89 protein-coding genes, 4 pseudogenes and 1 riboswitch (1 of these 94 only partly in view) are annotated in these 115,343 nt (G+C 61.2%); of the genes and pseudogenes, 36 read left to right on the forward strand and 57 right to left on the reverse strand.

Annotation, left to right across the window (positions count from 1 at the left end):
• A protein-coding gene (locus tag ACYAS9_RS10455; protein WP_463568219.1) for a helix-turn-helix transcriptional regulator crosses the window boundary here: on the forward strand, positions 1–522 show its 3' portion. 174 nt of this gene lie to the left of the window's left edge; only the last 522 of its 696 coding nucleotides appear in the window; the start codon falls outside the window, past its left edge; its stop codon occupies positions 520–522.
• A 243-nt stretch (positions 523–765) separates the two neighbouring features.
• Here the strand turns inward: ACYAS9_RS10455 and ACYAS9_RS10460 are convergent, their stop codons facing one another.
• The 7 genes from ACYAS9_RS10460 to ACYAS9_RS10490 all read right to left on the reverse strand — a co-directional run bounded on the left by ACYAS9_RS10460 (position 766) and on the right by ACYAS9_RS10490 (position 8,446).
• On the reverse strand, positions 766–1,599 hold the full coding sequence (locus tag ACYAS9_RS10460; protein WP_463568220.1) for an amidohydrolase family protein: 834 nt from the start codon (positions 1,597–1,599) through the stop codon (positions 766–768).
• A gap of 18 nt (positions 1,600–1,617) precedes the next feature.
• Positions 1,618–2,895 carry an MFS transporter gene (locus ACYAS9_RS10465; protein WP_463568221.1) on the reverse strand — a complete coding sequence of 426 codons (1,278 nt, stop codon included), beginning with the start codon at positions 2,893–2,895 and terminating at the stop codon, positions 1,618–1,620.
• Between the two features lie 38 nt (positions 2,896–2,933).
• The gene (locus tag ACYAS9_RS10470; protein WP_463568222.1) at positions 2,934–3,665 is read right to left on the reverse strand and encodes a GntR family transcriptional regulator; all 732 of its coding nucleotides are present in this window, start codon (positions 3,663–3,665) and stop codon (positions 2,934–2,936) included.
• A 170-nt stretch (positions 3,666–3,835) separates the two neighbouring features.
• Positions 3,836–5,065: an OprD family porin gene (locus tag ACYAS9_RS10475; protein WP_463568223.1), complete on the reverse strand. Its 1,230-nt coding sequence runs from the start codon at positions 5,063–5,065 to the stop codon at positions 3,836–3,838.
• Between the two features lie 92 nt (positions 5,066–5,157).
• On the reverse strand, positions 5,158–6,471 hold the full coding sequence (locus ACYAS9_RS10480; RefSeq protein WP_463568224.1) for a dicarboxylate/amino acid:cation symporter: 1,314 nt from the start codon (positions 6,469–6,471) through the stop codon (positions 5,158–5,160).
• Positions 6,472–6,530: 59 nt separating this feature from the next.
• Positions 6,531–7,394, reverse strand: a complete 864-nt coding sequence (locus ACYAS9_RS10485) for an amidohydrolase family protein (RefSeq protein ID WP_463568225.1) — start codon at positions 7,392–7,394, stop codon at positions 6,531–6,533.
• Positions 7,395–7,513: 119 nt separating this feature from the next.
• Positions 7,514–8,446 (reverse strand): LysR substrate-binding domain-containing protein, encoded by a 933-nt coding sequence (locus tag ACYAS9_RS10490; RefSeq protein WP_463568226.1) that lies wholly within the window; start codon positions 8,444–8,446, stop codon positions 7,514–7,516.
• A gap of 133 nt (positions 8,447–8,579) precedes the next feature.
• On the opposite strand from ACYAS9_RS10490, the gene ACYAS9_RS10495 reads away from it, so the two are divergent.
• Positions 8,580–9,650, forward strand: coding sequence for an aromatic ring-hydroxylating dioxygenase subunit alpha (locus ACYAS9_RS10495; protein WP_463568227.1), 1,071 nt, complete (start codon positions 8,580–8,582; stop codon positions 9,648–9,650).
• Here the strand turns inward: ACYAS9_RS10495 and ACYAS9_RS10500 are convergent.
• The 4 genes from ACYAS9_RS10500 to ACYAS9_RS10515 all read right to left on the reverse strand — a co-directional run bounded on the left by ACYAS9_RS10500 (position 9,647) and on the right by ACYAS9_RS10515 (position 14,276).
• Entirely contained in the window at positions 9,647–10,537 is an 891-nt protein-coding gene (locus ACYAS9_RS10500) for a LysR family transcriptional regulator (protein WP_463568228.1), read from the reverse strand. The genes ACYAS9_RS10495 and ACYAS9_RS10500 overlap by 4 nt on opposite strands.
• A 50-nt stretch (positions 10,538–10,587) precedes the next feature.
• Positions 10,588–11,466: an NAD(P)-dependent oxidoreductase gene (locus ACYAS9_RS10505; protein WP_463568229.1), complete on the reverse strand. Its 879-nt coding sequence runs from the start codon at positions 11,464–11,466 to the stop codon at positions 10,588–10,590.
• 73 nt (positions 11,467–11,539) lie between these two features.
• On the reverse strand, positions 11,540–12,901 hold the full coding sequence (locus tag ACYAS9_RS10510; RefSeq protein ID WP_463568230.1) for an MmgE/PrpD family protein: 1,362 nt from the start codon (positions 12,899–12,901) through the stop codon (positions 11,540–11,542).
• Positions 12,902–12,980: 79 nt separating this feature from the next.
• Positions 12,981–14,276 (reverse strand): CitMHS family transporter, encoded by a 1,296-nt coding sequence (locus ACYAS9_RS10515; RefSeq protein WP_463568231.1) that lies wholly within the window; start codon positions 14,274–14,276, stop codon positions 12,981–12,983.
• Between the two features lie 224 nt (positions 14,277–14,500).
• Between ACYAS9_RS10515 and ACYAS9_RS10520 the strand changes: the two genes are divergently transcribed.
• A complete protein-coding gene (locus ACYAS9_RS10520; RefSeq protein WP_463568232.1) occupies positions 14,501–15,409 on the forward strand; it encodes a LysR family transcriptional regulator in 909 nt (302 codons plus the stop codon).
• A gap of 32 nt (positions 15,410–15,441) precedes the next feature.
• On the opposite strand, the gene hisN is transcribed toward ACYAS9_RS10520, so the two are convergent.
• The 8 genes from hisN to ACYAS9_RS10560 all read right to left on the reverse strand — a co-directional run bounded on the left by hisN (position 15,442) and on the right by ACYAS9_RS10560 (position 25,843).
• Positions 15,442–16,233 carry a histidinol-phosphatase gene (gene hisN / locus ACYAS9_RS10525; RefSeq protein ID WP_463568233.1) on the reverse strand — a complete coding sequence of 264 codons (792 nt, stop codon included), beginning with the start codon at positions 16,231–16,233 and terminating at the stop codon, positions 15,442–15,444.
• Between the two features lie 59 nt (positions 16,234–16,292).
• A complete protein-coding gene (gene atzF / locus ACYAS9_RS10530; RefSeq protein WP_463568234.1) occupies positions 16,293–18,056 on the reverse strand; it encodes an allophanate hydrolase in 1,764 nt (587 codons plus the stop codon).
• Positions 18,053–21,652: an urea carboxylase gene (gene uca / locus ACYAS9_RS10535; protein ID WP_463568235.1), complete on the reverse strand. Its 3,600-nt coding sequence runs from the start codon at positions 21,650–21,652 to the stop codon at positions 18,053–18,055. The genes atzF and uca overlap by 4 nt, the downstream gene beginning before the upstream one ends.
• Positions 21,653–21,848: 196 nt before the next feature.
• Positions 21,849–22,475 carry an urea amidolyase associated protein UAAP2 gene (locus tag ACYAS9_RS10540; protein ID WP_463568236.1) on the reverse strand — a complete coding sequence of 209 codons (627 nt, stop codon included), beginning with the start codon at positions 22,473–22,475 and terminating at the stop codon, positions 21,849–21,851.
• A gap of 10 nt (positions 22,476–22,485) precedes the next feature.
• Positions 22,486–23,199, reverse strand: coding sequence for an urea amidolyase associated protein UAAP1 (locus ACYAS9_RS10545; RefSeq protein WP_463568237.1), 714 nt, complete (start codon positions 23,197–23,199; stop codon positions 22,486–22,488).
• Positions 23,196–23,948, reverse strand: coding sequence for an ABC transporter ATP-binding protein (locus ACYAS9_RS10550; protein WP_463568238.1), 753 nt, complete (start codon positions 23,946–23,948; stop codon positions 23,196–23,198). Before ACYAS9_RS10550 ends, ACYAS9_RS10545 begins: the two co-directional genes overlap by 4 nt.
• Entirely contained in the window at positions 23,945–24,760 is an 816-nt protein-coding gene (locus tag ACYAS9_RS10555) for an ABC transporter permease (RefSeq protein WP_463568239.1), read from the reverse strand. The genes ACYAS9_RS10550 and ACYAS9_RS10555 overlap by 4 nt, the downstream gene beginning before the upstream one ends.
• A 15-nt stretch (positions 24,761–24,775) precedes the next feature.
• Positions 24,776–25,843 (reverse strand): putative urea ABC transporter substrate-binding protein, encoded by a 1,068-nt coding sequence (locus tag ACYAS9_RS10560; protein WP_463568240.1) that lies wholly within the window; start codon positions 25,841–25,843, stop codon positions 24,776–24,778.
• A 65-nt stretch (positions 25,844–25,908) separates the two neighbouring features.
• Positions 25,909–26,011: riboswitch (guanidine-I (ykkC/yxkD leader) on the reverse strand.
• A 269-nt stretch (positions 26,012–26,280) separates the two neighbouring features.
• Here ACYAS9_RS10560 and ACYAS9_RS10565 point away from each other — a divergent pair.
• Positions 26,281–27,252, forward strand: a complete 972-nt coding sequence (locus ACYAS9_RS10565; RefSeq protein ID WP_463568241.1) for an endonuclease — start codon at positions 26,281–26,283, stop codon at positions 27,250–27,252.
• 48 nt (positions 27,253–27,300) lie between these two features.
• Here ACYAS9_RS10565 and ACYAS9_RS10570 read toward each other — a convergent pair whose 3' ends face one another.
• The 3 genes from ACYAS9_RS10570 to ACYAS9_RS10580 all read right to left on the reverse strand — a co-directional run bounded on the left by ACYAS9_RS10570 (position 27,301) and on the right by ACYAS9_RS10580 (position 32,037).
• Positions 27,301–29,874, reverse strand: coding sequence for a PAS domain-containing protein (locus tag ACYAS9_RS10570; protein ID WP_463568242.1), 2,574 nt, complete (start codon positions 29,872–29,874; stop codon positions 27,301–27,303).
• Positions 29,875–30,072: 198 nt separating this feature from the next.
• Positions 30,073–30,999 carry a carbon-nitrogen hydrolase family protein gene (locus ACYAS9_RS10575; protein ID WP_463568243.1) on the reverse strand — a complete coding sequence of 309 codons (927 nt, stop codon included), beginning with the start codon at positions 30,997–30,999 and terminating at the stop codon, positions 30,073–30,075.
• Positions 31,000–31,098: 99 nt separating this feature from the next.
• Complete coding sequence (locus tag ACYAS9_RS10580; protein ID WP_463568307.1) at positions 31,099–32,037, reverse strand: LysR family transcriptional regulator; 939 nt, start codon at positions 32,035–32,037, stop codon at positions 31,099–31,101.
• A 127-nt stretch (positions 32,038–32,164) separates the two neighbouring features.
• Between ACYAS9_RS10580 and ACYAS9_RS10585 the strand changes: the two genes are divergently transcribed.
• Both ACYAS9_RS10585 and ACYAS9_RS10590 read left to right on the forward strand, forming a co-directional pair.
• Positions 32,165–33,598, forward strand: a complete 1,434-nt coding sequence (locus tag ACYAS9_RS10585; protein ID WP_463568244.1) for an AAA family ATPase — start codon at positions 32,165–32,167, stop codon at positions 33,596–33,598.
• Positions 33,585–34,232 carry an HNH endonuclease family protein gene (locus tag ACYAS9_RS10590; RefSeq protein ID WP_463568245.1) on the forward strand — a complete coding sequence of 216 codons (648 nt, stop codon included), beginning with the start codon at positions 33,585–33,587 and terminating at the stop codon, positions 34,230–34,232. Before ACYAS9_RS10585 ends, ACYAS9_RS10590 begins: the two co-directional genes overlap by 14 nt.
• Positions 34,233–34,464: 232 nt before the next feature.
• Here the strand turns inward: ACYAS9_RS10590 and ACYAS9_RS10595 are convergent, their stop codons facing one another.
• From ACYAS9_RS10595 to ACYAS9_RS10610, 4 genes and pseudogenes are all read right to left on the reverse strand, one after another.
• A complete protein-coding gene (locus ACYAS9_RS10595; protein WP_463568246.1) occupies positions 34,465–34,968 on the reverse strand; it encodes a hypothetical protein in 504 nt (167 codons plus the stop codon).
• Between the two features lie 33 nt (positions 34,969–35,001).
• A pseudogene (locus ACYAS9_RS10600) lies at positions 35,002–35,893 on the reverse strand (HlyD family type I secretion periplasmic adaptor subunit); the annotation flags it as partial.
• A gap of 282 nt (positions 35,894–36,175) precedes the next feature.
• The gene (locus ACYAS9_RS10605; RefSeq protein WP_463568247.1) at positions 36,176–36,802 is read right to left on the reverse strand and encodes a glutathione S-transferase family protein; all 627 of its coding nucleotides are present in this window, start codon (positions 36,800–36,802) and stop codon (positions 36,176–36,178) included.
• Between the two features lie 77 nt (positions 36,803–36,879).
• Entirely contained in the window at positions 36,880–37,386 is a 507-nt protein-coding gene (locus ACYAS9_RS10610; protein ID WP_463568248.1) for an aldehyde dehydrogenase family protein, read from the reverse strand.
• On the opposite strand from ACYAS9_RS10610, the gene ACYAS9_RS10615 reads away from it, so the two are divergent.
• The gene (locus tag ACYAS9_RS10615; RefSeq protein WP_463568310.1) at positions 37,303–37,602 is read left to right on the forward strand and encodes a hypothetical protein; all 300 of its coding nucleotides are present in this window, start codon (positions 37,303–37,305) and stop codon (positions 37,600–37,602) included. The genes ACYAS9_RS10610 and ACYAS9_RS10615 overlap by 84 nt on opposite strands.
• A gap of 13 nt (positions 37,603–37,615) precedes the next feature.
• On the opposite strand, the gene ACYAS9_RS10620 is transcribed toward ACYAS9_RS10615, so the two are convergent.
• Positions 37,616–37,759 (reverse strand): hypothetical protein, encoded by a 144-nt coding sequence (locus tag ACYAS9_RS10620; protein WP_463568249.1) that lies wholly within the window; start codon positions 37,757–37,759, stop codon positions 37,616–37,618.
• Between the two features lie 279 nt (positions 37,760–38,038).
• On the opposite strand from ACYAS9_RS10620, the gene ACYAS9_RS10625 reads away from it, so the two are divergent.
• Entirely contained in the window at positions 38,039–38,971 is a 933-nt protein-coding gene (locus ACYAS9_RS10625) for a LysR family transcriptional regulator (RefSeq protein ID WP_463568250.1), read from the forward strand.
• On the opposite strand, the gene ACYAS9_RS10630 is transcribed toward ACYAS9_RS10625, so the two are convergent.
• The 4 genes from ACYAS9_RS10630 to ACYAS9_RS10645 all read right to left on the reverse strand — a co-directional run bounded on the left by ACYAS9_RS10630 (position 38,956) and on the right by ACYAS9_RS10645 (position 45,706).
• Positions 38,956–39,597: a DUF6250 domain-containing protein gene (locus tag ACYAS9_RS10630; protein ID WP_463568251.1), complete on the reverse strand. Its 642-nt coding sequence runs from the start codon at positions 39,595–39,597 to the stop codon at positions 38,956–38,958. The two genes, ACYAS9_RS10625 and ACYAS9_RS10630, sit on opposite strands and share 16 nt — an antisense overlap.
• Positions 39,598–39,644: 47 nt before the next feature.
• Entirely contained in the window at positions 39,645–42,386 is a 2,742-nt protein-coding gene (locus tag ACYAS9_RS10635; RefSeq protein ID WP_463568252.1) for an exo-rhamnogalacturonan lyase family protein, read from the reverse strand.
• Complete coding sequence (locus ACYAS9_RS10640; protein ID WP_463568253.1) at positions 42,386–44,620, reverse strand: TonB-dependent receptor; 2,235 nt, start codon at positions 44,618–44,620, stop codon at positions 42,386–42,388. The genes ACYAS9_RS10635 and ACYAS9_RS10640 overlap by 1 nt, the downstream gene beginning before the upstream one ends.
• A gap of 66 nt (positions 44,621–44,686) precedes the next feature.
• Positions 44,687–45,706 carry an ABC transporter substrate-binding protein gene (locus tag ACYAS9_RS10645; protein ID WP_463568254.1) on the reverse strand — a complete coding sequence of 340 codons (1,020 nt, stop codon included), beginning with the start codon at positions 45,704–45,706 and terminating at the stop codon, positions 44,687–44,689.
• A 247-nt stretch (positions 45,707–45,953) separates the two neighbouring features.
• On the opposite strand from ACYAS9_RS10645, the gene ACYAS9_RS10650 reads away from it, so the two are divergent.
• The 7 genes from ACYAS9_RS10650 to ACYAS9_RS10680 all read left to right on the forward strand — a co-directional run bounded on the left by ACYAS9_RS10650 (position 45,954) and on the right by ACYAS9_RS10680 (position 63,991).
• Positions 45,954–47,156, forward strand: a complete 1,203-nt coding sequence (locus ACYAS9_RS10650) for an MFS transporter (protein WP_463568255.1) — start codon at positions 45,954–45,956, stop codon at positions 47,154–47,156.
• 90 nt (positions 47,157–47,246) lie between these two features.
• On the forward strand, positions 47,247–52,082 hold the full coding sequence (locus ACYAS9_RS10655; protein ID WP_463568256.1) for a hypothetical protein: 4,836 nt from the start codon (positions 47,247–47,249) through the stop codon (positions 52,080–52,082).
• Positions 52,083–52,213: 131 nt separating this feature from the next.
• A complete protein-coding gene (locus ACYAS9_RS10660) occupies positions 52,214–57,025 on the forward strand; it encodes a dermonecrotic toxin domain-containing protein (RefSeq protein WP_463568257.1) in 4,812 nt (1,603 codons plus the stop codon).
• Between the two features lie 131 nt (positions 57,026–57,156).
• On the forward strand, positions 57,157–61,956 hold the full coding sequence (locus tag ACYAS9_RS10665) for a dermonecrotic toxin domain-containing protein (protein ID WP_463568258.1): 4,800 nt from the start codon (positions 57,157–57,159) through the stop codon (positions 61,954–61,956).
• A 128-nt stretch (positions 61,957–62,084) separates the two neighbouring features.
• Entirely contained in the window at positions 62,085–62,834 is a 750-nt protein-coding gene (locus ACYAS9_RS10670; RefSeq protein WP_463568259.1) for an SDR family oxidoreductase, read from the forward strand.
• A gap of 2 nt (positions 62,835–62,836) precedes the next feature.
• Complete coding sequence (locus ACYAS9_RS10675) at positions 62,837–63,427, forward strand: histidine phosphatase family protein (RefSeq protein WP_463568260.1); 591 nt, start codon at positions 62,837–62,839, stop codon at positions 63,425–63,427.
• 135 nt (positions 63,428–63,562) lie between these two features.
• Positions 63,563–63,991 (forward strand): nuclear transport factor 2 family protein, encoded by a 429-nt coding sequence (locus ACYAS9_RS10680; protein ID WP_463568261.1) that lies wholly within the window; start codon positions 63,563–63,565, stop codon positions 63,989–63,991.
• Between the two features lie 147 nt (positions 63,992–64,138).
• On the opposite strand, the gene ACYAS9_RS10685 is transcribed toward ACYAS9_RS10680, so the two are convergent.
• Both ACYAS9_RS10685 and ACYAS9_RS10690 read right to left on the reverse strand, forming a co-directional pair.
• Entirely contained in the window at positions 64,139–65,467 is a 1,329-nt protein-coding gene (locus ACYAS9_RS10685; protein WP_463568262.1) for an LLM class flavin-dependent oxidoreductase, read from the reverse strand.
• Positions 65,468–65,570: 103 nt separating this feature from the next.
• A complete protein-coding gene (locus tag ACYAS9_RS10690) occupies positions 65,571–67,172 on the reverse strand; it encodes a hybrid sensor histidine kinase/response regulator (protein ID WP_463568263.1) in 1,602 nt (533 codons plus the stop codon).
• A gap of 176 nt (positions 67,173–67,348) precedes the next feature.
• Between ACYAS9_RS10690 and ACYAS9_RS10695 the strand changes: the two genes are divergently transcribed.
• Positions 67,349–69,484 carry a TonB-dependent receptor family protein gene (locus ACYAS9_RS10695; RefSeq protein ID WP_463568264.1) on the forward strand — a complete coding sequence of 712 codons (2,136 nt, stop codon included), beginning with the start codon at positions 67,349–67,351 and terminating at the stop codon, positions 69,482–69,484.
• A gap of 480 nt (positions 69,485–69,964) precedes the next feature.
• On the opposite strand, the gene ACYAS9_RS10700 is transcribed toward ACYAS9_RS10695, so the two are convergent.
• The 6 genes from ACYAS9_RS10700 to ACYAS9_RS10725 all read right to left on the reverse strand — a co-directional run bounded on the left by ACYAS9_RS10700 (position 69,965) and on the right by ACYAS9_RS10725 (position 76,553).
• Positions 69,965–71,503, reverse strand: a complete 1,539-nt coding sequence (locus ACYAS9_RS10700; protein WP_463568265.1) for a methyl-accepting chemotaxis protein — start codon at positions 71,501–71,503, stop codon at positions 69,965–69,967.
• A 94-nt stretch (positions 71,504–71,597) separates the two neighbouring features.
• The gene (locus ACYAS9_RS10705; RefSeq protein ID WP_463568266.1) at positions 71,598–72,536 is read right to left on the reverse strand and encodes a SphA family protein; all 939 of its coding nucleotides are present in this window, start codon (positions 72,534–72,536) and stop codon (positions 71,598–71,600) included.
• Between the two features lie 60 nt (positions 72,537–72,596).
• Positions 72,597–73,145 (reverse strand): flavin reductase family protein, encoded by a 549-nt coding sequence (locus tag ACYAS9_RS10710; protein ID WP_463568267.1) that lies wholly within the window; start codon positions 73,143–73,145, stop codon positions 72,597–72,599.
• A gap of 46 nt (positions 73,146–73,191) precedes the next feature.
• Entirely contained in the window at positions 73,192–74,430 is a 1,239-nt protein-coding gene (locus tag ACYAS9_RS10715) for a styrene monooxygenase/indole monooxygenase family protein (protein WP_463568268.1), read from the reverse strand.
• A 61-nt stretch (positions 74,431–74,491) separates the two neighbouring features.
• Positions 74,492–75,295: an SDR family oxidoreductase gene (locus ACYAS9_RS10720; RefSeq protein WP_463568269.1), complete on the reverse strand. Its 804-nt coding sequence runs from the start codon at positions 75,293–75,295 to the stop codon at positions 74,492–74,494.
• A gap of 10 nt (positions 75,296–75,305) precedes the next feature.
• The gene (locus ACYAS9_RS10725) at positions 75,306–76,553 is read right to left on the reverse strand and encodes a dienelactone hydrolase family protein (RefSeq protein WP_463568270.1); all 1,248 of its coding nucleotides are present in this window, start codon (positions 76,551–76,553) and stop codon (positions 75,306–75,308) included.
• A gap of 293 nt (positions 76,554–76,846) precedes the next feature.
• On the opposite strand from ACYAS9_RS10725, the gene ACYAS9_RS10730 reads away from it, so the two are divergent.
• The gene (locus tag ACYAS9_RS10730; protein ID WP_463568271.1) at positions 76,847–77,857 is read left to right on the forward strand and encodes an AraC family transcriptional regulator; all 1,011 of its coding nucleotides are present in this window, start codon (positions 76,847–76,849) and stop codon (positions 77,855–77,857) included.
• 22 nt (positions 77,858–77,879) lie between these two features.
• Here ACYAS9_RS10730 and pcaD read toward each other — a convergent pair whose 3' ends face one another.
• Positions 77,880–78,671, reverse strand: a complete 792-nt coding sequence (gene pcaD / locus ACYAS9_RS10735; protein WP_463568272.1) for a 3-oxoadipate enol-lactonase — start codon at positions 78,669–78,671, stop codon at positions 77,880–77,882.
• A 113-nt stretch (positions 78,672–78,784) separates the two neighbouring features.
• Here pcaD and ACYAS9_RS10740 point away from each other — a divergent pair, with 113 nt between their 5' ends.
• From ACYAS9_RS10740 to ACYAS9_RS10750, 3 genes and pseudogenes are all read left to right on the forward strand, one after another.
• Positions 78,785–79,153 (forward strand): MmcQ/YjbR family DNA-binding protein, encoded by a 369-nt coding sequence (locus tag ACYAS9_RS10740; protein WP_463568273.1) that lies wholly within the window; start codon positions 78,785–78,787, stop codon positions 79,151–79,153.
• A 135-nt stretch (positions 79,154–79,288) separates the two neighbouring features.
• Positions 79,289–79,417, forward strand: a complete 129-nt coding sequence (locus ACYAS9_RS10745; RefSeq protein WP_463568274.1) for a hypothetical protein — start codon at positions 79,289–79,291, stop codon at positions 79,415–79,417.
• 238 nt (positions 79,418–79,655) lie between these two features.
• Positions 79,656–79,748, forward strand: a pseudogene (locus tag ACYAS9_RS10750) (MmcQ/YjbR family DNA-binding protein); the annotation flags it as partial.
• Positions 79,749–79,879: 131 nt separating this feature from the next.
• Here ACYAS9_RS10750 and ACYAS9_RS10755 read toward each other — a convergent pair.
• The 4 genes and pseudogenes from ACYAS9_RS10755 to gnd all read right to left on the reverse strand — a co-directional run.
• Positions 79,880–81,706 carry a glycoside hydrolase family 15 protein gene (locus ACYAS9_RS10755; RefSeq protein ID WP_463568275.1) on the reverse strand — a complete coding sequence of 609 codons (1,827 nt, stop codon included), beginning with the start codon at positions 81,704–81,706 and terminating at the stop codon, positions 79,880–79,882.
• Between the two features lie 24 nt (positions 81,707–81,730).
• The gene (locus ACYAS9_RS10760; protein ID WP_463568276.1) at positions 81,731–82,555 is read right to left on the reverse strand and encodes an HAD family hydrolase; all 825 of its coding nucleotides are present in this window, start codon (positions 82,553–82,555) and stop codon (positions 81,731–81,733) included.
• A complete protein-coding gene (gene zwf, locus ACYAS9_RS10765) occupies positions 82,548–84,074 on the reverse strand; it encodes a glucose-6-phosphate dehydrogenase (RefSeq protein WP_463568277.1) in 1,527 nt (508 codons plus the stop codon). The genes ACYAS9_RS10760 and zwf overlap by 8 nt, the downstream gene beginning before the upstream one ends.
• Positions 84,074–85,054, reverse strand: a pseudogene (gene gnd, locus ACYAS9_RS10770) (phosphogluconate dehydrogenase (NAD(+)-dependent, decarboxylating)); the annotation flags it as partial. The pseudogene gnd and the gene zwf, both read right to left, overlap by 1 nt.
• 312 nt (positions 85,055–85,366) lie before the next feature.
• Here gnd and ACYAS9_RS10775 point away from each other — a divergent pair.
• Positions 85,367–85,528 carry a DUF6026 family protein gene (locus ACYAS9_RS10775; RefSeq protein WP_463568278.1) on the forward strand — a complete coding sequence of 54 codons (162 nt, stop codon included), beginning with the start codon at positions 85,367–85,369 and terminating at the stop codon, positions 85,526–85,528.
• 46 nt (positions 85,529–85,574) lie between these two features.
• Here ACYAS9_RS10775 and ACYAS9_RS10780 read toward each other — a convergent pair whose 3' ends face one another.
• A complete protein-coding gene (locus ACYAS9_RS10780; protein ID WP_463568279.1) occupies positions 85,575–86,066 on the reverse strand; it encodes a GNAT family N-acetyltransferase in 492 nt (163 codons plus the stop codon).
• Between the two features lie 583 nt (positions 86,067–86,649).
• On the opposite strand from ACYAS9_RS10780, the gene glgA reads away from it, so the two are divergent.
• From glgA to ACYAS9_RS10830, 10 genes are all read left to right on the forward strand, one after another.
• Positions 86,650–88,239: a glycogen synthase GlgA gene (gene glgA / locus ACYAS9_RS10785; RefSeq protein WP_463568280.1), complete on the forward strand. Its 1,590-nt coding sequence runs from the start codon at positions 86,650–86,652 to the stop codon at positions 88,237–88,239.
• A 17-nt stretch (positions 88,240–88,256) separates the two neighbouring features.
• Positions 88,257–90,068: a malto-oligosyltrehalose trehalohydrolase gene (treZ, locus tag ACYAS9_RS10790; RefSeq protein ID WP_463568281.1), complete on the forward strand. Its 1,812-nt coding sequence runs from the start codon at positions 88,257–88,259 to the stop codon at positions 90,066–90,068.
• A complete protein-coding gene (gene malQ, locus ACYAS9_RS10795; protein ID WP_463568282.1) occupies positions 90,061–92,139 on the forward strand; it encodes a 4-alpha-glucanotransferase in 2,079 nt (692 codons plus the stop codon). The genes treZ and malQ overlap by 8 nt, the downstream gene beginning before the upstream one ends.
• Complete coding sequence (locus ACYAS9_RS10800) at positions 92,136–94,919, forward strand: malto-oligosyltrehalose synthase (RefSeq protein ID WP_463568283.1); 2,784 nt, start codon at positions 92,136–92,138, stop codon at positions 94,917–94,919. The genes malQ and ACYAS9_RS10800 overlap by 4 nt, the downstream gene beginning before the upstream one ends.
• Positions 94,920–94,936: 17 nt before the next feature.
• Complete coding sequence (locus ACYAS9_RS10805) at positions 94,937–95,341, forward strand: DUF2934 domain-containing protein (RefSeq protein WP_463568284.1); 405 nt, start codon at positions 94,937–94,939, stop codon at positions 95,339–95,341.
• Positions 95,342–95,507: 166 nt separating this feature from the next.
• On the forward strand, positions 95,508–97,679 hold the full coding sequence (glgX, locus tag ACYAS9_RS10810; RefSeq protein WP_463568285.1) for a glycogen debranching protein GlgX: 2,172 nt from the start codon (positions 95,508–95,510) through the stop codon (positions 97,677–97,679).
• On the forward strand, positions 97,676–98,686 hold the full coding sequence (locus ACYAS9_RS10815; protein ID WP_463568286.1) for an acyl-CoA dehydrogenase: 1,011 nt from the start codon (positions 97,676–97,678) through the stop codon (positions 98,684–98,686). The genes glgX and ACYAS9_RS10815 overlap by 4 nt, the downstream gene beginning before the upstream one ends.
• Positions 98,683–99,453, forward strand: a complete 771-nt coding sequence (locus ACYAS9_RS10820; RefSeq protein ID WP_463568287.1) for a PIG-L deacetylase family protein — start codon at positions 98,683–98,685, stop codon at positions 99,451–99,453. The genes ACYAS9_RS10815 and ACYAS9_RS10820 overlap by 4 nt, the downstream gene beginning before the upstream one ends.
• Positions 99,450–100,076, forward strand: a complete 627-nt coding sequence (locus ACYAS9_RS10825) for a class I SAM-dependent DNA methyltransferase (protein WP_463568288.1) — start codon at positions 99,450–99,452, stop codon at positions 100,074–100,076. The genes ACYAS9_RS10820 and ACYAS9_RS10825 overlap by 4 nt, the downstream gene beginning before the upstream one ends.
• Positions 100,045–100,698 (forward strand): glycosyltransferase family 2 protein, encoded by a 654-nt coding sequence (locus ACYAS9_RS10830; RefSeq protein WP_463568289.1) that lies wholly within the window; start codon positions 100,045–100,047, stop codon positions 100,696–100,698. Before ACYAS9_RS10825 ends, ACYAS9_RS10830 begins: the two co-directional genes overlap by 32 nt.
• 17 nt (positions 100,699–100,715) lie before the next feature.
• Here ACYAS9_RS10830 and ACYAS9_RS10835 read toward each other — a convergent pair whose 3' ends face one another.
• The 6 genes from ACYAS9_RS10835 to ACYAS9_RS10860 form a co-directional block, all read right to left on the reverse strand.
• Complete coding sequence (locus tag ACYAS9_RS10835) at positions 100,716–101,762, reverse strand: alpha/beta hydrolase family protein (RefSeq protein ID WP_463568290.1); 1,047 nt, start codon at positions 101,760–101,762, stop codon at positions 100,716–100,718.
• 103 nt (positions 101,763–101,865) lie between these two features.
• Positions 101,866–102,420 (reverse strand): cupin domain-containing protein, encoded by a 555-nt coding sequence (locus tag ACYAS9_RS10840; protein ID WP_463568291.1) that lies wholly within the window; start codon positions 102,418–102,420, stop codon positions 101,866–101,868.
• A gap of 87 nt (positions 102,421–102,507) precedes the next feature.
• Positions 102,508–104,571: a maltose alpha-D-glucosyltransferase gene (gene treS, locus ACYAS9_RS10845; protein ID WP_463568292.1), complete on the reverse strand. Its 2,064-nt coding sequence runs from the start codon at positions 104,569–104,571 to the stop codon at positions 102,508–102,510.
• A 97-nt stretch (positions 104,572–104,668) separates the two neighbouring features.
• Entirely contained in the window at positions 104,669–105,262 is a 594-nt protein-coding gene (locus tag ACYAS9_RS10850; protein ID WP_463568308.1) for a LysR substrate-binding domain-containing protein, read from the reverse strand.
• A 35-nt stretch (positions 105,263–105,297) separates the two neighbouring features.
• A complete protein-coding gene (locus tag ACYAS9_RS10855) occupies positions 105,298–105,558 on the reverse strand; it encodes a LysR family transcriptional regulator (RefSeq protein ID WP_463568293.1) in 261 nt (86 codons plus the stop codon).
• A gap of 222 nt (positions 105,559–105,780) precedes the next feature.
• Positions 105,781–106,386, reverse strand: coding sequence for a DJ-1/PfpI family protein (locus tag ACYAS9_RS10860; RefSeq protein WP_463568294.1), 606 nt, complete (start codon positions 106,384–106,386; stop codon positions 105,781–105,783).
• Between the two features lie 111 nt (positions 106,387–106,497).
• On the opposite strand from ACYAS9_RS10860, the gene ftrA reads away from it, so the two are divergent.
• Positions 106,498–107,451 carry a transcriptional regulator FtrA gene (ftrA, locus tag ACYAS9_RS10865; RefSeq protein WP_463568295.1) on the forward strand — a complete coding sequence of 318 codons (954 nt, stop codon included), beginning with the start codon at positions 106,498–106,500 and terminating at the stop codon, positions 107,449–107,451.
• Between the two features lie 55 nt (positions 107,452–107,506).
• On the opposite strand, the gene ACYAS9_RS10870 is transcribed toward ftrA, so the two are convergent.
• The 5 genes from ACYAS9_RS10870 to ACYAS9_RS10890 form a co-directional block, all read right to left on the reverse strand.
• Positions 107,507–107,950, reverse strand: coding sequence for a DUF805 domain-containing protein (locus tag ACYAS9_RS10870; protein ID WP_463568296.1), 444 nt, complete (start codon positions 107,948–107,950; stop codon positions 107,507–107,509).
• 16 nt (positions 107,951–107,966) lie between these two features.
• Positions 107,967–108,320, reverse strand: coding sequence for a DUF4190 domain-containing protein (locus tag ACYAS9_RS10875; protein ID WP_463568297.1), 354 nt, complete (start codon positions 108,318–108,320; stop codon positions 107,967–107,969).
• A gap of 124 nt (positions 108,321–108,444) precedes the next feature.
• Complete coding sequence (locus ACYAS9_RS10880; protein ID WP_463568298.1) at positions 108,445–108,915, reverse strand: hypothetical protein; 471 nt, start codon at positions 108,913–108,915, stop codon at positions 108,445–108,447.
• Between the two features lie 45 nt (positions 108,916–108,960).
• The gene (locus tag ACYAS9_RS10885; protein WP_463568299.1) at positions 108,961–110,199 is read right to left on the reverse strand and encodes a lysozyme inhibitor LprI family protein; all 1,239 of its coding nucleotides are present in this window, start codon (positions 110,197–110,199) and stop codon (positions 108,961–108,963) included.
• A complete protein-coding gene (locus tag ACYAS9_RS10890) occupies positions 110,126–111,082 on the reverse strand; it encodes a hypothetical protein (protein ID WP_463568300.1) in 957 nt (318 codons plus the stop codon). Before ACYAS9_RS10890 ends, ACYAS9_RS10885 begins: the two co-directional genes overlap by 74 nt.
• Before the next feature lie 231 nt (positions 111,083–111,313).
• On the opposite strand from ACYAS9_RS10890, the gene ACYAS9_RS10895 reads away from it, so the two are divergent.
• Both ACYAS9_RS10895 and ACYAS9_RS10900 read left to right on the forward strand, forming a co-directional pair.
• On the forward strand, positions 111,314–112,534 hold the full coding sequence (locus ACYAS9_RS10895; RefSeq protein WP_463568301.1) for an MFS transporter: 1,221 nt from the start codon (positions 111,314–111,316) through the stop codon (positions 112,532–112,534).
• Between the two features lie 12 nt (positions 112,535–112,546).
• The gene (locus ACYAS9_RS10900; protein ID WP_463568302.1) at positions 112,547–113,320 is read left to right on the forward strand and encodes an AraC family transcriptional regulator; all 774 of its coding nucleotides are present in this window, start codon (positions 112,547–112,549) and stop codon (positions 113,318–113,320) included.
• A 47-nt stretch (positions 113,321–113,367) separates the two neighbouring features.
• Here the strand turns inward: ACYAS9_RS10900 and ACYAS9_RS10905 are convergent, their stop codons facing one another.
• Positions 113,368–113,658 (reverse strand): hypothetical protein, encoded by a 291-nt coding sequence (locus ACYAS9_RS10905; protein ID WP_463568309.1) that lies wholly within the window; start codon positions 113,656–113,658, stop codon positions 113,368–113,370.
• Positions 113,659–114,242: 584 nt separating this feature from the next.
• Between ACYAS9_RS10905 and ACYAS9_RS10910 the strand changes: the two are divergent.
• Together ACYAS9_RS10910 and ACYAS9_RS10915 are read left to right on the forward strand one after the other, a co-directional pair.
• Positions 114,243–114,407: pseudogene (locus ACYAS9_RS10910) on the forward strand (topoisomerase DNA-binding C4 zinc finger domain-containing protein); the annotation flags it as partial.
• Positions 114,404–115,333, forward strand: a complete 930-nt coding sequence (locus ACYAS9_RS10915; protein WP_463568303.1) for a helix-turn-helix domain-containing protein — start codon at positions 114,404–114,406, stop codon at positions 115,331–115,333. The pseudogene ACYAS9_RS10910 and the gene ACYAS9_RS10915, both read left to right, overlap by 4 nt.
• Positions 115,334–115,343: the final 10 nt, after the last annotated feature.

A 115,343-nucleotide genomic window follows, 5' to 3' on the forward strand; every position in this document is an offset into this window, starting at 1 on the left:
GCGATCCTCTCCGAGGCGGCCTTCTGCGAACAGGACACGCACGCACCGCTGCCCGACGAGGCCGCGCAACTGCACCTGTCACGCCACAGCGAAGGCTATCGCTACGAGATATCGGTGTACCGCGCCGGCCAGCCGCACGGGTTTTCGTCCCGAGAACGCAGCCTGCTGCAGGATATTTCGCCATTGCTGCTGCCAATGGTCGAGAAGCACATCAGTGCCCTGCAACCGGCCACGGCCCTGCCCCACACCGCCGATGAAGCTTGCGAGCCACAAGACCTGCGCCTGTGTTTCGTCGAACGCCTGCGCCAGTCGGGGCTTGAACTGTCCAACCGCGAGCTTGAAGTCTGTGTCGGCCTGCTTGCCGGCCAGACCGCTCCGCAACTGGCCGAGCAATTGCACCTCAAGGTCAACACGGTCGAAAGCTATCTCAAGCGGGCGTCGATCAAACTGGGCATCGGCGGGCGGCACTCCTTGATGCGCTGGATGTACGCCACCGATAAAGTCCGCACAGAGGTGCACTAAGGCGCACCGGCGTCATAGTGCAGCCAGTCAGGTAACGTCCTGACTGGCCGACAACAACGCCCTTGCCCACTATCGAGCCCTGTCTAGGTGCTATTTCTATAGCCAACCTGGTTTTTAACCTTGATTGCTTTGAAACTTGATTGCTTTGAAACTTCCTTGCCTCGAAGCGGGTCTGAGCTGCAACTTGGCAATCAACTTTCAACGCATTTTTTTGCCATGGCACCGGCCTAAGTCCGGCCGCCATTAATCAATTCCAAACAGCTCGGCGGCACTGTCACTAAATACCGATTGCAGCACGCCGGCATCGTTGGCAATACGGCGCATAGTGGCCAGTGACTGGCCGAAATTGACCTGTTGCTCATGCTGCGTATGCGGCCAGTCGCTGCCCCACAACAGGCGATTGGCGCCCAGATGCTCACGCAGCGCGGCCATCGCCCGCTCGGCAAAAAACTGTTGTTCGCCCTGACTGCCGCCCAGGCGGTACAGCGCGGACACCTTGACCCACACGTTGCCTTCGCGGCCCAGTGTCAGCAGTTGCGCAAAGCCCGGCTGGTCCAGGCCCAGGCGCGCATCGGCACGGCCAAAGTGATCGACCACGACCTTGCAGCCGGCCGCCAGCAGCGGCTTGATCAACAGCGGAATATCCTCAAGCTGACGGTGCAATTCCACATGCCAGCCGAGGCTGTTCAGCACCTCGAAAAAAACTTGCCAGCGCGCCTCGCCCAGATCGATCAGTTCCCGCCCGACCAGGTTCAGGCGCACACCGCGTACACCCAGCGCATGCATGCGCTGCAGCGCTTGCGCCGGAGTTTCAGGGTCGACCACCACCACACCGCGCAGCCGCTCGGGCGCTTGCGCCAGGGCATCGAGCAGGTAGCGGTTGTCGGTGCCCAGAAAACTGGGTTGCACCAGCACCCCGTGACTCAAGCCATGTTCATCGAGCTGCGCCAGATAATCGGCCAGGGTGGCGTCGTAGTCCGGTGCATAACGGCGCGCCTGGGCCAGTTGCAGGCGACGCTCGAACACATGGGCATGGCCGTCAATGTGCGTCTTGGGGGCGGAGTGAATCGGGGGCATGAGTCTCTCTTTCAATGGTCAGGCTTTCTGCGCAGACGTGTCGGGGCTTGCAGATTCAACCGCATCGTTCAGGTTACGGCCCTTGGTTTCAGGCAAGGCCAGCGCGGCCAGTACCGCCACGCCATAAGCGATACCGGCGTCGATGCCGATGGCGCTGCCCAGCGACATATAGCCGCTCATGTGGCCTACCAGAAACGGGAACACGGCAGACAGCACACGGCCGAAGTTGTAGCAGAAACCAACCCCTGCCCCGCGCACATCGGCAGGGTACAGCTCGTTGAAGAATGAACCGAGGCTGGCAGGAATACCGGCGGCAAAGAAGCCCAGCGGGAAACCGAGGAACAGCATCTGCGTGTTGCTCAGCGGCAGGAACAGATAGCACTGCACGGTGATCACGCAGCACAGCGCGTAAAAAATGATGTTCTTGCGCCGGCCAATGCGGTCGATCAACAGGCCGCTGACGATACAACCCAGCCAGAAGGCGGCGATGATAACGGCAAGGTAGCCACCAGAACTGAGCACCGACAGATTGCGCTCGGTCTTCAGGTACGTCGGCAACCAGGTCATGACCGCGTGATAACCGCCGTGTGCGCCCAGGCCCAGAATGCCGCCCAGCAAGGTCACGCGGATCAACTCGGGGCGGAAGATCCCGGCCATCGAGGCGAAAAAGCTTTTCTCGGACGCCACTTTGCGCTTTTGCGCCGAGCCGTCGGGTTCTTCGACGTTCTTGCGCACATAGATCACCAGGATCGCCGGCGCCAGACCGACCAGGAACATCACCCGCCAGGCGATATCTTCCGGCACAAAGGTGTAGACCAGCGTGAACACGCCCACCGCCGCGCCCCAGCCAAATGCCCAGGCACTTTGTACGGCGCCCATCACTTTGCCGCGGTATTTGCCCTGGATGGTTTCAGCCATCAGCACCGCACCCGCCGCCCACTCGCCACCGATGCCGAAGCCTTGCAGGGCCTTGACGATCAGCATCTGGTGGAAGCCGGTGACGAAGGCCGACAAGAAGGTGAAGAACGAGAACCAGAGAATCATCCACTGCAGGGTTCTGACCCGGCCATAACGGTCCGACAGCGTCCCGCCCAGCCAGCCACCGATGGCCGAGGTGACCAGGGTCACGCCACTGATCAGGCCCGCATCGCCCTTGGTCAGCGCAAAGGCGGCAATCAACGCCGGAATCGCCAGGCCGAACATCTGCACTTCAAGCGCATCCAGCGACCAGCCGCCGAAACAGGCCCAGAACGTCTTGCGCTCTTTGGCGGTGATGTCGCGATACCAACTAAACATTATTTTTATCCTTATATCGGGATGTAAGGGCGCTGCAATCAGCGGATGTCGACGCTGTATCTGAAATGGCTGGCATGACCGCGCGAACGCCGCCATTCCAGTGGTTTACCGGCGTAGTCGCGGGCCAGACGCTCGATCACCACCACCGGGCTGTGCACATCGATGTTCAGCAAGCGTGCATAAACCTCGTTCACGGCTTCTGCGGTGAGGGTTTCTTCGGCGCTGGCCACGACCTGGCCGCAAAGCGATTCGTAGATGGGATAAAGCAACGGCCCCTGACGATCCAGATCGACGCTCAGCAGCGGCAGGAACAGGCTTTTCGGCAGCCATATTTCCTCGGCCAGCACCGGCGTCGAGTCGAGCAAACGCAGACGTACCAAGCGGATCACCTCGGCACCCGGCGCCAGTGCCAACGCCTGGCTGACGGCCGAAGGCGCCTCGACCGACTCAATGGTCAGGATCCGGCTTTCAGGCACCAGACGCTCGCCATTGGGGCCTTGAAAGCGGAAGAACCGGAACAGCGAAGACTGGAACTGCGGACGCCGAATAAACGTGCCGCGCCCTTGCTGGCGCTCCAGCACGCCCTCGCTGACTAACGCATCGATGGCCTTGCGCACGGTGCCCACCGAAATGGCGTACTCACTGGCCAAGGCCGCTTCAGTCGGAATGGCCTCGCCTGGGCGCCAGCGATTCATCGAGATCTGATAGGCCAGCTCATCGCGCAGGCGCTGGTAACGGGGTAGACGGTCGTCGGGGATAGGGGCTGTCATTGTTATAGTTATCTAGTCATATATATGAATGTGAGGCGAAGTATTTCCCTAATCGGGAATGTCGTCAAGAGGGAGATGGCACATTGGCCGGGGGAGATAAATCGAGGGGTTTTGCTGACCAACTCTGAAACGATCTGCGGGCTGGATTGCTACAGCCCGCAGGCTCCTGCCTACAGCGCGTTAATCAGGTAACTCACAATCAAGCGGTTCTCATCGATATCGCGTCCGTCATCACTGCGGTACGTCGCATTGCGCCAGCGTACCGACAGGCCTTTCAACTGGCTCTGGAATGCATAGCTCACATCGATATCGCGCTCCCACTCCTGTTCGGCGCCGGCCTTTTTCAAGTGGTCACCCTTGATGTAAGCCGTGAAAAACGTCAGCCCCGGAATGCCCAGGCCGGCAAAGTCATAGCCATAGCGCAGTTGCCAGCTGCGCTCACCGGCGCTGCCGAAGTCGTGGTACTGAACGTAGTTGGGCAAAAACGGGTTGTTGATGTAAGGAAAGCCCGTCGCGCCTTTCATGACCTGGTAGGTCGCCATCACACTATGGCCGGTGTCGAAGGTGTATGTCAGCGCGCCTGCGTAAGCGCGGTTATCGACCTCGCCCACTTTGGCAGCGCCGATTTCCTTGCTGGCGAATGCGCGTACATCGGTGCTCAGCGTGCCCTTGGCTATTCGCGTGTTATGGGTCAGGCCGAGAAACTGCTGGCGGTACACATCATCCAGTTCGCCGTAGTAATAACTGGCCGACAGCGCCGGCGTCAGCGCGTAGTTGCCACCGCCATAGCGATAGTAATCACCGATGCCGGTCGCCCTGTAGCGGCCGTCCTTGACCGCCAGGCTGATGTCTTGCAGGTTGGTGGAGTCCGGCGTGATGGTCTTGTCGAACTGCGCCAGATTGACCGTCAGGCCTTGAATGTCTGTCGAGGTGGCCTGCAAACCCTGAAACGTTTGCGGGAGCAACCGGCTGTTATTGAATTGCAGCACCGGCGTCCTGGGCAATGACAAGCCATAACGCAGGGTGGTTTTCGAGACTTTGAATTTGACCCCGCCACCGGCCTTGGCGTATTCGTCCGCCGCCTCACCCGATGCGCGCCGGGGCAACAGGCCGCTGCCGCTGCGGTCGGGGCTGGAATCCAGCTGAAAGCCTGCAAACCCCAGCACATCTACACCGAAACCAACCGGTCCCTGGGTAAATCCAGACTCGTAGTTCAACAGAAACCCTTGGGCCCACTCTTCCCGCTTGGCCACGCCGACACCGTCGCGAAAGTCGCCGTTGTAGTAAAAGTTGCGGGCTTCAAGGCGCATTTTACTGTCTTCGATAAAGCCGCCTGCCATGCCGGTTTCGAGGCTGAGCAGACTGCAACCGAGGATCACGCAATACACTGTGCGATTCATTTTTATTATTGTCCTGACGCAGGGCGTCGCTGCCCGGAGTAATCACGGGGCAGGACGCTATTATTTTTAGAGGTGGGTTGTAGCGTGTGGAATCAAGGCTTGCGGTTGAGTTCCAGGGCCAGCTGTTTGCGATCCAGCTCTTTTTCCCAGGCCGAGACGACCAGCGCCGCGACGCCATTGCCGACCAGGTTGGTCATGGCCAGGCCCGTGCCCATGAAGCGGTGGATACCCAGGATCAACACCATGCCGGCCACCGGCACGATCGGCACCACCATCAGCGTGCTGGTCAGCATCACAAAGGCGGCGCCCGAGACACCACTGGCGCCTTTGGAGGTCAGCATGGCGACCACCACCAGCGTCAGTTGCTGGGACAGCGTCAGGTCGATATTCAACGCTTGCGCAATGAACAACACGGCCATGGTCAGGTAGATATTGGTGCCGTCGAGGTTGAACGAATACCCGGTCGGAATCACCAGCCCCACCACCGGCTTGGAGCAGCCCAGGCGCTCCATCTTTTCCATGATCTGCGGCAGCACCACTTCCGATGAACTGGTGCCCAGCACCACCAGCAGTTCTTCCTTGATGTAGCCGATAAAGCGAATGATGCTGAACCCGCACAGCCGCGCCACGCCGCCCAGCACAAAGACGATGAACAACACACACAGCAGATAGAAACTGCCGATCAACTTCAGCAGCGGCACCAAAGAGCCCACGCCGTAAGTGCCGACCGTGAAGGCAATGGCGCCGAACGCACCGACCGCCGACAACTTGGCGATGATGTGCACGATACGAAAGAACACGCCCGACAGGCCTTCGATGATGTCGTACACCGGCTTGCCCTTCTCGCCCATTGCCGACAATGCGCAGCCGAACAGAACCGACACCAGCAAGATGCACAGCACGTTGCCCTCGGCAAACGCCTGGGTGAAGGTCGAGGGAATGATCGCCATCAGGAAGTCGACCATGTGCATGTGCTTGGCCTTTTCGGCAAAGCCGGTCACCGCCGAGGCATCCAGGCTGTTGACGTCGACATTGAACCCGCCACCCGGATTGAACAGGTGGCCGCCAATCAGGCCGATGACCAACGAAACAGTGGAAATGATTTCAAAGTACAGCAGCGCCTTGCCACCGACGCGACCGACCTTTTTCAGGTCGCGCATGCCGGCAATGCCGGTCACCACGGTGCAGAACACCACGGGACCGATAATCATCTTGATCAGCTTGATGAAGGCATCACCGAGCGGCTTGAGATCGGCGGCAAACGTGGGCCAGTAATGCCCCACGACAATGCCGACGACGATGCCCAGCAGCACCTGAAAATACATGGCGCGGTAAAAGGGCTGTTTGCTTTTCACCGCACTGGGCGGCGAGGTGTTGACGTCAGTCGATAGCGGGCTGGTGCTCATTATTTCTACTCACAGGCAGTCTTGTTATTAAAGGCTCGGCGAGGACACGCAGGCTGATGTCAACGCCCGTATAACTTCAACGGGTTATCGACCAGCAGTTGTTGACGCAAGGCAGGATCGGGGCAGAAGTCGAACATCAGGTCGACCAGTCCGCCGTCGTTGGGCATGTCTTTGCTGATGTTCGGGTGCGGCCAGTCAGTGCCCCACAACACACGGCCCGGTGCGGCCTGAATCAGTTGTTCGGCGAAGGGAATGGCGTCGGCGAAGGGTCGCTTGCCGATCGACACGCGCTCGGCGCCACAGACCTTGACCCATGCCAGCGGGTGCTGCATCAGTTCGAGCAAGGCCTTGAAGGCCGGCTGTTCCAGGCCATCCTGGGCTTTGACGCGGCCCATGTGGTCAATGATGAACGGCACCGGCATACGCGCCAGACGATCGGCATACGTGACGATGTCCTGGGCATCCAGATGCAGCACGACGTGCCAGCCCAGATCGGCCAGCCGGTCAACCGTCTGGTCGAATACGTCAAGGTCCGGCGCGCCACCCAGGTGCGCGACAAAGTTGAAGCGCACGCCACGTACGCCACCGGCATCCAGTTCGGCCAGTTGCCGGTCAGACTCGCTGCCATCGACGATCGCCACGCCGCGATAACGCCCTTCACTGCGCGCAATGGCATCGAGCATGGCGCGGTTATCGCTGCCGTGGCAGCTGGCCTGGACGATCACCGCACGGCTGAAGCCCAAGTGATCGTGCAAGGCACGCAGGCTGTCATACGGCGCATCGGGCGGGGTGTAACTGCGGTCATCGGCATAGGGAAACTGCGCAGCCGGGCCAAAGACATGGCAATGGGCATCCCATGCGCCGGCGGGCAGCGCCTGGACGGGCCTGGAGGGATGGGCATCGGGGGCAAGACAGCTTTTCATCTCGAATCCTTTTTTGTTGTTGGCGCAAACGATGGTGGGATGGTGGCGGCATCGCTGGTGCACAACAATCGGACACGGTTTCTAGCTGCTATGCGTGTTTTGCATACATGGGTGCCGTTTTACGGCTGACTCAACAGTTGTTGATTGATCGCCGTCTGATCACGCCCGCGCGCCACCAGCCAGCGATGGAAGTCGCGGCAGTGGGGCTTGTCGAACGCATCCCTGGCGCTCAGCAAAAAATACGACGAAGGCATTTTCAGCCCCTGCGCGAACGCAATGACCAGACGCCCGTCTGCCACGGCCCCGGCGATCATCGAGCATTGCGCCAATACAACGCCCTGCCCGGCAATCGCCGCCTGAATGGCCATTGATGACAAGGAATACACCCGGTAGCCATCGCGGATCTGCGAGCAATCGACCTGCTGGCCCGCGAACCAGTCGCGCCACGAAGGTGGGGAGGCAAATTTGGGCAGCCAGTCGACCGACAACAGTGGATACGCCAATAAATCCGCAGGCGTACGCAACGGCTTGTCGCCAGCCAACAGGCGCGGACTGCACACCGGAACCACGTCATCGCGAAACAGTTCGACGGCGTGCTCGCTTGAGCCGTGATCGCCGTAAGTGACACGAAAGTCGATTTCATAGCCATCGGATGCGGGCTCTGCATGGCTGCCATCAAGAAACAGATTGACCTCTGCATGGTCGCTTTGCCACGCGTAAATCAGCGGCGCCAACCAGTCTGACAACAGCGACGGCAAGGCACTGATGCGCAGGTTGCTGGCGCTCTTGGTCCGCTCGATTTCGACCTGGGCAATGCGCAGCGTTTCGAACGCCGCCACGCAGCTGTCGTGATAGCGCTGGCCTGCCGCGGTCAACCGAATGCGCTTGCCCTCTTTGAAGGTCAGGCTCAAGCCCAGCGTGTCTTCGAGCAGGCGCATCTGCTGACTGACAGCGCCTGCGGAAATGTCCAGCCGGCGTGCGGCTTCGACGATTCCGCCGAAACGCCCTACCGCCTCAAAAACCTGTAATGCGCGCAGCGAAGGCAAGTTCATCAGCGTCTCCCGATAAGTCACTGACGGCTTGATACTTTAGCTCAGCTATACAAATCAACAGTTTCAGGCATCTTTTCTTACCTGATGGCCTTCTCTTACGCTGTCTTTACCGTGAGCCTAGAGGAGAACGCCCATGTTTCTGCGCAATGCATGGTATGTCGCCGCCAGCGAAACCGAGCTGGGAGAAAATCTGCACCCCGTCACGCTGCTCAGTGAGCCGGTTGTGCTGTACCGCAAGCAGGACGGCACACCGGTCGCCCTCGAAGATGCCTGCCCGCACCGCAAGCTGCCATTGTCGATGGGCCGCCGTCAGGGCGATGGCATCGAGTGCGGTTACCACGGCCTGACCTTCGACTGTTCGGGCAGTTGCGTACGCGCCCCCGGCAGCCGGCGTATTCCGCACGGTGCCAGGGTGCGCAGTTATCCGCTGGCCGTGCGTTACGGGCTGATCTGGATCTGGATGGGCGATGCTGACCTGGCCGACGAAACGAAGATCTGCCACGTCCCGGAATGGGGTGACCCGGCCTGGGGTCTGAATCGTGGCGACAGTATGGTGATCGCCTGCAACTACCTGTACATGACCGACAACCTGCTCGACCCTGCACACGTGGCATGGGTGCATCCGTCCTCCTTTGGTAACGCGGCGTGCGCCGAAGAGCCGCTGCACACCACGGTCACCGAGGCGGGCGTGATCGTTTCGCGCTGGATGCGCGATGTCGAAGTCGCGCCGTTCTATGCCAGGTTCGTCAAGTTCAGCGGTCGTTGCGACCGTAAACAGCATTACGAGGTGCACTACCCTGCGCAGGCCATTATCAAGGCGCTGTTCACCCCGGCCGGCACCGGTTGCGATGAGGGTGAACTGCATGAGCAGGTGTTCCTGATGAACTCGTATAACTTCATGACCCCGGTCGACGAATCCACGACGCGCTATTACTGGTTTCAGGTGCGTAACTTCGATACCGACAATGAAGAGGTGTCGCGCCAGTTCGATGAAGATGTCCGCCATGCCTTTGCCGAAGACCGCGAAGTGCTCGCCGCCGTGCATAAAGGCATGGCCAGCAAGCGCACGCCCAATATCAATCTGGCCTCTGATTCAGGCCCGCTGCGCTTTCGCCACCAGCTCGAAAAATTGATTGTTCAGGAACAGCAGAATCACTTGATCGCGCACACCCGACACCCTGCGGCCCAACACACATTGCTTTAAGCGTGTGGCGTGCAAATCTCGCGCACCAGCGCCATGGTCTTCTCGGCCAGGCGCGACAACGGGCGTTGTTCGGTGGTGGCGAAGAACAGGTGGGTCTGGATCATCGGATCGACTATCGGCACCGCTTTCAGGCCTTCGAGCATGAAGTCCGGCTTGGACAACGCGGACTGAAAGAGCACGCCATAGCCCATGCCCAGCTTTATCAGCTCCAGCACCGAGGGAATGCTGTCGATCTCCAGGCAGACGTCGAGGGCCACCGAACGACGCGCCGCCTCGGCTTCGATCAAACGTCGGATCGAGTGCGGCTCGCTGGGCGTGATCAGTGGGTATTGGCCCAGGTCTTCGACGCGAACACGCTCCGGCAGCGCGGCCTCGGCACTGCCGATCAGCATCAAGGGTTCGCAATGGACGTGTTCGTATTGCAGCTGCGCACTCTGGCTGGGATTGAACAGCAAGGCGAAATCCAGCCGGCCGAGCAGCAGCCACTCGCGCATGGAATGGCTCAGCCCTTCCTTGACGCCCAGTGTGCAATCGGGAAAGCGCTCACGAAACCGGGCGACCAGCGCCACGGTGTGGCACCTGGAAATACTCGGTGGCAGCCCCACTACCACTTTGCCGGAAAGACTGCCGCGCTGTTCACGCAGTTCTTCGCGCGCCACCTGAACCTGACGCAGAATGCCCTTGCCGTGGTTGAACAGGCGTTGCCCGGAAGTGGTGAGTTGCACACTGCGGCCATTGCGCAGTAGCAGGTGTTCTTGCAGCTCGACTTCCAGCTGCCGGACCTGGCGGCTGACCGCCGATTGCGACAGGTTCAACACAGCGGCCGCCCGGGTAAAGCTGCCGAACTCGGCAACGCGAACAAAACACTCCAGCTGTTTGAGATCCATGTAACGCACTCGGCCAAATGGCCACCTTAACCCAAGGTGGCCGTGCTGCCCTATAAGGCATCCACCAGATTTCTCCAGTCAAAAGGCTCAAGTGTCGCGTATTCGATGTCCGCTTCACGCATCGCATCGACCAGCCTGCGTTGGACACTGACAATGGCCTGGCTCATTGACGGCTGAACGCCCACATCGCTGACCGTTTGCGACACTTCAAGCATTTCTTCCGCGCGGCGGCGGCCATGTTCGGCCACGCGACTGATCAGGTAATGCGGCAAGTCCTGATTCCAGCCCATCTGCGGAAAACTGTGATGCAACGAAGCGAGCACTTCATCCTCGACCCGGTATTGGCGGGCGGCGCTCAGACACTCGGTGGTCAAGGCTTCCAGGCCCTTGATCATGATGCTGCGACACATCTTGACCGCCGAAGAACGGCCGACCTCGTTGCCCACGGCACGAACGTTCATTCCCAGCTGACACAACCTGGCGGCAATGGCGTCGGCGTCATGGCCACATAACAGGATCGGCGTCTTGATCCGCTGAGGCGGTACCGGCGCCATGACCGCGGCATCCACATAGCCAATGCCGTGTTGTGCCATGGCCGCACAGGCTGCGCGTTTAGTCGCCGGCGCCACCGAGTTCATATCAATAAACACTTGCCCCGGTCGCATCAACGGCGCGGCATCGAGCGCCGCTTGCAGCGCGGTGTCGGCGGTTACCGCAGAGATGACCCAGTCGCCCAGATCAATGGCCTGCGCCGCGCTGGCGCACAGATGCACACCGCTTTTGAAGGCCTTTTCTTCAAGCCGCTTGCGCGTCGCCGGGTCTTGGTACAGCCGGTCATAGGCGTGAACATCAAGGCCCGAGTCGGCCAGGTCTTCGCCCAGAATGCCGCCGGCCTCACCGAAGCCGATCAATGTGATGGAAAGTGTCATGGTGTGGCTCCTGTGTCAGCGCCGATGGTGGCGCCGTGGAGCCTGTGCAACAACGCAAGGTCGGTTCTAGCAGCTATGCGTGTTTTGCATGTTTGATCGCGGCCAAAAACGAGAGGTCGCTGACAGCGGTGTGCGCGCCGGTATTCATGACCGCGTTGAGCAGCTTGCGCGACGTGACCGGGTCAAGCACTTTGCCGGCGTTGTGCATGAACTTGGTTTCAACACTGGCCCAGGGTGCCGGCTGCTCGATCGTGCGGCCGTTGGGCTGGTCCAGTTGCCGAGTCAATACACGCCCATCCTTGAGGCGCACGTGCAGCTCAGTCAGGTAGTTTCCCGGTTTGGCCTGCGCAAGGTCCGGGTGCGGCCTTGCCTGCACCAGGCTCATCAACGCCAGGGCGCGCGGGTCCTCATAGGCGCTGCTTGCAAAGCTGTCCAGCACGATATGGCCATCCAGCAGCATCCGCGCCAGGCAGTACTGCACGCTGAACCTGGCATCCATCGCGCTTCTGAGTGTCGGGCGGTTGACGTGGGTCAATCGCAAGGGATGGATAAAGACACTGATCGCGCTGACGTCCTCAGCCGAGAATGCTTGCTCACGACGAATAGCCTGCAAGGCATCGAGCGCGGCGTGCGTACTGTCGCAGCATGGATAGAGTTTGATGCCAATGCCGGGCTCTACGATATCCAGCGGGGCCGCCCAGTCGGCCAGCGCACGCTCGGCCCTGTAGTTACCCTTGCCATTGAAGACATTGAAGAAGCCTTGCGGATGCTCAAAGGCTTCCAGGCTCGCGGTAAAGCCCTGTTGCGCCATGAGTGCCGCCATCAACCCGTTGCGGGCGCAATGCCCCACATGAAAGGGTTTGGTCATGGTGCCAAAGTTGGCTTTCACCCCCGATGACAGCGAGACACACAGGGCCAGGGCCGTGGCGGTCTGCGCCGCGCTCAAGCCCAGCAGTTTCGCGCAGCCGGCGGCGGCACCAAACACACCCAGCGTCGCCGTAGGGTGCCAGCCTTTGTCGTAATGATGAAAATTGACACTGCGCGCCAGGCGGGTCTCGGTCTCGAACCCGGCCACGAACGCTAGCAGCAGAGCATCGCCGGACACCTGTCGGGTCTCGCCGAGTGCCAGCAACGCCGGCAGGATGGGCGCCGAAGGATGCCCGCCCATGGCGATATTGACGTCGTCGAAATCCAGTGCATGAGCGGCCGCGCCATTGATCAGGGTGGCAGACAACGGATCGAGCCGCTCGCTGCGCCCCAGCACCGGTACCGTCCCTTGGCTGCACAGCCCCGGCGTGCGCAGCAATGCATTGACTACCGGCTCGTTCGCGCCGGCGAGCATGCAGCCGATCGTATCGAGAACAACGGTCTTGGCGTTCTGCCGGGCATCGACCGTGAGATCGCTCACGGTCAGGCCGACTATCTTTTCAGCCATGGATTCACTGAGGTACACGGGGAGTCACCTGTTGGTCGTTTCAAGAAGCCGGGTCAAGTCCGGCGCGGATTCAGCAGCGTCAGAAAAGCGAGATGGCGCCCAGCACAATCGCGAATCCCAGGTAGGCGAAGGAGCCGAGGAGTACCCACTTCCAGGCAAATTTCTGGAAGTCGCCAAGGTCCGCGCGAATGATGCCCAGCAGCGCCCACAGCGGCGGCGAGGCCGGGCCGATCGAATGGGCCATTTGCCCGATCACCGATGCCCGTGCAATCTCCATCGAGGGAATATCGTAACGAGCGGCCATCTCTGCCAGCACCGGCACGATGCCGAAGAAGTAAGCATCGTTGGCCATGAAGAAACTGAGCGGGATACCAATGATTGCCGTGGCAACGGGTATCAGTGCGCCCATATCCGGCGCCACACCGCCCAGCAGCACCTCGGCCATGGCCTTGGTCATGCCGGTCTCGGTCAGAATGCCGGTGAACACACCCGCGCCCAGCACCAGCATGACGACCGGCACCGCATTGGCCGCATGTTCGCGGATGACCTCGCCCTGATCGGCAGGTCTGGGGACATTCACAAAGAGCGCGACGATAAAGCCTGCGATGAACAACACCATCAGCGGCGCGACGCCCAAGACCAGACAAACCAGCAGCGCAACGGTCAGGCCCGCATTGACGAAGGTGCGCCAGGTCGCCCTGGTTTCAGGGTTGCAGGCCTGGGCCATGATTTCTCTGGCCGACTGCTCGATATGTTCAGGGGCAATGCCCCGGCGGGCGTTGCGCCCAAGCAGATAGGCGATGAAACAGACGAACAGACAGGAACACAGCATGGGGCCAAGCATGGCCGAGAAATACTCGGTGGCATCCAGGTGCAAAACACTGATCGCGCGGGTCGCTGCACCACCCCACGGCGTTGTGCCTGACACAGTCCCCAACGCCATCGTCGCGATGGTCGCAATGATCAACGGGTTGATGCGCAGCTTCTTGTACAACGGCAGGAAGGCTGAGCAGACAATCATGTAACTGGTGGTGCCATCGCCATCGAGTGCCACCAGGCAGGCAAGCACGGCGGTGCCGACGCAGATCTTCACCGGATCGCCCTTGGACAGACGAATGATGAAGCGCGAGAGCGGATCGAACAGTCGTGCATCCATCATCAGCCCGAAATACAACACCGCAAACAACAGCAGCACGGCCGTGGGTGCAACGGTCTTGATCCCGGCCGCAATCATGTTGCCCAACTCGGCACCTTGCCCGGTGAATAACAGAAAGAACGCCGGCGCGACGATGATTGCTGCAAACGCCGTCATCCATTTGCGGATGACCAGAAGCATGAATACCGCAAGCGTGGAAAATCCAAGGACGGCCAGCATGTTATTCACCTCCCCCGGTCGACGCCCGATCAAGTCGGTAGTGGCTCAGGGTCTGGCAACGGTGAGGTAGTTCAAATCGCAGGTGCATAGTCATCAACCTTGTTGTTTTTATGTGAGCAATCCGCCCTTGTGTGACAAAAACTAAAGTGGATGAGTTGTTAATTCAAACGACAAATGGTTAAACGCGAATTAAGATTTACTTAAATCACTTGAGTGACAATGCAATGAGATTTGATATCGAAAAACTGCGCGTAGTCGCTCAGGTGGGTCGGGTGGGCTCCATCACGGCGGCGGCTCGCAGCCTGCATGTCACGCCTTCAGCGGTGTCGCAGACCGTGCAGCGCGTCGAGGCCGCCATTGGCCTGGCGCTTCTGGAAAGGCGTCCGCACGGCATGGCATTAACCGATGCGGGCGAGGTGGTGATGCGCCGCGTGTCACTGATCGAAGCCCAGATCAGCTTGCTGGGCAGTGATCTTGAGGCCATTGCGGCAGGCCAGGCAGGCCACGTTTCGCTGGGCGTGTTCCCGACCCTGGCGTCATCGCTGTTGCCACAGATCGTGACCGAGTTCCGCAATCGGCACCCGAATATCACCTTGAATGTACGCAGCGCCCGACTCAGCGCATTGCGAAATCTTGTGAGCGCAGGCGAGCTGGATCTGGCCATTACCTGGACCTATCCGTGGTCGCCGGAGTCGTTGCCCACGAGCCCCCTCAGGGCGGATCCGACGGTCTTGCTTATCCCTTCCAGCCACCCGCTGGCCCACGCGCCGTCGCCCATTCGACTTGAGCACCTTGCCGGCGAGTCATGGATTTGCCGCTCTGACGGGCACGAAATTACCGAGCTGCTGCATCGTTCTTCAGCGGCGGTGAATTTCACCCCGCGCATAGCCATTGCGGCCAACGATTATCAGGAAACCCAGGCCATGGTTGCCGCCGGCCTGGGGATTGCACTGGCACCCAGGTTATCGACAACCACCTGCCGTGCGGACATCACCGTCCGCGAGCTCGACAGCAGTGTGCCGGGCCGGCACCTGCATCTTGTGTACCCCGGCAACCGCTCAAGCCCTGCGGTCGACAAGATGATCGTCATCCTCAAGGCGCTGTTGGCCGAGACGGATACAGGCAACGGCTGATGGTGCACGGGTGATGGTGCAGCGCCGCCGGATTACGCCCGCCCGGCCAACCACTCGATCACTTGCGCATGCAACTGCGGATCGCCACACGCTACCACCGCGCCGCCGTTCTGGGCCGTTCCGCCATCCCAGGCTGTCATCACGCCGCCTGCGCCTTCAATGATCGGGATCAGTGCCTGGACATCGTAGGGTTTGAGGCTGGCTTCGATGATCACATCGACGAACCCCGAGGCCAGCATGCAGTAGGCGTAGCAGTCGCCGCCCCAACGCATCAGGCGGGTCTGGCTGGCCACGCGGTCAAAGGCTTCGCGCTGGCCGGGCTCGCTGAACATGTCGGGCGTGGTGGACATCAGCACCGCCGAAGACAACCCCTCGCAAGCGCGGGTTTTCAAAGGGACGCCGTTGCACCAGGCGCCTTCGGGGGTGCCGATGTAGCGTTCGCCGGTAAATGGCTGGTTCATCATGCCCAGCACCGGGCGCTGGCCGTCGTTAAGCGCGATCAGCGTGCCCCACAGCGGCAGGCCGGTGATGAAGGCGCGCGTGCCGTCGATCGGGTCGAGCACCCAGGTCAGGCCGCTGCTGCCGGCCACCGCTTCTTCTTCTTCGCCGAGAATGCCGTCGCTGGGGTACTGCGCCAGAATCAGTTCGCGCATCACCCGCTCGGCGGCCTTGTCGGCCACGGTCACCGGGTCGAAGTGCGCGCCGCCTTTGTCTTCCACAGTCATCTGCGCACGGAAATAAGGCTGGATGGCCGTGCCCGAGGCGTCTGCCAGGCGGTGGGCGAAGGCCAGGTATTCTTGCAATTGGTCGTTGCTCAGGGTCATGGGGTTTTCCTGTTCGGGGGGGCGTGCAGGTGCGGATAATACCGCACCTGCCGTCAGGTTCAGCCCCGCGACGCCAACCAGGCGCGCCAGCCGCCCCATTGGCTGATGTCCTCGGCACCGCTCAGCCCGTAGCCCTCGCAGATAAAGCCGGTTTCCCAACGGCCATCGGCCAGTTCGACCTTGCCCAGCCCGAGCGGCGCCGGGATGCCACTGAGGAACGATCCCAGCTCGGCACTCGGCAACTGCCACACCTCGACGCTGATGGCCACACCCTGCTCCGCCACCCGCACCATGCCGGGCCGCTGCACCGGGCCGCCAGCCAGCGCGTACAACCGATAGGCCGGCGCGCTGTGCGTGGTTTCAACCAGCGTTGCGCCGCGTTGCCTGAGCTGCCAGTTGAGCGCCAGACCGTCGAGGTGCGCACCGCACACCACCAGGCGGGTCTGATCATGCCCCGCCACGCGCCCCACTGCCTGGCCCTGTTGATAGGCATGTCCCAGGCTGAGCAGGTATTGATCGGTAAACGCGCGGCCAAACAGCGTCACGCCCCATGGCAAACCATTGGCCATCGTTGCGCTGGGCACGGCCACGGCGGCGTAGTCGAGCAGGTTCATGAAGTTGGTGTAGTAACCCAGCTCGGCGTTGCGCAGCACCGGCTCTTCAGCCAGTTCGGCCAGGGTGACCGGGCGGCCGATGGTCGGTGTCAGCACGCAATCGAGCCCGGTCATCAGCCGGTCGCACTCGGCCTTCAAGGCTTGCAAGCGGTACTGGGCGCGAAAGGTCTCTACCCCGGTCACTTCCGGGCCTTTGGCAAGCACGGCGTGGATCACCGGCAACACGGCATCGGGCTGGGTACGCGCCAGTTCACCGACCACGCTGTAGCGCTCGGCCACCCACGGCCCTTCGTACAGCAAGCGGGCCGCCTCCAGAAACGGCGACAGGTCAAGGCTGACCGCTTCGCCGCCCAGTGCCTGCAAGCGCTCGATGGCGGCGGCGAACAACACAGGCCCTTCGTTGCAACCAAAGAACTGCAAGTCTTCCTGGCGCGGCACGCCAAAGCGGAATGGCCGCACATCGCCGAACGCGGTCGCGCCGTTCCAGGCGGGATTGGCGCGGCTGTAAGCGTCCTCGGGGTCAAGGCCCGTGGTCAGCGCCAGCAACTGGCTGGCCTCCTGCGCAGTCGCGGTAAAGGTGGTCACGCAATCGAGGGTACGGCAGGCCGGCACCACACCGGCGGTGGAGATCAAGCCCTTGGTTGCCTTGAGCCCGACCAGATTATTCAGCGCCGCCGGCACCCGGCCGGAGCCTGCGGTGTCGGTGCCCAGCGCAAAGCTGGTCAGCCCCAAGGCTACGGTCAGCGGCGAGCCGGCGCTGGAGCCACCCGACGGGTAGTCGCTCAGCACGCTGTTGCGGCATGGGCCATAGGGCGAGCGCGTGCCGTTGAGGCCGGTGGCGAACTGGTCGAGGTTGGTCTTGCCCAACGGCACGGCGCCAAGATCGATCAGCTTCTGCACCGTGGTCGCGGTACGCGCGGGTGTGTAGGCATAGGCCGGGCACGCGGCGGTGGTCGGGATGCCGGCCAGATCGATATTGTCCTTGATCGCGAACGGCACGCCGTACAGCGGCAGGCTCTCGATGCTGCGCGACTCCAGCGCGGCCAGATAAGGCTCGAGCTCTTCGACGCTGAGCACATGAATGAACATATTGAACCCGGGATTCAGCGCTTGCGCGCGTTCGCGCAGGGCCAGCATCAAGCGGCGTGGCGACTGCTCGCCGCTGAGGTAAGCCGCGCGCAGCACATCCAGTTGCAGATCGTTGTTCATGCTTGTTCTCCTGTAGCGCTGATCGGTTCCAGAACCACCACCCGTTGCCCCGCACGAATCGCCGAGCCGGGCTCTACCCGTATGTCTCGCACGATGCCGGCGCATGGCGCGAGCACCGGAATTTCCATCTTCATCGACTCCAGCACCACCAGCGCGGTGCCGGCCGTTACCTGCTCACCGAGCGCAACCTGCACCTGCCAGAGGTTGCCGGCAATCGGGCTTTCGACGCTCATGTGATGTGCAGGCAACAGAGCTTCTTCAGTCGCTTCGGCCACCGCTTCGTTGCTTTCGAAATGCGCCTGGCCGCTGTCGATCCAGCGCTGTCTTTCAGCCGCGAAAGCCGCTTGCTGACGCTCGCGAAACGCGGCAATGCCGGACGCCTCTTTGGCGAGAAACGCTTGATAGTCGGCCAGGCGCAGCTGGCTCTGCTCGATGTTCAGATCAAAACGCCCCAGCGGAAAATCACGCCGAATGCGCAGCAGTTCGTCGGCGCTGACCGGGTAAAACCGAATCTGATCGAAAAAACGCAGCAGCCAGGGCTTGCCGTCGAAGGCCGCCACATCGCGGTAGCGGTTCCACATTTGCAGGGTGCGACCGACAAACTGATAACCGCCGGGGCCTTCCATGCCGTACACGCACATATAAGCACCGCCGATGCCCACCGAGTTTTCGGCGGTCCAGGTGCGTGCCGGGTTGTACTTGGTGGTCACCAGACGGTGGCGCGGGTCCAGCGGCGTGGCCACCGGTGCGCCGAGGTAGACATCGCCCAGGCCCATGACCAGATAGCGGGCGTCGAACACCGTGCGCTGCACTTCGTCCAGGTCCGCCAGATCGTTCATGCGGCGGATGAATTCCAGGTTGCTCGGGCACCATGGCGCGTCCTTGCGCACGGTGGTCATGTATTTTTCGATGGCCAGCTGGCACGCCGGGTCGTCCCACGACAAGGGCAAATGGACGATGCGCGACGGCACTTGCAGGTCACTGGCGGCACACACCGCGTCCCACTCGCCGGCGATTACTTGCAGCAGTTGCGCCAGCGGCAGTTGCTCGGGCTGATAGTGAACCTGCAACGAACGGATGCCCGGCGTCAGATCGATCACGCCGGCCAGGGCCTTGGCTTGCAGGGCCTGCATCAGGGCGTGACCGCGAAAGCGCAGCACCAGATCCAGCTCGGCGGCGCCGATTTCCAGCAGCAGATGCGTGTCGCCGGCCACACGTGCCACCAGCCGGGTATCGTCCTGCCCGAGGTCCAGCACGATGGGCGATGGACGTTCGGGCTCAGGCACCTCGGCGGCGTGCTCGCTCAGCAACGGCGCAGTGGCCAGTTGACGGGCGCGCAGCAGGTTGGTCGGCACAAAGCGTACTTTGTCACCGGCCTTGAGTTGCCCCAGTTGCCACAGGTCCGCCTCGATCACTGTCACCGGGCACACGAAGCCGCCCAGGCTCGGGCCGTCGGGGCCGAGGATCACCGGCATGTCGCCGGTAAAGTCCACCGAGCCGATGGCGTACGGATTGTCGTGAATGTTCGACGGGTGCAGCCCGGCCTCGCCACCGTCGGCCCGTGCCCACTCGGGCTTGGGGCCGATCAGGCGCACGCCGGTGCGGCTGGAGTTGAAATGCACTTCCCAATCGGTGGCAAAGAAGGTGTCGATATAGGCTGCGGTGAAATACTCCGGCGCGCCATGCGGGCCGTAGATCACGCGGATCTGGCGCAGCGCAGGCAACGGCGCTTGCCCGGCCAGTTGCGCACCTGCCGTTGCATCGACCAGCGGCGCCAGGTGCAGCACATCACCGGCGCGCAACGCTCGCCCGCCATGGCCGCCAAACTGGCCAAGGGTAAAGGTGCTTTTGCTGCCCAGGTAATCGGGTACCTGAACACCGCCGCGCACGCACAGGTAACTGCGCGCACCGGCGCCGCTGATGGTGCCCAGATTCAACACCGAGCCGGCCTCGATCCGCAGTGCGGTGTTCATCGCCACCGCCTGGCCGTCGACCGTCACCGGCAATACCGCGCCGGTGATCGCCAGCACGGCAGCGGTGTTGAAGCGCAGGCTCGGGCCGCTCATGGTGACTTCAAGGCCTGCGGCGCCTTCGGGGTTACCCAGCAACTGGTTGCCCAGGCGCAGGGCGCGGCTGTCCATGGGCCCGGAAGGCGGCACACCCACGGCCCAGTAACCCAGACGCCCCGGATAATCCTGAACGCTGGTCTGGGTGCCGCCGCTGAGCACCTCGAAGGTCAAGGCCTGATACGTCAGGTTTTCCAGACAGCGGGTCCAGGGCTGGCCGCTGGCGAACGGCGCATCGAGCAGAATCTGTCGCAGGTAATCGCGGTTGGTCTCGACGCCATACAACTGGCTTTCACCCAAGGCGCGGTGCAGTTGCAAGCGCGCCTGTTCACGGTCGGGCGCCCAACTGATGACCTTGGCGATCATCGGGTCGAAGTACGGCGCGATCTCACAGCCGGCCTCGACCCAGGTGTCGATGCGCAGCGTCTGGCCGTCGGCCTCGGGAAATTGCACGGCGGTCAACAGACCCGGACTTGGCTGAAAGTCTTTGCCCGGATCTTCGGCGTACAACCGGGCCTGCACCGCGTGACCGCTCGGTTGCAGGCCGGCGGCCAGCTCGCTGAGCGGCGGCAGGTCGCCGGCCGCCAGTTGCACCATCCAGCGCACCAGATCGACGCCCCAGACCTGCTCGGTGACACCGTGCTCGACCTGCAAGCGGGTGTTCACTTCAAGAAAGTAGAAGCGCTGGTCATCGCTGTCGAAGACGAATTCGACGGTGCCGGCGCTGCGGTAATTGACCGCGCGCGCCAGTTGTACCGCAGCGGCGCACAGGGCGTCGGCCATGCCCTCGGGCAGGTTCGGCGCCGGGGTTTCTTCCAGCACTTTCTGGTTGCGCCGTTGCACCGAGCAATCGCGCACACCCAGCGCCAACACTTCACCTGCGCCATCGCCGAACACCTGCACTTCCAGATGGCGGGCGCGCTGGATGTATTTCTCGATGAACACACCGGCGTCACTGAAGTTGTTCTGGCCCAGGCGCTTGACCGTCTCGAAGGCTTCGCTCAGTTCCTGCGCCGAGCGGCACACACGCATGCCGATGCCGCCACCGCCGGCCGTGCTCTTGAGCATCACCGGGTAACCGACCTGTTCGGCGGCCTGCAACGCCTCGCTGAGGCTGTCGAGCAGGTCGGTGCCTTCGAGCAACGGCACACCCTGCTCACGGGCCAGGGCACGGGCGGTGTGCTTGAGTCCGAACAGGCGCAATTGTTCCGGCGTCGGGCCGACAAAGGCGATGCCGGCGGCTTCGCAGGCTTCGGCAAAGCCTGCGTTCTCCGACAGAAAGCCGTAGCCCGGATGGATCGCTTGCGCGCCGCTGGCTTTGGCGGCGGCAAGCATCTTGTCCACGGCCAGGTAGGTGCCGGCCGCCGCGCCCTCGCCCAGGCTCAGTGTCTGGTCGGCTTCAAGAATATGGCGGCTGGCGAGATCGGCCTCTGAATAGACCGCGACGCCTTTGACCTCGAGCTCGCGCAGGGTGCGCAGGATGCGGCAGGCGATGGCGCCCCGGTTGGCAATCAACAGTGTGTCAAACATCAGGAGTCCCCCGAAGGCGGCAGATGACCGCCCTGGCTGGGTTGCGGGTCGTCCCGCAGTTTTTCGAGTGGGTCTCGGGGCCGTCCCCAGACCAGAAGTCGCTAGGGCTTGCGCGGGCCGTTGTGTGGCGGCTGGTAACCGGCGCGGCTTTGGCACACTGCGTACAGCCACAGGCGCAAGGTGTTCAGCCAGGGTTTCATGCCCATATCAGCAACTGCGCAGGTGTGGGGTTGTAGCCGTTGCACGGGTTGTTCAGTTGCGGGCAGTTGGAGATCAGCACGATCACGTCCATCTCGGCACGCAGTTGCACGTATTTGCCCGGCGCCGAAATACCGTCTTCAAAGGTCAGGCCGCCTTCGGGGGTGACCGGCACGTTCATGAAGAAGTTGATATTCGGGCTGATGTCGCGCTTGCCCAGCCGGCCGTCGTGGCAGCAGGCGCGCAGGTAGTTGTCGCGGCAGCTGTGCATGTGACGCTTGTCGAGCGCATAGCGCACGGTGTTGCTTTCCTGGGAACAGGCGCCGCCAAGGGTGTCGTGGCGCCCGCAGTTGTCGTCGACGATGGTCAGCAACGGCCGGCCAAGATTGGAATACAGCACGCTGCCGACGCCCAGATAAACGTTGTTCTGCCGGCGCAAGGTGCGTTGTACGTCATAACGCTCGTGGGGGTTGGCGGCGCTGTAGAACAGCGTGTCGATGGCCTGGTTGCCCTCCAGGTCGAGGATGCGCAGGGTTTGCCCGGCCTTGACCTCGGTCATCCAGGGTTCGCCGGCCGGAATGGTGGCCTGGTAAATCGCGGTTTCAGGGTGCAGATGCGTGCTCATGAAGGCCTCCTCAAGCAAACAAACGATCGGTATTGATGAAGCCGCGCTGGTTTTCCGGGCGCGAGGTGCGGCAGTGTTCGGCGACGCTGGCGTCACTGCTCATGAAGGTCAGTTGCACCGGCCTGGGCGCGTACTCGGGCGCCGGGTCCATCGGGTGTTGCAGCGCGGTGATGACGAACAGCGTGTCCATGGGCGCGTACAGTTCGATGCAATCGCCGGCCTTGCTGTTGCCTGGCGCAAAATGCAGCCCGCCGTTGTCGTCGACATCGACGCGGCTGAACAGGTTGAGGGTCATCGACAGGTCGGTCAGGCCCAGTTGCCACTTGCCCATTTCCACCAGCAGGTTGTCGGCGCCGTTGCGAAAGAAGCCGTTGCGCAACTGCTGATAGTTACCCTGGCCGTATTTTTCCTGCACCTCATCGGCGTTCAGCACACCACCGAGGCTGTCGCTCCAGCCGCAGGTGTCGCGGGTGATGGCGGCCAGCACACGGCCCATGTCCGAGTACAGGCAGTGGCCAGCGGTCAGCTTGGCGGTGTGTTGGCATTTGAGGCTGTCGGGCAGGTTCAGCCGCTCGCTTTTTTCGTGCGCGTTGAACAGCATCACGCTGACATTGGCGCCGCCTTCAAGGTCGGTCAGGCGCAGCAACTGGCCGCGCTTGAGCACAAACGACAGGTGGCCGCCGCCCGGCACATATTCATCGGCAAAAACATGGGGTTCATTCATGGCTGTTTCTCCAAGTCGGTTAAAGAGCGCTGGCTGTTCAGCGGCAGGTCGTAGGTGATGCGCGCGCCATAGGCCTGCGGTGCATGCGGGTCAACGCGCACCTTGTCGAAGACCATCAGGCGCGTCCCGAGGCTGAAGCCTTCGCTCAGGTCGTGGGTGACCATGAACACCGTCAACCGCGTCTCGCGCCACAGCTCCAGCAGCAGCGCGTGCATGTCTTTGCGGATGCCAGGGTCCAGCGCGCCGAACGGCTCATCGAGCAGCAACACGCGGGGTTTCATGATCAGGGCCTGGGCGATGGCCAGCCGTTGCTGCATGCCGCCCGACAGCTGCGCCGGGTACTTTTCCAGGGCATGACCGAGCCCGACCTTGTGCAGCAACTGCGCGGCGTGCTCGCGGGCTGCACGCTTGCGCTGGCCGAACAACCGGCCCAGCAGCGGCGCCTGCGGCAGCTCAAGCCCCAGCGCGACGTTGTCCAGCACGCTCAAATGCGGGAATACCGAGTAGCGCTGGAAGACCACGCCGCGGCTGGGGTCCGGCTCGCCCGCCAGCGGCTGGCCGTCGAGCAGAATCTGGCCTTTGCTGGCGCGTTCCTGCCCCAGCAACAGCCGCAAGAAGGTCGACTTTCCGCAACCGGAGGTTCCGACCATGGTGCAAAACTCACCTTCGGCAATGCTCAGGTTCAAGCCCTCGAGCACCACGTGCTCGCCGTATTGCTGCCAGACATTGTTGACCTCGATAAAGCTCATGGCCGGCTCCCCTCGTACCAGGGAAAGGCGCGCCGGGTCAGGGTCTTCAGGCCCCAGTCCATCAACCAGGCCAGGGCGGTGATCCACACCACGTAGGGCAGGATCACGTCCATGGCCAGGTAACGGCGCACCAGAAAGATCCGGTAACCCAGGCCGTCCTCGGAGGCGATGGCTTCGGCCGCGATCAGGAACAACCACGCCGAACCCAGTACCAGGCGCAGCGAAATCAGCAGGCGCGGCAGCAATTGCGGCAACACCACGCGCAGGATCAGCGTCCAGGTCGAGGCGCCCAGGGTTTGCGCCTTGATCAGCAGCTCGACCGGTATTTCCCGCGCACGCTGCTCCAGATCGCGAGCCAGGATCGGCGTGATGCCGATCACGATCAGCATCACCTTCGACAACTCGCCCAACCCGAAGACGATGAACAGAATGGGCAGGATCGCCAGCGGCGGCACCATCGACAGCACCACCAGCAACGGCGACAACGGTGCGGCAAACAGCGGCAGCGTGCCGGCGGCGATGCCCAGGCATAGCCCTGCTATGGCGCTGATGCCCAGGCCGATGGCCAGACGCTGCAGGCTTGACCCGGTGTCTTTCCACAGCAGGTACTCGCCACTGCGTTTGTCTTCGGTAAAGGCCATGCGCTTGACCGCATCGCCCATTTGCGCAGCGCTGGGCAACAGCTTGTCGTTGGGGTTTTCTGCCAGCCGTTGCGCCGAGCCCAGAAAGTAGGCACACAGCAACAGCGCAAATGGCAGGAGCACCAGCAACAGCCGCGTGGGGCGGTCGGGGTGACGGTTGATCAGTTGCATGGCGCGTTCTCCTGGTTACAGCTTGCCGTCGACGGCCAGCTGCACATAGGTGGGGTCAAAGCGCAGTTTCAGATTGGCTTTATCGCCACGGGTCACGCCATTGGCGAAGCTCATGCCGACCACATGGCTGTCTTTGGCGCCCTCGCCCAGCAAACCGTGGTCAAAGGAAAAGCCTGCCACCTTGTCCATGGTGTCCGGCAGTTGCGCACTGGTGGCGAACTCCAGCGCCTGCTGCGGCGTGTAGAACAAGCGGGTGGTCGACAGCTGCGCCTTGAAACCGGCCAGATCGGTGCCCGAGGCCTTGGCCATATGGCTCAGCGCAACATCGCCTGCCGCGCTCTGGCCATTGATCAGCGTCATGACCTCGAACCACGCACCGACCAGCACCTTGCCCAGCGCCGGGTTGTCCTTGAGGGTCTGGGTGTTGACGACCATCATGTCGAGGATTTCGCCGGGGATCTTGCTCGAGTCGAATACCTGCGTGACGCCGGGCCGCGCCTGAATATCGGCCAGCATCGGGTTCCAGGTGGTGACGGCCTGCACGTCAGGCGTGTTGAAGGCCGCCGAGATATCGGCATCGGAGGTGTTGACGACCTTCAGGTCTTTTTCACGCAATCCTGCAGTGTCCAGCGCCCGCGCCAACAAGTAGTGCGACACCGAAAGCTCGACCAGATTGATATTCATGCCCTTGAGGTCGGCCACCGTCTTGCCGGCGCCCTTGATGACAATGCCGTCGTTGCCGTTGGAGAAATCGCTGACCAGCAGCGCGGTGCTGTCGACGCCGCCGGCCGCAGGAATGGTCAGCGCGTCCATGTTGGTCATGGTGCAGCCATCGAACTGGCCGGCGGTGTACTGGTTGATCGACTCGACGTAATCGTTGAGCTGAGTGACCTTGACGGTGATGTCGTATTTCTTCGCCCACTTGTCGACGATGCCCTGCGCCTGGGCATATTCCCATGGCATCCAGCCGGCATAGATCGTCCAGCACACGTTGAAATCAGTCTTGACCGCCGCCATGGACGAGGTGCTGGTCAACAGGGCGATGCCTGCTGCGAGGAAAGCGGATAAGAGGGGCTTTCTCATGATAGGACTCCAGTTGAAGGTGGACGGACAAGGAGCAGCGCAACACTTGTATGACCAAGTGGTCTGTCTCCCGGGCTTTTTCCCCGCCGTGTAACCTCAACTGGAGGTCGTCAGCTCTCGGACCAGACACTCGCTTTTCAGCGAGCCGGAACCCTAGCCAACCATTTTCAAATTGTGGTGCAAACTGCTTGCGCTACTCCTGCACCTAATGGGTTATGCGAGAGGCGTGCCAGATAGCGCAGGTGTTGTCGAGAGGCCTTTATTTACAGGGATTTCAGAGTATTTCCGGATTTTTCAGCAGTCTGTTGAACGGCGCCTGAAGTGCGCTGAAACAGCGCAAGGCGCACCCGCTTGGGGCAACATTAATTTCCCACTCCTCAGCCTTCCGGCAATTCTGGCTATAATGCGCCCGCCTTCCTTTTGATCATTACTCACTTATGAAAAACCTGTTTTTCGCTGTACTCCTGTCTCTTTCATTCGGTCACTTCGCCTTTGCCGCCCCGCCTGAAACCTTTGCCGACGCTAAAGTCATCGCCAAGCAAAAGATCTATATGGACCAGGATAAAAGTCCGTTGGGCGAGTTGTATTGCGGCTGCAAATGGGCCTGGGTAGGCAAGTCCGGTGGCCAGGTCGATGCTGAGTCATGCGGTTATAAAACCCGTAAACAGGAAAACCGCGCCGAGCGTACCGAGTGGGAACACATCGTCCCGGCCTGGACCTTTGGCCATCAGCGCCAGTGCTGGGCCAATGGCGGGCGTGAGCATTGCGTCGACGATGATCCGGTGTTTCGCAACATGGAAGCCAACCTGTTCAATCTTTACCCTTCAGTGGGTGAAGTGAATGGCGACCGCAGTAACTATAACTACGGCATGGTCTCCGGTGTGGCACCTCAGTATGGACAGTGCAAGACCAAAGTGGACTTCGAACAGCGCGTGGCCGAACCGCGTGATGAAGTCAAAGGCCTGGTCGCGCGCACCACGTTCTATATGTTCGATCGTTACAACCTGAGCATGTCGCGCCAACAGCAACAGGTGTTGATGGCCTGGAACAAACAGTTCCCGGTGACCGCCTGGGAGAAAGAACGCAATAACCGCATCGCGGCGATCATGGGCCACGCCAACCCGTTCGTGACCGGTGCGCGCACCTGGACCCAGGATTACAAGACCGTCGGTGACGGCCTGGTCAGCCCGATTCCGGCGCCGACCCAGGCCTCGCAAACCGCAGCGCAGCCAACCACGACTGCGCAGGCGCAGACCGGTTCGATCATTGGTAATCGCAGCAGCCAGATCTATCACCTGCCCAGCGGCTGCCCGAGCTACGACAAGGTGTCGGCAAAGAACCAGATCGCCTTCGAGTCCGAATCGCAGGCTCAGGCGGCGGGATACCGAAAGGCCGGTAACTGCAAATAACCTGCCCCAGGGTTGACCCTGCGCAGGACCGCCCGGACGGTCCTGCGCTTACTCCCCCATCAACTCGCGCACTCTGCCCGCCAATGCATCGGCCGTGAACGGCTTGGTCAGCACCAGCATGCCCGGCCCCAACTGCCCTTCTCCAAGCGCTGCGCTTTCGGCGTAGCCGGTGATGAACAGGGTTTTGAGGCTGGCGCGAATCTCACGCCCGGCGTCGGCCATTTGTCGTCCGTTCATGCCTCCGGGCAAGCCGACATCGGTGATCAGCAGATCGATGCGCACATCGGAGCGCAGCACCTTGAGGCCGGCCATGCTGTCGCCCGCCTCGATCACGGTGTAGCCCAGGTCACCGAGCACATCGGCGAGCAGCATGCGCACCGTGGGCTCGTCGTCGACGATCAGGATGGTCTCGCCCACTGTGGCAAACGCTGTTGGCGCTGTATGGGTGCTGCCTTCATGGTCGGGCGTCGCGCCGAAGTATCGGGGCAAATAGATGCACAGCGTGGCGCCCTGGCCGACCTCTGAGGTGATGCGGACCTGCCCGCCGGACTGTTTGGCAAAGCCATAAATCATCGACAGCCCAAGCCCGGTGCCCTGGCCAATCGGCTTGGTGGTGAAGAACGGATCGAACGCCTTGCCGATGATTTCCGCGGTCATGCCGGTGCCGGTGTCGGTCACGCACAGCGACAGGTATTGCCCTTCAGGCAGGTCATAAGCGCGGGCATGCGCCGCGTCCATGCAATGGTTGGCGGTCTCGATGGTGATGCACCCGCCGTCCGGCATCGCGTCGCGGGCATTCAGGCACAGGTTCAACAGTGCGTTCTCAAGCTGGCTGGCATCCACCAGCGTCGGCCAGAGCTCTTGCTCGCCGGCCGTTTCGACGACGATGCCCGGGCCGACCGTGCGCTGGATCATCTCGGTCATGCCGGCCACCAGCAGGTTCACATCGGTGGGCCGTGGATCAAGGGTCTGGCGCCGGGAAAACGCCAGTAACCGGTGGGTCAGCGATGCCGCACGCTTGGCAGCGCCCTGGGCTGCCGCAATGTATTTGCCGATGTCCGTCAGGCGGCCCTGGTTGATGCGCATGTCGATCAGCTCCAGCGAGCCCGAAATGCCGGCCAGCAGGTTATTGAAGTCATGCGCCAGACCCCCGGTGAGCTGCCCGACCGCTTCCATCTTCTGCGACTGGCGAAGCTTTTCTTCGGCCTGCATCAACTCGGTGGTCCTTTCCGCCACGCGATGTTCCAGCGTGTCGTTCATGGCCCGCAGTGCAGCCGTCGCCCTGTCACGCTCAGCCTCTACGGCGCGGCGTTCTTCAACGTCGATGACCACGCCGGGAAAACTCAACCCGGTGCCATCCTCGGCCAGATCGACGCGGCCGTTGGCCTCGATCCAGTAATACTTGCCGTCGGTGCGCAGCACCCGGTACTGATGGGCATAAGCACCACCGCGCTGAATCACTTCATTGATGGCCGCGATAAGCCCGTCCCTGTCATCCGGGTGAACGGTCGCTGCCACCTGCAACAGGCTCAGCCCCGAGCGACCCAGCGCCGGGTCAAGGCCAAAGGCAAGTGCAAAACCTTCATCAACGGTGAAACAGTCAGTGGGCAGGTCCCAGTGCCAGGTGCCGATGATCGCGCCTGCGGCGAGCGCCAGTTGCACTCGCTGCACGTTTTCGCGTGCCAGCGACTCGCTGACGCGCAAGCGCTCCTGGGCCGTACGGCGCTCGGTGACATCGCTGAAGAAGATCGCGATCTTGCGCTCGGCCGGGTCCCCGACCCGCACTGCCCGCACATCGAACCAGCGCTCGAAGGCCTCGGCATAGTTCTCGAAGTTGGCAGGCTCGCCCGTCCAGGCCACGTGTCCGTAGGCCTTGAACCAGAAAGGCTCAAGATCGGGGGCAAACTCGGTCACCCACTTGCCACGCAGGTTGACCCCGGCCTGACGCTCGAACGCCTGATTGACCTCGACAAAGCGGTAGTCCACCGGCTGATCGTGATCATCGAATTTGACCTGAACAATGGCGAACGCGGCCTCGATCGTTTCAAGGATCGTTTTGTAGAGTTCTTCACTTTTGAGCAGGGCCTTTTCCGCACTGCGCGCCTGGCTCAAGTCAAGCATTGCGCCGATCATGCGGACCGCCTGGCCTTCGGCGTTGCGAATCACATGCCCACGGTCAAGCACCTCGGCGTAGGAGCCGTCCACGCGGTGGAAGCGATACTCATTGGTCCAGGCGCTGCCGTCGCCGTCGATGACCGCATGGATCGAATGGTAAACACGCATACGGTCATCGGGATGGATCTGGGAAATCCACCAGTCGCCGGTCATGTCTTCGCTCGTCAGGCGGTGACCGTAGGCTTCTTCAAGTGCGTCGTTCCACAGCACGTGATTGGCTTTCAGGTCCCAGTCCCAGATCGCGTCGTTGGTGGCTTTGGCGGCCAGCCGATAGCGCTCCTGGGTTTCCTGGATCGCCAGCGCCGCCAGATTATTGTGGCGCTCGCCCGACGGCTTGGTCACCGAGCCATCAGCAAGAGACGCGGTATTAATGCCTGACTCATCAAGCAAGGCACGCAGGCGCGTGACCTCTGCTTCCAGTGCTTCCCGGGTAAGATCTTTCAGCACGGCCCCCACCTACGCATGATTATCGGCACTGACTCATTCTCTGGAATCGATTCTGAATGGCTTATTGTCTACACGCGGATGACGCGCTGGTAGGAAAGGTTGCCAAAATAATCTTTTTCAGACTTTTGTGTAGTGGAAAAGTGCGTTGCGTAGATGAATCGTTGCGTCGTGGGAGCGCTTGAGTGGCTTTAGTCCGTTTTATCGATTGATAAACACCACACCGGCCTTTGAACGTTCATCCACCGTCAGTTCGAATACATCGGGCCGCGAGTAATGCCCGACCACATCGAAGTCGTACCGCGCCTTGATCAAATCCCCGGTATCGACTTCGGCAGTCAACAGTCCGGCAGCGCCCTTCAAGGGCCCCGCCAATACATCGCCCAGCGGGCCGACGATCATGCTGCCGCCGTTGATCAGCGGACGCTCGCTGTCCCAGCCCACAACGTCAATACCCAACTCGGCTGGCGACGGCTGAACCTGGCAGGCGCTGACCACAAAGCAGCGGCCTTCATGCGCAATGTGGCGCATCGAGCATTGCCATACCTCGCGCTCGTCTACGGTCGGTGCGCACCAGATCTCGACGCCCTTGGCATACATCGCGGTGCGCAACAGCGGCATGTGGTTCTCCCAGCAGATCGCCGCGCCAATACGCCCGACGGGCACATCGAACACCGGCAAGGTCGAACCGTCGCCCTGCCCCCAGATCAAGCGCTCGGTACCGGTGGGCATCAGCTTGCGGTGCTTGCCGATCAAGCCTTCGACAGGGTCGAAAAACAGCGCCGTGCAAAACAGCGAGCTGCCGGAGCGCTCGATAACGCCCACCACCAGATGGGCGCCGGTACGGCTGGACAGGCCTGCAAGTGCACGTACCTCGTCACCGTCCAGGGCAATCGCATTGTCGAAATAACGCGCATAAGCCTCACGGCCTTCCGGTAACCGGTAGCCCAGGCGCGTACCGAAGATTTCGCCCTTGGGATAACCGCCCAGAATCGCCTCGGGCATTACCACGAGTGTGGCGCCGGAGGCCACGATGGCCTCTTCGTAGGAAAGAATCAGCTCCAGCGTGTCGGCCTTGCCGCTGGGCAAAGAGCCGATTTGAAGGGCGGCAACGATTGAACGTGGCATGGCGAGGGTCCTGATCAGTAAAGTCAGGCCGATTCTAGAGGTGCCGGGCGCCATGAATGAATAGCGATTGATTATTACCGGATATGAACCAGATGAATATCAGCGCTGCCCGGCCTTGAAGCCACCGGCCTGCGCGAAGCACTCGATAATGGCCGCCCGGGCCTCGATCACCGGCGCCTCGATCAGCTCCTGGGTTCGCCAGCCCAGTTCGATCGGGTAACGGCGCAGTGCGACCGGACACGGCAATACCTGCAACCCGCACAGTTGCGCAATCGCCTGCGCCGCATGGTCCGGGATGGTCGCAATGGCCCGTGTGCCCTTGAGCAGATAAGGCAGCGCCGCAAAATGCGTGGTCGACGCCAGCACGCGGCGCTTGAACCCCAACAGCGCCAGACCCTCATCGACCACGCCGATAAAACCGCCCGAGGAAATCAATATCTGCTCAAGCTCGACAAACTGCTCGACATTGAACGTCGCAGGCTCCAGTCGCGTCTGCGCAGGGTCGACCACACAGCTATAACCACCCTCGCCCAATAACTGGCGGCTCAGCACCCGGCTGGAAATGCCGCCCGAAGTAATGGCCAGATCGATACTGCGATCCAGCAACGCATCGCTGACGATCTGGCTGTGGGTCTGGCGAAAGATCACCCGCAGTTGCGGTGCCCGACGCGCCAGAACCGCCATCAACTGGCGACCGATAGCGATTTCGAAGTCATCGGAAAGACCGATCGTCACCGAGCGACCGGCGAAACTTTCAGGCATCGGCAAGGCCATGCTCAGGCTCTGCCGGCATTTATCCAGGGCCTCGGAGATAACCGGTTTGAGTTGATTGGCAAGCAAGGTCGGTGTCAGGCCCCGACCGGTGCGCAGGAACAATTGATCGGCATATAAAACCCGCAACCTGGACAAGGCGGCACTGACGGCCGATTGCGTAACCCCCAGCAAAATTGCCGCTCGGCTGGCACTGCCCTCATCAAACAAGGCTTCGAAGACCTTGAGCAGGTTGAGGTCGGTGTTGGCGATATTCATGGCGGGCAGTGTCCGAGGCTGGCGATGAGGGTTGATTACTCTATCGCGAATGCCTGGGCGCGACGCCATGCTATGCTCCAGCAATTTTTCAGGGACCCGAATATCCCCCAGACAAGGGCAATCCCGGATAGTGAGCATGCACATCAGAGCGTTCCAGCTACACAACTTCGGGCGGTTCGAATCACTCGAAGCTTCGTTCATGGAAAACGAAACCAGCGCTGCCAGGGTCATCGTCCTGGTTGGTAACAATGGTGCTGGCAAGACGTCCATTCTCAAGGCGCTGGCGACCTCACTCAGCTGGTTTGTCAGTCGCCTGCGCACAGAGAAAGGCAGCGGCAGTCCAATTGCCGATCATGCTATTCGCGAGGGCGCATCCTCGTCAGCCATCGACATCGATGTCAGTGACATTTCAGCAGGGCAAGAGCCTTTTCGCTGGTCGGTGGCACGCTCTCGACCCGGCATGAAGGGAAAGCACGCCTCTGCGCTGACGGGGGTTTCGAAACTGGCTGATCACTATCGATCACAATTAACCCGTACCGACAGCAGTAGCCTTCCACTGGTGGCCTACTACCCCGTGGAGCGCTCTGTCCTTGAAGTGCCCTTGAAAGTCAAAAAGACAAATGCCTTCTATCAATTGGTCGGCTATGACGACTTCCTGAGCCCTTCAGTGAACTTCACAAAATTTTTCGAGTGGTTCAGGGACCGCGAAGATCATGAGAATGAACGGGGCAGTCAGCGTTTCATCAGTGATTACAAACGAGACGAACTTGAGCGATTGAGTCAGCTTTTTGAGTCTCTGGATACCCGTGCTGTCGACAAGATTCCGCCTCAGGACTCTAGAGTATTGCGCAATGACTTGGAAAAACTACAGACGATGATGCATGAGCTTCGGGATATTACGACAGCTCCCAAGGATCCCCAATTGTCAGCGGTTCGCTCGGCAATCGAGCACTTCATGCCTGGCTTCTCCAACTTGCGTGTCCAGCGCAAGCCACAACTGCAATTGATGGTCGACAAAGGCAAGCTGACGCTCAATATCCTGCAACTTTCACAGGGCGAGAAAACCTTGATGGCATTGGTAGGAGACATCGCAAGGCGCCTGGCGATGATGAACCCTGCCCTTGACGATCCTCTACAAGGTCAGGGCATCGTGCTGATCGACGAAGTGGACATGCACCTGCACCCAACCTGGCAGCGTGAAATCATCCGTAACCTGACCCGGACATTCCCAAACTGCCAGTTCATCCTGACCACTCATTCACCGCTGGTGATCAGTGATTACCCGGAGGTGCTGGTGTTCGCCTTGAACGATGGTCAACTGGACAAGGTACCGTCACAGTTCGGGCAGGATGCCAATACCGTGCTGCTGGATGTTATGGATACGCACATCCGCAACCCGGGCATTGATGCAAAGCTGAACGATGCGCTGGACGCCATTCAGGCAGGCCGCTTGAATGAAGCGCGGCAAATCATCGAAACACTCGACTCCCAGTTACCGCCATCGAACCTGGAACTGACCAAGGTCAAACTGTTTCTTCGCAAGCAGGAATTGCGCCTTGCGAAAAATTGATAAGGGCGCAGAGCCGCAAGCCTTAACACGCTTCAAGGCACGAAACCCAGGCAAACATTACAACGATCTAGATCATTCAGAACGTTTAGCCATCAGATTCACCTGCACAGTCGAGCAGTTGTACCTGTGCGCCTACTGTTGCACGCAAATATCGGGTGAGCAGCCGGACACCATGAATGAGCACCTCTTGTGCCGTGATGGCCATCCTCATTTGAGCCTGGCATACGACAACATTGTTGCGAGTTGTACGACACCAGGGCAATGCGACGCTGCCAAAGGCAAACGCTCAGCGCCTCTCTCGCCACTGATGAGCGAATGTGAAAAGGAACTACGCTTTCTCATCAGTGGCCGGGTTGAAGGACTTACCCCCCGAGCCATCGAAACCATTGCGGTACTGAACCTTGGCGATCATGAGGTTCGCAACAAAAAGCTGGTGGAAAAACGCCGGCAATTATCACGAATGTTATTACTGGAAAATGGGTTCGAACCGTCCTCACCCCTTGAGGATGATGAACTGTTGCAAATACTGATCGATGACCTCAGCCGTCCCGATCAAGGCAAGCTTCAATGCTTTGCTCCCGTGGTGGTCAACATCCTCAGAGGCTGGATTAGTGCCGGAACGAGGGAGACCTGACCGTCTACCAACTCACAACGGGCAAGTTTTCGAGATAGCTTACCGTGTCATCATCCCTAGCTCTTCCTTCTCCCCAAGACCAAGACTCTATAGGCCCAAAACCAAAACTTTCGGCCTCAGCGCCATCTTTTTCAATCCCGTAACGCATATACCCAAACGAAGAAGCCTCACCATTACTCAAACGTGCGCCCTTATGCGCAATATAAACCTTTAATGTCGGCATACTTCCCTCTCACTTTGGCTGATTGGCTTTGACAAAAGCCACTCTTGTTTCAATCCCTTGATGCCTCTTACCACGCCCGAACCGTTCAACCTCAACTCTATAACTGCCCTTCGGCAAAAAAAACCGGCATATTTCTGCGTAAACCACAGACCTGCTTGCAGCATAAGTATTGGGGCTAACGGTGTAACAGTGATGCCTCTCAGCACCACCCACTTTATCCAAAACCATGACATCCATATCAAATGCAGCTCCAAGCTTATCCCACTCCCCACTTACTCCCCTCAAAGAACCACCCGCTACTTTCAGAGCTTTTTCATGGCCGCCTTCCTCCTCAGGATCAAACAAATAGTGCAACTCAACCGCGTACGTTCCATTTCCAACCTTGATATCAAAAATAGACTTCGCATTATCTTCACCCAGGTCCACCACTTCCCACGCGATCATGGACGTCCCCCATGGTGTCGTGGAAAGTAAAATCAGGAGCAAAAAGATAACGATTGCCGTGCGTTTCATTAGCACCTCATCATCCGACACATTCCAACGAAATCAACGCCCTCTCAAACTTTCCTGCACATGCTGCTGCAAAGGACCAAGAAAAAACTCAATAACTCTTCGCTTATCGATCATGACTTCTGCTGTCACCGCCATACCCGGCGATAACTTTATCTCCTTGTCCTTTATATTCAGCCGGTCGGTATTCAGACGGATCTTGCTGCTGTAAATGAGTCCGTACTTCTCATCTTCAATAGCGTCGTTAGAGACGCTGATCACTTCACCTTCGACGATCCCGTACTTTGTGAAATTGAAGGTTTCTATTTTCACGCTGACGCGTTGGCCGGCATGGACAAAACCGATGTCCTTGTTTTCCAGCATTGCTTCCACTTCTACCGGCTGTTGGTCGGGAACCAGAACCATGAGTGGCTGTGCAGGCGTGACCACGCCGCCAACGGTATGCACGTTCAATTGCTGGATGGTCCCATCGACCGGTGCTTCGAGGAGGCTGAGACTTTCCTGATAACGGACTTTGGTCAGCTCCTGGCCAAGCGTCGCTACTTTCTGGTCAGCCTGTTGCAACAAATCGAGCATGGCGCGACGACTCTGGGCAACGACGCCTTCTCGACGACGCTGGGCTTCCTTGCGTGCCGTAGTGGATTGCAGGACGCTGGCTTGTTGCGCGCGCAGTTGACGCTCCAGATCAAGACGGGCTTGTTCTTTTTCCAGGTAAGCATGGCGGGCGATGTATTGCTTTTGCAGAAGGCGCTCGTAATCATTGGCCAGTTTGGTCGCTATCGGCAGAGCCCTTTGCAAACTGGACACTTGCTGGCTTGCGGCCTGGATATCGACCTGACGTTGCTGGATCTCGGCGTCAACACGTTCCAGGCTGTTGCGATACTCCTGATACTGCCCCCTGCAGCCAGCGCTCGGCGGCTCGCACATGTTCGACCGCATCGTCGGGCATGCTGTCTTACAGCAAGCCGGCCCTTGCAGATGGCCTGCATATTCTGCTGAACCTACATTGAATTGCATATCAGCTATTTACTTTAAATAGACGCTGATACATTCAACCCATCATTGGCTGGTCAGAGCAGAGATTATTCATGCATTCCACGGACTCAGGTAATACATAAATACCGCACATGAATGTTTTTTTTGCTGGCCTCGCGCACGGCGCGGCCAAGCAACGGAGTTGGCGTCAGGACGATCAGCAATAACTATTCACTTATTCACCCTGATGTTCCAGTTTCAAAGCCCGCTTCCAGCTATCCAGCGCCGTCAGGCGCTCAAGGTAGGCCGTCAGATGCGGGTATTGCGTGCCCGCCTGCAACTGCTCGACGACCGTAATGGCGACAAAAGCCAGCATGAAATCTGCACCGGACAATTTTTCACCCACGATAAAGGTCTTGTCGGCGAGGACGCGGTCAAGAAACCCCAACACCTTTTCAAATTCGGTCTGCGTGTAGCCATCAAGAAACTTCAATTGCGTGCCGGCATTGGCCTCAAGCTGGGTAAATACCTTGAGCAGGACCGGCACCATCGCCGAGCTTTCCGCAAAGTGAATCCATTGCAGATACTGAAGATAATCCGGCGATGTGAATGCAGGCTCCAGGCGGGGTTCGAATCGACGAATCAGGTACTCGACGATGGCGCCTGACTCAACCAGCACTTGCCCTTCAAACTCAATCACGGGCGACTTGCCCAGCGGATGGATGTTCTTCAAGGAGTCGGGGGCAAGGTGTGTGACAGGATCACGTTGATAGCGAATCAGCGTGTAGGGCTGTCCGATCTCTTCCAGCAGCCAGAGGATACGCAGGGAACGGGATGCATTGAGGTGATGAAGTGTGATCATGACGGGTCTCGTAGTCAGTAATTTTGTCACGCTGCGCCTGAGCCCTTGAAGGGCTCAGGCAGACTCGGCGATGTCTCTCACTTGCCATGGAAAAACGCTGCAAGCGCGTGTGCCTTATCCGCATAGGGCGCCCGCAAGCGAAGATTAGATGCGCCGTCCTGGCTTTGCACGACCACCGGTTTCGCATGGCTAAAGCGCCGGAAACCATGGACGCCATGGTAGGCCCCGATGCCTGAGGCACCGACTCCACCGAATGGCAAGGTGTCGATTGAGGCATGGGTCATGACATCGTTGATCACCAGGCCGCCGGAAATCGTTTGAGCGATGAATTGTGCTTGAAAAGCGGCGTCATCACCGAAGTAGTAAGCCGCCAGAAGACGCGGATTGGCGTTGATGTAAGCGATAGGCTCATCAGCGTTGCGGTAGGTTTTAATGGGAAGAAGAGGCCCGAAAATTTCTTCCTGCATGATGGCCATATCGTCCGTCACGTTGAGCACCAAGTGCGGAGCAATCTTGCAGGTGTGCGCATCAGAAGAAACCTCGCCGCCCTGGCCGTCGTCAATCGGTTGATTGCCTCGCCCCATTTTGTCAGCGCACTCGAGGCCGAACCCATACTTGCCTACAGCCTCGCCCTGCCGCTTATTGATGCCTGGCTGGCGCTGAACAGAATCGATATAAAAACCTCGATGCCCGCCATGGTCGGTCAGGACCTGAGAACATTGCGAACGCTGCTGATTGACGGGGCCACGGGTTTCTTGAGGTCCATCGACTCGATGGCCTTGTCGTATTCATTGCATTAGAGGTGCGCAAACATTATTGGGCATCGCTGGCCGACAATCGCGCCGCTCCTGCCCGCTCTACCAGCGCCAACGCCAATGCGCACACCGAGAACACGATCAGCAACCAGACCACGGTATTTTCCAGCGATTGAAACGGCGATTCGACAAGCATATCCATGAGGCTTTTCCAGAACAGGGCGTGGGTATTGCGACGCGCCTTTGTTCAGGTAGCCCGCGAAATGATGGGGTCCGCGCAACCTGCGGACGAGTGCATGATGGCCAAATATGTATAGATCCTGAAGGAATTATTTGTTCTGTTTACATAATCAAGACACATAAGGGACACAGCACTCGCATATTCCCATCCCGTCTAAAAACCCAATCTTTGATTCTTTTTAAAACACTCCTGATTCAGGCACAGTTGGCGCGCCCATACCTTCACGAGCCGTCCCGCCTCATGCATCTGGATCTGCGTCAACTGCGCCACTTCATCGCCCTGGTCGAACACCGCAACTTCGGCCTGGCGGCGCAGGCGGTGAATATTTCCCAGTCGGCGTTCAGCCGCAGTATTCAGGCGCTGGAGCAGAGTTTTGGCGCGCGCCTGATTGATCGCACGCGCAATCTGGAGCCGACCAAGAAAGGCTTGATCGTGCTGGAACATGCACGGTTGATGATTGGCAATGCGCATGACCTGATCAATTCGGTGCGCCAGTTCAACGAGCGTGAGGCCGGCGAGTTGTCGTTTGCCTGCGGGCCGGCGCCGGCAGCGTGGTTGATGCCGCAGGCGCTGGGTCTGTTTACCCGGCGTTTACCCAAGGTGCGGCTGCGTTTTCATGTCGATAACTGGCAGGCCTTGGGGCAGCGGTTACTGTCGGAGGAATGCGAGTTCTTTGTCGCCGATGCGCGCAATTTCGAGCATGACCCCGATTACCGCGTCGAACTGCTCAGTCAGCATCGCTGGGGTTTCTGCTGCCGCAGCGATCATCCGCTGGCAGCGCTTGAGCAGGTTACGGTCGAGCAGTTGTTCAGCTACCCGCTGGCCGGCAGCGTGCGCCCGCCCAACCTGCGCAAGGCGCTGGTGGAATTGAGCGGGCGACCGGATTTTCAGACCAGTATCGAGTGCGATAACGGCTACAGCCTGATCAGCGTGATCCAGCATTCCGACGCCATCGGCACCACCAATGTCAGCCGCAACAACCCGTATTTGCGCCAGGGCCTGAAACTGCTGGATGTACAGGGCCTGGACCCGCAGTTGCCGGAGTTTTACACCCACTACGGCATCGTCAGCCGCGCCGGGTACAAGCTGTCGTTTCTCGGCCAGGCGCTGATCGATTGCTTTCACGAGGCCGACAAAGCGATGCAGGCACTCGAGGCTCAGGATGAGCTATAGACCCGAAAGCGGCTGATCGCTTGCCGCGACCACACCGAGCGAAAGCCGAAATACCCCGCTGTTGGCCGGCCTTCCAGCGCTTGCTTGAACATCATTTGGTCATCGACCCAATACGAGGTCTGCTGCTCGTCCGCCTCGATACGAATCCGGTAGATGCGCCCCGCTTCCAGCAGCGCCTCAGTGTCCAGTCGCTCGCCGAGCATGTGCCGCTCGCCGCTGCCGTCGTACCAGCGAAAACGGGTGGTGCTGTTGCCGTTGCCGCCCATGCCCACGTACCAGCTGGCCATGGAGTCGTAGGACTCCAGCACGCCATCACGCGCGGCCAAATGCGGCGGGCGAACGGCGCCGGCTTCGTGGGCGCCCCAGAAAACGTTCATGTCGCTGAGCCGGTCGTTATCAAGACCTGCCACCAGCACCTGGCGCAGAAACTCGATGCGGTAGTTGCCCGATAGAGGACGGTCGAGCCAGACGGTCATGCCGGCCTGGGTGTCCATGATCAGCCGCTGCTGTTCGACATACACCTGCGAGCCTTGCGGCTGCTGGCTTTCGATGCGCCAGCGGCGGTGGTCCAGCGCGCTGAAGTCATCTTGCTCGACCAGGCCTGTAGATACGGGGGGTCGAGCCACGGGGGATTGCATAAATACGCCCTCTGAACGGGTAGAAATCGGTGGTGTCATTGCCCCATCGCCAACAAGGCCATGGCAGTCAGGCCCCACTGCGCCACGGCGTTGGTCGACAGATTGGCCGCGCCCGAGGTGCCGGCCTGTTCGTCGATGACCGACACCGGATCAGGCTCGTCGAGCGGGTACAGGTAAGCCGGTGGCTCGACACGGTGCAGGCGGCGGTTGGGTTTTGGAATGCCGCCGGAACCTGCAAAAAACTCCTGCCAGGCTCGCTGAACCAGCGCCGGGTCCTTGAGCCGGTAGCCGGCAAAGGCGGTCAGGCGTGCATGGCCCTGAGCGAGGTTGAAGTTACCCAACGCCTGACCAAGGGCTTTCTGGCGCTCGGCGGCGGGTGCGTTGTACAGCCGGCAGTAATCCAGCCAGGCTTGCTCGAACCGCGCCGAGGGCAAGACTTGCAGCAGTTCACTGCAGATTTCGGCCAGGCCGAACACTGCCGAGAGGTGCGACACGCTGAGCTTGCCTGTGGTGTTGAGGTCGAAGCGGCCGCTGGCCAGGTCCATGTTGGCCACGCCTGTGAAGAAGCCGTGCGGCTGGGCGGCGATGGATTCCATGCTGGCGAGCAGCCGCTGACCGATGGCCGGATCGCCGCTGCGCTCCCACTCGGTCAGCCAGGCCGCCGCAATCGCGCCCCAGTCGGTGCCGAAACTGATACTGGCGTAGCCCTCGCGCGGGTCGGCTTGCTGGCCGATCTTGCGTCCCGGCACCACCTCGCGCAGGGTGCGCAGCGCCTCGACCTGCTCGTGCAGCAAGTCGCCCACACGTTCGTCGGCGGTCAGGTAATACAGAAAGCGCCGGTTGGCGGCGGTGGAGATGCGCAGTTGCTTGGCGCTGTCGCCCCAGTGCTGCACGTTGTGCCGCGAGCCCAGCGGTGCGAAACGGCCGATATGGTGAACGTCGACTTCGCCGGTGTGGCGGGTCATCGCCTCGGCCATGCGGAACACGTCCTGGCGGCCGCTGCGCAAAAAGTAGTACCACAGCCACAAATCGGTGCTCAGCTCCGAGTTGTCCCAGGCATAGCCGCCGACGTCGTAGCGCCACACATGGCGGTGCTCGTCGTAGGTGTGCATGACATCGCCGTAGTCCCAGAAGCCGTACCATTTGCGCTGTTCGACTTCGTTTTTATAAAAGTCGAAGTACCAGCCCAGTTGCGCCTCGACGTCTTGCGCACGGGCCGCGCCCTGGCTGATCGGCGCCCAACCGGGGCCGAACACGCCTGCGGCATGCAGATGTCCGGGCGTGGCCAGCAGCAGCGCAGGGTCCTGAATGCGTCGGGCGATCTGTTGCAGGTGGGCCTGGGTCGGCGTGGCGGCCACGAACTGCAACTCCAGCTCGCTGGTGCGCGCCACGCCCAGCGGCGTGTTGAAGCCCGGTTCGTAATCCTCGTAAGTGATTTCCAGCGCTTCACGCTGCTTGATGAAAGTGTCCTGGCCCAGGCCGTCGTGGTACTGGCGCAGGTCCATCGGCGCGGCTTGCGGTGCCCACAGCCACAGGGTGATCTGCGCCTGCGCGGTGTGCGCCTCGGTGATGTCGAGTTGCGCCGGATAGCTTTGCCAGAAATTGCGCAGGCCGAACACCACTCCGCCCTGCGGTGAGCCCAGATAACCGACGCCGGCGGCGCGCTGGCCGGTGGCGCTGTGCAGCCAGCTGTGGCCGCTGGCGGTGCGCTTGCTGATCTGGAAACCGTCCGGGTGCGCTTGCAGCAGCCGGTAGCTGCCGAACGCCGGAATGTACTGCAAGCGGTTGGCGACCTCGGGCGCGAACTGCTCGACCGGGCCGGTGCTGCGGCCTTCGACCTGCGCACGCAAGATTTCGTCGCCGGGGTTGCGACGCAGGCCGGTCAGGCCACGCACCGCTTCGCTGAACACCCCGCCATTGGCGCCGATAAAACGCACATGGCGGTCGTGCAGCGGTGCATTCAGTGGTGTGTCGAAGCGCAGGCCGACACCCTTTATAAAGTCGCGCTGCGCATCGGCGTCGTACACCAGGGTATGGATGATGCGCAGCGTGTCGCTGTTGGCGTAGGCATACAGGCGCACGATAAACGGCAGCAATTGGCCGTCGCCCTGTTGCTGGCGATGGCTGCCGTGCAAGGCCACCACGGCGCGCTGCGGACCGCTTTGCTCGACCACGGCCTTGTGAATCTCGCTGCGGTACTGGCGCACGGCGGCGGCCGGCTGGTCCGGGTCGCCCTGTACTTCCAGCACTAAATGTCCATTGGCCAGGAGCGGCTGACCCTGGCGCTGCACGCTGTGCAGCAGGTGCTCGCCCTCACGCCCGATCACGCAGCGCAGCAGGCCGGTGTCGAGCACGATGCCCTGCGCGCTGTCGCTGACCAGGCCGCCCTGCCCCGGCTTGACGCTGTTATCCGGGCGCAGCTGGTAATTCGCTTCAAGCGTTGCGCCCGGCGCCAGCGCATGCGCGGTCCATTTCAGGCTGCCGTCGGGCCAATAGGCCAGCGGCCAGCTTTGCAGCGCGGCGTGGCTGCCGTGTTGACCATGCAAGGCAAACTGGCTGCCGGCGGCCACTTGCCCGCGCGGCCACGGCGTGCCCCAGGTCACCCCGGCAAATGCCTGTGGCAGTTGGCCGTCCAGCCAGCCCAGCGGCGCGGTCGGCGTGCCCGGTGTTGCCTCGACAGGTGCGCCAGCCAGGGCCTGGCCGATCAGCGGCGACGCTGCGGCCAGCACAGCGCTGGTGCGCATGAAACCACGACGGTCGATCACAAAACGGCTCATCAGAAGTCGTACCCGACGGTCACACCGACGGTGCGCGGCTCGCCCGGCACACCGAACGCCGAGCCGTAATCGCCGGTGTTAAGCGTGCGGTAGTAGCGCTTGTCGGTGACGTTGTTGGCCCACAACGAGGTGTTCCAGGTGCCGTCGCCGTATTTGCCCGACAAGCCGGTCGACAGGTTGACCAGGCCATAGCCGGGAATGCGGGTGAATTCGGAATTGTCGACCGTGCCGTACGACCAGGTGCGGTAGGCGTAGCGCGCCTGGGCAAAGGCTTGCAGGGCGCCGAAGGTCTGCCACTCGTAACGAGTGGTCAGGTTGTAGGTGACTTTCGGCGAGCGGAACACCCTTTCGCCGTTCATGTTGCAAGACGTCGGCGCATTGGGCGCCAGGGATATTTCGGCCGGGCATTTGCCGTCCGGGAAGTCCAGGTACTTGTTGTCGAGTAGCGTGCCGTTGAAGTTGATGCCCAGGCCGTCGAGCGGCTTGAGCACGATGTTGGTTTCCAGCCCGCGCGAGCGCATGGTGCCGGCGTTGATCAGGTAGCTGCTCTGGCTTTCGAGGTCATAGGCGGTGGTCTGGAATTTCTCGACCTGCGACCAGAACAACGCCGCGTTGACGCTGACCCGCTCGTCCAGCCACTGGCTCTTGATGCCCAGCTCGCCGCCACGGGTGCTTTCCGGCTCGATCAACAGGCTGTCGTAACCGGCCTTGGCCGCCGCCCCGGAAGACACGTTCATGCCGCCGGATTTCTCCGCGTAGGCCAGGGTCAGGTAACCCTGCAGGCTGGGCGTGAAGAAGTAGCTGAAGTTGATCATCGCCGCCGGCAGCACTTCGTACTGGTTCAGCTCGCCGGAGTCGAAGTCGTTCTTGTTGACGCGGCGGAACGCGCCGGATTTTTTCTCGTAGCTGGCACGCAGCCCGGTGGTCACATCGAAGGCATCGCTCAGGTGCCAGGTGCCCTGGGCAAACAGCGAAAACACCGTGTCGTCGATCTCGCCCCAGCGCTGCACCAGCTTGCCGGTGTTGGTATTGGAGCCGTAATACTGCGTCACCTGCGCGCTGCTGCCGTAGTAGTCGTGGGCATAGGTGTCGAGGTTTTCGCCCCAATAGACCGCGCCCAGGGCGTAGTCGAAGAACTCGCCCTTGGGCGAATCCAGGCGAATCTCCTGCGACCAGACGCGGTCGCGCACATCGGCGCCGCTGCCGGCAAACAGGTTGATATCGGTGCCGTCGGTGTTGTTTGGCTGGTAGCCGAAATAGCGGTAGGCGGTGACCGAGCGCAGGTTGTAGCCGCCGGCCAGTGTCCAATTGGCTTCGGCCGACAGGCCGCCCTGATTCACATAGGCGCGGTTTTCTTCATCGGTGTTGACCCGGTAACCGCCGCCCACTACGCGGGCGCCGATCAGGTTGGTACGGGCCAGGTACGGCACTGCGCCGTTGATGCTGTGGGCCTCGTCGAGCACCGAGACCGGGTAGCTGGTGGCCTTGTTGTAGTCCGCGATGACCCGCAGGCTGAAATCGTCGGCCGGCGTCCACAACACCTGGCCGCGCACGCCGTCCTGATTGCTGCCGCCCAGTTCGTGGCCGGTGTATTCGTTCTTGATATAGCCGCCCTTCTCGGTGTGCGACAGGTTGATGCGCCCGGCCAGCGTATCGGTCAAGGGGCCTGAGAACATTGCCTGGGTCTGGGTGTAGCCGCGCTGGCCGATGGATTGGCGCAGCGAGCCTTCAGGGGTGAACGTCGGCTTGCGGCTATGAATATCGATGGCGCCGCCGGTGGTGTTGAAGCCGCGCAAGGTGCCTTGCGGGCCGCTCAGCACTTCGGCGCTGTCGATGTCGAGCAGGTCGTTGGAGAGCATGCCGGGCCGGCTCAGGTACACGTTGTCGAGAAACAGCCCGACGCTGCTGGGCATGCCGATATTGATCTCGGTGCCGCCGCCGTCGCCCACGCCGCGAAGGGTCAGGCGGGTGTCAAAGGCATCGACCGTGGCCACGTCCAGACCTGAAGCCACCTGTTGCAGGTCTTCGAGGCGATAGATGCCTTGCTGCTCCAGGGTCTTGCCGCTGAGCTTGCGCACCGAGGACGGCGGTTGCTGGGCGTCGGCCTGACGCTCGCCCTCGACCTGCACGGTGGCCAGCTGCGTGCTGCTGTCGGCCAGGGACAAGGTCGGTGCCAGGCTCAAGGCCAGGGCGGTCATCCAGGGCAAGGCGGTGTACTGCGGCAGAAGTTTCATGACGGTTTCCAGAGGACGAGTTCAGGCGAGCCGGCAGCCTTGGCAGTCGGCGCTTAAAAGGTGGATTCAGCGAGCGGCGGCGTCTAAAAACTGCGGGGCCAGCCAGTGCGTCAGGTCGATGTCGCGGCGGATCAGGCGCGCCTCCCTGGCCGTGGCGATGGCCTGGCCGAGGCGCTCGACAAAGGCCGGGTCCAGCTCGGGCGAGAGCAAAGTGCTCAGCGGCGGCGCGTCTTGCAGGTCGGCGCGCAGCAACTCGACCGGGTAGGCAGCCTGTTCGGCCAGCAGGTGCAGATAGGCTTCGCGGTTGTCCGGCTGGCTGGCCCATTGCGAGGCTTCGCGCTGCACCTGAACGATGCTGTCGATCCAGTCCGGGTGCTGCTCGATCAGGCGGCCGGACACCAGCACCAGCCCGGCCAGTTCACCGGCACCGCCGAGGCTGCGGGTCGACACCGGCACATCGGCCTGGCCGCGGGCCTTGAGGGCCAGCACGTTGGCGCCGCCCCAGGTCGCGTCGATCTGCCGGGCGGCCAGCGCCGCGCTGGCAGCGGCAAAGTCGAGGTTGACGACCTTGAGGTCTTTTTCGCTCAGGCCGGCGGTGCGCAAGGCGCCAATAAACGATAACTGCGCCGCCGTGCCACGGAACACCGCGACGCGCTTGCCCTTGAGGTCGGCGATGGAATGAATGCTGGAGCCCGGCGCCACCGCCAGATAATGCGCCACGCCACGGGCGGCCACCGCAACGACGCGGGTGTCGAGGCCGCCGGCCTTGCCGATAATGCTGCCCAGATCGCCCAGATACGCCATGTCGATCTGACCGTTGGCGAACGACTCGTTGATCAGCGGCGCAGCGCCTTTGATGAAGTGCCATTTGACCGCGACGCCCTTGCCGGCCAGCGCCTTTTCCAGACGCTGCTGGGCGTGGATCACATCGACCAGCGCGCCACCGGCCGGCTTGCCACCGGCGCCGATATCGGACACGGCAACGTTAAGCTGCAACCGCTCGGCGAAGGCTGGCGCACTGGCCAGACCCAGGCTTACTGACAGCGACAAGACAACGCGGGACAGGGCAAGAGACAGGGACAACATGTTCACTCCGGATTCAATCGCCAACTCCCAGGCTGGCTGCACGGCGCCTTTTAATCACACGTGCAGGCCGGACGCTAAATACCGAAAGCGCTCTTTTATATTCCTTTAGCGCATAAGCCAGTCACTTCAAGGCGTGTAGCGGTTATGTGCAAAGCGCAAAAAAATGTTGATGAAAACGCATTGGCCGTCAGTACAAGCCACACGGTTCAATGCGCGGCCCTTGATGGCCCACACTCGCGAGCCCGTGATGACCGCCCTGCCCTCCACGACCGCTTCATCCACCCGTCTCGCGCCCGTGCTGCTGACCATCGCCCTGGCCCATTGCCTGAACGACCTGTTCCAGGCCGTGCTGCCTTCGCTGTACCCGCAGCTTCAGGCGCACTACCGGTTGAGCTACGCGCAGATCGGGCTGATCACGCTGATGTTTCACCTGACTGGCTCCTTGTGCCAGCCACTGGTGGGTTGGTGGACCGATCGCCGTCCGTGCCCGTGGCTGTTGCCGTGGGCGATGCTGTTCATGGCTGCGGGCATGGCGCTGCTGGCACTGGCCCAGGGCTTTGGCGGTTTTTTGCTGGCAGCGGCGGTGATCGGCCTGGGGTCGTCGATCTTTCACCCGGAAGGTTCGCGCGCCGCCAGAGCGGCTGCCAACGGTCGGCTGGGGCTGGCGCAATCGGTGTTCCAGCTGGGCGGCAATGTCGGCTCGGCGGTGGCGCCGCTGTTGCTCGCCACCCTGCTGCTCATGCCTGTTGCACACCTGGCCGGCTGGATGGTCGGGCTGGCCCTGCTGGGGTTTTTGTTGTTGCGCAGCGCCGTGCGCGTCAGCCAGACGGCGCCCTCAATCGTCACGGCAACACGTTCGCCGCTGGGCCTGCTGCCGCGCCGACGCAAGGCGCAGGCCCTGAGCCTGCTGGTGGTGCTGGTGCTGTCCAAATACGTGTACCTGGCGTGCATCGCCAACTTCTATACCTTCTTTCTGATCGAGCGCTTTGCCATGAGCATTCGCGAAGCGCAGGTGTACCTGTTCGCTTTTCTGCTGGCAATGACCCTGGGCACCCTGTTCGGCGGGCCGCTGGTGGACCGGCTGGGACGGCGCAAGGTGATCATCCTGTCGATTCTGGGCGCTTGCCCGTTTGCGCTGTGGCTGCCGCATGTGCCGCAGCCTCTGACGCTGCCGGTGTCGCTGCTGATCGGCGCGGTCATCGCCTCGGCATTCGCCGCCATTTTGTTGATGGCCCAGGACCTGCTGCCAGGCCGCATCGGCCTGGTGGCCGGCGCGTTCTTCGGTCTGACGTTCGGTATCAGCGGCATCGCAGCGGCAGGGCTCGGTGTGCTGGCCGATCACCATGGCGTAATCGCGACCTTTGAATGGGCCGGTTATCTGCCGCTGCTGGGGATGCTGGCCCTGGCACTGCCGGGTGATGCACGCATCCCTGGCCGTCGCAATATGTAACGCCTTCAGCCTGACATGGGCCTCTAGAGTGCAGCCTCATTCGTCAGTTGGCGCGCCGTTGCCAACATGATTCATCGCCAGGAGGCCACCTTGTCAGACCGTCCCGACAATTTTTTTCACCCGCAACAACTTGCCGTCGCCTTCATGCAATGTGCCGCCAGGGCACTGCGCGAACAGCAAATCGACCCACAGGAACACGCCTGGCTGGAAGCGATGGTGAGCACCGCCACAGCCCACGGCTCAGCCAGGATCGACCTGCTCGGGGTCGACGATGGCAGCGACCCGCCAGCGCTGACCGGGACGCTGATGTTCAGCGACCCTGGCACGCCCTCCTGGCGGGTCTTCCTGCAAAGTCCGATTTATGGCCTTGAAGCATTCGACAATCGTGTCGCCGCCGAAGAAACCCTGCGCCAGCGCATCACCCAGCACGAGACGACGCTGGAAGCCTCCCTGGTGCAAGGCGAGGTGTTTACCGCGCAAATGAATGGCTACCTGAGCCAGCGCGCCAGGCGTCTTGAACGGATGGCCGAAGCATTGGCCCGGTTACCCGCACTGGACGAGATCGGCAACAACATGACCACCGCCGACAGCGCTACGGACTACCAGCGAGCCTTGCATCAGTTCTGGAAAACCGCGACGTCAGGCTCCAAGCACTTGCATCAACTGGCGAGCAAAACCTTCGCCGAAGGGTTTTACCAGGACCTGGCGGAGGCTCGCCTGACAATCGGTCAGACGCCAAACCTGCAACTGGACCCCGAGTGGCACCCTCTTCGTGCCCCCGCCATGCGCTGCGAGAAAATCCTCGTGCGCCTGGGCAACGAATGGGTCGAGTTGGCCGGCGCCTTTACCTTCGGCCTTGAAACCGAGAACGAGCGGATGCTGTTCTGGCCGTACACCGGCCTGCTGCCGATGGCCAGCCACGGCGCAATCAACACGTATCTGGATGGACTGGCCGCGCCGCAAAACCTGCCCTTGAACCGTGTCGAACAATGGCACGTCGCAACCCCGCGCGCCTATAAAACCCAGCCCATCACCCAGTCGGTGTTTGTTGACCGGATTGATTCGATCGTGACGCTGCAGGAACTCAACCTGGCGCACATCCTGTCCACGGCAAGCGATGAGGTGCCCGCTGCACAGGTCGCCGTGAATGCAGCCCTGGACGTGCGCGCATTGATCGATCGACGCCTGCAGGCACTGGACCCGACCCTGCGCTGGACCCAGTACGTCAACCTGGCGGGGCGACACCCGCCGGCGACCAATCCGGTGTTCAAGCCGTTACTGCAGAGCATAGAGCGGCTGGCGTGGCTGGGCGGTGAGCGCGATGCGCTTTACCAGGTCATGCCCGGGGTGAGGACGGTGGCGCAGCGACTGTTGAAGCCGGCGCTGGCCGTGTTTGCCGGCAACCTTGAGCCAGACACCTTGCTGCGCCGGGCCACAGCATCGTCGCAGCAAGGGTCGGCGGTGCAAGGGCCGGCGGCGCAAGACACCAGCCTGGTCGATCTGCTGTTTCAACGGGTCAGCGGTTTTTCCAGCGTGCCCATCAGCGCCAGGGATGGCTTCTGCCGCCAGGATCTCCAGTCCCTGCCGTTCGTGCCGCCGGCGGCGATCGAGCAAATACTGAGCCTCGCGCAACCCGCATTCACCCATCAATTTGCCGCGCAACTAGAGGCCAGTCGCTCATTGAGTCTGTGCCTGGATAAACGCTGGTTGCAGGTACCGGCACTGCTGCGTACCAATCTGGAAGACGGCCTGCGCCTGGAAATGGCGCTGCACGATTATTTCGTGACACTGCCACCGGCGCTTCTGCACCGGCTCAAACAGGTACTCGACACGCCGCTTGCCAGTCAACGCCAGGCCCTGGGCCAACAGCAGACGCGCGTGTTCGGGCTGCAGCTCGACTCTGCACAGCCGAATGTGCCGGGCATACGCTTGAAGCTTGCCCTGCTCATCGACCAACCGGGTTCCATCGATCAGGCGCTGTTGTTCTGGTCACCCGTCGAAGGGCTGAAGGCCTATGCCGACCTTGAGCAACTGTCCACCACGCTGCTCCGCAACATGACCTCCGGCCCGCGCCGCGATGACTGGCTGGACCTGATGCCCGCCGTACAAGCGGCCTTCTGGAAGCCACAACAGCAAAAATCGGTCCACTGGTTTTCAGGGATCAGCACCTGGGCAATCGAGGGTGATCCGCTTGATGAGGTCCAGGCGACCCTGCAACAAGAGCAGAACGACAACGCCACAACCGCGCTGCAACTGTCCATTTCAGCGCAGTACCGGCCCGGCATTTTCGAGCCGTTCATTGATGCTGTGTACCGGCACGATGCACTTGCCGACTATTTTGAAACGCAGTCATTGCGCTTTGCCGACCTGCACACCCGCGAGGTACTGCCCGACTGGCTCAACCTGGCCGCGCCCGCAGACTTGGCGGCGTTTTCGATGTTGCTGCGCCGTGCTCAGGAAACGTTGAGGCGGGACAATAGCTATCTGTTTGGCATCCCGACGATTGCCGATTTCACACGCAAGCAGTTGTACACACGCCTGGCCCAGGATTTTGCCGCACAGCCCATCGACCCCGATGAGGTGATCATCACCCTGAAATCCTTTACCGCAGCGCCTGTCCCCACAGGCCAGATTCCTTCGGCAATATCGGCGGCCACCCTTGTGGCCGAATACAGCCTGACCCAGGCTGCCACTGACCACTTCAGTAAAAATCCGGACGCGGTGATGTTCATTCGCAAGGCTGATGGCACGGCCCTGCCCACCGGGCTGACCCCGGTTTATTTAAGAGCCGTGATCAGCGAACTCGATCTGGGCGGCAAATACCTGGTGTTGTTGAGCAAAGCCTTCAGCCCTGAAAACCCGCAGCTCAGCCTGCGCCAGGAGCGCTTCAGCGCCATGGCCTGCACCACGCTGATGCTGTCGACGCTGCAGCATGTACTGGAGGACGACTGGAGCCGCAAAGCGCTGGCCTATGTCAACGCTGTTCTGGAAATGCCCGATGGGCTGGCGCGCCAGCCGGTGGACGGCCAAGCCATCCTCTTCAGTCGATTGCAGCTTCGCGCGGCAGAAGATATGGCGCCCGACCCGATCACGAATGTCTATGTCATCTACCCGGCCACTGAAGACCAGGGGCCGGTGATCGTGTTTACCGCCTTTACCAACGAAAATAATTTGCGCCTTTATCCCGACCGGGCCGCCTTGCTCACGGCGCTGCACACTGACCCGGTGTTGCAAAGCCAACTGTTTGCCCGCCTGCTGCCCGATGCCAGGCGCACCTATGACAACGGTGGCTGGCTTGAACCGCATATCCCCTGGAGCACCGAAGCCTCTTTCGATATTGCGCCCCGGACGCCCGGCCCGGTCCGGTTGCACCTGGAACCACTGACCGGCAATGCGCTGGCGGTAATGTTTCAGGACACCATCGAACACGTGAAGGTCATCGCCACGACACAGTCCATTACCAGCGCACAGGCACAGTGGCAGCGCTTCACCGACCTGATGACCCTGGGCGCCGAACAGGCCAGCGCCTTCTTGCCGGGCCGGCTTGCGGTGCTGGTCGGTCTCTGGCAGTCGAAAAGCTGGATTGGTGCGGCAACGGATGCCGCCAGAAAAAGCCAATGGGGTAAGGCGCTGTCCGAATTCGCCGCGGCCCTGGCGAGCCTGGGCAGTACGCTCGCGGTCGAAGAACCCGAAATGCCTGCGAGTTCACCCACCTCATACCCTGTGCCGACAAGCCTGAGTACAGCGCAACGGTTGCGCTCGTTCGAGGTCAGGAATGTCTCGCTGGTCAATCTGCTCAAGGACCTGGCACTGCCGATCTATCGCGAAGGCCAGATGGCTTATGCAGCGGTTCAGGGCCGGGTCTACCGAATCATCGAGCAGGACGGCGCGTGGCATATCTTCACTGGCGCCTCGCACCCAGGCCCGAAAATTCGCCTGGATGCTGAACGTCACTGGGTGCTGGATCAGCCGGACGGGCTGCGCGGCGGTGGAATCGGCAGCAGCAGGATCGATACGGTCGGCAGCGATCTGAGGGATATCGATGTGTGGCTGGAGGAGCGTTTCACGGTCAAGGCCACGGGCATGGCGCAGATCAGGACTGCCGACCGAGTCCAGGCACGTCAGATCCAGGCCGCCCATGCCCTGGCTTTACGCTATCTGCGCACCTGCCTCATCAATCTGGATGCCGACAAGAGAGCAGGCTTCATCCCCCACACCAGCGACGTCATTCTGCAAGCGGTGTTTGGCTTTCCGGCAACGCCTGCGACCCTGACGCAACGCCTGAGAAACATGGTCTCTGACATCTACGTCGACCTGCTTTCGCCCGGGCTGTCGCCCAAATCATCAACGCGCTTCATCAGCGGCGCCCACAAGCAGTCAGACAGCACGGCGGATGCGTTCGTCTTTCGCAATGATCCTTCGCGCAGGGTTTTTCTGGCCGAAAGCTTTTTCAGTTACCGGCCTGTGATTTATCCCGTTCCTGAAGCCCAGATCAGCGGCTTTGATGCGCGTACACACTTTCAGGCGGCCGTCCTGATCCACGAACTGTCACACATCAATAACAGGACCTCGGACATTGCCTACCTGGAGTCAGGTGCTCCCTTTGCCGACCTGATCAGCAGCACTCATACCCAGATTCAGGCGCAACTGCTCGACACGCAAAACCGCAGCCTGTCGTTGCATACGCCCCGGGAGCAGCTGTTCAAGATGAGCCGTAATGGCGCCCTGGAGGATCTGGGCGACAAAGATCAATACGCCTATTCAGCGGTCCTGAAGCTGACCAAGACTCGCACGCTGGAAGAGGCCCGCGATGTGTTCTACAACGACCCGATCAAGCGCTGCAATGTGATTCTGGCCAATGCCGACACCATCGCCTTGCTGGTCACCAAGCTGGGCAGAGTGCCGTTTCATGCAGTGCCGGTCTAAAACGTGCCTGTGCCGGGTCATGGCGGCCAGTAGCATTATGTAACACCTCATGCACAACGCAGGGTTCTAGAGTGCAGCCTCAAAGCCGGTTGGCACCTTTTCGCCCACCGGCGCAATCGCCAGGAGGCTCCTTGTCAGACCACCCCATCGCATTTTTTCATCATCAACAGCTCGCGGCTGCATTCATGCAATGCGCCGCCAGGGCCCTCGGTAAACAACAGATCAATCAGCAAGAACACACCTGGCTGGAAACACTGCTGACCGGCACAGCCAGCGGCTCTGGCAGAATCGATCTGCTCTCGACGGACGATGGCAGCGACCCACCCGAACTGACCGCAACGCTGATGTTCAGCGACCCCGGCTCGACCGTGCGGCGGGTGTTCCTGCAAAGTCCGGTCTATGGCCTGGAAGCCTTCGAAGATCGCGCCACCGTCGACCAGGTCCTTCGCCAGCGCTTCATCCTGCATGACACCACGCTTGAAGCGACCCATGTGCAAGGCGACGTGTTCACGGCACAAATGAATGACTACCTGAGCAAACGCGCCAAGCGTCTGGCGCGCACGGCCGAGGAGCTGGCCCACCTGCCCACACTGGAAGAACAGATTGGCGACAGCCTCACCACTGCCGGCAGCGCGACCCTCTACAACCGCGCACTGAATCAATTCTGGAAGACGGCGACCGCAGGCTCCAAGCATCTGCATCAGTTGGCAAGCAAGGCATTTGCCGAAGGGTTCTATCAGGATCTGGCGCAAGCCCGTCTTGCCGACATCAGCAACCCGTTGCTGCAACTGGACCCGGACTTGCCGCCCCTTCAGGGCCCCGCGCTGCACTGCGAGAAGATTCTGGTGCGCCTGGGCAGCGAGTGGGTCGAACTGGCCGGTGCGTTTACCCTCAGCCTCAAGACCCAGAGTGAAATGCTGCTCTACTGGCCGACCACAGGCCTGCATTCACTGTCGGGCGAAGGCGCCCTGCATGCGTACCTGAACGCCCTGGCAGCGCCGATGAGTCTGCCCTTGAAATATGTTCGGCAATGGAACGCATCTACCTCACGTGACTATCAGAAGCAGACCATCAACCACTCCGTCTTTGTCGACCGGATCGATTCGATCGTAACGCTGCAGGAACTCAATCTGGCGTACGCCTTGGCCGAAGCCAGTAAAGACACCTTCACCGAACAAATCATCGTCGATGATGCGATCAACGTGGGTAGGCTGATCGATCGACGCCTGGGTACGCTGGACCCTACCCTGCGTTGGGACAGAAGCCTGCAAACGCTTTCATACCAGCCGCTGTCCACCGACACGATGTTCAACCCGTTAGTGCAGAGCATCGACCGGCTGATGTGGCTGGCCAACGAGCGCGATGCAATCTACGGCGCCACCCCCAGTATTCGCGCTGTGGCGGTGCGGCTCCTGGCCCCCGCACTGGCGGTATTCGGCGGTGCCCTGCAAGCGGAATCAACGCTGCTGCAGCCGCCAGCACCCGAGCAGCCGGCCAGTCCCGATGTCAGTCTGATAGACCTGCTTTTGCAGCGCGTCAGCGGTTATTCCAGTACCCCACTTGGCGATACAGACACCTTCACCCGCCTTGATGGTCAACCTTTGCCGTCGCTGGCGCCGGCAGCTCTGGAGCAGACACTGAACAACGCCGTACAGGCTTTCGCCAGCCGGTTCACCGAGCAGCTCAAGGGCAGCAGCTCCTTGAAACTGTGCCTGAACGAGCGTTGGTCAAGCCTGGCTTCCCTGCTGCGCACCAACCTTGAAGATGGCATCCGCCTGGAAATGCTGCTGCACAAGCATTTCATGACACTGCCGCCATTGCTCCTGCAGCGACTCCAGCAGATGTTCGAAAAACCCCTGGCCAGCCAGCGCCAGGTTCTGGGCGCGCAGGCCATTCAGGTGTCCGGGCTACAGCTCAATCTGTCAGCGAAGATACCGGGCATCCGCCTGGGGCTGGCCTTTTTAATTGAACAGCCAGCGTCTGCCGACCAGACGCTGTTGTTCTGGTCGCCTGTTGAAGGACTCAGGCAGTACGCCAATCGCCAGCAACTGGGCAACGCATTGATCAGCAACCTGGCCACCGGTCCCCACTGCCATATCTGGCAGAACCTGCTGCCGGTTACACAAGTCGAGGTGTGGCAGCAGTGGCTGGAGCCCACCGTGCGTTCAGGCCTGAGCATCAGCACCTGGTCGATCAACGGTGATGTGTTCGATGAGCTGCACACGAACTTGTTGCAAGAGCAAAACGAAAACGCCCAAAAAGCGTTGGAGTTCTCCATTTCAGATCAAGTCAGGGCCGGTATTTTCGCGCCCTTGATTGACACGATAAACACGCAGGATGGCGTTTCCGAATACCTGGAAACCCTGTCCGTTCGCTTCATCGATCTGCACACCCATCAGGTACTGCCCGACTGGCTGAACCAGGCGCCACCTGCAGAATTCAAGACGTTTTCGGCGTTACTGCACGACATACTGGAAATATGGAACCCGCAAAACAGCTATCTGGCGGGCATCCCGACGATCACTCAAGTTGCTCGCTATCATTTGCAGACGCGCCTGAGCAAGGATTTTGCCGCCAGCAACATCGATCCCGAAGCGCTGATCATTGACCTGAAATCCTTTATTGCTACGCCTGTAGCGACAGGCGAAATACCCTCGTTCCTGCCTGCCGCAACATTTGAGGTCGAGCAGAGCCTGACCCAGGTGGCGATCAATCACTTCAGCAAAAACATGGACGCCGTGATGGTCATTCGCAGGGCAGACGGTATGGCCTTGCCTGCCGGGCTGACCCCGGACTATGTCAGGGCGCTGGTCCGCGAGATCGATATAGGCGGCAAATACCTGACGCTGCTGGACAAGTACCTGAGCCCGGACAGCAAGGACTACAGCCAGCGTCTGGCACACTTCAGCGCCATGGCCAGCAATGCCCTCATGCTGTCCTCACTTCAGAACGTATTGCAGGACGGCTGGAGCCGGACAACACTGACGTGGATCCAGGCGATTCTGGACATGCCCGATGGGCTGGCCCGGCAGCCGGTGGCCGGCCAGAACATCATCTTCAGCCGCTTGCAGCTTCGCGCGGCAGCGGATATGGCGCCCGACACGGCCACCGGTGTCTATGTGATCTGTCCGGCGGCTGAGGATCAAGGACCGGCGATCCTGTTTACCGCCTACACCCCTGACAACAGCCTGCGCCTTTACCCCGGCAGGGCCGAACTGCTCGCGGCGCTGCACACCGACCCGGTATTGCAAAGCCAGCTGCTGGCCCGACTGCCGGCCGATAACAGGCATCTGTATGACAACGGTGGCTGGGTTGAACCGCATATTCACTGGAACACCGAAAGCGCGTTCGACATTTTTCACACGCCGCCCGGCCCGGTCCAGATACACCTGGAAGCACTGACTGGCAATGCACTGGAAATAATGTTCGAAGACATGATCGTGCACATAAAGGCTATTGCCAGCACGCAGGTCGTTACCAGCGCTCAAGCACAGTGGGAGAGCTTCACCTACCTGATGACCCTTGGGATTGAACAAGCGAGTGCGTTCTTGCCTGGCCGGCTTGCCATCCTTGTGAACCTCTGGCAAGCGAAAAGCTGGTTGGGCGCCGCAACGGACGCCGTGCGCAACAGCCATTGGGGTCAGGCACTGTCTGAATTCGTAACGGCCCTTTCACTTCTGTCCAGTACCCGATCGGCCAGGGAGCTTGAACAACCTGCCGACTCACCCATCACGCTTCAACAGCCAGCGGCACTGGAGACGGGGCGGCAGCTACGCTCGTTCGAGGTACGCACTGTCTCACTGGCCAATCTGGTCAAAGACCTGGCCTTGCCGATTTACCGCACAGGCCAGACGGCCTACGCCGCCGTCGAAGGCCGGGTTTATCAGATCGTCCAGCACGATGAGCAGTGGCATATTTTTACCGGGCCCGGGCATCCTGGTCCAAAGATTCGCCTGAACCCTGAACGCCACTGGGTACTGGATCAGCGTCTGGGGCTGTACGGCGGCGGCATCGGCAGCAGCAAGATCGACGTGTTAGGCAGCGTTTCAGCCGAAGTCGATGTGGAAATAAGAGCCAGCTTCACCGTAAAAGCAAAAGGTATGAAGCAGATCAGGGCTCTCGACGTGATCAAGGCGCGTCAGATCACCGCCGCCCATACCCTGGCCTTGCGTTACTTGCGTACCAGCTTGATCAACCTGGATCTGGACGCTGCCACGGGCTCCCCGCCTCATACCAGCAAACTCATTATCCAGGCAGCCTTTAACTTGACGGTCACGCCGCCGTCATTGACACGGTGCTTGAGAAACATGATTGCCGACATCTATGTCGACATGCTTTCGCCCTCCATGTCACCCAAGACATCGACACGCTATATCGCCGGCAGCCACAAGCAGTCGGACATCGCTTCAGATGCTTTCGTTTATCGCGACGACCCTGCTCGCAGGGTGTTTCTTGCTGATAGTTTCTTCGATTACGTTCCCAGGGCTTACCCCACGGCTAACGCCCATCTGAGTGGTTTTTACCCGCGCACGCACTTTCAGGCAGCGGTCTTGATCCATGAACTTTCCCACCTCAACAACAAGACCGCCGACATTGCCTATCTTGACTCGGGAGCCCCTTATGTCGATATGGTCAGCGACGCCTATCCGCAAGCACAAGCTCAACTGCGGCAGATACAAAACAATGGTCTCGGCGTGGGCACGCCCCGAGACCAACTGTTCAAAGTGAACCGCAATGGCATGCTCTACGATATGGATGAGGAGTCAGGCAACGGACTCTCGACGATTCTGAAATTGACCAACACCCGCACACTGGACGAGGCACGTACTGTGTTTTACAACGACCCGGTCAAGCGCTGCGACGTCATGCTTGCCAATGCCGACACCATTGCGTTGCTGGTCACCAAGCTGGGCAGGGTGCCGTTTCATGCAGTGCCGGTCTGAAACGTGCCTGTGCCGGGTCATGGCGGCCAGTAGCATTATGTAACGCCTCAGGCACAACGCAGGGTTCTAGAGTGCAGCCTCAAAGCCGGTTGGCCCCTTTTCGCCAACCGGCGCTATCGCCAGGAGGCTCCTTGTCAGACCACCCCATCGCATTTTTTCATCATCAACAGCTTGCGGCTGCATTCATGCAATGCGCCGCCAGGGCCCTCGGCAAACAACAGATCAATCAGCAAGAACACACCTGGCTGGAAACACTGCTGACCGGCACAGCCAGCAGCTCTGGCAGAATCGATCTGCTCTCGACGGAAGATGGCAGCGACCCGCCCGAACTGACCGCGACGCTGATGTTCAGCGATCCCGGCTCGACCGTGCGGCGGGTGTTCCTGCAAAATCCGGTCTATGGCCTGGAAGCCTTCGAAGATCGCGCCACCGTCGACCATGTCCTTCGCCAGCGCTTCATCCTGCATGACACCACGCTTGAAGCGCCCCATGTGCAAGGCGACGTGTTCACTGCACAAATGAATGACTACCTGAGCAAACGCGCCAAGCGTCTGGCACGAACGGCCGAGGAGCTGGCCCGCCTGCCCACACTGGAAGAACAGATCGGCGACAGCCCCACTGTTGCCGGTAGCGCGACCCTCTACAACCGCGCACTGAATCAATTCTGGAAGACGGCGACCGCAGGCTCCAAACACCTGCATCAGCTGGCAAGCAAGGCATTTGCCGAAGGGTTCTATCAGGATCTGGCACAAGCCCGCCTTGCCGACATCAGCAACCCGTTGCTGCAACTGGACCCGGACTTCCCGCCCCTTCAGGGCCCCGCGCTGCACTGCGAGAAGATTCTGGTGCGCCTGGGCAGCGAGTGGGTCGAACTGGCCGGTGCGTTTACCCTCAGCCTCAAGACCCAGAGTGAAATGCTGCTCTACTGGCCGACCACGGGCCTGCAATCGCTCTCCGGCGAAGGGGCCCTGCACGCCTGCCTGGACGCCCTGGCAATACCGATGAGCCTGCCCTTGAATCATGTCCGGCAATGGAACGCCTCCACCTCGCGTGTCTATCGGAGGCAGACCATCAACCGCTCCGTCTTTGTCGACCGGATCGATTCGATCGTAACGGTGCAGGAACTCAACCTGGCGTACGCCTTGTCCGTGGCCACTAACGACATCCCCGACGAGCAAATCACCGTCGATGATGCGATCAACCTGTGCACGCTGATTGATCGACGCCTGGGCATGCTGGACCCTGCACTGCGCTGGAACAGAAGCCTTGAAACCCGTTCATACCAGCCTTTGTCCACAGACACGATGTTCAACCCGTTATTGCAGAGCATGGACCGGCTGATGTGGCTGGCCAGCGAGCGCGATGCAATCTACGGCGCGACGCCCAGTATCCGGGCTGTGGCGGTACGACTACTGAACCCTGTGCTGGCGGTATTCGAGGGTTTCCCGAAAGCGGAAACGACGCTGCTGCAACCTGCGACACCCGAGCAACCGGCCAGGGCCAATATCAACCTGGTGGACCTGCTTTTACAGCGCGTCAGCGGCTATTTCAGAGAGCCCATCAGTGACGATGACACGTTCATCCGCCTCGATGGCCAACATCTGCCGTCATTGGCGCCGGCAGCTCTGGAGCAGACGCTGAACAGCGCTGCACAGGTTTTCGGCAGCCTGTTTACAGCGCAGCTCAAGGGCAGCGGTTCATTGAAGTTGTGCCTGAACGACCGTTGGCTGAGTCTGGCTGCGCTGCTGCGTACAAACCTGGAAGATGGCATCCGTCTGGAAATGGTGCTGCACGAGCATTTCATGACATTGCCGCCATTGCTGCTGCAGCGGCTCAAGCAAGTGTTTGAGAAGCCGCTGGCCAGCCAGCGCCAGGTTCTGGGCACGCAGGCCATTCGGGTATCCGGGCTGCAGCTCAATCTGTCAGCGCAGACACCGGGCGTGCGCCTGGGGATGGCCTTCATCGTTGATCAGCCTGGTGCTGCCGACCGGACCCTGTTGTTCTGGTCGCCTCTGGAAGGACTCAGGCAGTATGCCGACCTCCAGCAACTGGGCAGCGCACTGATCAGCAACCTGGCCACCGGTCCGCGCCGAGATCGCTGGCAAAATCTACTGCCCGTCACACAAATAGAGGTGTGGCAACCGTGGCTGCAAACCGCCGTGCATTCAGACGTGAGCATCAGTACCTGGTCGATCGACGGTAATACGTTCGATGAGCTACACGCGAACCTGCTACAAGAGCAAAACATCAACGCCCAGACAGCGCTGGATTTCGCTATCTCGGATCAAGTCAGACCCGGTATCTTTGCGCCCTTGATCGACACCATCAACACTCAGGATGGCGTCTGCGAATACCTTGAAGCCTTGTCGGTTCGCTTCATTGACTTGCACACCCGTCAGGTACTGCCCGACTGGCTTAACCAGGCAGGGCCGACGGAGTTCGAGGCGTTTTCCGCGTTGCTGCAAGACACCCTGGAAATGGGCAGCCCGCAAAACAGCTATCTATCAGGCATTCCCACGATCGATTACGTGGCACGCAAGCATTTGCAAACGCGCCTGAACAGGGATTTTGCCGCCAGCAACATCGACCCCGATGCACTGATTCTCAACCTGAAATCTTTTATTGCTACGCCTGTATCAACAGGCGAAATACCCTCGTTCCTGCCGGCCTTCACACATCAGACCGAGCAGAGCCTGACCCAGTCGGCGATCGACCACTTCAGCAAGAACATGGGTGCCATGATGGTCATCCGCAGAGCTGACGGCATGGCCTTGCCCGCTGGATTGACCCCGGATTATGTCAGGCAGCTGATCCGCGAACTCGACATCGGCGGCACCTACCTGACGCTGCTGAATCAGTCGCTGAGTCCGGATAACAAAGAGTACAGCCAGCGCCTGGCACGCTTCAGTGCCATGGCCAGCAATATCCTCAAGCTGTCGTCACTTCAGCACGTACTCCAGGACGGCTGGAGCAGGACAATGCTGGCGTGGATTCAGGCGATTCTGGAAATGCCCGATGGGGTGGCACGGCAACCCGTGGCCGGCCAGGACATCATTTTCAGCCGCTTGCAGCTTGGTGCATCGGCAGATGCAACACCCGACAGGGCCAGCGGTGTTTATGTAATCTGCCCGGCGGCAGAGGATCAAGGGCCTGTCATTGTGTTTACTGCCTACACCCCTGAAGACAGCCTGCGCCTTTACCCCGGCAGGGCCGAACTGCTCGTGGCCTTGCAGACTGACCCGGTATTGCAAACTCAACTGCTTGCCCGTCTGCATCCCGATGCCAGGCACACGTACGACAACGGTGGCTGGGTTGAACCGCATATTCACTGGAACACTGAAAGTTCGTTCGACATTTTCCACACAGCACCCGGCCCGGCCCGCTTGCAGATAGCACCGCTGACGGGCAATGCGCTGACAATCATGTTCGAGGACATGATCGTGCACGTGAAGGAGATTGCCAGGACACAGTCCGTGACCAGTGCTCAAGCGCAATGGCGGGACTTCACTCACCTGATGACCCTTGGGTTTGAACTGGCGAGTGCGTTCTTGCCAGGCCGCATTGCCGTCCTTGTGAACATCTGGCAAGCGAAAAGCTGGGTGGGCGCCGCCACGGGCGCCGTGCGCAACAGTCAGTGGGGTAAAGCACTGTCGGAGTTCGCAACGGCCCTGGCGCTGCTGGCCAGTACCCGATCAGCCAATGAGCCTGAACAGGTTGCAGATTCATCCATACCCTTCCAGGAGCCCGCAAAAATCGAGTCGGGCCGGCTGCTACGTTCGTTCGAGGAACGAAACGTCGCACTGACCAATCTGGACAAAGACATCGCCCTGCCGATTTACCGCACGGGGCAAACGGCATACGCCGCTGTCGAAGGCCGGGTTTATCAGATCGTCCAGCATGATGAGCAGTGGCATATCTTTACCGGCCCAGGGCATCCGGGCCCCAAAATTCGCCTGAACGCCGAACGGCACTGGATCCTGGATCAGCGTTTAGGCCTGTACGGCGGTGGCATCGGCAGCAGTAAAATCGACGTGTTGGGCAGCGCTTCAGCCGAAGTCGATCTGGCCATAAAGGCCAGCTTCGCCGTAAAGTCAAAAGGCATGAAGCAGATCAGGTCTACCGACCTTATCAAAGCGCGTCAGATCACAGCCGCCCATACGCTGGCCTTGAATTACTTGCGCAACAGTCTGGTTAACCTGGACTCGGACACAGCAACGGGCTTTTTACCCCCCGCCACCGACCTCGTTATCCAGGCCGCCTTCAACTTGCCGGTCACGCCGCCATCATTGACGCGACGCTTGAGAAACCTGATTGCCGACATCTATGTCGACATGCTTTCACCGTCGATGTCACCCAAGACATCGACACGCTATATCACCGGCAGCCACAAGAAGTCGGACACCACTTCAGACGCTTTCGTGTACCGCGCCGACCCTGCCCGCCGGGTTTTTCTCGCCGACAGTTTTTTCAACTACGTGCCCAGGGCTTACCCGACGGTTAATGCACACCTGCGCGGCTTCTACCCACGCACGCACTTTCAGGCGGCGGCCTTGATCCATGAACTTTCCCACCTCAATAACCAGACCGCCGACATCGCCTATGTTGACTCGGGAGCCCCGTATGCCGACCTGATCAGTGCCGAGTATCCGCAAGCACAAGCTCAACTGCTGCATATACAGAACAATGGCCTTGCGCGGGGTACGCCCAGAGACCAACTGTTCAAAGTGAACCGCAATGGCACGCTGTCCGACCTGGATGAAGAGGCCGGCTATGGATTCGCGACAATTCTGAAACTGACAAAAACCACCACCCTTGAAGAGGCACGCAATGTGTTTTACAGCGACCCGCTCAAGCGCTGCGACGTCATGCTTGCCAATGCCGACACCATTGCGTTGCTGGTCACCAAGCTGGGCAGAGTGCCCTTTGATTAGTCGTTCATGCGATGGCTTATATACCTTTGAGGAATGGATTAGATCGCTAAAGCCTTTTACCCGCTCAATGAGGCTGTTTATAAGAACCGCAGGATTTATAACCGACAACACACGGGAGCCTGCACCGTATGTCACGCCTCAAGGACAAATTTGCATTGATCACTGGCGGCACGTCCGGCATTGGCCTGGAAACCGCCCGTGAATTTCTCGCCCAGGGCGCCACGGTGGCCATCACCGGGCGCAGCGAGCAAGGGCTGCAACAGGCCCGCGAACACCTGGGCGACCGTGTGTTGCTGATTCAGAGCGATGCCGGCGACAGCGCGGGTCAAGCGGCAGTGGCCCAACAGTTAAGCGCTGCCTGGCCGCGTCTCGACATCCTGTTCGCCAATGCCGGCGATGTGACCCATCGCTCGCTGCAAGACTGGGACGAAGCCGCGTGGGACCAGTTGCTGAACACCAACCTCAAGGGACCGTTTTTCCTGATCCAGGCGCTGCTGCCGCTGTTGGCCAATCCGTCGTCGGTGATCCTCTGCGGCTCGGTCAGTGCGCAGATCGGCCTGCCGCAGAGCAGCGCTTATGCGGCCAGCAAGGCCGGCCTGCTGTCGCTGGCGCGCACGCTGTCGGGTGAGTTGATCGGCCGTGGCATTCGCGTCAATGGCTTGAGCCCTGGCCCGACCGAAACCGCAGCGCTTGGCAAGCTCGGCCTGCCGCCAGAACAGCAAGAAGCCCTGCGCGCGCAGATTCGTGAGCTGGTGCCGCTCGGGCGCCTCGGTACGCCATGGGAACTGGCGCAGGCCGCGGTATTCCTGGCTTCGGACGAATCGCGCTTTGTGGTCGGCACCGAGTTGCTGGTCGATGGCGGCGTGGGGAATCTGTGAGCATGAAGCTGTACGTCATTCGTCACGGTGAAACCCTGGCCAACCGCGAACACCGCTATCTGGGCGCGCTCGACCCGGAACTGACCGAACAGGGCCGGCAACAGGCCCAGGCATTGCGCGCGCACTTGCCGGCGAACATCGATGCCATCCTCACCTCCCCGCTGCAACGCGCCCGGCAGACCGCCGAGATTCTCAACCAGCAATGGCAACGCCCCTTGCGGGTGAACACGCAGTTTCGCGAGCGCAATGTCGGCGTCTTCGAGGGCCTGACCCAGGCCGAAGCCCGCGAGCAATACCCGCACTTGTGGGCGCGCAATATCACCCGGCAATGGGATGCCGCGCCGGACGGCGGCGAAACCATCAGGGACGTGGCGCATCGGGTTCGCGAGGGCTTGATCGAATTGAGCAAGGATTATCAGGGCAAGACGCTGGTGCTGGTCGCGCACGGGTTTGTCGCCAAGACCGTGCGGGCGCTGGTGCGTGATGACTTCAGCGATTATTTCGACTGGCAGTTGAACAACGGCCAGGTGCTGGAGCTGGAGAACGTCACGGTGGGTGGTTTGCCGCTGAAATTAGGGGCTGCTCCTGTTTGAAGCCAATTTACAAAACTTGCGTTGACGCTCATCAGACAGGCAGAATCGATCAGGTCATACGATGACTGATAAGCCAATCATCTGCGACTTTTCGTTCCGTATCGTTTCCGACAAATACAACAAAAGGATCTGAGCATGAAAAAGCTGAAATTGCTGATAGGTTTCCTGTGCCTGTTCACTGGCTATGTCGCAGCCGCGACCACTGATGAAAGCGATGTCGCCACCGCCGTCGACAAGTTGACCCAAGCCATGTGGCACAAGGATATAGCGCAACTCAAGGCACTGACCGCCGACAACCTGACGTATGGGCATTCAAGCGGCAACATTCAGGACAAGCAGGCGTTCATCGCCGACATCGAGACCGGTAAAAGCGCGTTCAACGAGCTGAAGATGCTTAACCAGAAGATCACTCTGTCCGGGGATGTCGCGCTGGTGCGCAACCACTTTTCGGCTCAGGCCGTAAACAGCGGAAAAGTAGTGCCTACAGAAATCGAAAACTTTCAGGTCTGGCAGAAACAGAACGGCCAGTGGTTACTGATCGGTCGTCAGGCATTTCGCTTCTGATAACCCGGTCCAGCCGGACCTGTGTCGCCAGCACTGACCCACGCTGCTGGCGACACCGCCTGGCGCAGGGATCAGGGTGGAATGCTCTGTTATGGCGCGAGGACAGCACCTTCGCCGCAGAGTGGGCCAAGGTGCTTGTCTGAAGAGTCAATCCGCAAAAAACCGGTTCTGCGGCCGGGGTAACCCAAGGTTCTCGCGCAAGGTACGGCCTTCGTATTCGCGACGGAAAATACCTCGGGCCTGCAGTTCGGGCACGACCTTGTCGACAAAGTCATGCAGCCCGCCCGGCAACCACGGGAACATGATGTTGAAGCCATCGCTGCCGCGTTCGTCCAGCCACTGCTGCATCTCATCGGCAATGCTGGCCGGTGTGCCGACAAAGGCCAGCCCTGCATAGCCGCCCAGCCGCTGGGCCAGCTGGCGTACCGTCAATTGTTCACGATCAGCCAGTTCCAGAACCCGCTCGCGGCTGCTTTTGCTGTCGTTGGTGTCCGGAATCGACGGCAGGAATTTATCCGGATCGAAACCTGAAACATCGGTACCCAACGCAATCGACAACGAGGCGATGGCGCTTTGTTCATGTACCAGGCTGTCGAGACGTGCGCGGGTAGCACGGGCGTGTTCCAGCGTATCGCCGACCACTACAAAGGCGGCCGGGAGGATTTTCAGATGGTCCGGGTCACGCCCCAGCGCCGGCATGCGGCCTTTGACATCGGCATAGAATTGGCGGCCCTCTTCCAGCGTCGACGGCGCGGCAAAGATCACTTCGGCGGTTTGCGCTGCCAGTTGCCGGCCGGGCTCGCTGGAGCCGGCCTGGACGATCACTGGCCAGCCCTGCACCGGTCGGGCGATGTGCAGCGGGCCGCGCACGGAAAAGTACTCGCCCTTGTGCGCCAGCGTATGCAGGCGCTGCGGGTCGAAAAACTCACCGCTCTCGACATTGCGGGTAAAGGCGTCGTCGGCCCAGCTGTCCCAGAGCCCGGTGACCACGTCGTAGAACTCCCGCGCGCGGGCATAGCGCTGGCCATGTTCGTAGTGCTGATCCAGGCCAAAATTCAGCGCCGCATCGGGGTTGGCCGTGGTGACGATATTCCAGCCGGCACGGCCTTCGCTCAGGTGGTCCAGCGAGGCAAAGCGCCGGGCCAGGTTGAACGGTTCTTCAAACGTCGTAGAGGCCGTGGCGACCAGGCCCAAGTGTTCGGTGACCTGGCTCAAGGCCGACAGCAGGGTCAGCGGCTCGAACGAGGTGACGGTATGGCTGCGCTTGAGCGCCTCGATGGGCATGTTCAGCACCGCCAGATGGTCGGCCATGAAGAAGGCATCGAAGCGGCCCTCTTCCAGTTTGCGCGCCAGTGCCTTGAGGTGCTTGAGATTGAAATTGGCGTCTGGCCAGGCGCCTGGATAACGCCAGGCACCGGTGTGAATGCTGACCGGGCGCATGAAGGCCCCGAGTTTGAGTTGGCGCTGAGCGCTCATCAGGCAGCTCCGATGAAGAAAGAGGTCTTTCAGCATCTGGATTGCAGACTGGTCGGTCCAATAACGAATTGATTGGTGTTATGCCATGCAGAAATAAGGCGACTCAGGAAATCCCGTTCGGCCCGTCCAGCACCTGCCGCACCTTGCGCGCCAGGTCCTGCGGCATGCACGGTTTGGACACCACATCGAATTCCGAACCGCCCATGTCGGTGCGCTCGATCGAGTTTTCGGCATAGCCGGTGGTCAGCAGCACCTTGACCTGTGGGTACCGGCGCTTGACCTCACGGGCAAGCATCACGCCGTTCATGCCACCGGGCATGATCAGGTCGGTGAACAACAGGTCGTACTGGGCGCCGGAGTCAAACTTGCCCAGCGCTTCGCGGGCATTGAAGACGATGTCGGTGGCATAACCGCAGTCATCCAGCACCATTTTGGCCAGCTCGGCGACATCCGGGCGGTCCTCGACGATGAGGATGCGCTCGCTGCCCTGGCGTTGATCGGACACATGCTGCACTTCTTGGCTGGACACGCTGGCTTCGTCCACCGGGAAATACAGGCGCAAGGTGGTGCCCACGCCCTCCTCGGTATAGATGCGCGCCGAGCCGCCGGACTGCTTGGCAAAGCCATAGACCATCGACAGCCCCAGGCCTGAGCCCTTGCCTTCTTCCTTGGTGGTGAAGAACGGGTCCATGACCCGGTCACGAATGCTCGCCGGCATGCCGGTGCCATTGTCGGTGATCGCAATGCACACGTAGTGCCCCGGCAACAGCCCGTCGGTGGACATGCTCGCCATGTCGTGGACCACAACGTTACGGGTCTCGATGAAAATCTTCGGGTTGGCCCTGCCCACCAGCGCATCGCGGGCATTGTTGAAAATGTTCAGCAGCGCGACTTCGGCCTGGGTCGGGTCGATGCGGCAGTTGCGCAACGCCGGCTCCAGATCGGTTTCGACCAGCACATGGGCGCCAAAGGTGCGCTCGATCATCGGCTCGCTGGCATCGACCAAGCCATTGAGGTTGAGCACCCGGCCCTGCAGTTTCTGCTTGCGGGCAAAGGCCAGCAATTGCTTGGTCAGGGTGCTGGCACGCTCGACCGCGGCCTTGGCGTGATAAACGCTGCGCTGCACGCGCTGCGCATCGATCTGCGGTTTGTCGGCGGCGCTGCCGATCAGGTCGATATAGCCGCCCATGACCTGCAACAGGTTATTGAAGTCATGGGCGATGCCACCGGTCAACTGGCCCAGCGCTTCCATCTTCTGCGCCTGACGCAACGCGTCTTCGGCATCGCGGCGGCGGCTGATGTCCAGTTGGGACGCAAAGAAATAGATCAGCTCACCGTTGTCATTCAGGACCGGCGAGATAAACAGCGCGTTCCAGAAGGTCGAGCCGTCCTTGCGGTAGTTGAGCACCTCGGTGGAAATATCAGTGCGGGTAGCGATGGCCTGGCGAATATCGCTGATCACCTGGCGGTCGGTTTCCGGGCCCTGGAGAAACCGGCAATTGTGGCCCAGTACTTCGGCAGTGCTGTAGCCGGTCATTTTCAGAAAGGCCTGGTTGGCAAAGATGATCGGGTTGTCCGGCCGGTTCGGGTCGGTGACGATCATCGGCATGCGCGTGGTTTCCACGGCCGCAAAGAAGATGTTCTTGCCCTGATGGGACAGATCACCGGTTGCTGCATTGTCGACCCGTGTTTTATCGTGCGCCACGCCCAGATCCCCTGATATTAATTGGCAACTACTCAACGGCTACGACCGGTACAGCGTGCAAAGAGTTCTACAAAGCGCCGTTAATCGGTCGCGACGTGACGTCGCAGGCCGGCGCGGCATCGAATCACAGCGTAAAGTCACCCCCCGCCCTACTACCGCACCAAGGAACAAGGCCCATGCCCCTGCAACCCACTCCCCTGTTTGCCATCAGTGCCCTGAGCGCCGCGCTGGCCTGCGCGCCCCAGGCACTGGCGGCAGGCCAGCCGGTCACCTTGTCGGGCATCGAGGTCAACGCCAGCGAGAGCAATGCCGTGCAGGACGCCGAAGAGCGCCTGCAACACGTGCCCGGCGCGACCAATGTGGTGGACATGAACCGCGTCGACCAGGGTCGGGTGAGCAGCAACGAAGAGGTGTTCAAGTACCAGCCGGGCATCTACGCACGCACCGCGCACAACGAAGGCAGCAAGCTGTCGATTCGCGGCTCGGGCCTGAACCGTGCGCCGGGCGGGCATGCTTCGGGGTTGTACGAGATGTTCGACGGCCTGCCGCTGACCGGCTCTGGCGGCACGCCTTATGAACTCAAGGAGCCGCTGTGGCTGAGCCGGGTCGAGGTCTATCGCGGCGCCAACGGTTTCGACCGTGGCGCGCTGGCACTGGGCGGCGCGGTCAATTACGTGACCCACACCGGTTACGATGCGGCGCCCCTGCAACTGCGTTACGAACTGGGCAGCCACGGCTACAGCAAGCGCCAGATCAGCTCCGGCCAGGTGCTGGGCGATCTGGATTACTACGTCAGCCTCACCGACTCGCGCACCGATGGTTTTCAGGACCAGACGGCCGGCAACAGCCAAGGCATCGCGGCCAATGTCGGCTATCGCTTCAGCCCCAACCTGGAGACGCGCTTCTACTTTCGCTACCGCGAAAACGATTATGAAACGCCGGGCCGCCTGACCCGCGAGCAGATTCGCCACGACCCGCGCGCCGCCAGCCCGATCAACGTGGCCCGCGACAACAAGCGCGTGCAGCCGGGCAGCACCTGGCTGGCAAACAAGACCACGGTTTATCTGGATGACAACTCGCGGCTGGAAACCGGGCTGGTCTACCACGACTACCCGATGGACCTGCGCGAAGGCACCAACCGCCTGAAGGTCGCCTACACCGACATCAGCGGAACGCTCAATTACATTCGCCAGGATCAACTGTTCGGCCTGGCCAGCCAGACCACCGTCGGCCTGCGCCACACCAAGGGCCTGCCGAACAACGGCACCTCGGAATTCGTCCGTAGCCCGGCGGGCAACACCGCAGGTTTTGCGCCCGGCACCCGCACCCGCGACTACAGCTATGTGGGTTCGGACAGCGTGCTGCACGCCTCCAACGAACTGGAAGTGGCCCAGGACCTGTGGCTGACCAGCGGCGTGGCGGCGATCTACACCCGCCGCGAAACCGAAGTCACCTACCCCGACGCCCACGACCCGCTGAGCATGAGCACATGGGACTACGCCGCCCGCCTGGGCCTGCGCTATCAACTGACCCCGCAAACCCAGGTGTACGGCAATGTAAGCCGCTCGGTCGAGCCGCCGCATTCGTGGTCGATGATCTGGGGCTCGAACAAATACTTCCCCGCCGGCAGCGGCGCCGCGACCGGCTTGCAAAGCGGCGGCGTGGAACTCGACAACCAGACCGCGACCACTGTCGAACTGGGCGCGAAAGGTCAGAATTGGGCCGGCGACTGGACTATGGGGTGGTATTACTCGCAGCTGCGGCATGAACTGTTGAGTGTCGAGATCCAGGCCGCGACGCCCACGACCTCGTCGATCGTTGCCGAAAGCAACGCCAGCCCGACGATTCACCAAGGCATCGAGTTGAGTCTGGACAGCCCGCTGTGGCAAGGCCCGGCTGGCCGTGTGAACCTGCGCCAGGCGTACACCTGGAGCGACTTCCACTACCGCGACGACGACCGCTTCGGCGACAACCGCTTGCCGGGGCTGCCGCAGCATTACTACCAGGCTGAACTGCGCTTTACCCACCACAGCGGCGTGTACCTCGGGGTCAATACCGAGCACGCTTCGAAAGTGGCCGTGGATTACGCCAACTCGTTTTATGCCGACAGCTACACCCTGCTGGGCGCCACCCTGGGGTACAACTCGGCGGATGAGCAATGGCAGACTTGGCTGGACCTGCGCAACCTGACCAACCAGCGCTACGCCACCACCGTGACACCGGGGTACAACGATAATGGCGTGGATGTGGCGCGCTCGACACCGGGTGAAGGTGCCGGAGTGTATGCCGGGGTTTCGTGGAGCTTGCGGTGACTGCACCTTCGCCTTCGCGAGCTGGCGCTCCCTCCCACAGAGATTGGGCGGGCCTTGAGACTGAGTGCGACACACATTGCGTAGGAGTGAGCGCAGCTCGCGAAAGGGCCGGTGAAATCCGCACATTAGCGGTGAATGTACCTTCGCATTCGCGAGCTGGCGCTCCCTCCCACAGAGATTGGGCGGGCCTTGAGACTGAGTACGACACACATTGCGTAGGCGTGAGCGCAGCTCGCGAAAGGGCCGGTTAAATCCGTACATTAGCGGTGAATGTACCTTCGCCTTCGCGAGCTGGCGCTCCCTCCCACGGAGTTTGGGCGGGCCTTGATACTGAGTACGACACACATTGCGTAGGAGCGAGCGCAGCTCGCGAAAGGGCCGGTGAAATCAGCACATTTGGAGTGACTGTACCTTAGCCTTCGCGAGCTTGCGCTCGCTCCTACGGGGCCTGTGTTTACTTCTGGAATTGTGTTTTCAGTCTCAGCGGTCAAAGCGTTCGGCCAGGTTACGCAGGGCTTCGAGCTGACGGCCGATCGCCTGGCTGATGCTCTGCCCTTCCTGCGCTTTCCCCGCGCTGATCCGTGACAATTCGGCAACTTGCATCACCTGGCGGTTAAGGTCATCGGCGACCTGGCCTTGTTGCTCCATGGCGCTGGCGATTTGCGCGCTCATGGCCGAGATCTGTTCAAGCGCCTGGTTGACCCCGCCAAAACTGGCATTCACCGACATCACCGCCTGGGTGCCCTGCCCGGCCAGGGCCTGGCCTTCGCGGGTCAGGCGCACGGTGTTTTCGGTGCTGTGGCGAAAGCTCAGCAGCAACGGCTGAATATCCTGGGTCGCTTGCTGGGTGCGGCTGGCCAGTTGGCGGACTTCGTCGGCGACCACGCTGAACCCGCGCCCGGCATCGCCTGCCCGCGCCGCTTCGATGGCGGCGTTGAGCGCCAGCAGGTTGGTCTGCGCGGCAATCGAACTGATGATGTCGGTCATCGCGCCAATGGCGTCGGTGGCCGAGGCCATTTGCCCGGCGGCGCTGCTGATGTCGGTCACCGAATCGGCCAGCCGTTGCATCGCCGTCAGGCTTTGTTCGCTCAATTGCTGACCTTCGGCCGATAACCGGGCCGCTTCACGGGTCGCCCCGACGCTGTCGTGCAGGTTGCGCGACACCTCCTGAATGGTCGCGGCCATCTCGGTCAAAGCCACTACTGACTGGTCGGATTCACTGCGTTGTTGCTCAAGCCGCCCGGCTTCGGTCTGAATCAGCGCCACCAGGGTCGCCATGTGCTGGTCGATCGTGCGGCCGCTCAGGCCGATGCGCGACAAGGCCGTCTGCAAGCGCGCTTCGCTGCTGAGCAAGGCCATGTTCACCAACGCGCCGCTGCTGCCACGCGCACTGTAGACCTCGGCCAGACCGGCCTGGGTGAACGCCTTGGGATGCTCCCCCAACACCTGGTCAAGGTGCCGGGCAACGCGCGATTGCTGCCAGATGCCCAATGCCAGTACGCCACCCAGCAGCGCGCCGGTTTGCCACAGCGCCGACGGTAAAAAAGGCAGCAGCACAGCGAGCGCCGCCGCCAGCACCAGTGACACGCCATGCGCCGCACCAAACCGGGCCAGCCGGCGCCCGAGCCCCAGCGGTGAACCGTTGGCCTGCCACTGGGCGTAAACATCTTCGGCGCGCTGGATCTGTTCGGCGCTGGCCGGCAGATACACCGCGCCATAGCCTTGCACGCCTGCGCTGCCATACACCGGTTTGACATAGAGGTTGAACCACAGCGGTTCACCGTTGGCGTGGCGGTTACACACCAGGCCCATCCACGGCCCCTGCCCGCGCAGGCTGGCCCACAGGCTCTCGAACACCGGGCCCGGCATTGTGGCGTGGCGCAGCCGGCTGAAGGTTTGCCCGGTCAGTGCGCTGGCTGGATAACCGTGCGCAGCGGCAAAGTCTTCGCTGCACTGTTCGATACGACCGGAACCATCAGTACGGCAGATCAACGCTGCAGCGCCGGATGAAGTGTGCATAAGAAGCCTCTCGCCGTTCTGCCTGCTGTTAAAAACCAACAAAAAAAGCCTGCCGCGAGGCAGGCAAAGAGCCTAAGCGTTGTGGAGCAATCGCTTAGAAGTGGTGCACATAGCGCGCCTGCACGCGGGTTCCCTCAGGGCGGTTTTCCGCGTCCTGCTCGAAGTAGGCGTTGAAGAACAGATGATCCTCAGGCGAGAAGCTGTACATCGCACCCGGCCCGATGGCCCAGACCTTTTCCCGGCGGCCGGAGACTTCATGGCCGTCGAAGCGGGTGTCGCTGATCTGCTTGAGCCAGTAGCCGTTCAGGCCCAGGCGCAGGTGCTCGGTGACCGCATAATCGGTGGTGAAGTTGGCGTGCAGCGCCTGGCCGGCCTGGATATCGTCCACGCCAGCGAACCCGCGGGTGGGCGAATCGTTCTTGCCGTTGTACAGGTAGTGAGCGCGTACGGAGGCGGTCCATTTCGGGGTGAACCAGTAGGTGGCGGCCCAATACGGGTTGAACGACCAGGCGTTGTTGCCGGGGTTGATGTCGCGGTCACGGTCGTAATCGCCGGTGGGCAGGTTGACCTGCAATTCGATGCGGTGCACAAAGCGCGGGCCGTCGGGGCCCATGATCGGGTCGAACTGAATGAACGGGCCGATCAACAGATCGCCCATCCCGCTGCGCGCCTTGAGGGCGGCGTTGTCGAGGCCGTCGTCGACATCGATGTCGGCGATGATCGGCAGTACGAAGTTCAGGCCCAGATTGCCATTGCCCAGGCGCAGATCGGACAGGTAACTGAGTTGCGTCACCGCCAGCTGGAAATCCAGCTCATGCTTGGGCAACGCCAGGTCGTTGCCGTCCTTGTCACGCAAATGATTGGCCGAGTAGTTCTGCAGGTATTGCTGGATGTACCAGCCGCCGCCGGCCGGCAGCCCGCCGTCCATGAAGCTGGTCAGCCCCAGGTTGACCGCTGGCAGGTCGTAGGCACAGGCCAGTTGCGCACTCGCAAGGCCTGCACTGCAGGCACAGATTGAAAGCAGCTTTTTCATGATGAGCTCCCCGTTACAGCAAAGGTGGCGGCAGATGTTGGTTTTGTATGAAAAGGCTTATCAGCCAAGGGCTGGGTGCTGTGCCGCAACACGGTACCGGCCCGCATGAAAGACCAGCGGTTCTGCGCCGCTGTATCGGCATTGCTCGATTTCGCCGAGGAAGATCAGGTGATCGCCGCCTTCGTACTGGGTGACGTTGCGGCACACCAGCACGGCGGCCACGTCATCGAGCACCGGCATGCCGGCCTTGCCGTGGCTGAAGGACACGCCGGCGAACTTGTCGCTGGCAGGCCGCGCAAACTGCCCGGACAAGCCGTGCTGGTCGGCGCCCAGCACGTTGATTGCAAAATGGCTGGCCTGCAGAAAGTCGTTCAGGCTCGGTGCCGTGCGGGCCAGGCTCCAGAGCACCAGCGGCGGCTCCAGGGACACGGAAGAGAACGAGTTGGCGGTCATGCCAATGTTGCGGCCGTCGGCGGTGCGGGTGGTGACCACGGTCACGCCGGTGGCGAACTGGCCCAGCAGGTTGCGCAGTTCGCGCACATCCAGGCTTTGCGCTTCAAGCAGGTCGGCGGGTGTCAGGGTGCTGGCATTGAGGGTCGCGGCGTTCATGATTATTCCTCGGCTCATCGTGTGGGCGGCAAACGTGAAGCAGCCTTCAGGCGGCCTGTTGGCTCTTGTTCTGGATGAAGTCCTGGCACTGCCGGGCGTCGAACCACCACGGCGCGAACTGGCGCGGGTCATCGAAGGCGTTGGTGATTGCACTGGCCACCGGCTGCGACTGGCTGGCCGCGCCAAGCAACTGCAACAGGTGCGGGGCCGGCGGTTGCAGCATGCTGTTGGTCCACTTGACCACTTCACCGGCGTACGCCCAGTACTGCTCGAAGGTCTGCTCCATCCATGTACGGCTGAACGGCTGGTCGCCTTGCGCGAGGATCGCGTCCAGGTACACCTTGCTGCACTTGGCGGCGTTGTTGGCGCCTTGCCCGGTGATCGGGTCGTTGACCACCAGCGCATCGGCCATGCCGAACACCTCACGGCCCGATGGCAAGGTCAGCACCGGGCGACGGACCATCGGCGTGAAGCGCCCGGACAAGAAGCCCTTGTCGTCGGTCAGGCTGACATTGGCGCAGCGCTCGGCTTCCCACGGCAGGTAGTGACGCACCAGCTCCAGGCTTTTTTCCAGGTGCTGCTCGGGGCTGGTAATGCCTTGCCAACAGTCCATCGGCCCGCCAGGAATACCTTCGAAGACCATGATTTCGCACGGGCCATTCAGGGTCAGCGCCGGGAACACGAAGTACTCGCCAACCCCCGGAATCAGGTTGAAGGCGACCCGCGAATACGGCGACACCGGCGTCATGCCCTTCACGTAGGTCAAGGCCAGCGAGCGTTGCGGGGTGCTGAACACGGTGCGCACCGGGTCTTTGGCGAACAGGTTGACCACCTCGCCCTTGCCGGCAGCGAGCAGCACCAGGTCGTGGCTGGCCGAGAGCGTCTCCAGCTCGTTGATGCCCACGTCTTGAATCAGCAGGTCGCCGCCGCGCTTGACGAACTCGGCCATCCACACCGGCATTTTCAGGCGCTGGTCCACCGACTGGGCGTAGCGGTCGAGCCGTGCGCTCCAGTTGAACAACGACTGGCCGGGCACTTCGGGATTGGCCACGTTGAGGCCGATCCCTTCGACCGCCGGGCACTGCTCTTCCCAGAAATCCAGGCCCAGATCGCGCTCGATCTGCAACGAGCTGTTGAACATGCACTGGCTGGACATGACCTTGCCGCCGCGAATTTCTTCGGCCGTGCGGTTGGTCGCCAGGGTGACGTGATAACCCTGGGCCAACAGACCCAGACCCAGTTGCAACCCGGCCTGGCCGGCTCCGACGATAGCGATACGACGCATTGTTGTTCTCCGTTGGATCGAGGTTGATAACGCTGTTACGCAGGTTGATTCAGCCAGGCCTTTATTCGGCAAGGCGGGGAATGGCCGGCTGGTTCTGTTCCGGGCCCATCACCGAATAGCCGCCGTCGACCGCATAGTCGGCGCCGGTGACGAAGCTGGCCGCCGGCGAGCAGAGAAAGGTCACCACATTGGCCACCTCGTCCGGTTCGCCAAGACGGCCCAGCAGGTGATAAGCCGCCGCCACGCGGTCGGCCTTGGCGCGGTCGCCGCCGCTGACCTCGGCGATGACCCGCGACCAGGTCCAGCCCGGCGACACCGAGTTGACGCGGATGCCGTCGCCGGCAAAGTCCATGGCCATGCTGCGGGTCAGTTGCTTGATCGCGGCCTTGGACACCGGGTAGATCCAGCGACCGGTCTGCGCGCAACCGGCAGAAATCGAGGTGAAGTTGACGATTGCACCGCGCCGCTCCTTGAGGTCCTGGTGCACCGCCTGGGCCAGCGCCACCGCCGAAACCAGATTGATGTCCAGCGCGCGCAGCCAGTCCTGGCGCGGCGAGGCAAAGCCGTCGTCCTGATAGGTACAGGCCAGGTTGATCAGCAGGTCCACCGGGCCCCATTCGCCGCGAACCTGCGCCAGCGCCGCACTCAGCGCCGGATCGTCGGTGATGTCGACCTCGACGAATGTTGCCTGCGGGCCGAGCAGGCTGGCGGTCTGCGCGCCGGCCTCACGGTCGATATCCAGCAGCGCGACGCGGGCGCCGGCGGCGATCAGGCCGCGGGCCACCGCCATGCCGATCAAGGTCGCGCCGCCACTGATCAGCGCCAGCTTGCCGTGCAATGCATTGCCATTGAGAAAAGCGGACATGACAGGCTCCTTATGCCGAGTGCCTGGCGCTGTCGGCCCAGTTGGGCATCAGCGTATTGGAGGGCAGGCTTTCATCGCGCAGCTTGTCGGCGGTTTCACGCCCCGCCACCGGCAGCCCGTTCGGGTCGAGCAGGCCGATCTGCACCAGCACGCTGGCCTGGTCCCAATAGATGTGCTCGTGGCACAGCTTCGGCCCACGGAAACGCACTACGCCGAGCATCGGAATCTCGACCTTGCGCCCGGTCGGCGGCACGCCCGGCAGCATCCAGTCGATCACGCTGTCGTGGGTGAAGGTCATGATGAATTCGTCGACGATCTGGGTTTGCCCCACCGTGCGCGAGATCGGCGTCAGGGCCATGTCGGCCGGGTTGCCGTGGACGAAGTGGTGTTGGTAAAAGCGGCTGAGCTGGGCATGACCGACGCCGCCGGTCATGGTCGGGATGTGGTTGACGTAAGGTTCGGCAACCATGGTGGCCATGGTTGCCGGCACATCGCGAGTGTCGAATTCGTGGCGGATGTGCTCTTCCCACAATGCTGACAAATCGTAATCCGGGCCGATGCTCAGGCGCAGCGCTGCCACCGTGCGTTCATGGGCAATCTGTGCAGCGGCCTTGTCGAAATGGTGGCCCTTGGGCCGGGCAAACGCATGGTCGACACCGGGATACAGGTGCGTGGTCAGCCCTGGCGTCTGGCCGGCGGCGGCCTGAATCTGCGCTTGCGCCTCTGGCGGGCAGAACTGGTCGTTGCCAGCCAGGTGCAACACCAGGCGCCGACCTTGCAGACCTTCGAGTTCGTGCAGGGCATTTTCGATGCCGACACCGTAATAGCCCACCGCGCACGCCACTTGCGGCAAACGACACGCCGCCAGATACGCCAGCTTGCCACCCAGGCAGTAACCGACCACGCCCTGGGCGCCCGGCGTGCATTCCGGCAACTGGCTCAGGGCTGTCAGGCTGCTGGCGATATCATCGACGCCCAGTGCTTCGTCATAGGCCTGGTACAACGAATAGGCAATGGCAAAGTCTTTTTCGCTGTAATCGAGTTCGATGCCCGGCACCTGACGCCAGTACAGGTCGGGCACCAGCACGGTGTAGCCTTCTTCAGCCAGGTCATCGGCCACCTGGCGCATGGCCGTGTTGACGCCGAAGATTTCCTGGCACAGCACCACACCGGGACCGCGGCCGCCGACAGCAGTCGCCAGGTAGGCCTGAAACTGCTCACCGGCAGGGTGTGTGACAGTGATATAGCGACCTTTCATGTGAATGTTTCCAATGCGATGGACGTTGGAAACATTCTTGCGGTACAGCCCGACGGCGCACTATCCGATCCGTGCAAGGGCTGTCCGGCGCCTGCATAAAGTTTAAGGCCGCCCGGTAACGCAAAAACTGGCGCGGCGATTGCTATATCCCTTTAAAGGCCCGCTCAAGTGGCCATTGGAAACAGCAGAGGTGCCGCAGTATCCGGTGAGTGCAAAAACTATCCGGATACTGCAAAAGCCCGGTAACAGGCTGGCGCACTCTGCTCGCAAACCGTGCGTGCGCGAGGTAGAAAATGAACACCGAAACCCGGTCGATAGCCGAGACCCCACTGTTCAATGCAAGGAACCGCTTGTTCGTGCTTAACGATGCCGAGAGCATTCGGCATAACGTCGGCAATGTGTTCAAGCCCCATGAGCTTCGGGCCGCCGGCCCCTCGAAAGCGATCAGCGCCGCGATGCACCATTTGCAGCGCGGCAACCTGTCGCTGAGCCGCCTGGAATATGGCGCGCCGGTGCTGATCGACCCCGGCCGGCTGGAGCACTTCTTTCTGGTGCAGATGCCCATTCGCGGCAGCGCCGAGATCGACTGCGACGGCCAGGTGTTTACCTCATCCCCGCTGTGCGCCTCACTGATTTCCCCGGACACGCCGGTGTACATGCGCTGGGCGGCAGACGCGCCGCAACTGGCGTTGCGTCTTGAGCGTCTTGATCTGGAGCGTCATTGCAAACAGCACTTGGGCCACCACCTGGACAAACCGTTGCAGTTTGCCCCGCAACTGCGCCTCGACAGCCCGGGCGGCGGTTATTTTCTGCAGTTGCTGAGCACCCTGATGGAGGCCTTGTGCTGCGCCGACCATCCGTTGCACCAGCCGATGGTGTTCAAGCAGTTCGAGTCGACCCTGCTCAATGCCTTGATCTACGGCCAGCCGAACAACCTGCATATTCCCCAGAGCACAGGCGACGGTCGCAAGCTGTCGCCGTGGTTCGTCAAGCGCACCGAAGAGTTCATCCGCGCCCGCGCCCATGAGCCGCTGAGCATCGAGCAAATGGCCGAATACGCCGATGTCAGTGTGCGCACCCTGTTTGCAGGCTTTCGTGAGTTCACCGGCACCAGCCCGATGGCGTACCTGCGCGATGTGCGCCTGGAACAGGTGCATCAGGAACTGTGCAGCAACCGCGAGGCGTCGGTGACCGATGTGGCGCTGAAGTGGGGCTTTGCCCATTTGGGGAGGTTTTCGCAGGAATACCGCAAGCGTTACGGCGAGCTGCCGTCGATTACGCGGCGTTGCCGCGCCGGGATGTAAGAGGCATCCCGGCGCAAGCTGCTTACTTCGCGGTGAGAAATTCCAGTACCGGGCGGGTGAACAACTCGCCGGCTTCAACACTGGACAGGTGCGCGGCATGCAGGTCGACCTGCTGCGCGCCTGCGATGCGCTCGACCATGAAGCGGCCGTGCTCAGGCGTGGTGACCGCATCCTGGGTGCCGCACACCACCAGCACCGGCAGTTTGATCGAGGCGATCTGCTCGCGGTAATCGGCATCGCGCACCGCGGCGCAGTTGGCGGCGTAACCTTGCGGCGAAGTCTGCGCCAGCATGCCGACGATCGGCTCGACGCGGGCCGGTTCACGCTCGGTAAATTCCGGGGTGAACCAGCGCGAAATCGACGCATCGCGCAGCGCGACCATGGCCGGCTGGCCGTCACGCAATACGGTTTGGATGCGCGGGTTCCAGATTTCAGGGCTGCCAATCAGGGCAGCGGTGTTGCACAGCACCACGCGGTGCAGGCGCTGCGGCGCGTTGATCGCCAGCCACTGGCCGATCAGGCCGCCCATCGACAGGCCGACAAAGTACGCACGATCGATGTCCAGTGCGTCGAGCAGGGCCAGTACATCGCGGCCATTCTGTTCGATGCTGTACGGGCCTTCGCTCACCAGCGAGCGGCCATGACCACGGGTGTCGTAGCGCAGCACGCGAAAATGCTCGGTAAAGGCCGGGATCTGGTTGTCCCACATGTGCAGGTCAGTGCCCAGCGAGTTGGAGAACACCAGCACCGGCGCATCGGCCGGACCTTCGAGCAGGTAGTTGAGTGGACCATCGGCAAGGTGCACGGCAGACATTCGAGGCTCCTGACAGGATAAAGACTGCACACTAAAGACTGGGGCCGGCGGCGACAATCCGCTGATCGATTATTCGTGCGACTATCGAACACCTTCCACATTGAGGACCCGTTATGCAAAGCGAAGACATTGCCGCGTTCTGCCTGCAATTGCCCGGCGCCCGTGAAGATTACAAATGGGGCGGCGTGCGGGTGTTTTCCGTGGCCGACACCAAAATGTTCGCGCTGATGCACCTGGCCGGCGACGGGCTGGCGTTCAAGGTCGCCACCGATCTGTTCTTGGGCTATGTCGACCGCCCCGGCATCCTCCCGGCGCCGTACCTGGCCCGCGCACACTGGATCAGCCTGGCCCGGCCCGAGACAATGAACGAAGAAGAACTGCGCGACCTGCTGACCCGCTCGCACCAGTTGGTGGTGAGCAAGCTTTCAAAGCGCCGGCAGATCGGCCTGCTGCTGGATGAACAGACGACACAGCACCTGTAGGAGCGCGCCTGCCCGCGACCGAGTGCGCAGCGCTCGCAAAATCTCGGAAACGCTGAAATTTTACGACTGCTAACGCAGCCGGTCGCGGGCAAGCGCGCTCCTACGGGGCAGGGTATTTCGGCGCGGTGCAGGTTCGTGCTGATGCACTTGGCGCAGCCCGAGGCAATGAACGACGAAGAACTGCGCGACCTGCTGACCCGCTCGCACCAGTTGGTGGTGAGCAAGCTTTCAAAGCGCCGGCAGATCGGCCTGCTGCTGGATTAACAGACGACACAGCACGTGTAGGAGCGCGCCTGCCCGCGACCGGCTGCGTTAGCAGTCGTAAATTTTCAGCGTTTCGAAAGTTTCCAATCGTAAATTTTCAGCGTTTCCGAGATTTTGCGAGCGCTGCGCACTCGGTCGTCCGAGTGCGGCCCAGGACAAGCGCGCTCCTACGGGGCAGGGCATTTCGGCGCGGTGCAGGTTCGTGCTGATGCACCTGGCGCGGCCCGAGACAATGAACGACGAAGAACTGCGCGACCTGCTGGCCCGCTCGCACCAGTTGGCGGTGAGCAAGCTTTCAAAGCGCCGGCAGATCGGCCTGCTGCTGGATGAACAGACGACCAGCACTTGTAGGAGCGCGCTTGCCCGCGACCGAGTGCGCAGCGCTCGCAAAATCTCGGAAACGCTGAAATTTTACGACTGCTAACGCAGCCGGTCGTGGGCAAGCGCGCTCCTACGGGGGCATCAGTCCAGTTCTACTACTTCTTCGCCGCTGCGTTCGCGCACGGGGCAAGGTGCTTCGGCGCGGTGCAGGTTGAGGGCGGTGTTGATGATGCCGATGTGGCTGAAGGCCTGCGGGAAGTTGCCGAGCATGCGCTGGTCCTTGACGTCGTATTGCTCGGCCAGCAGCCCTACGTCGTTGCACAGTCCGCACAGACGTTCGAACAAGGCGCGGGCTTCGTCCATGCGTCCCAGCAGCACATACACGTCGGCCAGCCAGAACGAACAGACCAGGAACGTGCCCTCGCCGCCTGCGACGCCGTCATGGCTGCGTTCGGCGTCGTAGCGCAGCAACAAACCGTCCTGCATCAGCGTGCGTTCGATCTCGGCCACGGTGCCCAGCACGCGCGGATCATCGGCCGGCAAGAAGCCGGTCAGGGCGATTTGCAGCAGGCTGGCGTCCACGGTCCTGGAACCGTAGGACTGCACGAAGCAGCCCAGGCTCTGGTCGTAACCGTGCTGGCACACGTCGGCGTGGATTTCATCGGCCACATCGCGGCAGCGCTGGGCCAGACGGCGGTCGCGGTCAGTGGTGGCCAGGCTTGCCAGTTGCTTGGCATTGCGGTCGAACGCCACCCAGGCCATGACTTTGGAATGGGTGAAGTGCCGCGGCTCGCAGCGGATTTCCCAGATACCGGCATCCGGCTGGCGCCAGACCTTTTCCAGATACGGCATCACCAGCCGCGAGATGCCGATACCGCGTGGGTGCTGAGGCATGCCGCTGCGCGTGGCATGGGTCATGGCGTCGGCGACTTCGCCGTACACGTCCAGTTGCATCTGGGTGGCGGCGCCATTGCCGACCCGTACCGGTTTGGAGCCTTCATAGCCGGCCAGCCACGGCAGTTCGTATTCCTGCAGGCGGCGCTCGCCGGCCAGGCCGTACATGATCTGGATCTGCTCGGGGTTGCCGGCAATCGAGCGCAGCAGCCAGTCGCGCCAGGCGGTGGCTTCTTCGAGATAGCCCAGGTTGATGAACGCCAGCAGCGTCATGGTCGCGTCGCGCAGCCAGCAGTAGCGGTAATCCCAGTTGCGCTCGCCGCCCAGTTCTTCGGGCAATGAGGTAGTGACCGCCGCAACGATGCCGCCGGTGGGCAAATAGGTCATGGCCTTGAGGGTGATCAGCGAGCGCTTGACTTGCGCACTCCAGGCGCCGACTTCAGGGCAATGACCGGAAAAATCGAGCCAGAACTGCGTGGTGTCCTTGAAGGCCTGCTCGACATCGAGCGCGGCCTGCACCGGCTCGTTGGAGGGCTGCCAGGCGATACAAAAGGTCTTGCGCTCACCCGCCGTCACGCTGAAGCGGCTACCGGTGTGGTGATCCTTGGGGTGCAGGTCGACCGGGCTGTGCAACACCAGCATGTCGGGGCCGGCCACGGCGGTGAGTACATGCGGCTCGCGCTTCTCGACCCACGGCACGGTACTGCCGTAATCGAAGCGAATCGCCAGGTCCATGACGAATTCCACCGTGCCTTCAAGGCCGACCACGCTGCGCACCACATGGCCTTGAGTGTGCATGGGCATGTAGTCGACCAGCATGGCGCGGCCGTTGGCGGTGTGAAACTCGGTTTCCAGGATCAGCGTGCCGTCCTGGTAACGCCGCTCGGTACGAGTGACCTCGGCGGACGGGGCGATTTTCCAGCAACCGTTATCGCTGTCACCCAGCAAGGCGGCGAAACACGCCGGTGCATCGAAGCGCGGAAAGCACAGCCAGTCCAGCGAGCCATCGCGTGATACCAGTGCTGCGGTCTTGCAGTTACCCAACAGGGCATAGTCTTCGATCAGTGCAGCCATGACGGGTTTTCCTTCTGCTAAACGTTAATCTTTCACCTCGCGCGGCAGCAGATAGTTGTCTATCGCCTGCACCACGCCCTCCTCTTTATTGCTGCCGGTGACCCGGTCGGCCTGGCTGCGCACTTCAGGGCGCGCCTGGCCCATGGCAATCGACAGGCCGGCGACGTTGAACATGGCGACGTCGTTGTGGCCGTCGCCGATGGCAGCGGTCTGCGCCAGCTCAAGCCCCAGGTGCTCGGCCAGGGCCCGCAAGGCTTCGCCCTTGTTGGCCTGCAAGGCGGTGATGTCGAGGTAGTAATCCTGTGAGCGCGCCGCCAGGGCGAGCCCGTCGAGTTGCGCGGCCATCTGGCTTTCAAGCGCCTTGAGGCCGGCAAAGTCGCGGCTGGAGGCGACGATCTTGTCGACGCGCTCCAGATACGGCGTGAAGCTGTCGACCTGCACCGGCTCATAGCCCAATGCACTGCGCTCGTGCCCGACATAATCGCCATCGAGGTCGCGCAGCAGCCATTGACCGTCAGCGAATACCCAGACCGCCACGTCATGCCCGGCAAATACTTCCAGGCACAGGCGCACAGCCTTGGGATCAATGTGATGGGCTGCCAGCACGCTGCCGTCCGGGTTGACCAGCGTGCCGCCATTGAAGGCGGCAGTGGGCAAATCGAGTTGCAACTGCCCGATCACCTCGCGCATCGCCCGTGGCGGGCGGCTGCTGGCAAGGGTGAAGGCGATGCCCGCCTCGCGCAGGCGGCCGATGGCGGCCACCGTTGCCGGGCTGAGGCTGTGATCGGGTTGCAGCAAGGTGCCATCCATGTCCGACAGCAGCAGACGAATCGAAGAATGTTCAGCCATCGATAGGCCGCCATTCACGTTCGTCGTTGCGCAGCAGTTCATCGGCCGCTTCCGGCCCGCTGCCGCCGGCAATGTACGGCTGCACCTCGGGATGCTTGCTCCAGGCATTGAGGAACGGCTGCACTGCACGCCAGCCGTTCTCGATATTGTCGGCGCGCTGGAACAGGGTCTGGTCGCCGGTCAGGCAGTCGTAGATCAGCGTTTCATAGCCGGTCGACGGCTGCATTTCGAAGAAGTCCTTGTAGGCAAAGCCCAGCTTGACGTCCTCCATGTCCAGCGTCGGCCCGGGACGCTTGGCCAGCAGATCGAACCACATGCCTTCATTGGGCTGAATCCGGATACGCAGGTAGTTGGGCTTGAGCCGGTCGACATCGGTGTCGCGGAACTGCGCATACGGCGCCGGCTTGAAGCAGATGGCGATCTCGGTGCTGCGCGTGCTCAGGCACTTGCCGGTGCGCAGGTAGAACGGCACGCCGACCCAGCGCCAGTTGTCGATCATCACCTTGAGCGCCACATAGGTTTCAGTGTTGCTGTCAGGGTCGACACGCTCTTCTTCGCGATAGCCCGGCAGGCCTGCGCTCTTGTTGCCGGTGTACTGGCCGCGCACCGAGTTGGCCAGTGCTTCCATCTCGCTCCAGGGGCGAATGGCGCCGACCACCTTGGCTTTCTCGCCGCGCACCGCATCGGCGCCGAACGCGGCCGGCGGTTCCATGGCGACCATGGCCAGCAGCTGGAACAGGTGATTGGGCACCATGTCGCGCAGGGCACCGGTGTTTTCATAGAAACCGGCACGGGTGCCGACCCCGACGGTTTCGGCCGCCGTGATTTGCACGTGGTCGATGTAATGGTTGTTCCAGAACGACTCGAACAGGCCGTTGGAGAAACGGCTGACCAGAATGTTCTGCACCGTCTCTTTGCCCAGGTAATGGTCGATGCGATAGATCTGCTTCTCGCTCATGACCTTGAGCAGGCTGGCGTTGAGCTCCATGGCGCTGGGCAGGTCGTGACCGAAAGGCTTTTCGATCACCACGCGGCGAAACACACCGCCGCGCTCCTTGAGCAGCTTGGCGCTGCCCAGCCGCTTGGCCACTTCGCTGAAAAAGCGCGGCGCGGTGGCCAGGTAGAACGCGGCGTTACCGGTGCCGGTGCTTTCGATCTTGCTGGCGATGGCCTGGTAAGTGCTGTCTTCGAGAAAATCGCCCTGAATGTAGCTGATGCGCGATGCCAGGCGTTTCCACAGCGCAGGATCCAGCACTTCGCCGCCTTCAGTGTTCTTTTTCGCGCCTTCCTCACGCAGGAAGGTTTCGAGCTTCTGCGCGAACTCCTGATCGGTGGCGGCGTTGTGGTCGACCCCGACGATGTGCAGGTTGTCGTCCACCAGACCGTCACGGGTCAGGTTGCACAGCGCCGGCATCAGCAGGCGCTTGACCAGGTCGCCATGGGCGCCGAACAGAAACAGGGTTGTGGGTGGTGCAACTTCCGGAGTCTTCTCAGTTTCAGTCGAACGCCCAAGGCCCATTATTTAACCTCCTTGTGACCACCGAAACCGAAGCGCATGGCCGAGAGAATCTTGTCGGCGTAAGTGCTTTGCTGACGCGAACGGAAGCGGGCGAACAAGGCGCTGGACAGCACCGGCGCCGGTACGGCCTGCTCGATGGCGGCTTCGATGGTCCAGCGGCCTTCACCGCTGTCGGCCACCGAGCCCGAGTACGCATCCAGGCCCGGATCGCTGGCCAGCGCATCGGCGGTCAGGTCCAGCAGCCAGGACGACACCACGCTGCCGCGACGCCAGACTTCGGCGATGTCGGCGACATTGAGGTCGAAGCGCTGTTCGGCCGGCAGGTGTTCGGAGTTCTTCTGCTTGAGGATGTCGAAGCCCTCGGCGAAGGCCTGCATCATTCCGTATTCGATGCCGTTGTGGATCATCTTGACGAAATGCCCGGAACCGGCGGGGCCTGCATGGATATAGCCCTGCTCGGCACGCGGGTCGGCCGAGGTGTCACGGTCGAGGGTGCGCGGGATATCACCGATGCCCGGTGCCAGGGTGGCGAACAAGGGGTCGAGGCGTTCGACGATGGCTTGCTCGCCACCGATCATCATGCAGTAGCCGCGCTCCAGGCCCCAGACGCCGCCGGAGGTGCCAACATCGACATAGTGCAGGTCTTTCTGCGCCAGGCTCTGGGCACGGCGAATGTCGTCTTTATAGAAGGTGTTGCCGCCGTCGATGATCACGTCATCGGGCTCAAGCAACTGGCTCAAGGCGTCGATGGTCTGCTCGGTCGGCTCACCGGCCGGCAGCATCACCCAGACAGCGCGTGGCGCCTGCATGGCGGCGACCAGGCCGGCCAGGTCGGCAGCGGCCGTGGCGCCTTCAGCGGCCAGCGTGGTACGCGAGGCTTCGTCACGGTCGTAGACGACGGTGGTATGGCCACTTTGCATCAAACGTCTGGCGATATTGCCGCCCATGCGGCCAAGTCCAACGATCCCGAGTTGCATGAAGTGGTGCTCCCTGAGGCATGTTCTTTAAGAAATAAAGCTTCACGTTATACGAAGCTGAGAGGCATGCAAGTTAGTCCGGCCGGGGCACTGATCGTTCCCGTCCAAGCTGAACCTGCGCTGTCGCCCGGTTAATGGGCACTGTGTCATCACGAGAACAAAAGTCACGCGACCGTAAAAAATATAAAAGTTTCATTCATCCGCGAAAGAAATCAGAATCGCCGCCGATAGAGGGGACGAGCAAGGGCGAGTCGTGGATCGATAGTCATTGCCATAGCCTTTCTGACGTTGAATCCGCCATTTGCGAGGTGAGCAATGGGCACCGTACTACCAGCACTTGCACCACAAACCCTGTATGTCACCGTCCGCCGCGACGAGCTGCGCGCCCTTAAAGAAGAGCGTGCGCAATTGCAGCATCAGTTGGCGCAAATGACCCAACTGCTGCAACAAGCCCGCAGCAACGTCCCGACTGCCTGAGCACTGCGCCTGTTGCCCGGCGGGTGCTACGCAACCCGCCACGCCCTCAAAGCGACTTCTGCCAGAACAGCGCCCGGCCCATTGCCGGGTCCAGCTGATACCCCTCGAAACCCTGCTTTCTGTACGCCGCCAGGGCCACATCATTGCCTTCGAGCACTTCCAGGGTCAGCTTGCAGCAGCCGCGCTGGCGCGCGATTTCTTCGACCTTGGCGAGCATCTTCTGGCTGATGCCCTGCCCGCGGTACTGGGCCAGCACCACGACGTCATGAATATTGACCAGTGGCCGGCAGGCGAAGGTTGAAAACCCCTCGAAGCAATTGATCAGGCCCACCGGCTCACCGGCGATAAAGGCCAGCACGCTGAAGGCATGTGGACGCTTGGCCAGTTCTTTGGCCAGTTGCTGGCGGGTGTCCATCGGCAAAGGCTCGCCGCCGCCCATGACGTCCTCGGCATAGTGGTTGAGCACAAAACCGATGGCATCGGCATGAACCGGGTTGGTGTAGCTCGCTTGCAGTACCAGCACCTCTGGGGATTGCATGGGGTTCCTCGTCACAATCGGCAGGCAGAATCGCCTCATGCCCGTTAATGGGCATGAGGCGGGCGATTCTAGCGCGCTGGCGACGAAAGTGATCCAGTTGAAAGGCAGGAATTTTCAACAAAGGTGCAGGAAGAGCTCATCCGGTGCAGACAGAAATGGCCTACAGCCAACACCGGCTGCTTTTGAAACAGCAAAAGACGCCTGTCGACGCCTGTTGAAATGGGCGGCCCGGTTGGTCTCGTCGGACAATCCGACGAACGGTAAAAGACCCTCTTTTACAGCTCACAGGTGCGTTTCAGACCATTCATTTTCAAGCTTTTTACACAATCGCAAGACTGCCAAGCCGCACGCCAGACATTGCCGGATAAAAAAGTCGAAACTTCTGAAAAAGTGCCGGGTCATCTGCTAAGAGCCGCCTATGCTGGGAAATGACCTCACTCATGGTGTCACTCACCCTGTCCTTGAAACTGCGCAGACAGTAAACGGGTATTGATCTTGCGTGAAAATGTGTGACCGGCCACAGGACATGGACCGGGAATCAGGGAAACACCGCGACAACACTTGTATTCAACGGGAGAACACGATGATAAGCGCCGCTGTAAAAACCCAGCAGGGAGAGAGTTTTGGTCAGCCGGCCAGCGAGCTGAGTCATCTGCCGGTACTGGGCAGACCCCAAGTACCCGTACTTCATCTGCCGGCTACGCCACAACACACTATTTCACCGGTCAACCGCCGCAAGGTGCTGTTTGTCACCTCCGAGCTGGCGGACTTGGTCAAGACGGGCGGGCTGGGCGATGTTTCTGCTGCCCTGCCCCGCGCCATGCGCCACTTGCACGATGTACGCGTGTTGATTCCCGGTTACCCGCAAGTCATCAATAGCGGCAATCCGATTCATATCATCAGCGAGCTGGGCGGTTATGCGGCCTTGCCACCGTGCAAGATCGGGCGCATGGACATGAAGGACGGGCTGGTCATTTATGTACTGATCTGCCCTGAGTTGTATGAACGCCCTGGCACTCCATACGGCGACAGCAATGGCCGTGACTGGAACGACAACCACATCCGCTTTGCCCGCCTGGGCCTGGCCGCTGCCGATTTCGCAGCAGGTGCAGTCAAAACCCAGTGGTGCCCCGAGCTGGTGCACGCTCACGACTGGCCAGCCGGTCTGGCGCCTGCCTATATGCGCTGGCGCGGTCAGAGCACCCCAAGCATTTTCACCATCCATAACCTTGCCTATCAGGGCACGGTCAGCCCGACGACCTCCCGCGAGCTGGGCATTCCCGAAGAAGCACTGGGCAGCGAAGGCATGGAGTTCTACGGCAAGCTGTCGTTCATCAAGGCCGGCATGGCTTACGCCAGCCACATCACCACGGTCAGCGCCACCTATGCCCGGGAAATCACCACACCGGAGTTCGGTTGTGGCCTGGAAGGTTTTCTGCAAAGCAAGGCCGATAAGGGCCAGCTCAGCGGCATTCCCAACGGTATCGATGCCAGTTGGGATGCGGCCACCGACCAGCACCTGATCTGCCATTTCGCCCCTAACGAATGGCTGCGCAAGGAAATCAACGCCGACTATGTGCGTGAGCTGTTTGAGCTGGAGCCTTCCAAGGGCCCGTTGTTTGCGGTGGTTTCGCGGCTGGTTTACCAGAAGGGCCTGGACCTGACCATCGGCGTGGCCGAGCACATCGTCGCCAATGGCGGACAGATCGCAATCATCGGTTGTGGTGAGCCTGAAGCCGAAGACTCCATGCGTGAACTGGCCGCGCGTTTTCCCGGCAAAGTCAGCGTACGGGTCGGCTTCAACGAAACCGATGCACGCCGCATGTTCGCCGGCAGCGACTTTTTGCTGATGCCTTCGCGTTACGAACCTTGCGGCCTGAGCCAGATGTACGCCCAGCGCTTCGGTTCGCTGCCGGTGGCGCGCAATACCGGCGGGCTGGCTGACACCATCGAAGATGGCGTGACCGGCTTTCTGTTCAACGAGTCGAGCGTAGAGAGCTACACCGAAGCGCTGAACCGCGCCTTCAAGGTCTTTGAAAACACCGAGTTGCTCAATGCCATGCGCTGCCGTGCCATGGCGGCGCCGTTCAACTGGCAACAGGCGGTAGAACCCTATGCCGACCTGTATCAGGACCTGCTGAAGAAAAACCAGGGCGTTGCCCTGCATTACTGACAGACAAGAGGTTACGGATGCCCCTGCGTACAGAATCTGACTGGCGCCACGGCGCCGTTTTGCTGGACCCTGAACACACGCGTTTTGCCCTTTGGGCACCGGATGCAGACACCGTCACCCTGTTGCTCGACAACGGTCAGGAACTGGCAATGCCAGCCCTGACCGAGGGTTGGTTTGTGCTCGAAACGCCGGCAAAAGCCGGCACCGGCTACCGCTTCAGGATCAATGATCAGCTTGATGTGCCCGACCCCGCTTCGCGTTTTCAGGCCGGCGATGTACACAGCCAGAGCCTGGTGGTTGACCCTGCGGCGTGGCACTGGCAGCACCCCGACTGGCAAGGCCGGCCCTGGCATGAAGCGGTTATTTACGAAGTTCATGTCGGCGCCCTGGGCGGTTATGCAGGCGTCGAGAAGCACCTGCCACGCCTGGCCGCGCTGGGCATCACCGCCATTGAGCTGATGCCGCTGGCGCAATTTCCAGGCGACCGCAACTGGGGCTACGACGGCGTACTGCCGTACGCGCCCCAAGCCTCCTACGGGACGCCCGAACAACTCAAGCAATTGATCGATGCCGCCCATGGCCACGGCCTGGCGGTGATTCTCGACGTGGTTTACAACCACTTCGGCCCCGACGGCAATTACCTCGGCGAGTACGCCAGCGAATTCTTCCGCAAGGACGAGCACACTCCTTGGGGCAATGCCATCGACTTTCGCCGCCCTGAAGTGCGCAGCTTCTTTATCGATAACGCGGTGATGTGGCTCAACGAATATCGCTTCGACGGCCTGCGCCTGGACGCGGTACACGCCATCAAGGATGCGACCTTTCTTGAGGATTTTGCCCTGCACGTGCGCGCCGCGATCAAGCCCGGCCGGCATGTATGGCTGAACCTTGAAAACGAATTCAATGAAGCCCACCGCATTGAGCAAGGCTTCGATGCCCAGTGGAACGACGACGGGCACAACACCCTGCACGTGCTGCTGACCGGCGAAACCGACGCCTATTACACCGATTTTGCCAAGCAGCCGACGCAGAAGCTGGCGCGCCTGCTCAGTGAAGGTTTTGTCTACCAGGGCGAGTCCACCCGGCATGGCCACGCGCGCGGCGAACCCAGCGCGCACCTGCCGCCGACTGCGTTCGTGCTGTTCTTGCAGAACCACGACCAGATCGGCAACCGCGCCCTGGGCGAGCGCTTGCCGAAGCTGGCGCCGCCGCAAGCGTTGCAGGCCGCGACCGCATTGCTGCTGCTGTCGCCGATGATCCCGATGCTGTTCATGGGCGATGAATGGGCGGCCAGCGAGCCGTTCCTGTTCTTTACCAGCCATCACGGCGAGCTGGCCGATGCTGTGCGCGAAGGTCGCCGCAACGAGTTTGCCGATTTTGCCGCCTTCACTGATCCCGAACGCCGCGAGCGCATTCCCGACCCTAATGACCCGCGCACCTTCGAGGCCTCCAAGCCTGCACTGGCGGCACTGGACCTTGAGACCGATCAAGGCCTGGACCATCGCCAGTGGCTGGACCTGTACCAGCGGTTGCTGCAGATACGCCACAGCGAAATCATCCCGCGCCTGCCCGGCAGCTTTGCCTTGGGCACCGAAGTGCTGGGCGACGGCGCGGTCAGTGCGCGCTGGCAACTGGGCGATGGCCAGGTGCTGCGTATCGACCTCAACCTCGGCGAACAAGCGGTCAATGTGCAGGCTACACCCGCAGACCGGGTGCTTTTTGGCAGCCCGCAACATTCGATCGAACCTTCGCGAGACGGCATCCTCGAACCCTGGACGGCGATTGTCAGCCTGACAGCCCATGATGCAGCGGAGACTCGGGATGAGTAATGAACAACTGGAAAAGCTGGCCACTCAGGCCGGCCTGTCGGTGCACTGGGTCGATGCCAACGACCGGCCACAGACTGTCAGCCCCGAGGTATTGATCAAGGTACTTGAAGCACTCGGCTATGCCGCCGACAGTCGCGAGGCCATAGACGAAAGCCTGCAACGCTTGCAGACCGAGCGCCTGGGCGGCAGCGCCCCGCCGCTGCTGACGGTCGAGCAAGACACAGTGCTGAACCTGTCGGCGTGGTTTGCGCCCAACACCGCCTTTACCCTGCATCTCGAAGACGGCACGTCGGTGCAGTCACACCTGACCGACGACGCCGAGTTACCTGCTCAGGCGTCTATCGGCTACCAGCAACTGCGCATCGACGGGCAAACCCTGACCATCGCCGTGGCGCCGCCCAGCGCCTACAGCATGGCCATGGCCTGCGACGATGAAGTGCCGCGCGCCTGGGGCCTGAGCGTGCAGGTCTACAGCCTGCGCCGTGAAGGCGATGGCGGCTTTGGTGACACCCAGGCACTGGAAAACTTTGCCCGCAGTGCCGGCGAACGCGGCGCCGATGCGCTGGCGATCAGCCCGCTGCACGCGATGTTCGCCAATGACCCGCAACGCTACAGCCCCTATTCACCGTCGAGCCGGCTGTTCTTCAACAGCCTGTACGCCTCCCCCGGGACCCTGCTGGGCGAACGCGCCTGGCGCCAGGCCATCGACGACAGCGGCCAGGCCGAAGAACTCAAGCGCCTGGAGCAATTGACGCTGATCGACTGGCCTGCCGCCGCGAAAGCCAAATGGCAGGTGTTGCGTGCGCTGTACGCGGGCTTTATCGCCGGCGGCGACCCGTTGCAGGAAGACTTCAACAGCTTTCGCCAGGCAGGCGGCGAAGCGCTGGAAAATCACTGCCGCTTCGAGGCGCTACGCGAACAGTCCGACCGCCTGGGTTTCAGTGACAACTGGCACGAATGGCCAGACGATTTCAAGCGACCGGGCAACCCCGCCGTCAGCGCCTTTGCGGCTGAACATAAAGAAGAAATCGGCTTTCACGCCTTTGCCCAGTGGCTGGTAGCGCGCGGCCTTGAACGGGCGCAGACCGCTGCACGTGCCAGCGGCATGCGCGTCGGCCTGATCGCCGACCTGGCGGTGGGTGCCGACGGCGCCGGCAGCCAGGCCTGGAGCCGTCAGGACGAACTGCTTTCGGCGCTGAGCGTGGGCGCGCCGCCCGATATCCTCAACCGTGCAGGACAAAGCTGGGGCATTTCGGCGTTCTCGCCCGAAGGCCTCAAACGCAATGGTTTTCGCGCATTCATCGAAATGCTGCGGGCCAGTTTTGCCCACGCCGGCGGCTTGCGTATCGATCATGTGATGGGCCTGCAACGCTTGTGGGTCATCCCGCTGGGGGCCAAGCCCGGCGAAGGTGCCTACCTGAATTTTCCGCTCGACGACATGCTGCGCCTGCTGTGCCTCGAGTCGTGGCGGCACAAGGCGGTGGTGCTGGGTGAAGACCTCGGCACCGTGCCTGCCGGCCTGCATGACAAGCTTTCAAGCCGGGCGATCCTGGGCATGCGTGTGCTGTTGTTTGAACAACGCAACGGCCACTTCAAGCCGATTCTCGATTGGGCGCCTGACGCGCTGGCGACCACCAGCACCCATGACCTGCCGACGCTGACCGGCTGGCTCAACGAACTGGACATCGAATGGCACACCCGCCTGGGCCATGTCGATGCTCAGGCCGAACAGCACTGGCGTCAGGAACGCAGCCGCGAATACGACGGCCTGCGCCAGGCGCTAAGCCAGAACAACCCGAACATGGCCGCCGACACCGAGGACCACAGCCTGATCATCGACGCCAGCATTCGCTACCTGGGTCATACCCGTGCGCCGCTGGTGCTGCTGCCGATCGAGGATGCCCTTGGCGTGCTGGAGCAGGCCAACCTGCCCGGCACCATCGACAGCCACCCCAACTGGCGGCGCAGGCTTGCGCCGACCCCGATGACCCTGCTTGACCAGCAAGACGCTGCACGGCGCCTGGAGCTGTTGTCACAGGCCCGTCAGCAAGCTGCGGAGCGTGACAAATGACGTCTACCCTTTTGCGTGCCACTCAACGCCTGCAGTTCCACAAGGACTTCACCCTCGACGACGCGGTCGCCCTGGTGCCGTACTTCGCTCGTCTGGGTATCAGCCATATTTACGCCTCGCCGCTGCTCAAGGCGCGGGCCGGCTCGATGCACGGCTATGACGTGGTCGACCCGACCGTGATCAACCCGGAACTGGGCGGCGAAGAAGCCCTGCGCCGGCTGGTCGCCGCGTTGCGCGAGCACAAGATGGGCCTGATTCTGGACATCGTCTCCAACCACATGGCGGTCGGCGGCGCCGACAATCCCTGGTGGCTCGACCTGCTGGAATGGGGACGTGGCAGCCCGTTCGCGATCTTCTTCGATATCCAGTGGCACTCGCCGGACCCGCTGCTCAAGGGCCAGTTGCTGTTGCCATTCCTGAGCAACGACTACGGCACCGTATTGCAGGCCGGCGAAATCCCGCTGCGCTTCGATGCCGATGCAGGCCGCTTGTACATCGAGCATTACGAGCACCATTTCCCGATTTGCCCGGTCAACTACGGCGAGGTTCTGCAAAGCGCCGATCACCCGGTCCTCACCGAACTGGCCGAGCGCTTTGCCGCGCTGGCGCAGTACCCGCAAGCCTATGAACGCGCCCGTCAGTTGCGCGGCCAGCTGGCTGAAGCGGTGCGCGAACCGGCGGTGCTCAAGGCCTTGCAAAACGGCCTGAAAGAGTGGGATTCCAGCCAGCCCGAGGGTTTCAAGCGCCTGCATCAGTTGCTTGAAGATCAGCATTACCGGCTGGCCAGCTGGCGCACCGCCGGGGACGATATCAACTGGCGGCGCTTTTTCGACATCAACGAACTGGGCGGCCTGCGCGTCGAACGCCCGGCGGTGTTCGAGGCCACCCACGGCAAGATCTTCCAGTTGATCGCCGAAGGCCTGGTCGACGGCCTGCGCATCGACCACGTCGACGGCCTGGCCGACCCGCGTGGCTATTGCCGCAAGCTGCACCGGCGCGTGCAAGGCTTGCTGGCCCAGCGCCCGGTCGAGGCGCAACTGACGCACCTGCCGATCTATATCGAGAAGATCCTCGGCAGCGACGAAGCCTTGCGTCAGGACTGGTCGATCGACGGCACCACCGGTTATGAATTCATGAACCAGGTGTCGCTGCTGCAACATGACCCCAAAGGCGAAGCGCCGCTGGGTGAACTGTGGAGCCAGATCAGCGAACGAACGGCAGTGTTTGCCGAAGAAGAATTGATTGCCCGCGATCTGGTGCTGCACGGCAGCCTGGCCGGCGACTTCGAAAATGTCGCCCAGGCGCTGCTGAAAGTGGCGCGCAGCGACCTGATGAGCCGCGACCTGACGCTGGGCGCAATTCGCCGCGCCTTGCTGGCGCTGGTGTGCAATTTTCCGGTGTACCGCACTTACATCAGCGTGTGCGGGCGCTCAAGCGAGGACGAACGGGTCTTTCAGCAGGCAATGGAAGGCGCGCGCACCCAACTGAGCGAAGGCGACTGGCCGGTGCTCGACTGGCTGCAACGCTGGCTGGGCGGCACCTCGTGGCGCTCGCTGCCACGCGGCCCGCTGCGCAAGCTGTACCGCAACGCCGGCATACGCTTTCAGCAGCTCACCTCGCCGGTGGCGGCCAAGTCGGTCGAGGACACCTCGTTCTATCGCTCGGCCGTGTTGCTGTCGCGCAACGACGTGGGCTTTCACCCAGGCCACTTCAGCGCACCGCCAGCCGACTTCCACGCCGTCTGTGAGGCGCGCCACGCGCATTTCCCCAACAACCTGCTGGCCACCGCGACCCACGACCATAAACGCGGCGAAGACACGCGCACGCGCCTTGCGGTGCTCAGCGAGCATGCCGGCTGGTACGCCGAGCAGGTCGAGCGCTGGCGGCAACTGGCGCAGCCGCTCAAGGACGCTGAGGTCAGCATCAGCGGCGGCGATGAGCTGATGCTTTATCAGGCGCTGCTGGGCAGTTGGCCGCTGGACCTGGAACTGGATGACAAGGGCGCGCGTCAGGATTACTTCGAGCGCCTGAGCCGCTGGCAGGAAAAGGCGCTGCGTGAAGCCAAGCTGCAAAGCAGCTGGGCGGCGCCGAACCAGGCCTATGAAAGCGCCTGCCGGGCCTTTCTCGAACGCTTGCTGCTGGCCGACGAGGCGCAATCGCTGCGTCAGTCGCTGGCCGCCACCGCACAACGTATCGCCACCGCCGGCGCCCTGAACAGCTTCGCCCAGGTGCTGCTGCGCATGACCGTACCGGGCGTGCCGGACCTGTACCAGGGCACCGAATTCTGGGACTTCAGCCTGGTCGACCCGGACAACCGCCGTCCGGTCGACTACAAAGCCCGCGCTCAGGCGCTGGACGACTCTGCGCCGGTCAGTGAATTGCTGGGCCGCTGGCGCGACGGACACGTCAAGCAAGCACTGATCGCGCGCACCCTTAACCGGCGCGCTGCACAGCCGCAACTGTTCGCTCAGGGCGACTATATTGCCCTTGAGGTGCGCGGCCGGCATGCAGACAAAGTGCTGGCATTTGCCCGTCTCTGGAAGAACCAGCATGCCGTTGTTCTGGTGCCGCGCATCTTCAATGAACTATTGGGGACCGCGCCAACTCCATTCATACAGACAGACGGCTGGGGTGACACACACGTGATCCTGCCGTTCGCTGACCCGAACATGTCCTGGCAGGGGCTGTTCGATGAAACGGTCAGCCTGAGCGAGAAGGAGCTGCCGCTCAGTACTGCGCTCAAGGAATTTTCCGTAAACCTGTTCATACAAACCTTGTAATAGCCGGGAGTGTCGAGATGAGTGCCGACGAAAAGAAAATCCGCGAATTCGCGTATCAGATATGGGAATCGGAAGGTCGGCCACACGGCCATGACGACCGTCATTGGGAGATGGCGCGCAAGCTGGCCGAGGCGCAAGCCTTGGCCCCCGATAAAAGCCCTGCGCGCAAAGCCAGCAAACCCAAATTGCCCGCCGTCGACGGTGCTGCCGAGAGCAAACCGGTTCCGGCCAAGCCTGCCGCCAAAACCGCAGCGCCCGCCAAGCCGGCTGCCAAGGCAGCACCTAAACCGGCTGCCAAGCCCAAGCCAGCGGCTGCGGCGGCCTCGCAGACGCCGGCCAAGCCTGCGGTGAAGTCTGCGACCACCACCGAACAACCGCCAAAGCCTGCTGTGAAAAAACCTCGCAAGCCCGCCGCGCCTTAACGCCCGGCGTTTCCATACCGCAGCGCCAAGGGCGCACCCTGCCCTGGCGCTGACGGTTTTACTCGATTGCTTTTTCTCGACCTTGTCGGGCCGTGGCCGCGATAACGGGAACGGCCGCCCGTAAAAACTACCTTTCAAGCATTAATTTTTAATTCAGGAAATACACATGAGCACGTCGTCGAAAAAAGCATCCCATGAAGCCCCTGAATCCAAACCTTCGACTTCCCGCCTGCGTGAAGGCCTGCCCTTTCCACTGGGAGCCAACTGGGACGGGCTGGGCGTCAACTTCGCCCTGTTCTCGGCCAACGCCACCAAGGTCGAGCTGTGCCTGTTCGACTCCACCGGCGAAGTGGAACTGGAACGTATCGAACTGCCCGAGTACACCGATGAGATTTTTCACGGTTACCTGCCCGACGCCCATCCAGGGCTGGTTTACGGCTATCGGGTGTACGGCCCTTACGATCCGCGCAACGGCCACCGCTTCAACCACAACAAACTGCTGATCGACCCGTACGCCAAGCAACTGGTTGGCGAACTGAAATGGTCCGAGTCGCTGTTTGGCTACACCATCGGTCACCCCGACGGCGACCTGAGCTTCGACGAACGCGACAGCGCGCCCTTTGTACCCAAGAGCAAGGTCATCGACCCGGCCTACACCTGGGGCCGCGACCAGCGCGTCAGCACGCCGTGGGACAAGACCATTCTTTATGAAACCCATGTTCGCGGTTACACCAAGCTGCACCCTTCGGTACCCGACGAATACAAGGGCACCTTTCTGGGCCTCAAAGTCCCGGAAGTCATCGAACACATTCGCAAGCTGGGCGTGACTTCGGTCGAGCTGCTGCCCATTCATGCCTTCGTCAATGACCAGCACCTGCTGCAAAAGGGCATGACCAACTATTGGGGCTACAACAGCATCGCCTTCTTCGCCCCGGACCCGCGTTATCTGGCGCACGGCAAGATCGCCGAGTTCAAGGAAACCGTTGCCCACCTGCACAAGGCCGGCCTCGAGGTGATTCTCGACGTGGTCTATAACCACACCGCCGAAGGCAACGAACTGGGCCCGACCCTGTCGATGCGCGGCATCGACAACGCCTCGTACTACCGCCTGATGCCGGACGACAAGCGCTTCTACATCAACGATTCCGGCACCGGCAACACCCTGGACCTGAGCCACCCGTGCGTGCTGCAAATGGTCACCGACTCGCTGCGCTACTGGGCCTCGGAAATGCACGTCGATGGTTTCCGCTTCGACCTGGCAACCATTCTGGGCCGCTACCACGATGGCTTCGACGAGCGTCACAGCTTCCTGGTCGCCTGTCGCCAGGACCCGGTGCTGCGTCAGGTCAAGCTCATTGCCGAGCCGTGGGACTGCGGCCCCGGTGGCTATCAGGTCGGTGGTTTCCCACCGGGCTGGATGGAATGGAACGACAAATACCGCGACACGGTGCGTGCCTTCTGGAAAGGCGACGAGGCGCAACTGCCCGACTTCGCCGCGCGCCTGACCGCCTCCGGCAACATGTTCAACCAGCGCGGCCGGCGCCCGCAGGCGTCGGTGAACTTCATCACCGCGCATGACGGTTTTACCCTGCACGACCTGGTGTCGTACAACGACAAGCACAACGAAGCCAACGACGAAAACAACCAGGATGGCAGCAACAACAACCTGTCCTGGAACCACGGCGTCGAAGGCCCGACCGAAGACGCCGAGATCAACACCTTGCGTCTGCGTCAGATGCGCAACTTCTTCGCCACGTTGCTGCTGTCGCAAGGCACGCCGATGGTGGTGGCCGGTGACGAATTCGCCCGCACTCAGCACGGCAACAACAACGCTTATTGCCAGGACAGCGAGATCGGCTGGATCAACTGGAACCTGGACAGCGACGGCGAAGCGCTGCTCAAGTTCGTCAAACGGGTGATCAAGCTGCGCCAGAGCTACCCGATCCTGCGTCGCAGCCGCTTCCTGGTCGGCGAGTTCAACGAAGAAATCGGCGTCAAGGACGTCACCTGGCTGGCGCCGGATGGCAATGAAATGAGCGTCGAACAGTGGCAGGACCCCAATGGCCGTTGCCTGGGCATGCTGATGGATGGCCGCGCCCAAGAGACCGGCATCCTGCGTCCGGGTGCTGATGCGACGTTGCTGCTGGTGGTCAACGCCCACCACGAAAACATCGACTTCACCTTGCCCGAGGTACCGGAAGGCACGCACTACACCTGCCTGATCGACACCAATCAGGATGAGGTGCCACGCAAGAATCGCCTGGAGTTCGGCAATGCTTACGCGGTCACGCCGCGGTCCTTGCTGCTGTTCGAACTGCAACGCGAAGATCAGGCGTGACCAGCGTGCTGGCGGCTTTTCTAAAGCAGCATCCGCTGTTGCGGGCGGGCACTGCCGAGTTGAGCGTGTGCCTGCAAGCCCTGGTGGCCGAAGGGCTTGACCGCCTGCCCTTGCCGGGCGCCGCAGACACGCTGGCGCGCTGGCAGGCTTTGGCGTGTGTGGCCGGCCATGACCTGGGGTTGTGCAAGTTTTACGAAGGCCACACCGATGCCCTGGCAATCATGGCTGAACTGGGTGCGCCGTCAGTGGCTGACGGCAGCACCTGGGGCATGTGGGCTGCCGAACCACCGCAGGCCCGCGTGCGGGTCAGCGGTAGCGGCGACGCAGTACGCCTTGACGGCCTGAAAGCCTGGTGCAGCGGCGCGACGGTGCTCAGCCACGCGCTGCTGACCGCGTGGGACGAGCAAGACCGCCAGCAACTGGTGGCGGTGGCGCTCGAACAACCCGGCGTGCATGTCACCGACGATGGCTGGTGCGCCGTGGGTATGGGCGCCACGGCCAGCGTCGAGGTGCGCTTCGAGCAGGCTACGGGCTGGAAAATCGGCGAACCCGGCGCTTATCTGCAACGTCAGGGCTTCTGGCAAGGCGCAATCGGCATTGCCGCGTGCTGGTATGGCGCGGCGCAGGCACTGGCGCAGCATCTGCCGCGCCAGCTTGCCGGTCGTGATGAGCCGCATGCGCTGGCGCATCTGGGCGCGGTGGATGCGGCGCTGTACAGCGCCGCACGGGTGTTGCAGGACGCTGCCCGGCAACTCGACGAACACCCGGCAGCGGACGCCGAACAGCTGGCACGGCGTTGCCGGGCCAGTGTCGAGGCCTGTGTCGAAGAGGTGATCAAGCATGTGGGCCGCGCCTTGGGCGCCGGCCCTTATTGCAAGGACGCAGGTTTTGCCCGGCTGATGGCCGACTTACCGGTTTTTTTACGCCAGAGCCACGCCGAGCGTGACCTGGCGATTCTCGGCCGACTGGCCGTGAAGCAGGCGCCACCGCAGGAGTGGAGCCTATGAACGAAGGTTTTGTAGTCAGCGACGACGCCGACGGACGCGGCACCTCGCTCAGCGCCTGGCAGGCCTCGGCCCGGCTGGCGGCGGTGCCCGCGATCAGCGCCGATCTGCTGGTGCCGCGCGAATGCCGGGCTGTCATCGTCGCTCCGCACCCCGACGACGAAGTGCTCGGTTGCGGCGGCCTGATGAGCCAACTGAATCAGTTGCAGCGCGACCTGCTGCTGATCTCGGTCACCAACGGCACCGCCAGCCACCCGGGCTCGGCCCTGTGGCCGGTACCGCGGCTGGCCGCTGCGCGCCCTGAGGAAAGCGCCGACGCCTTGCAGCGCCTGGGCTTGCCTGCCGATTTGCCCTGGCTGCGTGGCGCATTTCAGGATGGCGCGGTGGCCGAGCGCGAGGCCGAGCTGCAAGCCTTTCTGCTCAGCCATCTGCTGCCCACCGACGTAGTCTTCGGCACCTGGCACGGCGACGGGCACAGCGACCACGAAGCCGTCGGGCGGGCGTGCGCCAATGCCTGCGCCACGGTCGGTGCGCAGTTTATCGAGATACCGATCTGGGCCTGGCACTGGGCAAGCCCGGAAGATGAACGCCTGCCCTGGGACCGCGCGCGCAAGTTATTGCTCGACCCGACATCGCTGGCGCGCAAGCGCGATGCCGTGCAGGCGTTTGCCAGCCAGTTGCAGGGCGATCCCGACATCGGTCTGGCGCCGGTTCTGCCGACCTGGGCGCAAGAGCGCCTGCTGCAACCTTTCGAACTGGTGTTCCTATGAGCGTGGCCGACGATTATTTCGATGAGCTGTTTCGAGACACCGATGATCCCTGGGCCTTTCGTGAGCGCTGGTACGAACGGCGAAAACGCGCGTTGACCCTCGCCGCCCTGCCCCGCGAACGCTACCGCTCGATTTTTGAGCCGGGCTGCGCCAACGGCGAACTGAGCGCCGAACTGGTCCAGCGCTGCGACCGGTTTCTGGGCTGCGACACCTCAAGCCGCGCTGTAAGCCTGGCCCGTGAACGCCTGGGCGCTTCTGCCCACGCCACGGTCATGCAGGGCCGCCTGCCTGACGATTGGCCCGACGGCCCCTTCGACCTGATCGTGTTCAGTGAGCTGGGTTACTACCTCGATGAACAGGACCTGCAACGCTTGATTCTGCGGGCGCTGGCCTCGCTCAGTGACGACGGGCAATTGCTGGCCTGCCACTGGCGCCCGTCCATCGCTGGCTGCCCGCTGGATGCCGAGCGGGTGCACAAAATACTCAGTGAGCAATTACCCTTGCAGCGGATCTGCACCCATCGAGAGCCGGACTTTCTGCTGGAAGTCTTCAGCCGTGACGGCACTTCAGTAGCGCAAAAGGAGTTTGATGATGATCGGCGTGCTCATTCCGGTTCACAATGAAGAACAATTGCTGGATCTGTGCCTGGCGACCATTCAACTGGCCGCCGTGCATCCGGGCCTGAATGGCGAGCCGGTACGCATTCTGGTGGTGCTCGACAGCTGCACCGACCGTTCGGCCAGCATCGCTCGCGGGCGTGGGGTCATGACCCTTGAAATGGACGCCCGCAATGTCGGCCAGGCCCGTGCTGCCGGCGCCCTGGCGCTGATGAACGAAGGCGCACGCTGGCTGGCTTGTACCGACGGCGACAGCACCGTGGCCGAGGACTGGCTGTACGAGCAGTTGCTGCTGGACGCCGATGCGGTGTGCGGCACGGTGACGCCGGGCGGTTGGTGCGAAGGCTATTCGGCAGCCGCCCAGGCGGAATACCTGCGCCTTTATCAACAGCGCGACGATCATCGGCACATTCACGGGGCCAACCTGGGCTTCAGTGCCCAGGCCTATCAGCTTGCAGGCGGTTTTCCGGCATTGGCTTGCCACGAGGATGTGCATCTGGTGCGCCAGCTGGAAATGGTCGGTGCCCGGATTGCCTGGAGCTGCCGCCCCAAAGTCATTACCAGCACCCGCCTGGACCCACGCGCGCAAGGCGGGTTTGGCGATTATTTGCGCTCGCTGAACGCTTGATCGCTACCCTGCGGCTTTTATTGATGGTGCGCGGTCTGCAGGCCTGAAAGATCACTTTCAGGCGTGCCCAGCGCATCGCTGAAGAAACGCCCGGCTTCGGCGCTCAGGTTGCGGTGGATGTCTTCGCGGTCCACACCTTCGGCGTCGTTGCACAAGATCGGCATGGTGGCGCGCTGCTCGGCGCTGCAAGGCGCCATGAACACGAAATGCCCGGCACCGGCCAGCAGCTTGTAATCAGGCGCTTGCGGCAATTTGCGCGCCAGCGCTTCAGCGTTTTTGTCCAGGTCGAGCAGGCGGTCATCGTCTCCGGCATACATCAACACCGGCACATGCACGTCGCTCAGGGTCTGGCGGCCGAACATCAGCGTCAACGGCGCCATCAACAGCAATGCGCCCACGCGCGGGTCGGCTTCGGCATGCAGGTCATCGCGGTCGGCGACCAGATGCCCCTGGGTCTTGCAGGCATCCTGATCGTCAGGGCGTTCGATGCAGTACTGGCGCAGCCGCTTGGGGTCGGGCTGGGCACCGGCGAGGATCAGCGCGGTCTCACCGCCTGCCGAATAACCGATCACCCCGACCTGGCTGGCGCTGAGATAAGGCGCCAGCAATGGCTCCTGCAGGGCAGCGGTAATTGCGGCACTGATCTGCAAGGGCCGGCCATACAGATTGCTCAGGCTGCCCAGGCGGCTGTGGTCACGGTCGTTGTCGCCGGGATGCACCACCGCAACCACCACAAACCCCTGACGCGCCAGCGCGGTGGCCAGGTCATGCATGGCCAGCGGCGTGCCGGTATTACCGTGCGACAGCAGCAACAACGGGAAACGCCCCATCGCCACCGGCGCATCGGCGCTGGCCTCGACGTTGTAGCCGCGCAAGCGGTTGACGTGCTCACTGGCCGTGGACGGATAAAAGGCGATGGCGCGCATGGCCTGACCATCGAGCGGGTCGGCAAAGCTCAATTCGTGAAAGCCTGCGCTCCACTGCGATTGAGTGTCTGCCTGGGCTTGCACCGAAACGAGACCGCCGAGCAGACACATCAGCATCACTGCACTTAGACGCAACATGACTCTTCCCCTTCATCCTGCCCATACAGCTTGAGACCCTGCACACGATTGATCGTGCACAAGGCGGGCCAGATTTAATCGATACCCCGGTAACGCAGCGCGGTCAGAAGTTGGCCGGCGTGTTGGCGCTAATGATTTCTGCCTCATCCTGGCCAATATTGCGAAAGCGATGTGCCAGGGTGGTCGGAAAGTAGTAGCCATCGCCGGGGCCGAGGATGTTGACCTGACCGTCGATGGTCAGCTCGATGGTGCCTCGGGTCACCAGACCGCACTCCTCGCCCTCGGCATGCACGATCGGCTCGGCACCGGAACTGGCGCCGGGCGCGTACTGCTCGCGCAAGAAACGCATCTGCCGGCTGGGCAAGGTTGCACCGACCAGTAGCAGGCGCAGGCCATCACGCCCCAGATCGGGCTGGTCACCGGCACGAAACACATGCTGTTCGTTAGTGCGACCGGGCGGCTGATCGAAGGTGAAAAAATCCGCCAGGCTCATGGGGATGCCTTCAAGCAGCTTTTTCAGGGAACTGACGGAGGGGCTGACGCGGTTCTGCTCGATCAACGAGATGGTGGCGTTGGTCACACCGCTGCGTCTGGCAAGCTCGCGTTGTGAGAGTTTGTGGCTTTCGCGAACCAGCTTGAGTCGAGTGCCCGTGTCCATAACCGCCTTGTGTGAACAGTGTTTGAAAGGTGAAACACGGCCAGATACTGGCCGTGTGCCTGTGAAGGGCGCGTATTAAAGCATGCCTCACACCAGATTACTTACCACCCGCAGCGCCAGACCTTCATAAGCGTCCAGATTGATGGTGAACTCACCTTGTTCGGTCAGATCGCCTTCTACCCGCTCATTGATGATGTCCACCACCGGGCCCGGAATGATATCGGCCGGCAAATGCAGGGTTTCGGTGATCGGCTGGTTGCTGAAGTTCAGCGCGGTGATCTGCGTGCCTTTGGCGGCGGGCAGTTCGTGGACCATGATCAGCAGCCCAGGATGCTCGACATCGGGAATCAGGATCTGCCGGCTGGCAGCGATATCGTAGGCACGGCGCACAGCCAGAATCTTCTTGAGCTGCGAAGCAAACGAATCGGGCCGCTGCAATTGCTCGTTCAGGCTGCCATACAGGCTGCGCGCGCGCGGCATGCCACCCGAAGACACCTCGACCGTCGGATCCGAGTCCACCAGGTCATAGGCGCCGCGATGAATCCAGCGCGTGTCGCCGTCCTGCATCAGGTGCTGCACCTGATCGGCCGGCAGCGGCAAGGCGCCGACCAGATCCCAGCCCGACAAGGCAAACACCCCGGGCTGCATGGCGTTGAACATCACCAGCAGCAGGTGGATGTGCTGAATCTGACGGATGTCGTCCTCGCTAATGGTATCGAGGTCACGAATGCCCAGCGCGGCGGTGATGATGCTCGCCGTGGTGCACGACACGCCGTTGGTGACGAACTTGAGGTTGTACGGTGCATGCTCGCCAGCCAGGCGTTCGTACATTTCTTCACGAATGTGCTCGCGCAGGATATTGCCGGGGAAAGTCTGGCCCTGATAGTGGTAGGTGTCGTGGGCGTGCAGGGTCCAGAAATGCACCAGCTCCAGGGTCAATTCATCGTGGTTCTGCAAGGCATGAATCAACGAGGCCGGGTCAATGCCAAAGGCATGCACCTGACGCAGCATCAGGCGCAGGAACTCGGTGCTGCCGGTCAGCAGTGCGTGCTGATAGGCGGGCCGGGTAATAAAGTCATACGACAGGTCTGCGCCGCCATGCGACATCGCGGCGATGTCGTCGATGGTCAGGTTCAGCTCCTGAAAGCTGAAACCGCCGGCCTTGCGAATCGCCCCGCCGATCAACTGGTTGCCGGTGATCGACAGCGGATGGCTCTCCGACCAGGCACCGCCTTCGGCCTTGCGCTCGACGCCGAGAAAACCGTTGGCGTCCAGGCGCAAGACCCGCGCGCCCATCACGTCGATGGCATGCAGGGCATCGCCGATGATCATCTGTTGCGCGGCAAAGCTTGGGTCCAGCCAGTTCAGCGACGGCTGGCCTTCCTTGAAGTAATGCAGGTACACCCAGCGTCGCGGCTTGCCGTCGACGCCCACCACGATGTCGGTGGCGCTCCAGTCGGTTTCCTTGACGCCGGGCTCGAAGAAGATCACTCGCTGCAACTGGCCGACGATGTAGTGCTTGTCGCGCAGCTGGTCGACGATGTCGGGCAACAGATTGACCGCATCGCGGCCTTCGGGCACGGCCGGCAACAGTGGCCAGTCTTCTTCACGAATCTCGACCATGTGGTAAAGGCCGGGGTAATCCTCGTAAGCCATCTCGGCCAGGCGGAAATCCGCGCCCTTGCCGGTGTGCGACGGAATCACGTCGTCGATCACCACCGCGTTATGCGCGGCGGCGATGCGGCTGAGGTTGAGCAAGTGCGTTTCGCTGCCCAGCTCCGGGTCGATGCCGAAGCTGATGCGGTCGAAATTGCCGTCGATGCTCGGCGTGCGGTTATAGCCTTTCAGGCCGCCGGACAACTTCAGCGGGCCGTTATGAATGCCCTGCACGCCGATTTCCGACAGCGCACGCCACAGCTCTTCATCGCCAAGGGCTTCCAGCACCGAGCCGCCCTCGCGGGTAATGATCGACGCAGGATAGGCGGTGAACCACACCGAGGCGATGGCGGTGGCATCCCGCGGCCGGGCCTGGGCAAACGGGCGCTGCCAGAGCCGCCCTTGTCCACCGTAGGTTTTGGCGCGTTGCCGTGCGGCGTTGAGCATCGATTGCTCGACCAGCCAGCTCACATACTGATTGTCCGGTGTCGTCATAAGTCCATTCACCCGCTTGAAGTGGTACGACGCAGGAGCGTGGCTCCCGGGAATTTTTACCTACTGCGTATGAGCCCCTTGTCGGGCAATCGTTGCATTAAAGTTGATTGCGCTCCTGTTGCAGAGGCCTTGAGGCCTGGAACGCCGGGGATTTTTTCAGCGCATCGATCACCACGGCGGCAGCGTTGGACAACAACGATGCCGGCCGCGCCACGACACTGATGCGCCGGCTGACCGGCACCGGCAGGGTCAGGTATTCAAGTCCCGGATTGGGCCTGGGCAGCAAGGCACTGGGCAATACGGTCAGGCAGTGGCCCTTGATCACCAGGTCGAGCAAGGTGTCCAGGCAGCTTAGTTCGCCGCGATGACTCAGGCGAAACTGCGCGGCAGCCAACTGACTGTGCAGGCGGTCCAGCCCCGGATGACGCCAGGCCACATAGCGCACGGTCTGCGCCAGCTCGATCAGATGCTGCGAGGTGCTCTTGAGGTGGCGGGCAATCACCAGTACATAGTGGTCGCTCCAGCGATGGTGTTCGATATGGTGCTCGTCGAGCACGGTACTGGGCAGGATCAGGATGTCGGCCGCGTCACGGCGCAGCGGTTCAAGGGTGGGATGCTGGTCGTTGCTGTGCAACACACTCAACTGGATATCGGGGTAGTGCCGGGCCAGAAAATCGAGCGAAGGCCCCAGGTTGGTTTCCTGCACATGGGTGCTGTAATGGATGGCTACAGTGCCACTGACTCCATTTTTTTTAGTTGCTCAAGGGTTGCCAGCATGTTGCTCAGGGTCTGGGCGATGACCTTGCCTTCGGGAGTCAGCGTGCAGCCAGTACGGCTGCGGATGAACAGGCGCTTGTCGAAGTAATCCTCGACCTCCTTGATGGCATAACTGATGTTCGACTGGCTGCACCCCAGAATGGCGGCGGCCTCTGAAAAAGAACCATGCTGCGCGACGGTTTGAACGATTTTGAAGAAGTGGGTTTTCATTTCTTGGCTCTGGCATGGCAAAGGGACGCAGGCCTGTGGTCAGGCAGGTCGGGATGGCGAATGCGTCTTGCCCTGCTCCCTGGGTTCAGGGATGCAAATATGGCAACAGACCAAGGACGGTGCACACGAATGCATGCACCGGGTATACCGTCGACCTGGCCTTTGTCGGGCGCAACGGTTGTAACGCCCCGCAGAGTACGGGGCAAAGCGTGGTCGGGTGGCTCAGTCGTTCTCGGTCCAGTCGAAGTCCATCTGCAGCGCTGTGCGTTCGGCCAGCGCGCGGTCGTACAGACGCTCGACCAGGTGCAGGCTCATGTCGATACCGGCAGAAATGCCCGCCGAGGTCACGAACGCGCCCTCGTCCACCCAGCGCAAGGTGCTAAGCACATCGATGGAGGGGAACATTTCCTTCAGGTCGGCGATGTCTTCCCAGTGCGTGGTTACCTGCCGCCCGGTCAGCTTGCCGGTCTTGGCCAGCAAAAAAGCGCCGGTGCAGACTGCTGCCACTACGCGGCTGGGCACCGATTGCTGGTTGATCCACTCGATGACATCGGGCTTTTCCATCTCGGCGGTGATCACACCACCGGGCACGATCAGGCAATCCAGGTGCGGATGGTCATGAATCGAATAGTCAGGATCGACCTTCAAACCTGCACGGGCACGAACCGGCGCGGTGGTGCGGCCGATGGTGAAGACATTGAACAGCGCCCGGTCATCACGGCTGTTGCGCCCGTGCATGCGGGTGGCCGTGGTAAACACTTCGTAAGGCCCTGCGAAGTCCAGGACTTCGACGTCGTCAAACACATAGATGCCGATATTGAGTGACATATGAAACGGGCTCCGAATAAATTATTTCACCTCAGTGACAAGGCAAAGGTTACGCAGTAGCATCAGGGCCAACCACTGTCGGTAATGCCAATATCCGGTCACATCCCGCCAATGAAAAATCATCTCGTCGTCGCGCTCATCTACAACCAGCTTTGCACCTTCGAATTCGGCTGCACTGTCGAGGTGTTCGCCCTCAAGCGCCCGGAGCTGGGCGTTACCTGGTACGAATTCGCCACCTACGCCGTCGACGAAGGCCCGATCACCGCAGCCGGCGGCATCACCATCACGCCCACCGCCGGCGAAGTGCTGCTTGAAAGTGCCGACACCATCATCGTGCCGGGCTGGCGCGGCGTCGAAGCCGAAGTGCCGCAACGCCTGATCGAACAACTGCAAGCCGCCCACGCCCGTGGCGCGCGCATCTGCTCGATCTGCACCGGCGCCTTCGTGCTCGCCGCCGCTGGCCTGCTCGACGGCCACAAGGTCACCACGCACTGGCGCTTTACCGACCTGCTGGCCAGCATGTACCCGGAACTGAGCATCCAGCCCAACGAGCTGTACGTCGACGAAGAAAACATCGTCACCGCCGCCGGCTCCGCAGCCGGCCTGGACATGATGCTGCACCTGGTGCGCAAGGATCACGGCTCGCGCGTGGCCAACATGGTCGCGCAACGCATGGTCATCCCGCCGCACCGCGAAGGCGGCCAGTCGCAATACGCCACCCGGCAACTGGTCAGCACCAGCGACGCGCCGATCTCAAACCTGATGGACTGGATTCGCAGCGATTTGCAGCGCCCGCTGACCATCAAGGAAATGGCCGATCGCGCAGCGGTAAGTACCCGCACCCTGCACCGCAGTTTCATGGAGTGCACGGGGCTGACGCCGTATGACTGGTTACTCGGAGAACGGGTGGCGTATGCGAAAGAGCTGCTGGAGTCTTCGCGGGTGCGGTTGAGCGAGGTGGTGGAAAAGGCAGGGTTTGGTTCGGAAGAGTCGTTCAGGCGGCACTTTCGGAACCTGGTCGGGGTGAGTCCGATGAGTTATCGCAAGCAGTTTGCGCGGGCTTAATGATTTTGAAGTGTAGGCGGTGCAGCATCGTTGCTGCATCGCCCCATAAAACTACTTATTTAGGACTTGGACCAAACCGATTGGTACCCGGATGCCCTGCCGAAGCCAGGAATATGATATTGACGATCGGCACCAGAAACCACCAGCCACTGCGATCCGTATCATGCAATCTTCGAATAGCGACTGCAATGCTCGGCAAAAATACAGCCAACGCGTAAAGATTCGATATCACCCCGCCCGCACCAATAACGGCATCAACCACCCCGACGCCGATGGCCACCAGAAAGTTTATAAGTATAAACATCCAGTATTCTTTTCTACGTGCACGCCCGTTGAACACAGCGTACTTTTTAAGCACATCGACATACCAGCTATTAAAACCGGAGGCCGTAGACGATGCTGAGTTATTGGGTGACACCACCAACTGAGGAGCCCCGCACTGGGAGCAGGTAGCCACCTGATCACCGATTTCTGTAGCGCAACCACGACAAAATGCCATTTAAATCTTCCTTATTTCAGTTAAACACCAAACCAATAAAAATCAAAAGCGAGATAACAGACAACACTGTTCCTGCGATGGCCATGCCCTTCCCGGTTTTTTGCTCATTGATGCTAATGATGCCCAACACCAGACCGGCAATGGAAAGCATGCCGAGACCGGCCATTTTATCCTGGCTCCACTCAGTGTCATCAAACGTGGAAAGTACGCATACCACACCTAATACCAAAGAAGCGATGGCCATCCAGGCTGACTCTTTATTTCCATGCAGCAAGGCCGTCGGTGCAACTTGAGTCGCGCCACACTGAGGACACGTGATTGCCGTTTCATGAAGCTGCTTTGCGCAACCGCGACAAAATACCATTGCCATTCTATTTCCCTATAGATACAAAACCTTGCTGCTGCCTTGTATCGGCAAAAGCTCAACAATCTTGAAATGATTTTTTAGCGCCGCTCAGTATGGCTAAAATATTGAAAGACTCCAGAGCCCACCATCATTCACTGTACTCATCACAATACAAAACCGACCCTTGCTTTTTGTCAGGATTGGCAATCAGAAACGGTGAAGCCCCATCCTCCCGATTAAAATCGCCCCCCTTGAACCGTGCACGCAATGCAACCTCGACAACGGCCGGGCTCTCTTCCAGATAGACAGCATGCACGCTGAAAGGCCCACGATAGGGAATCGCAACCTGATTCACCGTCAACCCGTAAAAAGTGTCTTTCACACAATAGAATGCGGCCTCGTCAGTACGGCAAGGCTCCAGTTTGCGTTCAGCAAAATAGTCGCCACTGACTTTGTTGGTCACAGGATCAAGGAAAACGTTTTTGATCCTGCAAGCTTCAACTCCTTGAAACTGCTGCTCCAATGTCGTGTGTGCACAGCCACCCATGGTCGCTGACAAAGCAATCAGTACACCTGCCTTCACGTTCCGCACATAAGAAACCTTGTAGATATCAAGCATCCGAGCACGTCTTCCTTAAAAATACAAACATGCCACCACCCTTTATCAATCCGGAGCAATGGCAATCTTCAGCAGGGAATCTTCCATGTAAAGAAAAGCCTCCCGACCATTGATTTCGACAGGCATGACACTTCTTATCCGCGCTTCCCGATCTGCCTTCACAACGCTCTTCAGCGTCTTGTCGACCAGATCAGCGCGCCAGATATCGCCTGGGCCATTGAGAAAGTACACAACCGGACGCTGTTTGCTCCAAGTGGGGTTGTAGATAGACCAATCAGTTCCCGGTTCATTGGGCGGTATGATGATTTCCGTCTTGTTCGCCCCGACATGAAACGCGCCTAACTGGCTATAACTATTGTCTCGGGTAAACAGCAAAACAGCTTTTTGATGTTCAAGGGTGTTCGAGACTTGCTGAAACAGCCGGCTGCTTTCTTGCGGCGGCGTGTTCGAGCCCAATCGGTAGGCCATGCTTTTCAGTTCATTACGAGCGACGCGCTGGCGATAGTAGAACGTGCCGTCCAGCACGCCCGCAAATCGCTTGCCCTCTTCATTAGCCCCCAGGTCATCGGCGCTTTCGAGGCACACATCCTGCGCGATCTCTTTAAAGAAAGGTGCCGTCGAGGGGCTTTTATCGACGTACTCATACAGCGTGCCCCGGTCACAAAACAACATGTGATCGAAGCTGCCCTCGAACGCGATAACGTGCAGAACGCCTGCAACCGTCGTCACCGAAACAATATGACGTTGTGCATTGGTGGTGTTGCCCGGCAGGCCCGCCAGTGACCAGTTCTGCCACAGGTTTTCACCCTGGGCATAGGTTTTACCGGTCGGTAGCACCGTCAGGCTTTTTTCATCGACCGGCGTGACATCAGGCCTGGTTGTCAGAAAACCGATCTGCTCGGCATACGCTTCTTCCAGACACTGCGTCGATTCACACTCATCCCGAACCGTGGCGAGCCAGTCACTCTCGATCAGTTGAAAAGAGCGTCTGTTTTTCAACGGTTTGAACGCGGCCGCCAACTGCTCGTCCCGCCTGGAAAGCGAAGGTGTGTCACAGATCATCTGTTCTATGTCAGTCGAGGCTTTGCGGCAGTCAAAACTGGCGGCATGGGCATTGCTCCCCAACAACAAAGACAGCGCCCCCATCGCAAGCAACATTACTTTCTTCATAAACCCACTAAATCCAGTCAATGTAATAGTGCAAGTGTGATCAAGCGGCCGGTACAGGATCGCTGTGCCGTTCATCATGGAACTGAAAATAATCACGCCACGCCGGCGGGGCATTGCGTTGATCCAGAAAGGCCTGTCTGGCCGGTGCCTCAAGTGAATCCCAGAATGGCTGAAAATGGGTGTCCCACCACGCTTGCAGGCTGCCTTGCATATTGCCCAGCCCTTCAGGATTGAAATCGGGAAATGTTACCCACGGCGCAGGCGGCGTAATGTGCAGTTCGCGCACGGCCTGCACCCACGCGGCACTGTTGCTGACCATGATCACCACACGCCCGTTGAACTCGTGGTTTTCACGCCATGACAGCACGTGGCCCTGAACATTGGTCAGCGTGACAAAACGCTCGGTACGCGCCACCTCGGTCACAAACCCCTGGCTGTCGATCAACCGATGCAGCCGGTGCAGACTGTCGACGCACGGCATGAATGCCATCTGGTAAGCGCCCAGGCCAACCGATTCCAGAGAGCGTACCCACGGGTAGCCCTCTTCGAGGGCGGGCAGGCGCAGAGGAAAATGCTCGGCGATGTCTTTCAACTCTTGCGCGAGCCCCGAGGTATTCCGGGTCGCCACTTTACGTGTATACCAGAAGTCCAGCCCGCTACTTAGGAGTATGGCTGCCAATGTGAATGTGCCTTGACCAAGACCATAGAACAGTGCGCGCAACGGGTGATCCGGCAATAGCCATAACGGGATCAACAGCACCCATAGCGCCCACAGAATCAGTTTTGCCTTGATGAACGGAATCAGCGCCAACACCAGGTTGATCGCAATAAACAGTTCGAACAGAAACTGGCTGGTCAGGCGGATGCTCACGCCTCGCGAAGTCAGGCCGCCATTGATCGAGCCATATAAATGCGCGACAAAGTCGTTAAGCACGGCATAACCCACACAGAAAAGCGCGTGGATCACTACGCTGCAGATAATGCGCTTGCCAATCAAAGCCTGGTCACTCCCTGTGTGCCTATTCCATGGGTGGATATCGGACGCGGATGTTAAGCCAAACCGCTGAAGGTGGCGATCACGACGCGCAAATGCCCGAAACACGATAGTCGCCGCCCATACCGCGTGAGACAGGCATTGCGCACCTCATTACGCTGACCAGACCTTCACAGGCCGCCTGCTTCAACCCGGCAGGCGGTCATGCCTTTGGCCTTTCGTGCAGTGTTTCTCATGACAATACAGACCGCTATTCCCGGCGCGCCCTCGCCTGCCACTCACTCCCATCCGCCGCAAGGCTTCCTGTTGCCCGTGGTCGGCGCCGCCGCCTTCGCGCACTTGCTCAACGACCTGATCCAGGCCGTGCTGCCGTCCATTTATCCGATGCTGAAAAGCGACTTTTCCCTGAGCTTTGCGCAGATCGGCTGGATTGCGCTGATCTATCAGGTCACAGCCTCGCTACTGCAACCCTGGGTCGGGATGTACACCGACAAGCGCCCGCTGCCGTGGTTGTTGCCGTCGGGCATGGTGATGACCTTGATCGGCGTGGCCTTGCTGGCGTTTGCCGGCAGCTACGCGATGTTGCTGGTCGCGGCGGCAGTGGTCGGCGTGGGTTCGGCAACGTTTCACCCGGAGGCCTCACGGGTGGCGCGGCTGGCGTCGGGCGGGCGTTTTGGCATGGCGCAGTCGACGTTTCAGGTCGGTGGCAATACCGGGTCGGCGATTGGCCCGTTGCTGACCGCTGCGGTGGTGATTCCCTATGGGCAATCGGCAATTGCCTGGTTCATGCTCGCCGCAGCGCTGGCGATCTGGGTGCTGGTGCGCCTGGCCGGCTGGAACCTGCGTCATGGTCAGGCGACACTCAAGCGCATGCCGCCCAGTCAGGCCTCGGGCTTGACCCGAAACCAAGTCATTCGTGCGATGGTGGTGATCTGCCTGTTGATGTTTGCCAAGTTCGTCTACATCGCCTCGTTCACCAACTACTTCACGTTCTACCTGATCGAACGCTTTGACCTGAGCGTGCAGCAGAGCCAGCTGTATCTGTTCGTGTTTCTGGCGGCTGTGGCGCTGGGCACCTTTGTCGGCGGGCCGGTGGGTGACCGCATCGGGCGCAAGGCGGTGATCTGGGTATCGTTCCTGGGCGTGGCACCGTTTGCGCTGGCGTTGCCTTACGCCAACCTGGCCTGGACGGCGGTGCTGGCGGTGGCCATCGGGCTGGTGATGTCGTCGGCGTTCGCCGCTTTGGTGGTCTACGCCCAGGAAGCGGTGCCGGGCCGGGTCGGCATGGTCTCGGGCGTCATGTTCGGCCTGATGTTCGGCATCAGCGGCATCGGTGCGGCGGGCCTGGGTGAGCTGGCCGATGTGCACGGGATTATCTGGGTGTACAAGCTGATTGCCTGGCTGCCCTTATTGGGACTGGTCACGGCGTTGTTGCCCAAGACCCGGAAAAGCTGATACCCATACACCATGATCAGATCGCTGCAAGAACACGTGGCTGAAATCGACGCCAGCGCCTGGATGATGACTAGCAGCGCCACCGATTACCCGGAAAACTGGTTCATCGCCCCCCATAGCCATGAAAAGCATCAGCTTATCTATGCCATCGAAGGCGTGATGGTGGTGCATTCGGCAGACTGCCAATGGGTGGTGCCGCCCAGCCGTGGCATCTGGATGCCGTGCGGGCAAGAACATGCCGTGCGCTGCGTGGGCACGGTGAAGATGCGCAGCGTGTTCGTGCAGCCCGATTGCAAGCCGGGTTTGCCGACGCAAACCAAGGCAGTGAGCATTTCGGCGCTGCTCAGCGAGTTGATCAAGGCCTCGGTAGGGCTGGACATGAACACGCCAGAGGACTCTCGACCGGGTCGAATCATGCGCCTGATCCTCGATGAGATCGTCACCCTGCCGACCCTGCCGCTGGCACTTAGGCAACCGATGGATGCACGCCTGAAAACCATCTGCGCCACTTTGCAGGACAACCCCGGCGACAACAGCACCTTGAGTGACTGGGCGCAGCATCTGCGGGTGGATGAAAAAACCATCCAGCGTTTATTCCACAAGGACACCGGCATGACCTTTGGCCAATGGCGCCAGCAAGCCCGGCTGCTGACCGCGCTGGAGCAGATGGCCTGTGGCGAGCGGATTATCGATGTGGCCTTGCACCTGGGTTATGAAAGCCCGAGTGCGTTTACCACGATGTTCAAGAAACAGTTTGGTGTGACGCCCAGTGGTTTTTTCAGATAGAAGCCAGCTGGGCCGTCAAGCGTTTGATTATCCAGACAGGGTGGAGCTTACATCTTCATCCGCTCTCGATACGCTTGCACCATGTCTTTGCTGACATCTTCCTTGAAGCATAACGGCGCATAACCGCCTGGGCGGCTGTAAGCACTGCGCTTACCGCAACGGCTGCCGTTACGGGCCGCGTTGTAAGGGCATGGGCAGTTGCCCGAATAAGACGCAATGGAGTCATCGATCAGACGCTGAATGATGGTTGAATCGGAGACTCTGGTTTCTTTTGCGCCTACTGACACTGCACACAGCAGCACTGACAGGGCGATAAAACGGGTCGCAAATGTTGTCATGGCCTTTCCCTGGTTCGACAGATGAATAATCCGGCGAACTTTTACCATGATATTATTGAGCCATCACTTATTTTCTGACAGCAGGTATCGAGATTCTGCTGATAAGATTTCGCCTTGCAACAGTTCTGAAAATACTTCTCAAGAAACCCCTCATGTCACGAAAACGCTCTTTCCGCCCCTCTCCTTTGCTTGAGTTCGTCAGTGCGCTGCCCTGGTGGCTGGGCCTTACGCTGGCCGTGGTTTCAGGTGCGTGGCTGCACTCACTGGCCACTGCACCTGTGACGGTGGATGTGCAGCATATGCAGGTAACGCTGATCAGCGGCGCTATCAAGGGCGGCGCTTATTTTGCGCAGTTTTGTGTGCCGATGCTGCTGGTACTCGGCGCCGTTGCCTCGTTTTTCAGACAGCGCAAGCGCCGACAGCAGCGCGACGGGAACACAGTACCGGACGCTGAAACCCAGGTCAGTCAACCGCAGGTTGCCGTCCCTGCCCCAAAGGTTGTCGCGCAACCGGTCACCACTCAAGTGCCCAAAGCCAGACCAAAGGTCAAAGCGCAGCCTGCCCGGCCCCTCACGCCCGCAGCACCGGCAGCACCGGCCTGCCCGCATTGCAAGCAGACCATGGTCATGAAAGTGGCGCGCACCGGTGCCAATGCCGGTGGCAACTTCTGGGGCTGTTCGGGCTATCCGAAGTGTCGTGGCATCCGCGCGATCTTTGCGCCGTTGCCGTCGAAACGGGTACAGAAATGAACACCCTCTTCCCCATCCCCAACCTCGCCGCGAAGGAGCGCTACGAATACTGGCAGGACGTGGTCTGTACCACCTACGGCCCCACCACCAACAAGTGCCTGAGCGACCAGCGTTTCGACGGCGCCCTGGATGTACGCACGGTCGGCGGCGTCACTTATAGCCGCATACAGTCCATCCCCATCGAATACAACCGTCCGCAACCGGGTGATCACTGCGATCAGTTTTTCCTCACCCTGACCCTGTGTGAAGAAACCTTTGTCTCGCAAGCAGGCCGCGACTCACGACAGGCGCTGGGCGATATGGTCCTGTACGACGGGGCCCAGCCTTACCGCAACGTCTTCCCCAAGGGCGACAACCAGATCGTCGTGGTCATCCCGCGCCCGCTGCTGCTCAGCCATATGCCCAAGGCGAATGACTTTGTCAGCCGCACCCTGTCGATGCAGTCGCCGCTGGGACGGCTCGCCAACTCGATGGTCATGGAGATGTGGAACGCCCCCGTGCTGCCTGCAGCGGCCGGCCAGCGCCTCAACAGCTCGCTGCTGGACGTCATGGCCACCGCGTTCGAAACGGCCTTTGCACACTCCGAACCTGCGGTCAAACCGCATCAGGCCATCCAGTTGCAACGTATCAAGCAGTATTTGCTGGATAACCTGCACGACCCGCAAATGACCATAGACGCCATTGCCTTGGCCACCTTCGTCTCGCCGCGCACCCTGAACCGCTTGTTCGCCAGCGAAGGCACCACCGCGATCCGCTGGCTCTGGACGCAACGCCTGGGCGCCTGTCACCAGGCGCTGCTGGCCGGGCGCTTCAGCCAGGTCACGGAGGCGGCGTTGTCGTTCGGCTTCACCAACCTCTCGCACTTCAGCCACGCCTTCAAACGCGCCTACGGCGTCACCCCACAGCAGTTGCTGCGCCCCCAGTAACGCTTGGCGT

This window comes from Pseudomonas sp. HP_08, from assembly GCF_055284095.1.

Bases quoted from the DNA above. Each gene is read 5' to 3' on its own strand.
- ACYAS9_RS10460 (WP_463568220.1), bottom strand. From the start codon at position 1,599: ATGCCCCCGATTCACTCCGCCCCCAAGACGCACATTGACGGCCATGCC.
- ACYAS9_RS10465 (WP_463568221.1), bottom strand. From the start codon at position 2,895: ATGTTTAGTTGGTATCGCGACATCACCGCCAAAGAGCGCAAGACGTTC.
- ACYAS9_RS10470 (WP_463568222.1), bottom strand. From the start codon at position 3,665: ATGACAGCCCCTATCCCCGACGACCGTCTACCCCGTTACCAGCGCCTG.
- ACYAS9_RS10475 (WP_463568223.1), bottom strand. From the start codon at position 5,065: ATGAATCGCACAGTGTATTGCGTGATCCTCGGTTGCAGTCTGCTCAGC.
- ACYAS9_RS10480 (WP_463568224.1), bottom strand. From the start codon at position 6,471: ATGAGCACCAGCCCGCTATCGACTGACGTCAACACCTCGCCGCCCAGT.
- ACYAS9_RS10485 (WP_463568225.1), bottom strand. From the start codon at position 7,394: ATGAAAAGCTGTCTTGCCCCCGATGCCCATCCCTCCAGGCCCGTCCAG.
- ACYAS9_RS10490 (WP_463568226.1), bottom strand. From the start codon at position 8,446: ATGAACTTGCCTTCGCTGCGCGCATTACAGGTTTTTGAGGCGGTAGGG.
- ACYAS9_RS10495 (WP_463568227.1), top strand. From the start codon at position 8,580: ATGTTTCTGCGCAATGCATGGTATGTCGCCGCCAGCGAAACCGAGCTG.
- ACYAS9_RS10500 (WP_463568228.1), bottom strand. From the start codon at position 10,537: ATGGATCTCAAACAGCTGGAGTGTTTTGTTCGCGTTGCCGAGTTCGGC.
- ACYAS9_RS10505 (WP_463568229.1), bottom strand. From the start codon at position 11,466: ATGACACTTTCCATCACATTGATCGGCTTCGGTGAGGCCGGCGGCATT.
- ACYAS9_RS10510 (WP_463568230.1), bottom strand. From the start codon at position 12,901: ATGGCTGAAAAGATAGTCGGCCTGACCGTGAGCGATCTCACGGTCGAT.
- ACYAS9_RS10515 (WP_463568231.1), bottom strand. From the start codon at position 14,276: ATGCTGGCCGTCCTTGGATTTTCCACGCTTGCGGTATTCATGCTTCTG.
- ACYAS9_RS10520 (WP_463568232.1), top strand. From the start codon at position 14,501: ATGAGATTTGATATCGAAAAACTGCGCGTAGTCGCTCAGGTGGGTCGG.
- hisN (WP_463568233.1), bottom strand. From the start codon at position 16,233: ATGACCCTGAGCAACGACCAATTGCAAGAATACCTGGCCTTCGCCCAC.
- atzF (WP_463568234.1), bottom strand. From the start codon at position 18,056: ATGAACAACGATCTGCAACTGGATGTGCTGCGCGCGGCTTACCTCAGC.
- uca (WP_463568235.1), bottom strand. From the start codon at position 21,652: ATGTTTGACACACTGTTGATTGCCAACCGGGGCGCCATCGCCTGCCGC.
- ACYAS9_RS10540 (WP_463568236.1), bottom strand. From the start codon at position 22,475: ATGAGCACGCATCTGCACCCTGAAACCGCGATTTACCAGGCCACCATT.
- ACYAS9_RS10545 (WP_463568237.1), bottom strand. From the start codon at position 23,199: ATGAATGAACCCCATGTTTTTGCCGATGAATATGTGCCGGGCGGCGGC.
- ACYAS9_RS10550 (WP_463568238.1), bottom strand. From the start codon at position 23,948: ATGAGCTTTATCGAGGTCAACAATGTCTGGCAGCAATACGGCGAGCAC.
- ACYAS9_RS10555 (WP_463568239.1), bottom strand. From the start codon at position 24,760: ATGCAACTGATCAACCGTCACCCCGACCGCCCCACGCGGCTGTTGCTG.
- ACYAS9_RS10560 (WP_463568240.1), bottom strand. From the start codon at position 25,843: ATGAGAAAGCCCCTCTTATCCGCTTTCCTCGCAGCAGGCATCGCCCTG.
- ACYAS9_RS10565 (WP_463568241.1), top strand. From the start codon at position 26,281: ATGAAAAACCTGTTTTTCGCTGTACTCCTGTCTCTTTCATTCGGTCAC.
- ACYAS9_RS10575 (WP_463568243.1), bottom strand. From the start codon at position 30,999: ATGCCACGTTCAATCGTTGCCGCCCTTCAAATCGGCTCTTTGCCCAGC.
- ACYAS9_RS10585 (WP_463568244.1), top strand. From the start codon at position 32,165: ATGCACATCAGAGCGTTCCAGCTACACAACTTCGGGCGGTTCGAATCA.
- ACYAS9_RS10595 (WP_463568246.1), bottom strand. From the start codon at position 34,968: ATGAAACGCACGGCAATCGTTATCTTTTTGCTCCTGATTTTACTTTCC.
- ACYAS9_RS10605 (WP_463568247.1), bottom strand. From the start codon at position 36,802: ATGATCACACTTCATCACCTCAATGCATCCCGTTCCCTGCGTATCCTC.
- ACYAS9_RS10610 (WP_463568248.1), bottom strand. From the start codon at position 37,386: ATGGGGCGAGGCAATCAACCGATTGACGACGGCCAGGGCGGCGAGGTT.
- ACYAS9_RS10620 (WP_463568249.1), bottom strand. From the start codon at position 37,759: ATGGATATGCTTGTCGAATCGCCGTTTCAATCGCTGGAAAATACCGTG.
- ACYAS9_RS10625 (WP_463568250.1), top strand. From the start codon at position 38,039: ATGCATCTGGATCTGCGTCAACTGCGCCACTTCATCGCCCTGGTCGAA.
- ACYAS9_RS10635 (WP_463568252.1), bottom strand. From the start codon at position 42,386: ATGAGCCGTTTTGTGATCGACCGTCGTGGTTTCATGCGCACCAGCGCT.
- ACYAS9_RS10640 (WP_463568253.1), bottom strand. From the start codon at position 44,620: ATGAAACTTCTGCCGCAGTACACCGCCTTGCCCTGGATGACCGCCCTG.
- ACYAS9_RS10645 (WP_463568254.1), bottom strand. From the start codon at position 45,706: ATGTTGTCCCTGTCTCTTGCCCTGTCCCGCGTTGTCTTGTCGCTGTCA.
- ACYAS9_RS10650 (WP_463568255.1), top strand. From the start codon at position 45,954: ATGACCGCCCTGCCCTCCACGACCGCTTCATCCACCCGTCTCGCGCCC.
- ACYAS9_RS10670 (WP_463568259.1), top strand. From the start codon at position 62,085: ATGTCACGCCTCAAGGACAAATTTGCATTGATCACTGGCGGCACGTCC.
- ACYAS9_RS10675 (WP_463568260.1), top strand. From the start codon at position 62,837: ATGAAGCTGTACGTCATTCGTCACGGTGAAACCCTGGCCAACCGCGAA.
- ACYAS9_RS10680 (WP_463568261.1), top strand. From the start codon at position 63,563: ATGAAAAAGCTGAAATTGCTGATAGGTTTCCTGTGCCTGTTCACTGGC.
- ACYAS9_RS10685 (WP_463568262.1), bottom strand. From the start codon at position 65,467: ATGAGCGCTCAGCGCCAACTCAAACTCGGGGCCTTCATGCGCCCGGTC.
- ACYAS9_RS10695 (WP_463568264.1), top strand. From the start codon at position 67,349: ATGCCCCTGCAACCCACTCCCCTGTTTGCCATCAGTGCCCTGAGCGCC.
- ACYAS9_RS10700 (WP_463568265.1), bottom strand. From the start codon at position 71,503: ATGCACACTTCATCCGGCGCTGCAGCGTTGATCTGCCGTACTGATGGT.
- ACYAS9_RS10705 (WP_463568266.1), bottom strand. From the start codon at position 72,536: ATGAAAAAGCTGCTTTCAATCTGTGCCTGCAGTGCAGGCCTTGCGAGT.
- ACYAS9_RS10710 (WP_463568267.1), bottom strand. From the start codon at position 73,145: ATGAACGCCGCGACCCTCAATGCCAGCACCCTGACACCCGCCGACCTG.
- ACYAS9_RS10715 (WP_463568268.1), bottom strand. From the start codon at position 74,430: ATGCGTCGTATCGCTATCGTCGGAGCCGGCCAGGCCGGGTTGCAACTG.
- ACYAS9_RS10720 (WP_463568269.1), bottom strand. From the start codon at position 75,295: ATGTCCGCTTTTCTCAATGGCAATGCATTGCACGGCAAGCTGGCGCTG.
- ACYAS9_RS10725 (WP_463568270.1), bottom strand. From the start codon at position 76,553: ATGAAAGGTCGCTATATCACTGTCACACACCCTGCCGGTGAGCAGTTT.
- ACYAS9_RS10730 (WP_463568271.1), top strand. From the start codon at position 76,847: ATGAACACCGAAACCCGGTCGATAGCCGAGACCCCACTGTTCAATGCA.
- pcaD (WP_463568272.1), bottom strand. From the start codon at position 78,671: ATGTCTGCCGTGCACCTTGCCGATGGTCCACTCAACTACCTGCTCGAA.
- ACYAS9_RS10740 (WP_463568273.1), top strand. From the start codon at position 78,785: ATGCAAAGCGAAGACATTGCCGCGTTCTGCCTGCAATTGCCCGGCGCC.
- ACYAS9_RS10755 (WP_463568275.1), bottom strand. From the start codon at position 81,706: ATGGCTGCACTGATCGAAGACTATGCCCTGTTGGGTAACTGCAAGACC.
- ACYAS9_RS10760 (WP_463568276.1), bottom strand. From the start codon at position 82,555: ATGGCTGAACATTCTTCGATTCGTCTGCTGCTGTCGGACATGGATGGC.
- zwf (WP_463568277.1), bottom strand. From the start codon at position 84,074: ATGGGCCTTGGGCGTTCGACTGAAACTGAGAAGACTCCGGAAGTTGCA.
- ACYAS9_RS10775 (WP_463568278.1), top strand. From the start codon at position 85,367: ATGGGCACCGTACTACCAGCACTTGCACCACAAACCCTGTATGTCACC.
- ACYAS9_RS10780 (WP_463568279.1), bottom strand. From the start codon at position 86,066: ATGCAATCCCCAGAGGTGCTGGTACTGCAAGCGAGCTACACCAACCCG.
- glgA (WP_463568280.1), top strand. From the start codon at position 86,650: ATGATAAGCGCCGCTGTAAAAACCCAGCAGGGAGAGAGTTTTGGTCAG.
- treZ (WP_463568281.1), top strand. From the start codon at position 88,257: ATGCCCCTGCGTACAGAATCTGACTGGCGCCACGGCGCCGTTTTGCTG.
- malQ (WP_463568282.1), top strand. From the start codon at position 90,061: ATGAGTAATGAACAACTGGAAAAGCTGGCCACTCAGGCCGGCCTGTCG.
- ACYAS9_RS10800 (WP_463568283.1), top strand. From the start codon at position 92,136: ATGACGTCTACCCTTTTGCGTGCCACTCAACGCCTGCAGTTCCACAAG.
- ACYAS9_RS10805 (WP_463568284.1), top strand. From the start codon at position 94,937: ATGAGTGCCGACGAAAAGAAAATCCGCGAATTCGCGTATCAGATATGG.
- glgX (WP_463568285.1), top strand. From the start codon at position 95,508: ATGAGCACGTCGTCGAAAAAAGCATCCCATGAAGCCCCTGAATCCAAA.
- ACYAS9_RS10820 (WP_463568287.1), top strand. From the start codon at position 98,683: ATGAACGAAGGTTTTGTAGTCAGCGACGACGCCGACGGACGCGGCACC.
- ACYAS9_RS10825 (WP_463568288.1), top strand. From the start codon at position 99,450: ATGAGCGTGGCCGACGATTATTTCGATGAGCTGTTTCGAGACACCGAT.
- ACYAS9_RS10830 (WP_463568289.1), top strand. From the start codon at position 100,045: ATGATCGGCGTGCTCATTCCGGTTCACAATGAAGAACAATTGCTGGAT.
- ACYAS9_RS10835 (WP_463568290.1), bottom strand. From the start codon at position 101,762: ATGTTGCGTCTAAGTGCAGTGATGCTGATGTGTCTGCTCGGCGGTCTC.
- ACYAS9_RS10840 (WP_463568291.1), bottom strand. From the start codon at position 102,420: ATGGACACGGGCACTCGACTCAAGCTGGTTCGCGAAAGCCACAAACTC.
- treS (WP_463568292.1), bottom strand. From the start codon at position 104,571: ATGACGACACCGGACAATCAGTATGTGAGCTGGCTGGTCGAGCAATCG.
- ACYAS9_RS10855 (WP_463568293.1), bottom strand. From the start codon at position 105,558: ATGAAAACCCACTTCTTCAAAATCGTTCAAACCGTCGCGCAGCATGGT.
- ACYAS9_RS10860 (WP_463568294.1), bottom strand. From the start codon at position 106,386: ATGTCACTCAATATCGGCATCTATGTGTTTGACGACGTCGAAGTCCTG.
- ftrA (WP_463568295.1), top strand. From the start codon at position 106,498: ATGAAAAATCATCTCGTCGTCGCGCTCATCTACAACCAGCTTTGCACC.
- ACYAS9_RS10870 (WP_463568296.1), bottom strand. From the start codon at position 107,950: ATGGCATTTTGTCGTGGTTGCGCTACAGAAATCGGTGATCAGGTGGCT.
- ACYAS9_RS10875 (WP_463568297.1), bottom strand. From the start codon at position 108,320: ATGGCAATGGTATTTTGTCGCGGTTGCGCAAAGCAGCTTCATGAAACG.
- ACYAS9_RS10880 (WP_463568298.1), bottom strand. From the start codon at position 108,915: ATGCTTGATATCTACAAGGTTTCTTATGTGCGGAACGTGAAGGCAGGT.
- ACYAS9_RS10885 (WP_463568299.1), bottom strand. From the start codon at position 110,199: ATGCCCCGCCGGCGTGGCGTGATTATTTTCAGTTCCATGATGAACGGC.
- ACYAS9_RS10895 (WP_463568301.1), top strand. From the start codon at position 111,314: ATGACAATACAGACCGCTATTCCCGGCGCGCCCTCGCCTGCCACTCAC.
- ACYAS9_RS10900 (WP_463568302.1), top strand. From the start codon at position 112,547: ATGATCAGATCGCTGCAAGAACACGTGGCTGAAATCGACGCCAGCGCC.
- ACYAS9_RS10905 (WP_463568309.1), bottom strand. From the start codon at position 113,658: ATGACAACATTTGCGACCCGTTTTATCGCCCTGTCAGTGCTGCTGTGT.
- ACYAS9_RS10915 (WP_463568303.1), top strand. From the start codon at position 114,404: ATGAACACCCTCTTCCCCATCCCCAACCTCGCCGCGAAGGAGCGCTAC.